This window comes from Vibrio sp. 10N.222.55.A1 (assembly GCF_041473835.1).
GTDB classification, from domain to species: Bacteria; Pseudomonadota; Gammaproteobacteria; order Enterobacterales; family Vibrionaceae; genus Vibrio; species Vibrio crassostreae_C.
On the sequence record NZ_JBFRSX010000011.1, the window covers coordinates 34622 to 146202 of the forward strand.

Consider the following 111581-nt stretch of genomic DNA (forward strand, 5'->3'; position numbering starts at 1 on the left):
GTTAACAGATGGTTATTAAGCGCTTGTTGAATCTTCTATGACTTGCTCTTAAGCAGATCTGAGAACACGACATGCAGATCACTAGAAGCTGTGCTGCTGTCTAGGTTGAGCTTTGAACGGATGTGGCTTAGGTGTTCCTGCATCAATTCTACTGCTTGTTGTTCGTTACCTGACTCAATTGCATCCAGTAAGCCTGAGTGTTCGTCTAGAGAACAGTTCGAGTGATTGCCCGTTTCGTACTGAGCGATCAGCAGTGAAGTTTGCGATACCAAGCTGCGTTGGAAAGCCAGCAGTGGCGCGTTCTCTGCCATTTCAGCCAATTTGATGTGGAACTCACCAGACAAACGTAGGCCAGAGCCGTAATCGCCTTGGTCGAAAGCACAGTTCTCTTTCGCGACTAATTTTCTGCATTCTTCTATTTGAGCTTTGGTTGCGTTTTTCACCGCCAGCTCAGTGATAGCAATTTCCATCACTTCACGTGCTTTAAAGATTTGTTTGGCTTCGTCAACCGTTGGCGCAGCAATCACGGCTCCTCGGTTAGGACGGATCACCACAACTTGTTCTAAAGAAAGACGCAGTAAGGCACGGCGGATAATGGTGCGACTAACGCTAAAGATTTCTGCTAACGCTTCTTCGCTTAATTTGGTGGCTGGTGGCAGCCTTTGTTCTAGTATCGCGTCGAAGATATGGCAGTAAACAACATCGTCTTGAGTCTGGCCTGTTACTTTTGTTTTTACACCTTTGGAGACAGAATTTTTGAGAGCTGTCATAGAGATAAGGGCCCTTGTTTAGTCGAGTTGGGTTGGTCGAGAATAATTCATGAGTGTTACTCTATATTGTATACATTTATCTATACAATGCCACCGGGTGAAAGTGCGATGCACGCTTATTTGTTAATGACTTATAACATTTAGTTTGCAGTGAACTGTGTGCAATCTTTAGCTTTAAGCCATTTCTAATCCAACTAAACGCGATTATCGCCGCAGCTGTATGCCACGATCTGACTGATTTCGCTCAGGCTACGACCTGACTGTTGCTGCCATTCGTTGAAGGCTTTACTCGCTGCCAGTTGTGCTCGCTTGGTGTTACGACCGCTATCAACCACGTCTGTGCTGCGTAGGTGTGCTTCAACATCTGATGACAAGATGAAGGTATCTTTACCCATTTGGCGCAGAGTGTAGGCACCAGTGTTACCGCCTAATCGCTTGCCGTGTTTCTTCAGATAATCCCAAAGTTCAGTGATACGTTCTGATGGCCAGTCGGCAACCATTTGTGAGAAGGAATCCGCCTCACGCTTAGCATTGTGGATCATGGTGGCATTGGCAGGGATGGTCATCACCTTAGTGAGGTGGCGAATAATGCGCGGGTCTTGCGCTTTTTGTTCCCACATTTCATTCGGCAGCATCAGCATTTTTTCGATATTGAATTCAAAGAACACTTCTTCAAATTGCGGCCATTTCTTCCTCACTACATTCCATGAAATACCACACTGGAATACTTTTTCAGTAAAGGCGGCTAGCCAACGATCGTCGGTGATTTGTGATAGCTCGGCTTGTGAAAGGGGCGCACGAATAATTTTTTCGAGTTCGGCCGCTCCGCCTTTGCGGTGAGCTGCACGTTGGTAAATAGTATCGAATTTTTCTTGGGTCATTGAAGGTTCCAAACTAAAGCGATTCTTTATGATATGGGGACTAATTTCTATATGAAAAGGAGCTTAAGCTTCTGTCGCCAATTGAGCGAGAAAACCGCGCATGTAGTCGGTGCGCTTGTTGGCTTCTAACTTAGCGGATTCTGTATTCATGGTTTCAGCGAGCTTAAACAGCTTCACGTAGAAGTGGTCGACGCTGTAATGCTTATCATCCAAGTCACGTTGCTTGGCGAACGGGTCTTCGTGGTTATAGAGTTCTGCGTTAAAGCTCTGCCCCACGTACAGACAGCGTGCAATGCCAATCGCACCGAGAGAGTCTAGGCGATCAGCATCTTGGACGATTTGAGCTTCCAAGGTTTCTGGAGTGATGTTGGCGCTGTAACTGTGAGTGACAATCGCATGATGGATCTCATCAAGATAGGACGCGGGGTAGTCGATAGATTTGAGGAAAGAGATCGCCTTATCTGCTGCCATTTGCGAGCTTTGGGCTCTGTCTGGGTGGTTCTTAGGAAAGGTGAAGCAATCATGAAGATACGCGGCGGGTAACACGACTTCAAGCTTAGCTTGTTCTTGATCGCACAAAGCTTTTGCGGTTTTGACGACACGCTTAATATGGCTGATGTCGTGTGCTGCATCTTGTGTCATTTCTTGCTGTGCAAACTCAAGCAGTTGGTCTTCAAACTTTTCCTTCACGCGTCTCTGTCTCCATATTTAGACGTTAGCAATCTTGTTGATCACCTAGCATTTATTTCACATCGACTTTAACAGTTTCAAGCGCGAGTTTTTATCTTTTATAAAAAGTATATCAACAAAAAAACCGACTCTGTGAGTCGGCTTAATAGAGGGGCTTGTCTACGTTGATAAAAGCATTATCAACGGCAGTCAGAGCTTAAGCTGCAGCTTGTTGAAGCTGTGCTAGCACATCATGCAGAGAAGGGCTGATGGTGTGTCCAAGCGCTTTCACTTCGTCACATGGCTCTACTAAATCAGGGATCTGGAAGCTGATCATGTTGGCTGCCATAGAAGCGCGAATTCCGTTGTTCGAATCTTCGAACGCTAGGCAGGTTTCAGGCGCAACACCTAGGCGTTCAGCCGCCAGCAAGTAAATCTCTGGGTGAGGCTTGCCGTGAGTCACTTCGCAGCCTGTGCTTAATGAAGTGAAGTAAGAATCTAGGCCAGCCAGCTCAAGCTTCTTCTTCGCGATATCAAGCTGAGTGGAGGTCGCCACCGCGATTGGAATGTCATTCGATTTTAGCCATTCAAGCAGTTCAATCACGCCATCTTTTACTGGGATTGCTTGGTTTTTAACAATTGCACTGTAGCGGGTGCGCCATTCATTATTCAGCGCTGGGTAATCTAGCCCTTCACCGTAACCGTTTCGAAAAATCTGTTCGATGGTTTTTGCGTTACAGCCAATGATGCCTAGGTAAACATCCTGCAAAAACGGAACACCTTGCGCGTGACATGCTTCTTCAAATACCTGCATACAAAGTCGCTCGGTGTCGAGCAGCAGTCCATCCATATCAAAAATAGCAGCTTGAAAATTCATATCCGTGGTTCTTTCTGTGTTGTCATCGTGAGGGCGGGTATTTTGACATAGTGTCTAGTGATAGGCGAGTCAACGTTCAGTAAGAATATATCCAATCGGCTCGGCAATATGCTTCTGCATGACTTTAAATGTGATTGGTTGTGGTTGAAATAATATCGTTCAGTTATGAGCCTGATATTTTATAGGCCATCCAGATCTAACAGAAACAATTATGATTATTCCACATAACAAATCTAGGTATTGCGTCTGGCTTCTTATTACATTTCATAAACTTACGGGCGTGTTAGCGTGACCATAATCTTATAAAAAACAATTGCCGGGAGCCGGCAACCATAGTGTGACCAAGCAATAAGTAAATGGCTGAGCTTAGGGAGAAAATAACATTAGTCCACACTTTTAGCAGGGTTGCTTATGTTGTATTTTGAGTTTCTATTTTTATTAGTCGTCCTTTATATCGGGTCTCGGTATGGCGGTATTGGCTTAGGGGTTGTTTCTGGTATTGGTTTGGTTATCGAGGTGTTTGTCTTCAAGATGCCACCAACGTCTCCACCTGTCACCGTAATGCTGATCATCCTCGCCGTTGTTACTTGTGCTTCGATTCTCGAAGCGGCAGGTGGCTTGAAATACATGCTGCAAGTGGCGGAAAGGGTGCTAAGAAAGAACCCGAAACGCGTCACCTTGATAGCACCGTTCGTGACTTACTCGATGACTTTCCTATTGGGTACTGGCCACGCGGTTTACTCAATCATGCCAATCATTGGCGATGTTGCACTGAAGAACGGTATTCGTCCTGAGCGTCCAATGGCAGCGGCATCTGTCGCGTCTCAACTTGCTATCACTGCATCGCCAATTTCAGCGGCTGTGGTGTACTACCTCGCGCAACTTTCAGATATCCAACACTCTATTACTCTGCTTTCCATTTTGATGGTGACGGTGCCTGCAACCTTGTTTGGTACGTTTTTGCTTTCTTTGTACAGCTTGAAACGCGGCAAAGAACTGAATGACGATCCTGAATATCAAGCGCGCTTAAAAGATCCTGAGTGGAAAAAGCGCATCGAAAGCACAACGGCAACCTCTTTGGATGAAGTGCTTCCAACTTCGGCTCGTAATGCGGTATTGATTTTCCTACTTTCAATCGTCGTGATTGTTATCGTGGCGATGGTGCCTGAGATCAGAACCATCGTAGACGGCGACAAGCCAATCAAGATGTCGGTGATCATCCAAATGATGATGCTCTGTTTCGGCGGTATCATCTTGCTGGCAACCAAAACTGACCCGCGTGATGTCCCAAACGGTGTGGTATTCAAATCGGGTATGGTGGCAGCAATTGCTATCTTCGGTATCGCATGGATGTCGGATACTTACTTCCAATACGCAATGCCTCAGTTCAAATCTGGCATCGTGGAAATGGTAACCAATTACCCGTGGACGTTTGCTCTAGCGCTATTCATCGTATCGGTTGTGGTGAACTCTCAAGCTGCAACAGCACGTATGATGCTACCGGTTGGCCTCGGCTTAGGATTAGACCCAGCACTGCTTATCGGCTTGATGCCAGCGGTTTACGGTTACTTCTTCATCCCGAACTACCCATCAGACATCGCAACGGTTAACTTCGATGTCTCTGGCACCACCAAGATTGGTAAGTGGTACTTCAACCACTCATTCATGTCGGTTGGTTTGATCGGTGTAGTAGGCGCATGTTGCTTAGGCTACGCACTGGCACAGATTTTTATCGCTTAATGTATTAGCTTTCTTTGAGATAGCTAAGACAACAAACAAAAACAGCGCCTGAATTGGCGCTGTTTTTGTTTAATCTGTCTTGGGAATTAGCTTTGATACGAGCTCTTAAGCAGTATTAGCGAGCCTCAAAAGCCAAAGACTGAATCGCTTCTTCTATCGTTAGGAAGTGGATCTTCATCAGGCACACTTCGGCTTTCTGGAATTCGTGATTTCGAATCAGTTTGGTCACGCTTTCAACTGAATACTGGTCTGCTCGTTTCGCTAGAGACAGTTGGTTTGAGCTCGATTGAAGCGAGTAACTGTCGCCAACTGAATCGATGAGGTAATCCTCTTCGCCCAAGATCATGTCTGAGCATTCTGCTCGAAATTCGTGTTCGGATGCGACGTAAATAAGCTCATCGTCACCGTCGAGTTTTACCAAAGATGGCCAACTGATCATTACTGCCCTTTCTATGTGCTGCTTACTGCTTTTAATAGTGGTGACGACAAGCAATTATGTAAAAGTTATCGTCATCTGCTTTATACACTAATCGATTCTTGTCATCGATTCGTCTTGACCAAAATCCAGACAGGTTGCCGACTAGTGGCTCCGGCTTTCCAATCCCTTCAAAGGCCGTTCTTTTGGCAGCTTCAATCAACTTATTTAGTTTCTTGAGCGTTTTCTTGTCTTGGGTTTGCCAGTATAGGTAATCTTCCCAAGCATTATCTGTAAACACAATCTTTCGATCATTCGTCATTATTCAATTCTCGAACGGTTGTATTTCCGGCTTCGAGTTGAGCAATGGATTCAGCCAATCTTTCAGCGTTTTTAGGCGAGCTCATTAGGTACAAGGTTTCTTGCATTGAATTAAAATGATCAAGAGACATTACCACGGCATCTTCTGAATCTCGTCTGGTTATTACCGTAACATCAGAATCGTCTACCACTCTATCGAGCACAGACTTAAGGCTATTTCTTGCCTCAGTAAAAGAAACAATATTCATCACTTATTTACCCTGTTGTTTTTGGATATGTTTAATCTTTCAATATACACAGAATAGTTAATCATTCATGAATTAACTATTGTACATGTTCCGCTTGTTGTACATGTTATCTCAGAGATTATACATGATCAACTTATGGTACATGTCACTCATTGTAAATCTGCAGAGTGTTACTGACTCAAAATGCTATTTACTTAAAGATCGGCCCAACGGCGCGAAGTAACCTTGCAGCGCTTGATAAATCTCTTTGCGATGCGTGAGGTCTGGATAGAGAGGGAACATATCCGGTTTGGTCGTGCCATCGACTAAGTAAGAATTCTCGATATCTGAGCAGGACTCAATCGTAGCTTCAAAGGCACGCGCCATCATTTCTGTGGGTCGTGAGAAGTAGCGGGTAGACGTCGCTTTGTCGGCAATAACACTGCGTGCAACGTAGTCGTGTTTATCTAGGTTGTTGTCGCTGAGTAGTGTGGCATCGAACACAGACATCAAACTCTCGTTTAATGGGTGAGGTCGCACCTTTCTATCGTGTAACCAACAGTCACTGGCGAACAAGATTTGCTTACGAGGGCCGGAGGTATCGCCGATTTCAAACGCTTTCTCAGCGATATAGTGGTCAAATGCATGCCAAAACTCGTGAGCGAGCGCGCCAGCTCCGGCATTCTTCGCGAGGGCTAATTCTCGTTGGTTCGGGGCATAGTGTGCTTGTACGCCTTTTCTGCCGCCACTGCCGAACGCTAAGCCTAATGTGCCGCGAAGGCCAATCGCTTCTGGTGGCAAAGCCAAGATGTAAGCCAAGTCGGCTAGCGAATCGAATATCAGATTTGCGGCCAACTCTTTTTCTTCTTTCGTCACCCAAGCACCCACACGAATGCTGCCCATACCGAAGGTTTGTTTGATGTCCATGAATGACACCTGATCGCCATGTCGGTAGTCTGGGCCTTCGCGCGTTTTGTATTTAAAGTGAGTTAACTTCAAAAGGGTCCTTGGAAACAGACGTAAGAATGAATAGTGTGCTCAGTGAGATGCGCCTGTGTGAGATGCATCTCTTGGAATTAAAGGACGTTAGCACTTTTGATAGCAAATTGCCGAACAAAATTAGTTTAGATTGAGTTCGAAAGCTTCCCATGAAGTTGGGTTACCTTCACGAGTGAGTGGAAAGAGTGGCTGTTGTGGTTTTGCATAGCTTAATCGGTGCAGTCTTTGAGTTACGTGGTAGCTATCAAGCCCTGATACCGTGACCAAATCCAACGCTTCTAAATCAAGGTAGCCATCCGGCATCACGGCGCGTTTGGGTGCGTGAATTGTTATAACTTCACCGATCAACATTTGCGTTTGATTGCTTTCGATTGTTATCTGTTCTTTGAACGCTAACCCTATCTTTAAACTGCTCTCCAAGACGAAGGGAGCGGGGAATGTGTCGTCATAATAGGCCGTTAAGCCGACCGCGTTGAATTCTGAGACTGGTTTAGGGTAGCGAGCCGAGGTTTGATGGGCCTTTTTAACAAAGTCAGCACCAATGCTGTTAACGGTGAAGTACTTAGTTTCTAGGATGTTTTCTAGCGTATGACGTCGGCTTTTATCTGGGCGAACAATAAAACCAAGCAGCGCGGGATCAGACCCTAGGTGAATGACAGAGCTTACTATCGCAAGGTTTTCAAACCCCTGTTTATCACAAGTGCCAATTAGGTTGGCGCTTTTAAATCCAGACAAGGAATTAACTAAACGAATGCGGTGGCGCGGGTCCATTGTTTGGATATCTTGTTTAGAAAGGGTCATGTCCTTCATATCTTCTCTTCTTCTCATTTATTGTTATCTTCGAGCATGCTCACTAACGGACTTATATGTACGAAGAATCCGCTTTTATCGATCAAAGAGCGCTTATTGGCCGTGGGCAGTTTGTCTCTTTTATCTCTGCTACAGCACAATGAACGAGATCCTTTGCATAGATTTACGTACGTTGACGTCCCTTTACATCACAGGAGCTAAAGTAATGATGTCGTCTTTATGAGTGTTAACAAATGAAAACAGTCCGCAATATCATTTGGGCAATGATTGCCACAATGTCAGCCTTTTGGTTTGCGATGGAACCGCAATTATTCGCTTCAAGCGATGTCTTTGAATGGCGCTCAGCCATGATTCAGTACTCAGGTATTTTGTCTCTGGTGTTAATGTCCATCACAATGATCTTGGCGATGCGTTTGCCTATGGTTGAGAATTGGCTGAAAGGTATGGATAAAGCATATCGAGTCCATAAATGGCTCGGTATCGGTGGTGTTGCACTGGGTGTGACACACTGGTTGTGGTACCAAATACCTAAGTCATTGGTGGTGTCTGGTGTGTTAGATAAGCCTGTTCGACACGATGGTTCAGGGCCGCAAGCTGTTTTGACTGGATGGGAGTTATGGGTCAATGAATTACGCGGTATTGCTCAGAGTATTGGCGAGTGGGGCTTCTACTTGTTGCTCATTTTACTGGTGGCGTCACTATGGGCGGCAGTGAAGTACAAACCGTTTAAATTGTCGCACCGTCTGATGTCGGTTGCGTACCTGTTTATCGCTTTCCACTCAGTAATCCTGCTTAAACGAGCGTATTGGGGAGAACCTATTTATTATCTAACTGTGGCATTTGCTTTGGCTGGGTCTATCGCAGCGATTTACAGTTTGTTGGGCTTGGTTGGGCGTCGTAATCGTCACTCAGCGAAGATTATCTCGACTCGCTATTTTCCACAAGCTGAAGTGATGGAGCTGGTGTTAAAACCGGAGGCATCTTGGCAAGGTCACAAAGCTGGGCAGTTTGCGTACTTGCGTTTCGGTAATGAAGACCCGCATCCGTTTACCATTGTTTCTGGCAGTGATGATCCAGAGCTGCGCTTTTTGATCAAAGAGCTGGGTGATTTTACTAATGGCCTATATGAACGAGTGAAAGCGGGCGATGCGGTTACGGTTGAAGGACCCTATGGTCGACTTTATTTTGACCTAAGCAAGCCACAAATTTGGATTGCTGGTGGTGTCGGGATAGCGTCGTTTTTTGCAACACTTGAAGCGCTCAAAACAGAACGAGATCATCCTCGTATTCAACTGTTTTATTGTACTCGCGGTGTTGATAAGCAATTAATCGATGAGTTGTGGCACCTAGCACACGCGGTTGGTGTGAAGTTGACCGTGATAGATACCTTGCACTCACCGCGGCTAAACGCCGGAAGAATTGTCAATCAATGTGGCGACCTCAACGAGTACGAGATGTATTTCTGCGGGCCGGAGTTGTTCTCTACATCACTGAAAAAAGAATTAGACACCTATCAATTTGATATTGAAAAGCACTACCACGAAGAGCTGTTTGTGATGCGTTAAAGCCAACTATTGGAGCTGTGATTGTTAAATTAGTCAATCGGCACAGTGTAAAAAGGCGTAAAGTCACTCAATTTGTTATTGCAGCGGTTTGCTATTGAGCGATACCATATAGGGCTGTTTCTTTGGTAAAGATGTAATTATGTCAGATGAAAAACTCGCACTCGAATGGATGCGCCAACAAGCTCATAAAGTTGACCCATACGTTATCGATCCATCGTTTGATGAATGCGTTGAGTTGCTTGATCCTGCCTTCAAGAAAGGCAAGAGTGTTGCTCAACTCAAGTATCTGTTATCAGAAGCAGATCGCCGAGCGGGCGCGGCAGAACGTAAGCATGCGGCTTTAAAATACGCCAAAGAGAAAAGCCCAAATGCTGGTCAAATCTTGCGACTGCAAAGCAAGCTTCAACAAGTTCAGTTGGCTCTCAAGCTTGCCACTGGCGATAACAATATGACCATATCTCAGTTCTGTGCGGAGTACGATGTCTCTAAGCGTGACGGCAATACGGCATGGAATGAAAAGTTGGTGGAGCAGGGTAAGAGAAAGTAGCGATCTCTATTTCTATTTTTTGATTTAGTCGTTTTTCTATTGAACTTTAAATCATGCTCGCAGAGCCGTTAACTCGGTATCTTGAACCCCAATCATTGATATGCATTGCCGTGGTTTGAGCGCGGCGTATTGTCTCAACGATGCCCTCATTATTTTGGTGACGCACTCATGAACCTCTCCCAGATTGACCTGAATCTTCTTTTCGTTCTTAAGCATTTACTCGAAGAAAAACACGTCTCTAATACCGCAATGTCTCTGAACATGAGCCAGTCTTCGGTAAGTCGTACGCTACAAAAAATGCGTACCTTCTTTGATGATGAGCTGCTGGTACGTAAGAAGTATGGCTATGAGCTGACCCCAAAAGCAGAGTCGATTAAAAACGATATCAACACCGTTATTACTAACCTGGAAAAGTTGGTTCATAAGCAGTCGTTTGACCCAAGCAAGGTTGATAGTACTGTGAAATTTTATGGCTTACTGCCTCAAATTAATACCTTAATGCCCAAGGTGATCGCTAAGATCCGCAAAGAAGCGCCGAACATGATCGTGAGTTTAGATTCTGCGCCCAAGCGTCATTTCGAAGCCTTGGTCGCAGGTGATGTGCACTTTGCCTTATCTTCGCATCAGCCGCCTTCTGCTGAGCAAAATATCTATCGTATGACAGTGGCGAAGCGCACGTTCCGTTTGTTGATGAGCCGAGAGCACCCATTGGCGAATGAAACTCTGACCCCACAAAAGCTGGCGGAATATGATTTTGGCCAAGTCTCTCTACAAGGTGAGAAAAGGCTTTCTTTCGAACACAAATACCAAGAACTCGGTTTAGCCAATAAAAAGCAGCGCCTGTCTGCACCTGTGCAGTTGAGTAACTTCAGCTCGGCGCCAAGTATTGCTGCTGAAACCGACATCATCTTTCACCTTCCAACACCTTTTGCAGAAGCAGCGTGTCATGATCCCCGCCTGATCACCAGAGAAGTCCCAGAAGAACTCCACTTGAGCTTTCAAGAAGTTTATTTGTACTGGCACAAGCGATTTCATGATGACCCGATGTGTGAATGGGTACGTGAAATATTCAAAGACCTCTATGTAGGCAAAGATACGTACTCTTAAAAGAGAGTGACTTCTAGTTAAGTAAGCACCGAAGTCTGAGTGATTTGAGAGCCGTTATTCGCAACATCATCAGTTTCATATCAAGCATAAGATGAAGGTAACTATCCGTCTGGCGGATAGCGATATTCTATTTTGGCGATAGCATTATGCTTGAAGCGAATGATTTACGCCGCTCTAATTGAGAATGATTATTAAATGCAATCTCAATTTAAGTAGAGCCAAGATGAACACTATTCAAACGTTTACTCGTTCCCCCCTTTCTAAGTCTATAGCTGCTGCGTGTTTTGTATTCCCTGTGATGGGCTTTGCTAACGAACAAGTAAATCAAGTTGATACCGAAGCTTTGACCATTGAAGCGACGACTATGGAAACCATGGTTGTGACAGCAGCTGGTTATGAGCAGGTTGTCACTGAAGCGCCAGCGTCGATCAGCGTGATTACTCGTGAGCAGCTGGAAAACCGATCGTATAAAGATCTGACAGACGCGCTGCGTGATGTACCTGGTGTGATAGTGACAGGTGGTGGTTCGAGCCAAGACATTTCAATACGTGGTATGCCTGCAGAATACACGGCGATTTTGGTCGATGGACGCAAGCAGTCTGGCCGTGAAACACAACAAAACAGCAGTGGTGGCTTTGAGCAAGATTGGCTACCACCTCTAAGCGCGATTGAGCGAGTTGAAGTCGTGCGTGGCCCAATGTCGACGCTTTACGGTTCAGACGCGATTGGCGGTGTGATCAACATTATCACTCGTAAAGATTATCAAGAGTGGTATGGCAGCGTACGTGGTGAAACAACACTGCAAGAGAACTCAGACTCGGGCAATTCATATCAAAGCCAAGTGCATCTAGCGGGCCCTCTTATTGATGGCTTGTTGAGTGCTTCTTTCTCTGGTTTATATCAAGAGCGTAAGGAAGATGAGATTCTTTACGGATACGGAGGCAAAACATTAGAGAGTTACCGTGGCGCACTACACTTGACGCCTACGGATGACGATACTTTCTCGTTTGATTACACCTATCACGATCAAGAACGAGTGACGACGGATGGAAAATCGAAAACCACAGATTCTGAGCGTGTGAACAATCGTCAATCATTGGGCCTATCTCACTCAGGCAACTACGACTGGGGCTCGGGCACTTCATACATCAACAATGAAACGGTGGAGAATGAAGGCGGAGAAATGGAAGTGGAAAACCTGACTCTGAACTCACAATGGTCTATGCCTGTGCTTGAGGCGCACTACCTAACTATCGGCTTCAACTATACACGTCAGGAGCTGACAGATTCTGCAGAAGATCATGTCTTCAAAAATAACCAATGGTCACTGTTTGCGGAAGATGAATGGTACATCACCGATTCTTTTGCTCTAACAACTGGTCTCAGATTTGATCAAAATGACGTGTTCGAGTCTCATCTGAGCCCTCGCGTTTATGGTGTGTGGAGTGTCGACTCATATTGGACAGTGAAAGGCGGTGTTTCAACGGGTTATCGAGCACCAGGCTTAACTGAGATGGAAGCGGGTTGGGCGCAAGAAAGTTGTGGTGGCGACTGCTCGGTTTACGGTAATCCTGATCTAAAAGCCGAGACGTCAGTGAACAGTGAAATGGGCGTGTACTTTGTTGGCGATGCCGATTTAAGCTCGAACTTCACCGTGTTCTACAGTGACTTTAAAGACAAGATCGACAAGAAAGAGCTGAGCACTAACTGTGGCCGACGTGGTTGTGATTCTACCTACGTGAACATTGAAGACGCGATTACTTACGGTGCTGAATACACGATAAATAAAGGCATTACCGAGGCGATTTCTGTCGGTTCGACGTATACCTATACACATACTGAGAAGCAGTCCGGTGAAGATGAGGGTAAGCCACTAACGCAAATTCCTGAGCATTTAGCTACCGTAAATGCAGATTGGCAAGTACGTGATGATGTCCAATCTTGGATACGAGTGACATACCGTGGCAAAGAGTCAGAACCGACAACGAGTAGTTCAAAAACACAATACGAAGCGCCATCAATTACTTATGTTGACTTAGGTGCCAACTGGTATGTGCAAAAGAACCTTAAGGTGATGGCTGGTATCTACAACCTATTTGATGAACAAACCGATTACGAAGAGTTTGGCTACGTTGAAGATGGTCGTCGTTACTGGTTAGCAGCAGAAGCGTCATTCTAGATAAGAGGTTCATAATGAAAAAGATAACAAAATTACTGATGCTTTCATTTGTTGGATTATCGGCTGCTAATGCTAATGCTAATGCTAATGCTAATGCGGTATACACAGTAGAAAAGGACATCTTGTTTAAGACGGTAGAAGCACGAGAGATCAAGCTTGATCTCTACCTTCCCAAAACAGAAGCAAAGGTTGATGGAAAATATCCGTTGCTCGTTTGGGTACATGGCGGTGCGTGGAAGCGTGGCACTAAAGACGATATTCCGACTAAAAACCCGTTGTTGCTTAATTCTGTTTTGGATGAAGGTTATGCGTTGGCTGCGGTCGATTATCTTTTAAGTTGCGAAGCAACTTTCCCAAAACCAGTCGCGGATATTAATGATGCTATTAACTATCTTCATGACCATGCTAACAAGTACAATCTTGCCGCCGATAACGTGGTTATGATGGGGCGTTCAGCTGGTGGTCATTTAGCGGGATTGGTCGGCGCAAGTAATACGCACGGTGACATTAGCTTTTACTCAGAACCTAAGTATCGAGTGGCTGGAGTTGTAAGCTTTTTTGGCCCGACGGATCTGCTGGAACTAGGTAATAAAGGGAACAGACCAACCAGTAAAAAGTCGTCGGTGTCACGCTTTTTAGGTGATATCCCGAGTGAAGTACCAGAGCTAGCGGCACAAGCTTCAACGACCAGTTATATAAACAGTGATGCTCCGCCTTACATTCAGTTCCATGGAACACTGGATAAGCGAGTGCCTTTAGCGCAAAGCCAGATCCTCAAACATGCTTTGGACAAGTACGGCATTGAGAATCAGCTGTTTATCGAGGAGGGTGTTGGTCATAGTGCTCCAATTTTTGATACCGATAAGTATGTACCGCATGTGATTGCGTTTTTAAAGCGACATTATCCAATTAAATAATCTCTACTTTTGTGACGTTACAACGCGCTAGAAAGCATTCATTGAGCCATTTAAAGCCAAGTTGATCACTAAGGTTCAACTTGGCTTTTTTATTGGAAGCTTTCATAAGTATCTGGATTCATTTCTAACTTCCCTTTTATGATTCGATCGTCATTTATTAGATCGAACAAAACCGTGTTCACCTTCGATAATCGAGTTATTCATCAGTTAAAGGTGGTGGTTATTGTGTGTTTCATCACGCTTTGTTCGTAACTGACTCTAGCTTATCGACGACCTTGATAAAGGCTTCAATGTGCGCGATACACTATTTTTCGCCCATTAATCAATTTCACTTGTGACAAAGTTATCAGAATTATGCATTTTCGGTAACGTTCCCGAAATTATCGATCTATCATCCACTCAGATACAAAAGTGAAGTAATCAACACGACTGATTTCTATTTCTTCTTCGATATAGAGCTTATACATCAAAAGTATAAGCCGAAATGTGCTTACGAATTATTTTGGGAACGTTTGCAGATAATCCAAAACAATTAACGTGAGAACATCAGAATGAAACGACACATTTTAGCGGTTGCTGTAACAATGGGGCTAATGACTACATCGGTATTAGCAAGTGAAGACGTTGCAGCATTAGAGCAACGTATTAATGAATTAGAACAAAGGGTTGCACAAACAGAGCAGGTCTCTACCGAGGCCAATGAAAAGGCTTCTTCGTTTGAGTTTCACGGCTATGCTCGCTCTGGGTTATTGATCAACGACGACCTAAACGGCGCGACAGGTACTGGTCCTTACATGACAGCGGCGGGTGCCATTGGAGCTCCAATTGGACGTCTTGGTGTTGAAGATGATCATTACGTTGAAGCGAACTTGATTCATAAGCGATTTGCAGACGATGGCTCTAGTGCTTTGTTTCGCATCATGTTGGCCGACAGTACTGAGACAAATAACGAGTGGACTGCCAGCGAAAGCCAGTTGAATGTGCGACAAGTGTATTCAGAACTGAACCGTCTGAGCATGTTCTCTGAATCTGAAGCGTTTTCTGAAGCAACGTTTTGGGCGGGTAAACGATTCGATCGCGACAACTTTGATATTCACTTTTTCGATTCGGATATTGTCTTCTTATCAGGTACTGGTGCGGGCGTTTATGACGTTCAGATGAGCGACAACTGGAAAGCGAATTTCTCTATTTATGGCCGAGATTTTGGTGAGATTGATAGCTCGTCAACAGATGTAGAAAACTACATTGCAACCATGAATAACCGTATTGGCCAATGGCAAGTGATGTTGAGCGGTATGACCTCAGCAGACAACGATAGCCGCCTAAATGGCGCAGCTGAAAGCGGTGTACACGCAATGTTTGCGTACCATGGAGACAACTTCTTTGGTCTGAGCGAAGGCTTCTCTAAAACGGGTATGTTAGTGGGTAGTGGCCTAGGTGCAGAGCTAAAAGGCATCGGTTCAAATGGTGATCTACTGGATGACGCGAAAGCCGTTCGCCTGTTTAGCTACGGTGTCACTCGCATTGGCGACAACTGGCGCTTAGCACCTGCATTAATGGCAGAGCATAGCCAAGACCGTTTGAAGAAGAATGACGAGTTCACATGGGCTTCTTTAAACGTTCGATTAGCTCAAGAGTTCACAGAGAACTTTGAGATGGTTTACGAAGGTTCATTGCAATACATGGATTTAGACAACTCGACAGAGCAAGCGAGCGGCGGTTTCTACAAAGCGACAGTTGCACCAACACTCAAGCTTTCAACTAGCACTGGTTTCTTTGACCGACCAGAACTGCGTTTCGCTGTGAGCTATGTGGATTGGAGTGAAGACCTAAATGGTTACTCGATCAGCACTGAAGCAGATGCTGCAACGATGGGAGAGGGCGGCGAGGTTCTGTTTGCACTGCAGATGGAAACTTGGTTCTAATTGCTTGATATATCGTTTAGATAGAGAGTGTTACTCATGATGTGATAGTCGCATCAGCAAATGCCAACCTTATCGTTTCAACTCGAAGGTTGGCATTTTTTATCTTGGGATAACCTGATCTCTGAAATAAATCGCTAGCAAGACTCTCGGTCAATAGTGGTGAAGGTCAACACCATCTTGCTCATTTCAAAGCCTTTTTTCTCAATACGGTCGAGTAGCAGCTTGGCTCCATTTTCTCCCGCTTTATCAAACGCATAGTTAAACGTAGACAGCGTTGGTGTGCATACTGAAGCGAGCTCATCGTCACCTACACCGAGCACCAATATATCCTTTCCTGGAACGAGCCCTGCTTCCTGAATGGCTCTGATCGCACCGATTGCGATACGGTCAGTGGCGCAGAATAGGCCGTCGAGCTTGGTGTGCTCCTTGAGATACTGCTTCGCCAGTTGGTAACCTGATTCTATGGTGAAGTCGCCACGGGCGTGAAATTGCAGTGTGAGGTCGTTAAATTGAAGCGATTGAGCGAAGCCTTCCGATCTCATCTTATCAACCGCAATATCATCACCTTGCACACCGATGAATCCCATATGCTTACAAGCTTTCGCTATGAGGCGATTACCCGCTTCAAACCCTACGCGAGTGTCGTCGTGCACAATGCTTGGGATGTTAAACATTGACCCGTCTTGACCAACCAATACCACGGGTACGGCAGAGCTTTGAATCGCTTTGACTAATTGGTTGTCGAGGTGGGTCGCGTACAGGATGATACCTTCAACACGCCTCTGGTTAAATATCTGAATATATTCAAGTTCTTTATTGTGTGTTTGGTGTGTGCTCGCTAATAATACATGCTTGCCCGCTTGCTCTAATACGGCGGTTAAACCATCGACACCCTGAGAGGTGGCATGGGAAGAAACCCTAGGAACAATCACGCCAACCAGGTTGGTTTTTTGGGACTTTAAGTCTTTAGCGACTTGGTTTGGGAGATAGCCACACTCTTCAACCGCTTTACGCACCTTCACCTTGGTCGCGTCTTTTACGCCATACTCATCATTGATTACTCTTGAAACCGTCGACTTGGAAACTCCAGCGAGACGAGCGACATCATGAAGACTAGCCATTATTCATTATCCAATTGTAATTTTAGTTTTGGGATTGTTTGCAAACAGAGCATCAAATTTACCTGTTATTAGGGGATTTTAACCCTGTCTTCTTATCCTAGGGAGATAATTTGAAGATCATTCTCACACTATTGAGCAGTTATCTTTGATCATTTGTTATTTCTAGGCAAAAATTTGTTTTGCAAACGTTCCCGAAAATTCAAAAGCTCAAATGATAATCCAATGGGGTATGTAATGAATTATCCAAAAATAGCAAAAGAGCTGCTTTCTCTATTAGGTGGTAAAAGTAATATCACCGCACTCGCACACTGCGCGACTCGTCTGCGTCTTGCGGTTGCAGACCAAGATAAAATTGATGAACAGGCGATTGATAACCTAGAAGGGGTTAAGGGCCAGTTTAAAGTGGCAGGTCAATATCAGATCATCTTTGGCTCAGGCATCGTAAACCAAGTTTATGCTGAGTTGGCTAAGCTGACTGAAATGACGGAAATGTCGACCAACGATGTGGCGTCTGCAGGTGCTGACAACCAAAATATCCTGCAACGCGCGGTGAAAGGCCTGTCTGATATTTTTGTACCAATCATTCCGGCGATTGTTGCTGGTGGTTTGTTGATGGGTATCTACAACCTATTGACGGCTCAAGGCTTATTCATTGATGGCAAATCTTTAATCGACGCTAATCCGGGTTTGACCGACTTAGCAAACATGATCAATACATTTGCTAATGCTCCTTTTGTGTACTTACCTATTTTATTAGCATTTTCAGCGAGTAAGAAGTTTGGTGGTAACCCATACCTTGGCGCGGCTTTAGGTATGTTGATGGTTCACCCAGACTTGCTTAACGGCTGGGGCTTCGGTGGCGCATCAGTGTCGGGCAGCATTCCGGTTTGGAACATTTTAGGTTTCGAAATCGAGAAAGTAGGCTATCAAGGTTCAGTACTACCCGTTCTTGTTTCTGCGTTTATTCTAGCGAAAGTTGAGCTTGGGCTGCGTAAAGTTATTCCTTCGGTTCTGGATAACTTGCTAACGCCGCTATTGGCGATTTTCATAACTGGTTTGTTAACATTCACGATTGTTGGTCCATTTACTCGTGATATCGGCTTCCTGCTTGGTGACGGCCTAAATTGGTTATACAACAGTGCTGGCTTCATTGGCGGTGCGGTGTTTGGTTTGATTTATGCGCCGTTTGTTATTACTGGTATGCACCATAGCTTTATCGCGATTGAAACTCAGTTGCTTGCGGATATTGCAACAACTGGTGGTACGTTTATCTTCCCTATCGCGGCGATGTCTAACGTGTCACAAGGTGCAGCGGCACTGGCGGTTGGTTTCATGAGTAAAGATAAGAAAATGAAAGGTATCGCGATTCCTTCTGGTGTGACTGGCTTGCTTGGTATTACTGAACCTGCAATGTTCGGTGTGAACTTGAAGCTTCGCTATCCATTCATTGCTGCGGTTTGTGCCGCTGCGATTTCAAGCGCGTTTATCACGATGTTCAATGTGAAAGCACAAGCACTGGGTGCGGCGGGTATTCCTGGCATCATCTCAATATCACCAGAAAAGATTGGCTACTACGTGGTAGGTATGATTATCGCGTTCGTGACTGCCTTTGCTCTGACCGTTGTTTTAGGTCTGCGCGAGCGCAGCAAGCAAAACATTAAAGCAACAGCTTAACGTTTCTCCCTAGAAGTGAAGCCCCCTTTTCACTTCATTTCCTAAGCTTTGGGGTGCTAGCTAGGTGATTTGGCTTAGCTAGCCTTTTTATATTTTTACATGACAGCGTGAAGTGTCACCTTGCTTTTGGTTGCTACTGCTTTCGATTGCCATCGCTTTCGGTTGTCATGATTTTCAGTTTTAAGGTAAGAAAGATGAATCAAGTTTGGGTAACTGGAGACGCCGTCGTCGACCTCATTCCGGAGACTGACGCGACATTATTGAAATGTCCGGGCGGTGCGCCTGCTAATGTCGCGGTAGCGATTTCTCGCCTTTTAGGCAAAAGCGCATTTTTTGGCCGAGTGGGTAACGATCCGTTTGGCACTTTTATGGAAGTGACTCTGCAAAAGGAAGGTGTGAATACCGAGCGTTTGGTGAAGGACCCTGAACAACGCACGTCAACCGTGGTGGTCGATCTTGATGACCAAGGCGAGCGTAGCTTTACGTTTATGGTTAAGCCAAGTGCCGACCAGTTTATGTCTGTTGAAGACATTCCCGAATTTAAGAAAAACGAGTGGCTACACGTCTGCTCGATCTCTTTGGCTAATGAACCAAGCCGAAGCAGTACCTTCGAAGCGATCCGACGTATGAAAGCCGCGGGCGGTTACATCAGCTTCGATCCAAACCTTCGTGATGAAGTGTGGCAAAACCCATCTGAAATTAAGTCTGTGGTCATGAAAGCGGTTGAATTGGCTGATGTGGTTAAATTCTCAGAAGAAGAACTGGATTTCTTAACCGATTCAACTTCGATGGAACAAGGTTTGGCTAACATTGCAGATCTTAACAACACGCTTGTTCTGGTAACGCAGGGCGCGAAAGGCGTTTGGCGAGTATTTGAAAACCAAGGTGTGTTGATTTCAGGTCGCTCAGTGACGCCAGTGGATACCACGGGTGCAGGCGATGCTTTTGTTGGCGGTTTGCTTGCAAAGCTTTCTCAAGATGATGAGTGGAACAATCAACAAGTCGTCGATTCTGCAATTCAGTGGGCGAATGGGTGTGGTGCACTGGCGACCACGCAAAAAGGCGCAATGACCGCACTTCCAACGCAAGAAGCTCTTACTCAGTTTATTCAAAAAGACTCTTCAAATACGAATGCCGTAGAGGAGAGTGTATGAGTTTGAACTCGAACTGGACAGTAGAGCAAAGATATCGCCGTATAGAAGATATTTCTCTAGAGAGTATTGATGCGATGGTAGAGCTTCGCAAACAAGACTCTGGCTATCCAAGCTACCATATTGCGCCTAAGTTTGGTCTGCTTAATGATCCGAATGGTCTGTGTTTCTTTAATGGTGAACACCACCTATTTTACCAATGGACGCCAGTTGGCCCCGTCCATGGTATGAAGTACTGGTACCACCTTTCTACCAAAGACTTCGTTCATTTCGAAGACCACGGCATTGGCTTGCACCCAGACCAAGATTACGACTCTCACGGTGTTTACTCTGGTGGTGCATTGGTTGAAAACGACAATGCATTGTTGTTTTTTACAGGTAACAAGCGCGACGGAAATTGGTTGCGAGTGCCAACTCAATGTTTTGCCAAGATGACTGCTGACGGCAAAATAGAAAAGCACGGCGTGGTTATCGAAAACGATCACTACACCGAACATTTCCGCGACCCAAAAGTGTGGAAACAGGGCGGCGATTATCTGATGGTTGTGGGTGCTCAAACGCCTCAAAATACTGGCTCTATGGCGCTATATTGCAGCCGAGACCTGATGAATTGGCAGCACAAAGGTCCAATTCAAACTCGTTACAACAACCTTGGCTATATGTGGGAATGCCCAGATTTCTTTGAAATAGAGAATCAGTCGGTGATGCTGTTTTCTCCACAAGGTGTGTCTAGCGAAAATCCATACGATTTCAAAAATATCTACTCGGTGGCTTATATCGTCGGTGACCGCCTAAATCTCGATTCGGTAGAACTGGAAAACCACCAAGATATTGCGCAGCCAGATTATGGCTTCGATTTCTATGCACCACAGACTTATTTAGATGATACAGGCCGCCGTATTCTGATTGCTTGGATTGGTCTGCCTGAGATTGATACACCATCTAATGAGTATCAGTGGGCGGGCATGTTGTCGTTACCACGCGAACTTCAAATCCAAGATGGCTATCTTGTTCAGTCTGCTTTACCTGAATTGAAAGCGCTACAGGGTGAAGCTGTGGTGGTTGAAAATGCTCTTGAATTGGATACAACCAGCTTCATGGTTGAGCTCGAAACTGATACTAACGAGTTTGAGTTTACACTTGCTAACGTTGCGGGTGATAACATCGTGTTCAGTGCTACAGAAAAGGAGTTCATGCTTGATCGCAGTAAGATGTCTCAGCTCTACGCGGAAGAGTTTGGCTCAGTGAGAAAAGCACCGAGGTTGAGCACCAAGCAAATCATCGAGGTTTATGTTGATAAGTCAGTGATCGAAATCTTTATCAATGGCGGTAAGCACACAATGACCAGCCGTTTCTTCATTGATGACTTGAGTTCATTGTCGATGACTGGTGACGTGAACACCGTTTATCACTCGATGAACCCAATTAAAGGGTTGGACAACTAACCTCCGCTTATCTCCATCAAGAAAGCCGCTGATCAACAGCGGCTTTTGTTTGGTCTGCGACATCACTATTGTGCTAACTCTTTGACCTTGTCCATTCCCCGTAGCCCTGAATCTCAAGTCCATTTAGAACAAACAACCAACGCTAAGGTCGAATGTTATTGAAACTGACCTTCTGCGTTCCGTCATCTTTATTCAATAGCTCCACCACATCGCCTTGATAGTAATACGGTTCCATTGGCATCTCGCTGTTGGTCGGCCTTGCGTAATGCAATACTGCTGGCTTCGCGTCAACTTGCTGTGCGTATAGATAGCCAATCAGCGCATGTTCAAACTGGTGATAACCGTTGCCCCAATGGAAAGCTTTGGTGCGTTTTGGCTCAAGCCCGACACCGCCGTATTTATGGTCGACCCATACATCATGAAAAGTGGGTAGGGTGTATTGCAGGACGTCTTTCATTGAATCATCGACAAGTGAAACCGTCATTGCTGCTTGATCAAGCTCCGCCCATTCCCATGATGAAGCCCAATTTGTGTTTGGTCTGCTTTGCCAGCCAGTTATCTCTTGTCCTTTCCACGCTTTCTGAAGTTCTTCGCCATAATATTGGGATACACTCACGAAATTTTTCTGATATTGCGCATGAACGAGAGTGTGTTTCATCCCTTTGATGCCAAACTCTTTCCATTCAGAGTTATTCAATGTTTGGCCTGTAAGGTAAGTCATCCAATACGCTTTGATGGTGTGCCCAAAATCGTTGTGATTAGCATTCGGCATCTTGGCGGCTTTGCTGTGAATGGCCCCGTAGAAGCGTTGTTCATCTTCAGAGTGGTAGTGCTCGACCATGGTTTGTGTCAGCCAACTTAGATCATCAAGCCATCTTGTCTTGGTGGGCTCTTTTAGCAGGGGAGCGACTAACAGCATATAACCGTTAATCTGATCAAGTTGCGCGACCAGTTCACGCTGTGTGGCTTTGCCATCTTCACCATCCGCAAGTACCCAAGCAAGACCGCTGTTGTCGCTAAGTCGATATTTATCAAAGATAAAAGCTTGTTGTGCGATGAGTGCTTCTTCTACCTTTTTGTCTTGAGTCAGGTAGTAATACATGGCAAGGCCAACTAATGCATACGCTTGATCTTGAGAAGTACGCTGCTGCCAATTCTGGCCTACTTTTCCCTCTTTTGTGTAGCCGATAAAGCCGCCGTTTTGCTTATCTTCTAGCTGATCAATGATGTAGTAGGCTCCTTGCTTGGCAAGCGCTAAAGCCTGCTTATCGCCACTAAGGTGGTAGAGCACGCCATAGGCATAAGTTTGACGTGACTTCATCCGCGTAAACTCTTTGCCAAAGTGTGGCGTGATCCAGCCTTTGTTTAGTTCATGGCACACATCAGAAACATCGAGCAAGGTACCGTCATCACAGCGGAAAGTAGGGAAGTTTCCTACCGGTTCTCCTTGAGCGCTAGGCATTAACCAATAAGGTGCAAGCCCTTCAGTCGCATGGTTGAGCCACTCTTCTCCAGAAGGAAGATGGGCGTTGGCAGATACGGCGAAGCTAGTAATACTGAGTAATGCGATCGTTGCTCGTAACATGATGTTTATCTTAACTATTTGAATTTCTTTGAATATAAACAATCACATCTGCACATTGTGATTAGGCGATCACAATCGACCAAATTAATAAGGTTTAGATAAAAGCTCACAGACTAGTGAGCTTTGGAAGGGTGTCTTGTATTTTATACTGGCTTGCCCGCCTCATCTTCTTCAACCACATCGGTTTCTAAGCTTGCCTCTGCCAGCCATTTTTGTATTGATGGACTGTTAAGCACACGTTGTTGATACTGCGATGCCTTTTCGGAAAGTTGTATTCCATAGGTTTCTACGCGCAATGCGACGGGTGCAAACATCGCATCGGCAATCGACCATTCACCAAATAACCATCCCTCTGGGTATTGTTCCATTTGTGCAGACCATATTGCATCAATACGAGCGATGTCTTTCAGTGCGTCTTCACTCAGTGTGAGCTTTCGTTGTGCGCGGCAGTTCATCGGCATTTCATTTCTGACGGCAAAGAACCCAGAGTGCATCTCGGCGGAAATTGCTCGGGCATGGGCGCGTTCTTTCACTGAGCTAGGCCACGCTGCACCGTCCAAATAGGCATCGTTAACGTATTCGAGAATCGCCAATGAATCCCACACCGCAACATTACCATCAACTAGGGTTGGAACCTTGGCCGTTGGCGTCACTTTCGCCAGAGTGTCGTAAAAATCAGAGGTGAACAGCTTGAGCTTGATGACTTCTGCATTCAGGTTGTAGTTGTCGAATATTAGCCATGCGCGCAGTGACCAAGTTGAGTAGTTCTGGTTTCCAATATAAAGCTGCATCGTTGCTTCCTTGCGTTTGGTGGGCATGCATTTGAGATTAGGGGATTGTATTGTGGCGCACTAACGGATAATTTTGATGCAATACATTAACAAAAACGATGGGTGGTGATTTCAATATGGATATTGATGCTTTGCGAGGCTTTCTCGCGTTTGTAGAAACCAGTAGTTTCACTCGTGCAGCGAAACAGATAAATCGCACCCAATCGGCATTCAGTGCTCAGATGCGTAAGTTGGAAGAAGAACTCAACGTCACTCTTTTCCAGAAAGAAGGACGTAATTTAATACTGACTGAAGCTGGCTTAGCGCTGCGATCTCATGCCGAACAGTTGGTCGCCCTTCACAATACCGCACTTAAGCAAGTAAAGCGTTACGAAGACAAACAACCTCTGCGACTCGGCTGCCCTGAAGACTACAATGACACCATTCTGCCGAAAGTGATTCGCCTGTTGCAGAAAGCAGAACCCACCTGTTCAATCCAAATATTCAGCCTGCCCAGCATTACGCTGAGAGAGTGGTTGGATGACGGCAGGCTTGATGCGGCGATTGTCACCCGAGCGCCCGATAGTGAAGAGGGTTACTGGCTCACTCATGATATCGGAGTATGGATAAGCAGCCCTGATTATGTGTTCGATGAGTCTAAACCAGTCCCACTAGCCTTGTTTCAGACCGATTGTAAGTACCACGCAGCGGCAGTGAATGGCTTAACCAAGCAGGGCACGCCTTATCAGTTATTGGCGTGTAGCAATACCGCTTCAGCGCAGCGTGCAATCGTGAAAGCAGGATTAGCGATTGGTGCGATGGGTAAGCTAAGCGTGACTTCAGATTTGAAAATTCTTGATGATATGCCGCCGTTGCCTTCGGTCGATATTGTGCTGATCCTAGCGAGTAAGCATCACCCGGTATTGGATAAAGAAGTGCTCAATCAACTTGTGGAGCTGGGTTCTGAGTAGCTTAGGTTCATCTTCCTATTGGAGGATTCCCAAGCTTTTCAATTTTCGATAAATGGTATTGCGGCTGATACCGAGTATTCTCGAAGTCTTACTTATGTTGCCTTGGTTGGCTTGATAGGTTTGCAGCAAGGTTTCTTCAACGGTGCTTCTTAAATCGTTACTCGCTGTACCTTTGATGGCATTAGAAGTCATTAGCTGATGCTGATTATCGTGTGCTAATGACGTGAGATGTTGAGCAAGGTGGCTGGGCACATGCTCGAGTGTGAGTTGGGGTTCATCACTTGCTAATAGAGCAGCAACCTTAAGTAAGTTGTCTAATTCGCGGATATTACCCGGCCAAGAATAGGCGCACAGTAAGCTCATCAAGTGCGGGCAGATTGTCTGTTCGTCTTCGGCGTATTTACGATGAATGTGCTCGATTAAAGCGTGCTTGTCTTGTCGGTGTTGTAGGCTTGGCAAGGTGAAGGCTAAGCCATTGAGTCTGTAATACAGGTCTTGCCTAAACTCACCTGTTGCGACTAACTGCTCGAGGTTTTTGTGAGTTGCAGCGATGATCTGACAATCGACTTGATAGCTTTGATTAGAACCAACTGGCACCACGGATTTGTCTTGCAGAACATGCAGTAGTCGGCACTGAGCTTCTAAAGGCATGTCGGCGATCTCATCTAGAAATAGAATCCCTTTATCTGCTTGACGGATCTTACCTTGGAAGCCCTTGTGGCTTGCTCCCGTAAAGGCGCCCGGCGCGTAACCAAACAGTTCAGATTCGATAAGGTCTTTAGGCAGCGCGCCACAATTTACCGCTACCAAGGGCGAAGACTTACGCTGGCTTTGCTTGTGCAGCGCTTTAACAAACTCGCCTTTGCCAACTCCTGTTTCTCCTAAGATCAACAAACTGATCCCTTTATCGATTACCTTGTTGGCTTGCTGCCAAGCGTGTTCGATTTGTTGCTCGCCATGGTGCAAATCACACGATGCTGAAATGGAGCGCGTGCGTTTGGTGGTTGGTTGTTTGAGGTGTTGTTTCTCAAATACAAAAGGCGTGTCTAATGAGGTTCGGTTGAAGAGGGTATCGATACTCTCACCGACGATCGAGGTTTGATCCAATAGTTGAGAGGCGACCTGATTGTGTGCCACCACCTCCCCAGCTTCATTGGCTATTACAATCCCTTGCCAACCACTGTGTAATAACGATTTCTCACATGCGAGGTCGATGCGAGTGGTGCCTTGTGGGATGTGGCTCAGTAGCTGGTTTTCAACAAGCTGAACCATATTTTGAACCAGTAGCTGCACCGAACTGTCGTGCTGTTGCTGCTCACTGGTAATGTCCAATACGCCAACCATGTTCCCTTGGTGATCAAACACCGGGCTTGCTGAACAGCTGATAAATCGATGCTGGTGGATGAAGTGCTGCTCACCAATGATGGATACTGGTTTAGCTTCTACTATCGCGGTGCCAATGGCGTTGGTGCCCTTAAGTTGTTCCTGCCAACACGCTCCTGAGCTGAGTGCAATTGATGTCAGCTTCTCCTTAAACCGCTCCTGTCCCCAACTCGCCAGAATCACCCCTTCAATATCGGTCAGAATCAAACGACTGTCGGTACGAGCAAACATCTGATTAAACAAAGGCAGCGCATTGCGTTCGACGATGTGGATCAAGTCAGCCGATTGATGACGTCGCTGCTTAAGAATCGATTGTGGTAGGCGAATGTCTTCAGGAAGTCGTCTCTGTTTTAGACCCGCTTCTGTGCTGCGGTGCCAAGAGGACGAAAGCCAATCTGAGGTGTTTGCTTGTTGAAGGTGCATGACTGTTCCATGTCGTAACAGTGAGGGTGTACCAATTTGGAACAGTTGAACACTGGAGTGGTTTCCATACGTCCGTTCAATGCCAACTCACTTTGGGTTGTAAACGTTTGGTAATCATAGTTTTACAATTTATTAACAACAAGTTTTGAAGTTCTGGCGTGTGATTTGCGTTGTTACTGTTGTGAAGAAAACACGAAGTATCAGTGTTTTAAACAGAAAGCATAAACATGGGCGTCTCGCCATGAGTTCTTTTCTCAAGGGGAGCCGCCACAAAAATAAGACAGCTCTAGCTCAATAACGAATATCAAATCGAAGAAGGATCTAACTATGATTTACGCACAGCCGGGTAGTGACAACGCAGTGGTGAACTTTAAAGCTCAATACGATAACTTTATCGGTGGCGAGTGGGTGAAGCCTGTCAGCGGCGAGTATTTTGATAACACTTCCCCAGTGAATGGTCAGGTGTATTGCCAAGTGGCACGTTCAACAGAGGCAGACATTAGCTTGGCACTCGATGCGGCGCATGCGGCTCGTGCTAGTTGGGCTGCGACCAGTGTGACAGAACGTTCCAATATCCTACTTAAAATTGCCGACCGTATTGAAGCTAACCTAGAAGAAATCGCGGTGGCGGAGACGTGGGAAAACGGCAAACCAGTTCGTGAAACTCTGGCGGCAGACATCCCTTTGGTTGTCGATCACTTCCGTTACTTTGCGGGCTGTATTCGAGCGCAAGAAGGCAGCGCAGCAGAGCTCGATTCAAACACCGCGAGTTACCACTTCCCTGAGCCAATTGGTGTAGTAGGGCAGATCATTCCTTGGAACTTTCCGATTTTAATGGCGGCTTGGAAATTGGCGCCAGCACTGGCTGCGGGTTGCTGTGTTGTGATGAAGCCAGCGGAGCAAACACCGACATCGATCTTAGTGATGATGGAGAAGATCGCTGATCTTCTACCTGCAGGCGTAGTCAACATCGTCAATGGTTTTGGTAACGAAGCGGGTCAAGCGTTAGCAACCAGCGATCGTTTAGCGAAATTGGCCTTTACCGGTTCGACAGAAGTCGGTCACCACATCTTGAAATGTGCGGCTGAAAGCTTGATTCCATCAACGGTTGAGCTTGGCGGTAAGTCTCCAAATATCTATTTCCCAGACATCTTTAACCATGAAGACGAATACCTTGATAAGTGTGTCGAAGGCATGTTGCTGGCGTTCTTCAACCAAGGTGAAGTGTGTACCTGTCCATCACGTGTGCTGATCCATGAATCGGTGTACGACAAGTTCATCGCCAAGGTGGTCGAGCGTGCTCAAACTATTAAACAAGGTAACCCGCTAGATACTGATACTCAGGTTGGTGCACAAGCTTCAAAAGAGCAGTTCGATAAGATTCTGAGTTACCTTGAAATCGGTCGTCAAGAGGGTGCGAAAGTGCTGACAGGTGGCGAAGTTGCGCAGCAATCTGATGATCTCGGTAATGGTTATTACATCCAGCCAACAATGTTGGAAGGGCACAACAAGATGCGAGTATTCCAAGAGGAGATCTTCGGTCCTGTTATCGCGGTGACGACGTTTAAAGATGAAGCAGAAGCACTCGAGATAGCCAATGATACCGAATATGGCTTGGGTGCAGGCGTGTGGACGCGTGATGCAAACCTCGCGTATCGAATGGGTCGCAACATTGAAGCCGGCCGTATCTGGGTGAACTGCTACCACGCTTACCCAGCTCATGCCGCGTTTGGTGGTTACAAGAAGTCGGGTATCGGCCGTGAGACACATAAGATGATGCTCGATCACTACCAAAATACTAAGAACCTGTTGATCAGCTACGATACTAACCCACTAGGATTTTTCTAAAATAGATAGGTTCTAGAACAGTCTATTAGGAAGTCACTAGCAACGAGATGGCTTAAACAATACAAGTAAAATGAAAAGCAAAACGCCAAGTTCTTATGAGCTTGGCGTTTTTATATTTGAATCGCTCTAGTTTTGCGAAAAGAAGATCTCGGGCTTGTGGACTGGGCCATAGTTGCCTTCTAGTTGGGTAAGTTCTAATCCTTGTTTGCCTATCAAAGAGCCGACTAACTGGCGGTTGAACGGGTAGCTGTCGGGGTTGTTAATGTACTCTTCAACATCAATCCATTTAGCTTCTGCAATTTCATCTGTGTCTTGAATCGCAATCTCTTGAGTTTGAGCGATAAGGTGACAAACAAAGTAGAGGTTAGACTTTCCGAATTGATACGGGTGTCTCGTCGCCATGCCAACCACTGAAACGAACGTGGCTTCGATGCCAGTCTCTTCTAAGGTTTCTCGAACCACGGATTCTTCAATGCCTTCACCCAACTCAATATGACCGCCCGGTAATTTGTAGCCCGTCATGCCGTGTTCTTTAATCATCAGCACTTGGTTGTGTTCGTTAGTGATTAACGCGCCAGCACCCAAGGTGTGGGTCGGAATGAAAGGCACAAACTCTACAATCTCGGATTTGTGGATCAGCGTAATCTCGTCTTCTAAGCAGTTGTGAAACACAAAGCCAAGCTCAGTCGCCACCGGAATAAGGTGCGAGAGTGAAATAGGTAAGCTAATCCAAATGATGCCTTTGTTATTCTGCTTTGAAAATTCGGTGATCTCGCTGAGTTCGGCATTGAATGAGTCAACATCGTGAGGGGCTGTTGCTGGGTCAATGATGATGCCGTTAAATTTGTCGAGCGTAAATTCCAAGGGTGATCCTTTATTATTTTGATTTATTGGGCGTCGAGCATGGTCTGAGCTTATCGTATCTAAAGAGCTTATAACACCTTGAGAGCAAGGGCAGCAGTGAATCAAAAGTAGGCAATGCAGTTTATGTCGAACGGGTCGGGATAAGTGGAGGGTGTTGCTAGAAACAAAAACTGCGCTTGGAAGCCAAAGCGCAGTTTTAAAATGAGGTTTATTGCAGTTCGATTTTAACGAATATAGTTCGCGTTAATACTCACGTACCAGTGTTGAAGCTTGCCATCAGATTTCTTGATCCACAAATCGTTGGTGTAGCTATCAATCTTGCCGTTAACCGTAAGGTTGAATGTGTTCTCGTCGAATTCGCCAAGCTTCACGAACTGGTCCGTGGTAATCAGGAATGGGTCCATGTCGTCTACACCAACCACATCTGAAATCACATAGTAGTGGTAAGTCAGCGGCTTGCTCGCATCATTCGGGTTGCTGCGATACGCAACAAGCTTGAATGGTTCCGTTAATGGAACGTCGAGCGTTTGCTTGTCCATGGTCGCTGGAATTGGAATAAACAGCCAAGCGGTAAACAGACCGCTCAATAAAACCATCAGGAAGAAAAGAGTCTTAATTGCTTTCATAGCAACCTTCAAAATATGGGGGATGTTAATGGGGCTATGGTAACTAGGGAGAGTAAAGATGCAAGCTCTGTTATTACCCTATCTTATCTCAGCTTAATCTAGCGCAAAGAAAGCGGTTCGGTTAACTCGAAATGTAAACACGAGTGCTTAACTCTTGATTATGGCTTAAGAGAATTCGTTATTTGAACCAATCTTGGTTTTTAACCAGTCTCTCGAAACAAGGCGAAGAACTGTCGCGAAATGACCTATATAGATAAAATTCAGTACGATAAGAATAGCGCATGAATATTTTTTGAGCGTTTTCTTATGCATTTAAATCCACGGTTAAGTGGCGAATACCATTCTTATGTCGATCACTCATTTCGTATCGATTGTTCACTTGGCTCCAATCCATTTGGCGCACCAGAAATTCCTGAACATGTGATCAAAGATATTATCTACGGTATTGATAAGTACTATTGCCACAGGGAGCTTTCGGAGCTGACTTATCTGACTCGCCAGTTTATTGGGATTGAAGATTGTCGTATTACGTACACCACGGGCTCTCTTGGGGCGCTAGAACTTATCTTCAATAAACTTATCGATCACAACAATCGCACCATGATAGGCATTGGCCCTCAGTTTGTTGAAGCAGTATCAGAGTTCACTTTGGTGGGCGGGAAGTACCAGTCCATCAACATGTTTGATTATCAAAACGAGTCGGATCTGTTCGGTGTGTTGGCATCAAAAATAAGCAGTCAAAATCCTGCCTTGGTGTATATCGATAATCCCAACAACCCAACGGGTCGAATCTACGACAGAGCTTATTTGGTCGAGATAGCGAGAGTATGTGAGCGTTCTGGCGCTATTTTGATTGTCGACGAGGCATATGGTGAATACCTGACCCCTGAGCAGTCTATGCTCGATCAGACCTTAGTCTTGGACAACTTAATAGTTTTACGAACCTTTTCTAAAGGTTTAGGGCTCGCTGGGATTCGACTCGGTTACTTAGCCAGCAGTGAAAACCTGACTTCTGCAATCGAAGCTGCGGTGAGTGTGTTTACGCCGACTTACCCCTCAATAAAAATCGCATCGGCGACCTTACCCAATGCAAAACACTTCTTAGAAATGAACCGCAGCAAAACTGAATACTTTAAGCAGCAAATGATCGGCTTGTTGTCTGAGAACAATATTGAGGTGGTTGGCACGTCAATATCGACGCCCATTATGTTGTTGAAAAAGAGAGGAACTCACCTTTCAAAGCTATTTGAGAGTATCGGTATTAAGACATGTTCGGGTGTCAATTTTGCTATTACGTGCGACGCGATGACTGAAGAGTATGTTCGATTACGAATTGTTGGCAATGATATAGATTTAGAAGCGTTAAAGCAGCGTATTAAGCAGTTATAAAAGCAACCGTTATAAAATCAGTAGGCATAAAAAAGCCCGCACCTTGCGTTTACAAAGTGCGGGCTAAATTCATCTGGCTACTTGTTTAAGTAAGCAGCGTGGAACTCAATATGCTCATCAATAAAGCTAGAGATGAAGAAGTAGCTATGGTCGTAACCTGGCTGCATACGTAGCTCTAAATCGGCATTGGTTACCTTAGCCGCTTCGACTAATTGCTCAGGTTTAAGCTGCTCAATTAGGAAGTTGTCCGCTTCGCCTTGGTCAACCAACATTGGTAGCTTAGTGCCTTTGGTTTTTAGAAGCTCAGAGGCATCGTAGTGTTTCCACTCTTCAATATCCAAGCCTAGGTATTGGTTGAAGGCTTTTTGTCCCCAAGGGCATTGCATTGGGTTGGTGATTGGGCTGAATGCAGAGATAGAACGGTAGCTATCTTCGTTTTTAATGCCAATCGTTAGGGCACCATGTCCGCCCATGCTGTGACCAGAAATCGATTTTACGGATGTAACAGGGAAGAACGACTCAATTAATGCAGGGAGCTCTGTTACCACGTAATCGTACATGTGGTAATGGCTGTCCCATGGCGCTTGAGTGGCATTCACATAGAAGCCTGCACCTTGGCCGAGATCGTAATTTTCATCGTCGGCAACACCTTCGCCACGTGGGCTAGTGTCTGGTGCAACAATCGCGATGCCTTGCTCAGCCGCGGCTTTGAAAGCGCCGGCTTTTTGCATGAAGTTTTCATCGGTACAGGTTAAGCCTGACAACCAATACAAAACAGGAACTGGGTTTTCTTTGCTTGCGTTAGGTGGCAAGAAAATCGCAAAACGCATGTTGCAGTCAAGCGTTGCAGAAAAGTGGGTGTATTGTTTGTGCCAACCACCAGCAACCTTTGCTTGGCTAATGTTTTCGATTGTCATCTATTGTGCTCCGTTAGGTTGATGGTTTGGGAGTAAATTTGTCTATATTACATAAAGTTTCACCACCCACCGGGCAGGAGGTGGTGAAGACAGTTTGTTGCTATTCATTTGTAGCTGTGGCCTCGATGCTCGAAAGAATCGAGGCCAAGATGTGTTACTTATCCATGTGTAGAACAGTACGGATAGATTCACCTTTGTGCATTAGGTCGAATGCTTCGTTTACGTCTTGCAGACCCATTGTATGAGTGATGAACTCTTGAAGTCCAAACTCACCCGCCATGTAACGGTTTACGATTTCTGGAAGCTCAGAGCGGCCTTTAACACCACCGAAAGCAGAACCACGCCATACGCGACCAGTCACTAGTTGGAATGGACGAGTTGCGATCTCTTGACCTGCACCCGCAACACCAATGATGACTGATTCGCCCCAACCTTTGTGGCAGCACTCAAGTGCTTGACGCATCACGTTTACGTTACCGATACACTCGAAAGAGTACTCAACACCACCGTCTGTCATCTCTACGATAACGTCTTGGATTGGCTTGTCGAATTTAGTTGGGTTGATGCAGTCTGTCGCGCCAAGCTGTTTTGCTAGCTCGAATTTGCTCTCGTTGATATCAACACCGATGATGCGGTCAGCACCAGCCATGCGAGCACCAATGATTGCAGAAAGACCGATACCGCCTAGGCCGAATACAGCAACGTTGTCACCTTTTTCAACTTTAGCTGTGTTTAATACAGCGCCCATACCCGTTGTTACACCACAACCTAGAAGACAAACTTCTTCAAGTGGTGCTTCTTTGCTTACTTTCGCTAGTGAGATTTCTGGAAGTACTGTGTATTCAGAGAAAGTCGAGCAACCCATGTAATGGAAAATTGTTTCGCCATTGATAGAGAAGCGGCTTGTACCGTCTGGCATTAGGCCTTTACCTTGCGTTTCACGAACGGCTTGGCATAGGTTAGTTTTACCAGATTTACAGAACTTACATTCGCCACATTCTGCTGTGTAAAGTGGGATAACGTGGTCGCCAATCTCAACACTTGTAACGCCTTCGCCGATCATCTCAACGATACCGCCACCTTCGTGACCAAGAATTGAAGGGAAGATACCTTCTGGATCGTCACCTGATAATGTGAATGCGTCAGTGTGACAAACACCAGTAGCAACGATGCGAACTAGAACCTCACCAGCTTTAGGAAGTTGTACATCAACTTCTTCCATTTTTAGTGGCTCGCCAGCTGCCCATGCAACCATTGCTTTTGATTTGATATGCGTTTGACCAGGTTTAATTTCGATTGTCATTGGATGTTTCCTATATGTCAGTACAGCGGATAACTGTGCAATTAAATTCAACCCGTTAAGCGTAGTTGAGCTTAATTGTTTCCGCTCTCTCGTTTTGTTGGAGCTAGTATAGGTGTGAGTGCATGTTTTGATAATCCCCTTAAATAGAAAATGATTATTACTTATTTGTAATAATAGAGCATTTAGGTTCCTCGTGTTAACCGAAAGTCACACTTAAGAATTTTTAAGGTACGTCATAATAATTGCTTACTGAAAATCACATGAATTGGAAATAAAACTACAATATTCTGAGCGCCGTATTTAATGTTGTGGACTCATACATGCTTTTATCTCTTCCGCCTCCAGTGATGCTGTCACTTGCCATCGTGCTTGAAGTTGTCGCGACTTCTTTATTGCCTAAAACGCAGCAATTTACTTCCCTTCCTGCGACCGCCGCAGTACTCGTCGGTTATGGCTTTGCTTTTTATCTGTTGTCTCTCACGGTTCAAACCATGTCTTTGGGTGTGGCGTATGCGATTTGGTGTGGCGCAGGGATAGTGTTGGTCGCGGCGTTGTCTTGGTTGGTCTACGGGCAAAAGCTAGACATCTACGCGATCATTGGCATCGCTTTGATTCTGTCTGGTGTGGTGGTCATTAACCTGTTTTCAACGTCGGTGAGTCACTAAGAGTCTATTTCCTACTTCTGAAGGAACAAACTAATTGGAATCTAGAGTAGTTAGCCTTCAACTTAAGGTATTGAATATAATATAGTAATTCCAATAAATGCATTTTGTGCATGTATTTTATGAAAACAGCTCACTTTACTCATAGATTGGTCGGTTTAGTATAGCCAGCAGAAACCAATGATTATAAATAATCATAGATATTATCTGTTTATCAATAACTTAGGGGGTCATTATGACTATTCCGACAACCGATATGATGGAAGCTTGGACGGGATTTCAAGCTGGCGACTGGCAAACATCCGTTAATGCACGTGATTTTATTCAGAGAAACTACACCCCTTATGAAGGCGATGAGTCTTTTCTTGCGGACGTGTCGGATTCGACGACACAGCTATGGGAGTCGGTGCTAGAAGGTATTAAAGAAGAAAGCCGCACTCATGCCCCTGTCGATTTTGATACTGATATCGTTTCCACTATCACCTCACACGATGCCGGTTACATTGTAAAAAACCTCGAAAAAATCGTGGGTCTACAAACCGATAAACCACTGAAACGCGGCATCATCGCCAATGGTGGTATTCGAATGGTGAAAACGTCGTGCGAAGTGTACGGTCGTGAATTAGAGCCACAAATCGAAAAGATCTTCACTGAGTACCGCAAAACGCATAACCAAGTAGCGTTCGATCTTTATACCGACGAAATTAAAGCATGTCGCCGTTCTGGTATTATTACTGGTCTGCCGGATGCTTATGGTCGTGGACGCATTATCGGCGACTACCGTCGTCTTGCTTTGTACGGTATCGACTTCCTAAAATCAGACAAAAATGAGCAATTCAAATCGACTCAGAAGATGCTTGAAACGGGTGGTGATTTAGATAAGACATTGCGTCTACGTGAAGAGCTTACTGATCAAATTCGTGCCCTTGATGAAATGCGAGAAATGGGTTTGAAGTACGGCATTGATATGTCTTCTCCTGCTCGTACTGCGCAAGAAGCAATCCAATTTACCTATTTTGGTTACTTAGCTGCGGTTAAGTCTCAAAATGGTGCTGCGATGTCGCTAGGCCGCACATCAACCTTCCTAGATGTTTACATCGAACGTGACCTTAAACTTGGTCTGATTGATGAAAAACAAGCGCAAGAGTTGATTGACCATTTCATCATGAAGCTTCGTATGGTTCGTTTCCTTCGCACTCCTGAATATGATTCATTGTTCTCTGGCGACCCAATTTGGGCAACAGAAGCAATGGCTGGTATGGGCGTTGATGGTCGTACTCTTGTTAGCAAAACGACTTTCCGCTACTTGCACACATTGCACACGATGGGCCCAGCACCAGAGCCGAACATGACGGTTCTATGGTCTGAACAACTGCCTATCGCGTTTAAACAATACGCGGCTAAAGTGTCTATCGAAACCTCATCACTTCAGTATGAGAACGATGATCTAATGCGTGCGGATTTTGATAATGACGATTACGCGATTGCGTGTTGTGTGAGCCCACAGGTGGTTGGCCAACATATGCAGTTCTTTGGTGCTCGTGCAAACCTTGCTAAAGCGTTGCTTTACACCATTAACGGTGGTGTTGATGAAAAATCTAACATGCAGGTTGGTCCTCAAGTTGCTCGTATCGAAGATGAAGTTCTCGATTTTGACCACTTAATGCCTCGCTTTGATGACATGATGGATTGGCTTGCAACGCAATACGTCACTGCGTTGAACGTGATCCATTACTCGCATGACCGTTACAGCTATGAAGCATCGTTAATGGCATTAATGGATCGCGATGTTCATCGCACAATGGCTTGTGGTATTGCAGGGCTGTCGGTTGTTGCTGACTCGTTAGCGGCTATCAAATACGCGAAGGTAACACCAGTACGTAACGAAGATGGCATCGCTGTCGACTTTGATATTGAAGGCGAATATCCAAAATTCGGCAACAACGATTCACGTGTCGATGATATTGCTTGTGATTTGGTTGAACGTTTTATGAAGAAAATTCAGAAAAGGAACACCTACCGTGAAGCGGTTCCAACTCAATCTATCCTTACGATTACTTCAAACGTTGTATATGGTAAAAAAACCGGTAACACGCCTGATGGTCGCCGCGCTGGTATGCCATTTGGCCCGGGCGCAAACCCAATGCACGGTCGTGATGAGAAAGGGGCGGTGGCTTCACTTTCTTCAGTTGCCAAACTGCCGTTCGAGTACGCTAAAGATGGTATTTCTTACACCTTCTCAATCGTACCAAATGCACTAGGTAAAGATGATCTAAGCCAAAAAGTGAACCTAGCAGCACTAATGGATGGTTACTTCCACCATGAAGAAAGTGCAGGATCGATTCGTGTTGAGGGTGGGCAACATCTTAACGTGAACGTGCTTAACCGTGACATGTTGTTGGATGCCGTCGAACATCCAGAAAAATACCCACAGTTAACCATCCGAGTCTCGGGTTACGCTGTGAGGTTCAACTCGTTAACACGTGAGCAGCAACAGGATGTAATTAGCCGTACGTTTACTGCTAAGATTTAACCGTAAACTTCAAGATATACGGTTCTAAAAAAGCGCGAGAATGACATCCGTTTCTCGCGCTTTTTTGTGCGTGGAGTATGGCGCTAATGATGTCGTTGGGCGTCGCGTTGTCTTGGCTAGTATATGGGCAAAACCGATATTTACGCGGTGATTGGAATTACTTTGATGCTTTTTTTGGGGGGATTCGCTTGTTTTTTATGTCAGAGATCACTAGGAGCTCTAACTTATCTTTGCCCCGAAAGGAGTTTGACGACCTGATTACCTTCATAACAATTTCTAATAGTGTGAAGCACTTATATAGCCTCACATTCTGATTGCCCTTCTTCCTGTGATACAATTTGCACATCGTTTGTTAGAAGGCGTTGTGGCGTATAACTGCCTAATTACAAATAATTAGACCTGCACAGTGGCAGCGAGCAATAGTTAAATAGGTGGTTGAAATGAGTCATATATTGTCACAATGTCACACTTTTAATTTCAGTGAGTCTTACGCTTATGCTGATAAAGTCAGAAAAGCGATTTTTGAATCAGACTATGTAATTGATCCTGTAGATGTCGCTAGTGATTTGGATGCTCAAATTTTGAAACCTCAAAAGTGGACAATTCTTCACGATTACATTGATTATGTTGTAAGAGATGATTTGAATTTTCACTTCCGAGGTTGTGGTTGGGATTATGAAGATGTAACTCCCGTTTTGGCTATGCTCAACTCACATCAAATTGAGTACCTAACATTAGAAAGATATATCGAGGAGTGGTATAGAGACGATGATACAGGCGAGACAATTCAAGTTACCGATGAACACAAAGAAGATTACAAGTATCAGTACGCACTAGAATATTTGGAAGATTTAGTTTTTGAAAAGCTGCCACCGATAATTGTAACTGAAGTCTTTACTTTGCTTTTCTCTGATCGTGAAGCAATGAAAGCTTTTAACTTAAAAGTTGCTGATGGAATTGGTGAAAAGACTGCTCGATTTAGTCGTTGGCCAAAATGGTTAGAGCGAGCTCTTTTTTGCCGAGAAAAAGGTCTATGCGCAATCTGTAAAACTGACCTAAGTTCGATGTTTCATACACAAGGTAAGTTAGCTATTGATCATATAGTGCCCATTGCACTAAATGGAGTTAATGATCCGACAAATTTGCAAATACTGTGTCAGCCTTGCAATGGGAAAAAAAGTGGTTCAGTTGTTGTCACATCAAATGCTATGCCTATATTTTGGTAGTTTAGTGTATCCACTATTTATTAAGCTGCTTAAGAGGGCATAAGTCAAGTCCTGCTCTAGCCTACACGTTTAAAAAGGAGTTTACATGGTATTTAACTTTTCAAGATACAAACAGTTACAAAAGGAACTTTATCCAAACATCAAAGAGCATGATTATCTAAGACATTATTTTACAGAACGATTTACAAATAATAATAATTACTTGATAAAAATTGGCGACATAGGAAAAAAAGTCAACGTTGACTTTGGTGAAAACAAGTTAGTCTCAGTCAAATTAAAACCAACTACAGGTGTTGTTAAAAGGCTAGGCGATGAGTTTTGTAATGAGGCTTTAACTCATTTTGGTAGGGATTATTGGCTAGTCGCGCTTTGGCTCATAATGTATGAAGACTCTAAAAATAATCAATTAGCACGAGAGATACTGAGAGCATTCATTAAAACTTGTATATGTCGCGCTTCTAGAGAGTTAATAGTTTCAGCTAATAAGGATATATCAAAAGAGAGTATCAATAAATTACTACCGAGCAAGTTGAGCTTCTATAGCATGGTCTTCTCTTCATCAGAGGTTTATAAAAACATGCGTGCTCCATACAAGGTTAAGCTTAAAATGCACTCAAGTGAACAAAGTGTAAAGCAATTAGATAACTATTTGGACTTCTCTAACAACCCTGATACTCCTAACCTCAAAGACATTTTCATTAATGTAGGACTATCTGATTACTCGGCTTTAATCACTTTATCATCTCGATATGCTAGTAAAGAAGAGCTGAAGACAATTAGGAGAACAGTTTCAATATTCATCAATAACCTTAGTGGTAAAAAAAAGCTCAAGAAGGAACTTGGCGCACTAATTAAAATGAAGGGGTAACAACATGCAAGATGTAGACACTTCTTTGACAGATTTCTCTAAGCATCTCTTAGTCACAATTTTTGCTATTTTCGCGTTTACCTCAGGGGCGTTGCTTGGGGCATCCAATTGCTGGGTAAAATTGAGCTTTATATCATCGTTAATATTAGCAGTATTAAGTATGTCCTGTGGCTTTAAAGTTATAATGGGAAAAGTAAATTACTACCTTGATGGCTCTAATGATAAAAAGGAAGAATTACCAAAAAGTGTTGTTAGGGAAATGAAATCCAAGTTGCAATGGCAGTACTATTGGTCAGTGGCTGCACTGTTTCTGTTAATAGTCTCTGTCAGTATTTACTTTCTTACTGAGAATTATTATTTAATTTTAGTCAAACCATAAACGGATTTCATAACTAGAACCAAAGACTACAAGATACATTTTCTAATCAGAATTGTCTCGATAGAGCTAATGCTCTAACACTCTTTTGTCCAGAACCTTCATAAGCTGAATTTTCGCCCGTGGCATTTTCTAGTTCAAAAGTCCTCCTTTCCGACTCAGAACCGAACTCTATATGAGTTGTCGGGAGATTTTCATTTACCCTCCCGACATCAAACGGATACATAGCTGATCTTCCTAGCGACTTACAACGTAAGAGGTTAGCTAAAAGGGAGAAAACAATATGTCCACCGTCTATGTCAGCATCGGAAGCAATATTAACCGCGAACATCACATCACAGAATCTCTCAAAGCGTTGAATAGTCACTTTGCACCTCTGAACATTTCTAATTTCTACGATTGTGAGCCTGTTGGTTTTGAAGGGGACAACTTCCTAAACCTAGTCGCAGGGTTTGAATGTGACCTTTCTATCGCTGAACTGGCTAAGGTTCTGCATCAAATCGAATTAGAAAATGACCGCAAGCGAGAAACTAAAGAATATGCCTCGCGCACGATGGATATCGATATCCTTCTTTACGGTAACGAAGTAGGCATTATTGATGGAGTAGAGCTGCCTCGAGGTGAAATCACCGAGTACGCTTTTGTGCTTCGACCGTTAGTTGATGTTGCCGCGCAAGAACTTCATCCCACTCTAGATATCTCTTTTCAGCATCTCTGGAACAACTTCGATCAGCTGAGTCAGAAAACCGAACTTATACCGTTCGAGGTCAGCTTCACTTAGTCCCTGTAACTGCTTTAAACAGAACGCTTGAGCTTTATTGATCTTTTCTTCTAACAGGCACGTAACTCACTCTACCTTCTAAGGATCGGAAACTGTTATGAATCACAATGCGATTATCACCATCACAAATCTCAGATTAAGAACCTTCATCGGCTTCAACGAAGAAGAAAAAACCAAGCAGCAAGACATCGTCATAAATGCGGAGATCCATTATCCCGCGAACAACCTTTGCCTCTCTGATGATGTGGAGAACGCACTTAACTACAAAAATATCTGCAAAAAAATTATTGAACATGTTGAATCTGGACGGTTTCTGCTTTTAGAAAAGTTAACCAGCGACGTACTCGGTATTTGTATCGACCATTCATGGGTTCGATACGCTCAGGTGAGAATTGACAAGCCTCATGCTCTACGTTTCGCCGATTCCGTCTCGCTCACCCTGAGCTATGAAGCAGAACTTGAAGATTAACTCATAAGGAGCGACTCAATGCTAACCACAGAAGCTGAAAAAGTAAGAGAAGCTTTGCTCGAAAAGGGGCTTGAAACCCCGATGACATCGAGCGAAATGAACCCCGACCAGAAGTACAACCGCATCAAAGGGCTTTTGACGGAAGTTGTCAGTACGCTCGGGCTGGATTTAACCGATGACAGTCTCGCTGAAACACCTCATCGCATTGCAAAGATGTACGTTCACGAGATATTTTCAGGGCTCGACTACAATAACTTCCCCAAAATTAGTGTTATCGACAACAAAATGTCAGTTGATGAAATGGTTAAGGTATCGGATATAGATTTAACTTCGACGTGCGAACATCACTTCATCACCATCGATGGTTTAGCACAAGTGGCTTATATCCCAGAATCCAAGATTCTTGGGCTATCTAAAATAAACCGTATTGTTCGATTCTTTGCTCAGCGTCCGCAGGTTCAAGAACGCCTTACACAGCAAATCCTGGTCGCGATACAGACTCTAGTCGAAACAGAAAATGTGGCTGTGACGATTAAAGCAACTCACTACTGCGTTAAATCGAGAGGCGTTATGGACGCTAACTCTGAAACCACCACAACCGCGCTTGGTGGCAGTTTCAAAACTAACCCTCAAACTAGAGCTGAGTTTTTACGATGAGTGAAACGATTCTAATAACTGGAGTGGGGAAGCGTTTAGGATTCGCTCTGGCGCAGCAACTTATATCTGACGGATACAAAGTCGTTGGCACTTACCGAAGCGACTATCCCCAGCTGAAAATACTGCGCGACAGTGGAGCCGACTTACAACAGGTAGACTTTTATCAACAAAGCAGCCTAGAGGGCTTTCTTCATTACGTTGGTCAAGAATATAAGACACTTCGTGCCATCATACATAACGCTTCCGACTGGAAGCCTGAGAACAAGACAAACCCCAGTGAAAATGCATCACAAATCATGCACCAGATGATGACGATTCACGCCACCGTGCCTTATCTGGTTAATTTAATGCTAAAAGACCAACTAATGTCTGGCGATAAAACGTCGGACATCATCCACATCAGTGATTACGTTGCGGAAAAAGGCAGTAAAAAACACATCGCTTACGCGGCCAGTAAAGCTGCACTCAACAACCTGACGCTGTCGTTCTCAGCGATGTTGGCTCCCAAGGTGAAAGTCAATACTGTCTCTCCTGCCATGATAAAATTCAATGAACATGATGACGAGGCGTACAAAACCAAAGCTCTGAAAAAAGCACTGATTCCCGCAGAGGCAGGCTTTGAAGAAGTGATAGATGGCATTAAGTTTGTTTTGGCTAGTCACTATATGACAGGAAGGACTTTGCACCTTGATGGCGGCAGGCACTTGAAGTGAAGTTCATGCGTTGTGATCTTGAGGCAGGATAGTCAACTAATCTATTCGTCTTTCATATCGTCTAACTACATTTTTTTAAGTTGTCCCTCGACACTTTTTGGGTTTTAGACATTAGAACGTGTTTGCATGGGCGACTCACCAAACAACTGCTTGTAGCTTTGGCAAAAATATCCCAGATGAAAAAAACCAAAGTCAAAGGCGATTTCATTGATGCACCGTTGTTCGCTCGGATTTTGCAGAATGCGCCGTACCTGGTTGAGACGTACATTTTGTATAAATTGTTTTGGTGATATGCCACAACAGGACTCAAAGGTGTATTGCAGCGTACGGCGACTGACATAAACCGCATCGCACAGTTCAGACACGGTGACGGGTTTACGGTACTGCGAGTTATCTAGGTACTGCCTAATTCGACGCATGGTGTTCTCACGCTGTGAGGCATTGGTTTTTTGCATATTTTGATTAGACGATTGAGCGAACAATTCGACCAACATATCTTGAACAATGGATTGATGAGTTTGAAAAGACCAGCGAGATTGACTCGGGGAGAGTAGTAAGCTCAAGTAAGCTTTTATTTGTTGGGTGTAGTGTTGAGAGCAACCAAGAAAGTGGCTCTTGCTGTTTAATGATTCAATCTCTAGCTGTTGCTGAATCATTTCAACCAGTGAAGGGCTTATGACTAACCCATAAATAGAAAAGGTTTCAGGCGTAAGTAGCTCAAAATCCGCCCCAGCCTCACGGATCAAAATACTATCAGGATTACCTTGTGCGTAATTGATGTGTAAAGGTCTATCGTTAGCACTGATCCCTAACCAAATCCCTTCATTAATACGACATTGCTGCTTGAGTTTTCGGTTGCTGTCTTCTCGAAATAGGTGCACGTGAGAAAATTTTCGTTCACGGATCTGACCTAGAAAACTTCCTTGACTCAGTTGGTCATATTCTTGCTGCCAGTTAAAGAGGCTGGCTGCCTGCTGATTTGCATCAAATGTGTTGAATGTGCACAAATTAGGTGCATAACGCATCAATTCTTCATCCTTTCTCATCATTCCATGACCTACCCATGTGACCCATATTAGTACAGTGTGTCTTTAAGTTTATGTTTATTAATGCTTTTTTATGTTTGCCGATTCTTGATATTCATTCGGTTCAAAAATCGCTTAATTACTCATATATACAAAAGGTTATTGAGCAAGAACTGAACCAGTTTATGAAGAGGGAATTTATGACAGCAGCTTATCGCCGACAACAAGGGCACCTGGTTTTTAACTTTGAGTCGTTAGCAGATCTGATGGCAAAGGCTACGCCAGAGCGTTCAGGGGATGTTTTGGCTGGTGTATCTGCGACTTCTGCTGCAGAGCGTGTTGTAGCTCAGATGACACTGGCAGACTTGCCCCTAAAGACGTTTTTAAATGAAGCGGTGATCCCTTATGAAAGTGATGAAGTTACTCGTTTAATCATTGATAGCCATGATAGAGAGGCGTTTAAAGCGATTGATCACCTTACAGTGGGAGACTTTCGGAACTGGCTGCTAAGTGATGAAGCCGATAGTCTCACGCTTGCAAAGCTGCGTCCTGGTTTAACTCCAGAAATGGTGGCTGCAGTGAGTAAGATCATGCGTAATCAGGATTTGATCCAAGTCGCCAAAAAATGTCGGGTAGTGACTGCGTTTCGTAACACCATTGGCTTGCCTAGTCGTTTATCCACCCGTTTACAGCCCAATCATCCAACCGATTCTCTCAATGGCATTGCCGCCAGTATTTTTGATGGTTTGATGTATGGCAATGGTGATGCTGTGATCGGCATTAATCCCGCAACAGATAATGTACCACAGGCAATTAAGTTGATGAATCTGATGGAAGAGGTCATTCAACACTACCAGATCCCGACCCAATCTTGCGTATTAACCCATGTTACAAACACGATTGAAGCGATTGAGATGGGCGCTCCGGTGGATCTCGTCTTTCAATCTATTGGTGGCACTCAAGGTACGAACGACACCTTTGGTATTAACCTTTCGATCCTTAAAGAAGCAAACGAAGCGGCGCTTTCGCTGAACCGAGGCACCGTTGGAAGTAACGTCATGTACTTTGAGACAGGGCAAGGAACATCTCTCTCTGCCAATGCTTTTCATGGTGTGGACCAACAAACTTGTGAGACACGGGCTTATGCCGTAGCGCGTCATTTTAATCCATTGTTGGTTAATACCGTGGTCGGCTTTATCGGCCCTGAATATCTCTTTGATGGAAAACAGATTATTCGAGCAGGGCTTGAGGACCATTTTTGTGGCAAATTGCTTGGCCTGCCGATGGGGTGTGATATCTGCTATACCAACCATGCCTATGCCGATCAAAATGATATGGATAACTTACTGACATTGCTCGGTGTCGCTGAGTGCTCGTTCATTATGGGGATTCCGGGTTCCGATGACATCATGCTCAATTATCAAACAACCTCGTTTCATGATGCACTTTATGCACGCAAGGTGTTGGGTTTAAAACCTGCGCCGGAGTTTGAGGAGTGGCTAACTCAGATGCAGATTTTTGATGATGTAAAAGATGTGCGCCTAAATGAACGACTCTCCGGCTCATTTGCTGGCGCTCTAGCACAACTTAATGGAGGCCCCGCACATGGGTAAGGTGGTCTCTATGGCAAAACATTCTGCTTCTAAGTTGGTAACTCAAAACCCTTGGCACGAGCTTAAAGGTTTTACATCGGCACGTATTGCACTGGGTCGAAGTGGAAATAGCGTTCCAACTAAAGAGTTGCTTTCATTTCAACTCGACCATGCACAGGCGATGGATGCCGTTCATTGTGCTTTAGATGTGGATTCATTGGTTGAGCTCATCGCTCAATCAAACTCGGTCATTCAACACACTTCTCAGGCACCAATTAAGGCGCACAGCAAAGCGACAGACAGATTCATGTATTTGCAAAGGCCGGATCTTGGTCGTGAGCTTGATGACGTCTGTTGGAATCAGTTGCAAGCCGTTCTTCATTCAGAGTCTCCCCCGTTTGATCTCGCGATAGTAGTGGCTGATGGCTTGTCTTCAATTGCCATTCAAAATCATGCAAATCCAGTCATTGAGCATCTGCTTTCTTTATTAGGGGAAGACGAAGTGCCGTGGCATGTTGCTCCTATTACTGTTGTGAGGCAGGGCCGAGTGGCAATAGGAGATGATGTTTGCGAGTGCTTACAAGCCAAGATGGTGGTGGTTTTGATTGGTGAACGCCCGGGACTGACCTCTCCAGATAGCATGGGTATGTACCTGACTTGGCAGGCAAGAAGAGGAGCAAAAGACTCTGATAGGAACTGCATTTCTAATATTCGCCCACAGGGGTTGGCTTATGAAGATGCGTGTAAGCGAGCGGTATACCTATTGAAGGAAGCTCGTCGGCTAGAGCTTTCTGGGGTCAACCTTAAAGACCGTTCGAGTATCGAGGAAGAAGGTGGTGAGCAGTTAGAAGACAAGCACACAGGCAATTTTTTAATTGGATAAAAGACAAAAATAGAGGGATTTACAATGTCAGAACATCAGGAATATTTGGCGCAAAGACAACTTAAAAGGGGCACTGCTGGGTGGATTTTGCTAGCAGGGTTAGGCGTTTCATACGTGATCTCTGGTGACTTTGCAGGCTGGAACTTTGGTATCGGTCAAGCTGGTTGGGGAGGCTTTCTTATTGCTGCAATTGCTATGGCGGTGATGTACTTTACCCTTGTCCTTTCTTTGGCGGAGATGTCTGCGGCTATTCCCGCTGCAGGAGGTGGCTATAGTTTTGCTCGACAAGCCATGGGACCAACGGGGGGATTTTTTACCGGCTTATCCGTCTTAATTGAGTATGCCCTTGCACCTGCCGCGATTGTCATTTTTATTGGCTCAGCGGTGAATGAACTAATGGGTATCGATGGTCCTCTTGTTTACGCGATCTTTTATGCCATCTTTATCGGTATTCATATGGCAGGGGTAGGAGAAGCTCTGAAAGTCATGATGGTCATCAGTGGGTTAGCCGTACTAGCAATTCTTATGACAGCAGGCGTATTGGTTAGTGAGTTTGATGCTAATAATCTGTTTGATATCGCTCCTGCAACCGCACAAGCCACAGAACTACTTCCTTTTGGTTGGTATGGTGTATGGGCGGCACTACCGTTTGCAATGTGGCTTTTTCTTGCGGTAGAAGGGGTTCCATTGGCTGCTGAAGAGGCGAAAAACCCGGCCAAGGATGTACCCAAAGGCATTATCGGCGCAATGCTATTCTTACTGGTCACCGCTACCTTAGTCGTTCTGCTGCTTGCGGGCGCTGTGGGTTCTGAAGCGATTGCGAATAGCGCCGTTCCTCTAGTCGATGCATTGAAGTTGACCGGTAATCCAACCGTTGCAACGGCTGTTAATATACTAGGACTTGCAGGACTTATTGCTTCATTCTTCTCGATTATCTACGGTTATAGCCGCTTGGTGTTTGCATTGTCTCGTGCGGGTTACTTGCCTCAAAGCTTGTCGCTTACAAACCAAAACAAAGTGCCTGCTCGTGCTTTAGTGGTGCCGGGTGTGTTTGGTTTTGCTGTGTCATTGACCGGAGAAGGCGACCTGATCTTGGCGATGGCGGTAGTGGGGGCGACAGTGTCTTATGCATTAATGTCGCTTAGTCATATATTGTTGCGTATCAAGCAACCAGAGCTTCACCGTCCATACAAAACACCGGGTGGCATGCTGACTTCCGGCACTTCACTAGTGCTGTCGCTTATTGCAATGACGGGTGTTTATGCTTTTGACCCATCTGCATTCTTTATGACTATGGGACTCTTTGTGATTGGTGGTGCTTATTATGGCCTATATAGCCGTAATAAATTGGTCGCATCGACCGCTGAGGAAGAGTTTGAGATGCTGTCGGTTGCAGAGAAAGAGCTTGAGGCTACTAATTAGATTCAATTTCTAATGGTATTTAAGGCTCTAGTGCTTTGCAGGAGCCTTTATTACACTACTTGTAGTAACTTGCGTGTAAACCCCAATCGCCATCACCTCTAACGATAAATATTAATTTAGAAATAGTGCCGTTTTAGGATCATTTTCTTGGAACGTTTTTGTCCAGACACTTGTCATGATTTTTTATAACGAGTTAGATTCATAGCGACGAGCCCCGAAGTTCATTGATAGTGAAGTTTTCATCGCGCTAATCATGTCGATTGCCTTTCTCTAAAGATAAGTTGAAATGATGCAAAGGAAGAATTCGGCATAGATTATGAATGGGATTGATTCAGTAGACGGAATATATGATTCACTAGTAATTAGGATGAATTACTGTTCGCTGTGTATATGTAGCCTACTCCAGACTAATTTCCCTCACACCCCAACACTGCTACAAACGCATCCAAATACTTTTCTATAGTTAAATCCGCAGAAACGGGCGGTAGTTCTACAGTAATGCACGGTAGGTTTCTTTCCTGACACCATGTGCCGAATGAGCCTGGGGTTTCGTAATCGACGTCTTCAACGAGCGGCAGGTTGAATTGCTTACCTAGCCAAGTGGTGAGTTCTGATCGATCGGGGTCATCGACCATGGCGAGTGGTTCGTGAAAAGAGATGACGAATTTAGGTTGGCGCTGTTCGATGAGGTTTATGAGCGATTGCACTTCAGGTTCAAGTTGTTCGGCTTGCCCGGTTTTCACTTTTACATCTCTGACTGGTGTGTGGGAGCTCCAGCGATAGACGGTGCCGTTTTCTGTCCAGTTTTGAGTTGGGAAGGCGCGGTTCAGATCGACTTGGTTTGCGTTGGCGCGAGTGCCTAATTGATTGCCATCTGGGTTCATCGACAGGATCACATCGTGTCTCAAGTTGGCGGCTGGCAAGCTTCTCAGCGCACAAGATAATCCTGCAATAGAAGCGGTTTCATCACCGTGTGTGCCTGCTAAGATCAGCCCGCGAGACTCGCTTTCTATTTGCGCGGGGAAATAGAGCAAAGGCGCACCCAACACTGATTTTCCATATGACAGCGGCTTTATTGAAAATGCAGCTCTTTCTGTTCTTGGAATTGAACTCACCTTTATCTCCTGATTGATCAAGTACTATCAAGTATTAACGATTACACAAACTTACTTAAATAAACTAAAGCGTTAAAACTCGTCAACAGTCGCATTGTTAATTTTATTACTTGCTTCAAAGATAGGCTAGGAGAGCAAAAACATATGGATTTTAAGAAACATTCAACGGCTTTACTCATTTCATCTCTATTGACCCCTTTTATCTCAGTAACTGCCGTTGCTGACACATTGCCTGCGGGAACTTCTCTGGCGAAAGAACAACATTTAGTTCGTGCTAACGATGCAGAAGCGGCGACGCTTGACCCTGCGAAAGCAGAAGGCCTGCCAGAAATGCACATTCTACGTGACCTATTTGAAGGTTTAGTGATTCAAGATCGCGATGGCAATATCACCCCAGGTGTTGCACAGTCTTGGGAAACCGAAGACAACCAGACGTTTGTATTCCACCTACGTAAAGACGCGAAATGGTCGAATGGCGATCCGGTGACGGCCGATGATTTCGTGTATGCGATAAGACGCGCGGTCGATCCTAAAACGGCATCGCCGAATGTTTGGTATCTCAAGCTTACTCAAATCAACAACATTGCTGACGTAGCCGAAGGCAAAAAGCCCGTTGAAGAGTTAGGTATCTCTGCAGTCGATAAACACACGGTGAAATTCGAACTCGATAGTAAAGTGCCTTACTTTGTGGCGATGACAGGCCACACATCCATGATGCCAGTGCACAAAGCAACCCTAGAAAGTAGTGACAAGCCGTGGAGCGATCCTAAGCAATTTGTTGGTAATGGTGCATTCGTACTAGATGAGTGGGTGGTGAACGAGCGCATTGAGCTTAAGAAGAACCCGACGTACTGGGACAGTTCAGATACCCACTTAACCGAAGTAACTTATATTCCGTTTGAGAATCAGAATGCCTCGATTAACCGTTATGCGGTGGGCGAGGTCGATATTACTTCGGACGTGCCTACACACATGGCGCAGCAGCTTAAAAGCAAATATCAAGATGCGTTTACCACAGTGCCTCTGTTGTGTACTTACTACTACGCATTCAATACTACGCGACCACCTTTTGATGATGCGCGAGTACGTAAAGCTGTCTCTTATTCTATGATGCGTGACGTTATCACCAATGGTGTGACTCAGGTGGGCAACTTACCGGCTTATACCTTTGCTCATGAGTACACGGCTGGTTTTGATGCAACACAACCTGAATACAGCACGTGGACTCAGAAGGAGCGTGATCAAAAAGCAAAAGAGCTACTGAAAGAAGCGGGCTACGATGCGTCTAATCCGTTGGACTTCAAACTGCTTTACAACACCAGTGAATCGAACAAGTCCATAGCAGTGGCGATTGCATCAATGCTGAAAGGCAACTTAGGTGCACAAGTTGAGCTTGAAAACCAAGAGTGGAAGTCTTACTTGGTGTCACGTCGCCAAGGTGATTTCGATGTAATGCGCGCCTCTTGGTGTGGTGACTATAACGAAGCATCAACCTTCTTGAGCCTATTGCGCTCTGGTTCTTCGGGTAACTTTGCTCGTTACAATAACGACAAGTACGACGCAGCAATGGACAGCGCCTTAGCTGCAACCAGTGAACAAGATCGCCAAGGTTTCTACGACCGGGCAGAACAGTTGCTGGCAGAAGACATGCCGATCGCGCCAATCTACTACTACATGCAGGCTCGTCTAGTACGACCAAGTGTTGGTGGTTTTGCGAAGAACAATGTAGAAGGGCGTATCTACTCTAAAGATCTCTACATTGAAGAGTAATTGAGCTTCTTATATACCAATAAAATTCTGAAATAAAGAAAAGGGATGTTGATCATAAATATCTGATCAACGTCCCTTCGTCATTAATCTGTAACGGTAAGCGCAAAAAACTGAAACCTGATTGAAGTATTTTTCACTTTTATTTCAATCAGGTGAAGCCATGTTACCCCCTCTACGTGCCCTTGTTGCGTTCGAAGCTGTTGCCCGCCTCGGTTCTATTGGCGCTGCTGCGCGCGAGCTTTGTGTTACCCAAGCTGCGGTGAGTCAGCAGCTTAAAAGTTTAGAAACCTTTCTCGCCTGCCATCCTTTTATAAAAAATACTCTTTTATCAGGCTTAATATTCAGCTGGTGGACTGGCCATCAACTAACCCTTGTCAGAATGTCGATATCGAGCTGACCAACGGCAAGGTCGAAAGCGAAGACACTCATTGCGAGCGATTGTTTCAAGAACATTGGCAACTGGTGTGCAGCCCTTTCAGAGAAATTACGCTCAGCAATTCAGAAGATCAAACTTGAGCAATAGCCAACTCTAACAATTAAGTCTAGTTTTGGTATTAGCTTGCTATCAGAAAATGAAAAGTGGAAAGACCGTGCGATCGCGCGCTTTATCAAACAAAGCTAAAAGGACGAAATACAATTGTGATTGAAGAGTCATACCCGGCATCAACAAAAGCGATCGGCAGTTCTTAGTTTGACTAAGAGCCAACATCCACACAAATTGTTTTTCGCATGTTTTAGCCCTAAAAGGTTTTCGTCGCGCAAAGTGATAACGAAAATCGGTAAATAAAAATCAAAAATAAAAACGCGAGCGGTAGATTGTGATTTATGTTGGTGCTACGTTATGAGCAATTTATAACATATAAGTCATGACACATTAGACTGAGAGATAGCAGCTAACGATGAACAAGACAAAAAGATATCCGGTCAACATAGTATTCAGTTACTTAATACTGTCATCATTATGGGTTTTATTCTCTGATCTCGCAGTTGAGTCACTATCAAATAATCTATACGAACACGCCTTAGCTCAGACAGTTAAAGGTCTGATCTTTATCATTCTAACGTCTATTTTATTATGGGTAATGGTCCAGAAAAATAATCGAGATTTAGAGGACGCTAACGATCTTGATAGTGTGACTGGACTTCATAGCCCTTCAGTCTTTTATCGATATTTAAATAAAAGACTGAAAAATTCTCAAGCCAGTGACCATTATGTCCTCTTCTTATTAGACATTGATAACTTCAAATCTGTCGCTGACCAGATCGGATTCGAGAATACTAATTCATTTTTAAAAGATATCGCACGATCTATTGAACTTCCTATAGAGCATCAACCGCTTTCATCACGAGTGCACTCAGATGGCTTCGCGTGCTTGGTTAAACTCAACCACACGGAGCATATTGAATCCTACATTGCCCTCGTACATCGTAGATTTAACCAGTGTGCTTATCGTTATGATATCCACGCCACTTGTTGTATTGGCGCTGCTCTATTCCCCTCGGATGGGAATAATGCCAAGCAACTCATGGCATCTGCTACCCACGCCTTAACTGAAGCAAAGAAAAGCAAGGACACGATTGAATTTCATGACCCAAAACTCACTGAGCTTGAACGTCAACGTCAAGAAATGGTGCAAGAATTACGTAAAGCGATTGATGACAAAGCGATTGATATTGTGTTTCAGCCTAAATTCAACATTGAAAGTAGACTCGTCGCAGGTGTGGAGGTGTTGTCTCGTTGGACGCATGAGCGCTATGGTGTCGTTTCACCGGATATCTTTGTCGCGCTAGCAGAAGAGAATTATTTTTGTCGTGATTTGACTACGTTAGTTCTAGAGAAGACTGCGTCACAACTTAGGGCTAATGGCTTGCTAGGGAATGAGCTTAATAGTGTCTCGGTCAATATTTCAGCGGTAGAGCTAAATAGCGTTGATGACATGAACCATCTGGACGAATATCTACGAAAGGATCCCGAGTTTGCTCGCTTACTTTGTCTGGAAATCACTGAAACCGCTATTTTGAAAGATATAGATCAGTGTGCAATCGCTGTTCAGAAGTTAAAAAAACAAGGGGTGTCCTTTTCGATAGATGATTTTGGTGTTGGCTACACGTCTTTTGGTATATTTAGCAAATTGGATGTAGATGAAATCAAAGTCGATCGCAGTTACATCAGTGGGTTAGAAGATGATTATCGTTCTAGAGCTATAACGTCTGGTATCATTGATATAGCGCGAGGGTTTGGCATTAGTGTTGTGGCTGAAGGGGTTGAAAATGCTCAACAACTGTCAATTTTGAAAACGTTAAATTGCGAACAAGCCCAAGGTTATTATCTGGGCTACCCGATGCCATATAAGCAGTTGAAAGAAAGTCTCACCTCTGAAATAGAACCATGTTCAACAACATAACTTAATACTTTTTCATCTAGGCTACAGAGATACAGATGACTTGTATCGAGAAGGATGCTGTTGGCCTAACTATAAGAAATCCCCATTCGCTGACAAAACGAATGGGGATTTTAGTTACTAGGGGGTAGTAATTTTATCTTCTAACTTGTTTCAGGTTTTAAATAGCCACCATAGTCGCGGCTTTCTTCATTGCTTCCTTGGTTGAACACTCAATCACGTTCGCGTTAGCAAAGCGGTGAGCGTCTTTCACTTGAATATCGTGAGCCAAGATAACCAGCTTCGCGTTCGCCACATCTAGGTCGGTGATGCGGTTCTGAATACCGTTTTGACCTTGAGTTTCTACTTTGATTTTCAGACCCGCTGCCGCACCTGCTTTTTCTAGTGCTTTCGCCGCCATGAAGGTGTGTGCAACACCAGAAGGGCAACATGTTACAGCTACGATGTCGTACTCGCCTTCGCCTGCTGCAGGAGCGGCTTGAGCTTGTACTGGCGCTTCAACCATGTCTTCTTCTGTTTCTACCGCTACCGGTTTCCAGAAGCCTACGATAACGGCTGTGGTTAGCGAGCCAAGCGCAATACCGACGACGTACATTGGAATGTTGCTTGATACTGGCGCAGTGATTAGGCCGCCCCACGGTGCGTGCAGTAGAACGTCTGTCATGAAGCCGAATACACAGCCCACGATACCACCGGCAACGATTGAAGGAAGTACGCGCATTGGGTCATTTGCTGCGAACGGGATAGCACCTTCAGAGATACCGATCGAACCCATGATTGCTGCCGCTTTACCTGCTTCTTGCTCTTGTTTAGAGAACTTGTTTTTGAATAGGAAAGTCGCCAGAGCCATACCTAGAGGTGGAGTACAAATCGCGATGCCAACGCCGCCCATTAGCCAAGGTTGTGTGTCTACTTGAGTTTGGGCAAATAGGGTCGCGACTTTGTTGATAGGGCCGCCCATATCAAACGCCGTCATACCGCCAAGGATTGTACCCAGAACCATCTTAGATGCGCCAGCCATTGAAGCTAGGAACTCGTTCATAGAAGACATGAACAGTTTGATTGGTTCACCGATGCCCCACAATACGATACCTGCAGAGATTAACGTGCCTAGAAGCGGGTAGATAAAGTACGCTCCTAGCGCCGTCATATTTGCAGAAAGTGGGATCTTCTTAAGTTGGAACACCACGCCACCGGCGATAAAGCCTGCCACGATACAACCAAGGAAGCCGCCGCCCATGTCAGCCATGATGCCAGAAGAGATCATCGCAGGTGCCAGTGCTGGTTTGTCTGCAATTGAGTAACCAATAAAGCCGCCAAGAATGATTGGGAAAAGAACAAGGCCCTTGATACCGATGTTAGAGATATCTGCTAGTAAGCCGTCTGCTGGAACCGCACCTTTGCCTGATGCCATGACCGCTAAAGCCAGCAGAACACCACCGGCTACGATAAAAGGCAGCATGTGTGAGGTTCCGAAAAGCAGGTGACCTTTCATGGTACTAAGGAGTTTTTTAAAGTCGCTACTACTGTTTTTATTATTAGTATTCGTAGCTTGAGTTGTTAGGGTGCTCATAATTTTCTATGCCTTATGAATTAATTAAAATATTAAGGATCTGTTGTTCGTCTTTTGCGTTATGGATATCTTGAATAAATTCATCGCTGAATTTTCCAAATAGTTCTTGTAATACATAAATATGATGGTCAGCACCGTTATCGGGTGAGGCAATCATAAAAAACACGGTTGGATTGATGCCGTCTTCATCGCCATAATCAATACCTTTACGCTTAACACCGACAGCGATTGCTGGCTCAGTTACCGCCTTGCTTTTTGAGTGTGGGTAAGCGATGCCGTCCATTGAGGTAATGCTTTGAGATTCACGAATTTCGATGTCTGCCAAGAAGGCTTCTTTATTACTGATTCGGTTGTTCTCAAATAACATGCTTGCCAATTCTTCAAACAGTTCTTTTTTATTATTCGCTTGAAGGTTGTTATTAATTAAGTTGACGTTAGTTAGCTGTGTGATCATTTATTAACTCATTCACTATTGAAGTTCTTGAATTAAAATTAATGGATTAACCCGATTCGCGAAATAGCAAATAAAAGCCCTTCACTGTACATTTGTACCGAGCAAAATTAAGTGTGATTTGCATCATTCATCCAGTGTGAGATGAGTCATATTTAATGGTGTACTTCGGTGTTGAAATAACTTTCTGTAGGAAGAAAAATGCCCCGCAAAGCAGGGCATGATCAGTGTTTGTATCTACTCGGGAGAGCTAGATTTACTTTTGAGAGCTAGCTGTAAGCACGCGCCACGCGTCCAACGCAATCGAGTTTGTAACTCTCAGCGTAAGCGGGAATGAATACCGATTGGCCTTTCTCTATCACGCAGGTTTCACCACATTGGTGAGTGAGCACCATGGACTCGTCGAGTGGCAATAAGATCTCGGCACCTTCGGTAGTGATCTGTCGTTGCTGTGAGTTTTGCACGATAGAGAACTTAAAATCCTCGACTGGAATTTCGTATTCCATCACGTCACCTTGTTCAATCGGGTTGAGCAGTAATCTATCTGCTGGCTTTTCATTAAATCGAGTACAAGAAACCAGTTCGTTCACGTCCATGTACTTAGGCGTTAACCCGGCACGCAGCACATTGTCTGAGTTCGCCATGATCTCTAGACCTGTACCTTTGATGTAAGCGTGAGGTGTTTCAGCGTCTAGATACATGGCTTGCCCCGGCTTTAGGGTAATCACGTTCAATAGTAGCGGAGCGAACAAACCGACATCACCTGGGTATTGAGTTTCAAGCTCTGAAATCAGTTGGAATACACGTTTATCAGAAAGCTTAGCCTTCATGAGCAGTATGGTAAGCGCCATGCCTTTTTGCTCACCCTCCAGAGACAGTAAGCTCGCAAAAAAGCAGGCTAAGCCATTCGGTGTTTGATCGCCCGCGAGATCGTTGACCATCGAATGAAGCTCTGGAATGTCGAGATAATGGAAGTGCTCTAGGATCTCGCTGATCGACCTAAAACCATTCATCGCGGTGTAGTCGGTTAGGGCATACACCAGTTCTGGCTTGTGGTTGGGATCCTTGTAGTTACGGTTGCCCGCTGTCATCGGAATGCCTTGCTGCTCTTCTAGAGCATAGCCAGATTCGGCTTGCTGCTTGTTCGGGTGAACTTGAACAGAGAGCGCTTTCTCCGCCGCTAACACCTTAAACAGATACGGAAGTTCACCAAAACGGCTCGCGACTTTCTCGCTCAGAAACAGGTTTAGGTTCTTAGAAATCAAGTTCGACAACGTGGTTTGATGACCATTGTCAGTGACTATCGAACAACCATTAGGGTGAGCGCCCATCCAGATCTCCGCTTGTGGCTCACCTGATTGGTTATCAATACCAAACAGTTGGCTAAACGAAGAAGGGCTACCCCATGCGTAGTTTTGAATTACGTTGGTCATAGGGTAGAAAAAGCGTTGTACGAACGAGTCGTTCGCTAAAGAAAAATCAGACATCGAAATCACCATGAAGGGAAACATGGCTTGAGCTCTATTCGTTCCTAAAAGGAGAGTAGAAGGGCTCAAGTCATTGGAGTTGAAATGGCTTAAGCCGCTGCTGTTGCTAGCTTGGCTTTGCGTAGATTTTTAAGTGCGATACAAGTAACCGCAGTTACGCCTGCACCAGACGCCATGCACAACAGTGCTAGCAGTGGGTAGTTCATTGCGCCAAGTAGAGCGACCACTGGACCACCGTGAGCAACACTGTTGGTGATACCAAACGAGAACGCCATTACCGCAGCAGTCATTGAGCCAAGCACGTTGGCTGGGATAACTGACATTGGATCTTGAGCCGCGAATGGAATCGCACCTTCAGAGATACCCACCAAGCCCATCGCGCCTGCTGCTTTACCTGCTTCAATCTCAGAAGATTCGAATAGGTCGAACTTACGGCCAAGTCTGGTTGCGATAGCCATACCAAGGGGAGCGACAGGGATTGCACACGCCATTGCACCCATGAATTGAGTTTGACCGCTAGCAATCATGCCGACCGAGAATAGGAACGCTACTTTGTTGAACGGGCCGCCCATATCAAAGCCGGCCATGCCACCAAGGACAATACCAAGCAGAACCACGTTGCCTGTACTCATGCTGGTTAGCAGTGCAGTAAGAGCATCCATCAGCCCAGCGATAGGTGCGCCAATAACAAAAATGAACAAACCTGCGATGAACAAAGAGCCAGTGATCGGAGCGATCATGATAGGCACAAGCGGTTGAACGAATTTGTGGTAGTTAAACGAAGTAATCCATTTAACGAAGTAACCCACTAATAAACCCGCGATGATTGCGCCAATGAAGCCAGTACCTGCGTCAGCGCCATAGAAAGAACCGTTGTTGGCAATCCAGCCGCCAATTAAGCCAGGGGTTAGGGCAGGGCGGTCAGCAATCGCGTAAGCAATGTAGCCAGCCAAGATTGGGATCATCAGGGTGAAGGCCACCACACCCACCTCTAGGATTTGGTTCCACATGCTGCCAGCAGGAATTGCCATGCCAGATTCACTCGGCTCACCGCCAATGGCTAGTGCTAGGGCAATCAAAAGACCGCCCGTCACCACGAATGGGATCATGTGAGATACGCCATTCATCAAGTAACGGTAAAGGTCTGAACGTGCTTGCGAGGCTTTCTCTGCAACAGATTGGTTGGTCGGTGCTTGTTCTGCTTGGTAGCTTGGCGCGTTGAGTGCTTGCTTAATCAAGCCTTGCGCGTCTTTGATTGGCGCTTTTACGTTGGTTTTGATAACGCATTTTCCGGCAAAGCGAGCCATGTCGACCTGTTTGTCACAAGCCACCACAATCGCATCTGCGCGTTCGATCTCTTCTCGAGTTGGGCTGTTCTTAACGCCAATAGAACCGTTGGTTTCGACCTTGATGTCGTAGCCAAGAGCCGCCGCGCCTTTTTCTAGTGCTTCGGCTGCTAAATATGTGTGTGCGACGCCAGCTGGGCAGCCTGTCACACCAATGATGAAGCCTTGCTTTTCTAGTTTGGTTTCAGTTTCGTTGGTTTCAGTTTCTGACGGCTCAGGTTTGGCAAGCAGTAGTTCCAAAGCTTCTTGTTCAGATTGAGCATTCATGAAGCTTTCGATAAAGCCTTCTTCAATCAGTTTTGAAGAAAGTTCTGCCAGTACTTCGATGTGGTGATTATCGCCGCCATCAGGAGAGGCAATCATGAAGAATAGTTTTGATGGCTGACCGTCATCTGCGCCGTACTCGATCCCTTCTTTGTGGACACCGATCACTACTGCAGGTTTGATCACCGCGCTACTTTTCGCATGTGGTAAGGCGATGCCTTCTTCAAACCCTGTGTTGCCTTGTTCTTCTCGCGCTTTAATGTCGGTAAGGAACTGCGCTTTGTCTGAAATTCGACCTTGTGCGTACAGCACGTCTATCAGCTCTTTAAAAACGTCTTCTTTGGAATTGGCGTTAAGCGAAAGCTTAATCAAATCTTGATTGATCAATGTCGTGATCATAATGAACCCCTACTCTGTTTTTATTTTGTTAGGGGTATTCTGGAATCTACGGCTTGCCTTCTGTAGTGAAGAAAAAATGCATTTACTGGATGATTGTTGCCTTATAAATGGAGTGTGATTTTGATCGGTTAGGAGTGCCTGTTTGGGGGAGTGTTGACAGCTTTTATGAGGTTATAACGCTTTTATTGATAAGGGCTTAGATTGATTTTTCTATCATGATAACAGTGTTCTAAATCTGGCCTTAGACTGGAGATTTATTTCCACTACTGGATTTTTGTAACCTAGATCTCAAATTGTGATTTTGCTCAATAGCGCTATGTTTCACTAAGGAGTATATCTATTCCCGTAGCCTTATTGCTGCTTATAAGAGTTCGAAACAATGATATTTCATGACCTAATCTCGTCGGTATTAAACGAGCGAGAACCGTTTCATAACATCTGGTTTGCGGGAGATTTTCACACGCCTTCAGCATTCAGTTATCAGGTGAACTTTCCGCGCTTAGAGCTGGTGCTAGACGGAGAGTATATTAATGAAATGGAGAGTCATGATCGCAAAATAACTAACGTTATTGCCAAAGCTGGAGACGCGATTTTCATCCCACCGAACTGCTGGAATAAACCCAATTGGGATACTGACTGCTCAGTGTTGAGTATGTTGTTTGGTCGTCGTCAGCTTGGTTTAAGCTTGGTGAGTAAGCGCAAAGGCGAGGAGAGCTTTTACGATATCCAAAAGCACAGTATTCAGACTCGATCAGGGTTTGCGATTGATAATATCTTGGAGGCGCTTAGCTCGCTAGCGAGGGAGAGCAACAAGCAGCCGATGGATGAGTTATTGCTGCAAGCTCTACTGCAATACAGTAAAATCATGCTGGAAGCGCCCGTAGAAAAATCTCATAGCCGAGTACAGGATGTGTATCAGGGGATTTGTATCTACATTCAAGAGAACTTCCACCGCCAAATCACCCGAGACAGCATTGCCTCACGCTTTAGCATTTCATCCAATCACTTGTCGCGAATGTTCCGTCAGCAAGGCCACATGACGCTAGCAGAGTACATTACCCGCGTGCGGGTCGATCGCGCTAAGTTCATGCTCAAAAAGTACAACTTCAAGCTCAATGAAGTGGCAGTGCGTTGTGGCTTTAAGGATGTGAACTACTTCTGTCGAGTGTTTAAGAATCGCACCGGAAGAACGCCGACCGAATATCGTGGCTCTATCTAATATCCCTTCAAATGACCTTTTCTGACCAGAGCGTATACGACCGAAATTTGTATGACTAGATCACCACAGTGAGCTCTGTGTTGTGGTGATCAATTTGCTTTGTGTTCTCCTCTGCCGTTTATTTCTACACCTTATTTCCCAACCTTATCTTTAGGCACGATTTCTATTTATCCCGTTTCACTAAATAACCCCAATTAATAACATTACGGGTTCGCTTTGCGAGTTGCTTATTATTTTTCGTTGCCTATTTATTGAATTAAACGTGTGAGAGTTGATGTATTAATGCGATGCATTTAATGAATGCTAAGTAAATTAAAAACCACTTATCGAGACGATAAAATCTTGTTATTGTTGTCCAGATTACTGATTGAAATGTTTTTAAGTTATTGATTTTAAATGTTTACTTTTCGTTGGATTGTTCTTTGTTTACTAACGTGTAATTCATGCCTCGAAATCAAATATTCAGGTTTATACGCCCCATCACAACCTTGACTTATAATACTACAAATTAAAAATTCAATAGATAATATGCTCTTCAGATATTCATCATAAAGAAGACTTATACATGGAACTCAATACTCTGATCGTAGGAATTTATTTCCTTTTCCTTATCGCAATAGGTTGGATGTTTAGAACGTTCACCAGTACAACCAGTGACTATTTCCGCGGGGGCGGTAACATGCTTTGGTGGATGGTTGGCGCAACTGCGTTTATGACTCAGTTCAGTGCTTGGACCTTCACTGGCGCAGCGGGTAAAGCGTATGCCGATGGTATGGCTGTCGCGGTTATCTTCCTAGCGAACGCATTTGGTTACCTGATGAACTACCTGTACTTCGCTCCGAAATTCCGTCAACTACGCGTGGTAACGCCAATTGACGCGATTCGTATGCGTTTTGGTAGCTTCAACGAGCAAGTGTTTACTTGGTCTGGCATGCCGAACAGTATTGTTTCTGCGGGTATTTGGCTGAACGGTTTGGCGATTATCGCATCGGGCATCTTTGGCTTCGATATGACAACCACCATCGTTCTAACCGGCCTTGTTGTACTAGTGATGTCGGTAACGGGCGGTTCATGGGCGGTTATCGCGTCTGACTTCATGCAGATGGTTATCATCATGGCAGTAACCGTAACATGTGCTGCTGTGGCTATCGTGCAAGGTGGCGGCGTTACTGAAATCATCAACGATTTCCCTGTAGCAGAAGGCGCATCGTTTGTTTCTGGTAACAACCTGAACTACGTAAGCATCTTCGGTATCTGGGCATTCTTCATCTTCTTCAAGCAGTTCAGTATCACCAACAATATGTTGAACTCTTACCGTTACCTAGCGGCAAAAGACTCTAAGAACGCGAAGAAAGCGGCGCTGTTGGCGTGTATTCTGATGACAATTGGTCCAATCATTTGGTTCATGCCACCTTGGTTTGTAGCAGGACAAGGCGTTGACCTTGCAGCACATTACCCAGACGCAGGTTCTAAAGCAGGCGACTTCGCTTACCTTTACTTCGTAGAGCAATACATGCCAGCAGGTATGGTGGGGCTTCTAATTGCAGCGATGTTTGCGGCAACCATGTCTTCAATGGACTCAGGTTTAAACCGTAACTCAGGTATCTTTGTTATCAACTTCTACCAACCGATTCTTCGTCCAAACGCGACAGAGAAAGAGTTGATGGTTGTGTCTAAGTTGATGTCTTCGGTTTTCGGTGTCGCTATCATCCTTATCGCACTGTTTATTAACTCACTGAAAGGCTTGAGTCTGTTCGACACCATGATGTACGTGGGTGCACTTATTGGCTTCCCAATGACCATTCCAGCATTCTGTGGCTTCTTCCTTAAGAAGACTCCGGACTGGGCAGGTTGGGGTACGCTAGTGGTCGGTGCGATTGTGTCTTACATCGTTGGTTTCGTGATTACCGCTGAAATGCTACAAAACTTGTTCAACCTAGAGCCTCTAACAGGCCGCGAATGGTCTGACTTGAAAGTTGCAGTAGGTCTGATTGCGCACCTAGTGTTTACTGGCGGCTTCTTTGTTCTTTCGACATTGTTCTACAAACCACTAGAAGCGTCTCGTCAGAAAGATGTTGATACCTTCTTCAACAACCTTGCGACACCATTGGTTTCTGAATCAACAGCACAGAAGAAACTGGACAACAAACAACGTCACATGCTGGGCTCACTGATCGCAGTGTCTGGTGTGGCAGTGATGGCGATGTTTGCTCTACCGAACCCATTCTGGGGAAGAATGATGTTCGTACTGTGTGGCGGTATCGTATTCGTAGTTGGTTTGCTGTTGGTGAAAGCTGTAGACGACTCGGTTGAGGATGCGAAACAAGCAGCTTAAGTTAGCTAACCAGTTAAACAAGTAATTAAACATAAAACGGCTGAGCTCTAATGCTCAGCCGTTTTTTATTGTATGAGAAAATGAGCTTATAACGATTGGATAGGTGTCACAACAGGGGATTAATGGATGCTTTGAGTTTGACCAGAAGAGATGAATTAGATAAGGCGTGACGAGATGTACATCAACAAGGCTTGTAGGTCGACACTGCTTCGAGTCTTTTGCAGACGTTCATTGACCTGATCGTGAAGCAGGTTTCGAGTTAGGTTGGTCGCCGCGACAATGTGCTCACGCTGTGGCTTGGTTGGCAGAACAAGAGCAATGGCTACATGCACTTCGCCGATACGTGATTCCCAGTCAATCGGGTCGTCACTGACGATAACCGCAATCGAGAGATCTTGGGTCGATTCAAACATTACATGCGGTAGTGCGATACCCGGTGACACGCAGGTTGAAGAGCGTTCTTCTCGCTTAATAAATGCCAGAATCAGTTCATCTGGATCCTCTGGGTAAACAAGGTGAGCGAGCCCTTTTAAGCACTCAAATTTGGTCAGTTGGGTTTGCGCCTTAGCGTGGTGCCATTTGATGTCACAAGGCGGGCATATCTGTGGCATTCGCTGGATTAAATCGCTAGAGAATTCATGGTTCACTTGCGAACCAACCATGTCGTAATGCTCAGCAATTACATCTTTGAGAACGAAACAGGCCAGCTCCGCATCAATCCCAACCGCGGTTATCTGACACAAATCACCACGAAGTAAACCTACTTGCAGCATCGCAACGGATTTGGAGAGATCAGCGGTTCGATTTTGAGTGATGTTGATAATGCGGATGTTGCTTTTGAACTTCTTCGCTAAGCGAGTCAGCGGCTGTGCGACATGTGAGTTCGCGGCAGGATCGTTAACGAAGAAGGTGATCTGGTATTCGTTCATCAAAAGCTTAAGTTCGACAATGCTTAATAAAGACTTTATCGATACTCAACAATACCTCTTCCATTGGAACAAATACGGTTTTAGCTGGGTCAAATCGGCTTAGTTGTCCGATGTCGATATCAGAGACGATCAACACCTTGTCTGCGAGGGTAATATCTTGGGCTGTCAGTAAGTTTTCAATACCCATAGCGCCTTGCGTCTCAACCTTGATTGAAACGTTGAACTTAGGGGCTGTTTTATTTAGAGCATCAGCTGCCATATAGGTGTGCGCAATGCCTGTAGGGCACGCAGTTACCGCTACAATTCTCATTATTATTCTCGGCTTAATCTCGTCCCTGTTACGTTACAAAAGCTACCTTTCAGAAGCTACCTTGGAAAAGCTATCTTGCATGGAAAATCCAGTATAGAAAGCTCGCATGGCGGAGGGACGATATTGTTATGGGTTCTGTGGATTTTATGGATTGGCGTTTTTTATTCCAAGGTGAAAGTCACACTCTGAGTTCTTGGTTACAATAATCCAGTTAATGCACCTTTCGTCCTATATATTGAGTGCCTTCACACCGTTAATCTTTTCATCTTATTAACCTTATCACTTACGTAATTACTTCAGTCTGAAATCAGGCGAGGCAGAGCAGCATATGGATATCACCAACATTATCGAGCCCGAGATTATCTGTTTGGATTTACAAGCAGACTCAAAACAGGCGGTATTTGAAGAGCTTGTTGAACTGCTCGACCGTGCCGGTAAGCTCTCTAATAAACGTGAATTCCTTGACGACATCTGGAAGCGTGAAGCCATCGGTAATACTGGCTTTGACGATGGCATCGCCATTCCACACGCGAAAAGTGCTGCCGTAGCTAAACCTGCGGTGGCGGTAGGTATCAGCCGTTCTGGCATCGATTATGGCGCAGACGGCGGCGAGCTGTCGGATGTGTTCTTTATGCTCGCTTCACCAGACAACAACGACGACCACCATATCGAGGTACTGGCTCAGATTTCGACCAGGCTTATCGAAGATGGCTTTGTTACAAAATTAAAGGCGGTGGAGTCGGTCGAGGAAGCTCAAGAGCTATTTCTCGAAGCCAATTTAGAATCGTTCGATAGTTACGCCTCTAGCCATCATGAAGTGTATGTCGAGCCACTCAGCCCTTGGGCACAATCTCTTAATCGCCTTAAAGAACACTTGTTATACGGCACCTCACACATGATTCCTTTCGTGGTTGCAGGTGGTGTGCTTTTGTCTTTGTCGGTGATGATGTCGGGTCATGGTGCAGTACCTGAAAGCGGTGTGTTAGCAGATATCGCACAGATGGGCATCGCGGGGTTAACCCTGTTTACAGCGGTGCTCGGTGGTTACATCGCGTATTCAATGGCCGACAAACCGGGTTTAGCGCCCGGTATGATTGGTTCTTGGGTTGCGGTGAATCAATACAATACCGGCTTTCTCGGTGCAATTGTGGTCGGTTTCTTCGCTGGTTTTGTGGTGAATCTACTTAAGAAGATCAAACTACCAGACAGCATGATCTCGCTGAGCTCTATCTTCATCTATCCATTAGTCGGCACCTTCGTGACCTGTGGTGCGGTGATGTGGGTGATTGGCTCTCCGATAGCTCAAGTAATGCTTGAGATGAACCAAATGCTCACGGGCATGGCAGGCTCCGGAAAAATGGTATTGGGCAGTATTTTAGGTGCAATGACGGCCTTTGATATGGGCGGCCCGATCAATAAAGTAGCAACGCTGTTTGCCCAAACTCAGGTGAATACTCAACCATGGTTGATGGGCGGTGTTGGTATTGCGATTTGTACACCACCACTAGGCATGGCACTGGCGACTTTCTTATCGCCAAAGAAATTCAAAAGAGACGAACGTGAAGCAGGTAAAGCGGCGGGCATCATGGGCATGATTGGCATCAGTGAAGGCGCGATTCCTTTTGCTGCCGCCGACCCTGCGCGAGTGCTGCCTGCTGTGGTTGCTGGTGGCATTGTCGGTAATGTGGTTGGTTTTATGTTCCATGTGGTAAACCATGCACCATGGGGCGGTTGGATTGTTCTGCCTGTGGTTGATGGCAAACTTGGCTACATTATTGGCACACTTGCGGGGGCGCTAACCACGGCATTCATCGTGATACTGCTTAAAAAGAATGTGGTAGAAGGTGACGAACTTTCTTATCAGTCTGCAGGTGGTTCGGTAACAGAAGAAGGGCAAGCGGATGTGTTGGCGATCACTTCGTGCCCGTCTGGTGTTGCTCATACTTTCTTGGCGGCTAAGTCTTTAGAAAAGGCGGCGCATCATCTTGGGGTTCGGATTAAAGTCGAAACCCAAGGTGCCAACGGAATAGGTAATCGCATTACCCAGAAAGACATTGAAAGGGCGAGGTTGGTGATCTTTGCTCACGATGTGGCGATTAAAGAAGTTGAACGCTTTGCGAACGTGAAAACCTTGGATGTCAGTACTAAGGAAGCAATGCTTAATGCTCAGGCGTTGATCATGAGAAAGGTGTAACTCTTTAAACCGCAAAGTTTATCATCTATAAAGTTAACTAGATCAAAACTAAAAAGACTCCGCTCAGACCTGTTAAGGCGAAAGTGGAGTCTTTTTGTATTGTGCCCAATCAGTCAGGTCAAACGCTAAAAAGGGTGGTACTTAAATACGTCTTCAACCATTGAGTTGAGTAAATCGATATCGTCACAGGTTTTGGCGTAGGTACGCAGGCCTGCGATTTGAACCTGAACATGACGAGCAAGCTGAGTCGGTTCACGCTCTTTGCTTATCTCACCCAATTCTTGTGATTCTGCGATCAGCTTAGCGAACTCACCTTCCATGATTTTGAGTGATTTCTTTGCTTCTTCTAATAATTCGGCGTGTTCATCAGTCAGTTCTGCTACCGTTTTTGCCAGCATACACATGCCATTTGGCGAACTTTGTTTTGAGTCGACCACAGCACGTTTGACGAAGCTTTCGAGCGCTTTGATTGGAGAGTCTGTTTCACTGCGGAAGCGGTTCAGATTCAGGATGCCAAGTTCGGTATAGCGAGCAAGCGTCTCTTTAAACAAACCTTCTTTGCTGCCGAACGTCGCGTAGATGCTGCCCGGACGCATATCAATCACGTCTTGCAGGTTGCGCATAGAAGTCGCATGAAAGCCCTTTTCCCAATACAGGTTCGTTGCTTTATCTACTACGTCTTGTCTATCGAACTTAGCGGTCTTAGCCATAACATCTACTTCATTAATCTGAACATATGTTCAATATTTTATGCTGAACGCCCGTTCTAGTAAAGGTGTGTTTAGCTGCTTTGCGCAGGCTTAGAACATCAAAGAGTTAATAAAACATCCAGATCATCAGGAAATAATCTTAATCATCAATAACTTCTACGGTCTTGTGCTGAGCGCCGTAGTAGGTGCCTTCATCGATGGTGTACATCAATGTTGCTTCGCACTCTGGACAATCGAATTCCTCATTGGGTTCAATAGCCGCTTCTTCTACCCATTCCCAACCGATATGTTCTTCGCAAGCGGGACAATCCATACAATATCTCTCAGTTGTTGTCGCATATTTATTGCGAATCTCTACTTTGATAATTCGGCATTATACATATTTAGTTAACGAGGAATAGACAGTTAATCAGCGCAGAATAGGGAGTTGATTAGTTGTGAATCAATCGCTGGTGAGCGTTGAATCTATAGTTAGTTCTGAATATATCGTTTTCTCTGAGCACATAATTGGTGCAGGCCTACCCCTTTTGGGTAGTTAAAGTGTGTCAGATTTCAGTCGCTTACGTCAATAAAATGTTGTCGCATGTGTTTTGGGTATCGTTAGGTCGCTTAGCTAACAGTTTTATCGGTAAATCAATGAATTTTGTAAGGTTAAATGTTACCTTCATCGCATCGCGATCTGTGTGGCACGGTAATTGATGCACATTGATCAAGTTGAATAATTATACAGTCACAATTGAGGCGCATCTTATTAAGGGTGTGCGAGTTAGATGACTGAAAAGATTTGTTAGCTGCTAGGGAAATGATAATGAAATTAACCGATATGTCTTTTAAGCAAAAAATCATCGCTTTGCTTATTTTACCGATCTTGGGATTTCTATGGCTTAGCGTTTCTGCGATTTCAAAAGGCGTAGAAACCACCAGTGAATTGTCTTCATTAAACCAACTTACCCGTTTGTCGGTTGTGTACAGTGAACTTGTGCATGAGTTACAAAAAGAGCGTGGAATGACGGCTGGGTTTATCGGCTCACAGGGCACTAAGTTTGTCAGTGAACTACGTGCACAAAGAGCCAGTGCAGATAATAGACGTAATCTGAAAACCGAATACTGGCAATCTGCTGAAATCGATTTACCGCAGATCACTCGGCTGAACACTGAAATAAGCCAAAGCCTAAATCAAATTACTTCTATTCGAAATCGAGTGGATTCTCAATCGATTCCTCTGTCTGAAGCTTTGGGTTACTACACCAAACTGAATGCAAAGCTGCTGAGCGTATCGGCGTTAATTGCTGAGCTTAGCTCTGATGCTGCCATCACCACTGAAACCATCGCTTACTACAACTTTTTACAAGGTAAAGAGCGAGCGGGTATCGAGCGTGCTGTCCTAAATAATACCTTCTCTAAAAATGAATTTGGCCCAGGCATGTTGGTTAAATTCATCTCTTTGGTGACTGAGCAAAATACCTATTTCTCAAACTTTGAGGTATTGAGTAACCCAGCTAACGTTCGTTTCTTTGAACAGCAATTGAATGATCGTTCGGTGGCAGAAGTAGAAAAGCTTCGTGGTTTGGCTGAATCTAAGATGAGCGGTTTTGATGTTGATCCTGTGTACTGGTTCTCGCAATCTACCGCTCGTATTGTTCAGCTAAAGAAAACAGAAAACCGCCTAGCAGAGTCGCTTATCGCACTGACAGAGAAAAAAATGTCAGAGGCGCAGTCTGCGATGATGATGAGTATTGGTCTGTTTGCTTTGATAACCTTGTTCGCGACCTTCGTGAGCTATAAGGCGATCAGCGACCTGACGATGAGAGTAAAAGATCTTACAGTGATGTTGTCTAAGGTTCGTAATGACAACGACTTAACAGTTCGCGCTAAGTTCGTTGGCAACAGCGAGCTTGGACAGATCTCTTCGGCACTCAACGAAACGCTAGAGAAGTTTTCAAACGTTATCGACAACCTGTCTCAGTCGAGTCTGACCTTAGCTTCAGCCGCTGAAGAAACCTCACAAACCTGTCACTACAATTCGAACACGCTAGTGCAACAACAAGACCAAATTGGCTTGGTTGCGACGGCGACAGAAGAGTTATCAGCAACGGTAAATGAGGTGGCGGCTAAAACTCAGCAGACAGCAAGTTCCGCTAAACTGGTCGATGAGCAGTCTCAAGAAGGTTTGAGTACGGTTCAAAACTCTTACCACTCTATCGAAAAACTGGCATCTGAAATTAATGATCTAGCGGAAAAGATCACGCACTTACACGAGAGCAGTAATAACATCAACAGTGTGATTGATGTGATTAAGTCCGTCGCTGAACAGACTAACTTGTTAGCATTGAACGCGGCAATTGAAGCGGCAAGAGCGGGTGAGCAAGGTCGTGGATTTGCGGTAGTGGCTGATGAAGTTCGCACGTTAGCACAGCGTACTCAGCAGTCGACAGCTGAAATTGAAGGTTTCATCAGCTCGTTACAGTCTGATGTGCAAACCGCGTTTAATGTGATTGATAACAGTCAGAAGATGTCGTCTAAAGCGGTTGAGGATTCAAAAGAGGTGGAACACACCTTACAAGGTATCTCAGCATCGGTGAGCGAGATCTTTAGCATGACTGAGCAGATCGCAACCGCTACCGAAGAGCAAGCGGTAGTGACTCAAGATATTGCTCAAAACGTCATGGCAGTAGAGCAGAAGTCGACAGAATCTACGACAGGTGCAACGCAAATAGCTGCAACAGCCAAAGAACAAGCTCAGTTAGCAGCTTCATTGAAAGATATTGCGAGTACGTTTAAGAGCTAACTAGCAAGCACTCCAATAAGAAGTAAAATGCCCGTTAGTCTCTACTTTTAATAGCAGGACTAACGGGCTATTTGTATCTGCTGTCTTCTAAATGGCAACAGATAGTCCATTCAATGGGGATCTACCCCATAAACCAAGACACGAAAATCAACGCACCAAAACCAAATGTCGCCATTAATGCCGTGTCGCCACCGGCTGCTGTGTAGCTGCCTTCGGTTTGTAGGTGAGGGAAGTCAGGTCTGCGAACCTTAACTACCATTGCGAGTGGGCCCCAGATAGCTAGGAACACCAGCACCATACCTGCATAGTCCAGCATGCTTACAAACTGGCTAGCGAACAGCTCAGCTAATACCAAAGGTAAGATGAAGGTTAGCGCATAAGCCAACGCTTTGTTGTTGGTCACCGCATCTTTGTTTTGGTCGTAAAGCGCCATCGACACGCCGAGGAAAGAAGTCACCAAGGCTAGAGCAGAGAACAGAGCGATCACCACTTTCAACCAAGCAGATTGGCCGCTGAACGCAGAGATCAACTCAGAGATATTGTGGAACTGGCTTATCGCGTCTGTGCCAAGGTTGCCGATAATCGCGAATAACCAAGTCAGGTAGCAAATTAATGGAATCACTGAGCCAAGCAGAATCATATTGCGGATCTGCTTTTGAGTCGCTTCACGGTTGTAGATCACCAGTGATGGGATCACCACCATAGAGGCAAAGCTGGTAAAGATAACCGCGCTGTATTGCACCACATCATTGGCTGTGTATTGGCTGGTTTGAGTAAGGTAATCAAGGCGAATGTTGCTAAACAACGACGCGATAACGATAAACAGCATCACGACCATCAAGATGAATAGCCCGCGATTCAGTTTGTCGATATAAGACTTGCCCGAGACGACGATAGCACCCATCAATAGGCTGAAAATGGTATACGCAACGGATGCTGATACATCGACACCAACGTCGAGCAGTAGCTTATGAATGATGTCACCGACACCCAAGATATAAGCGATCAACATGCATACTAGCAACAGGTAAAAGAGTGCATTGATAAAGTGTTTACCTTTGCTGCCCAGAGTGAGGTAAGCAACACTGCTCATGCCACTGTTGTCTTTAGTTTTAGTGCATGCTTCTGCCAGGAGGAGTGCAGAGTATGTGGTGCCGATAAAGATAAGTAGCATCAGCACTGAGCTGATCATGAAGCCAAATTGGGCCAACACCATGGGAATAGCGAGCATGCCAGCCCCTAATGCAGTTCCTGACAGAATCAAAGAACTGCCGAATAATTTCATATTCAAGAAAAACAACCTCAAGCGATCCAATTAAATTTTGTTTGGATTGTAAATAATTGTTTCCAAGACTAACAAAATACTCAGTAAAGTTAGGGGTTAATTTCTAATAAATTTTGAATTTTTCTAAAAAATTTAAGCAGGAATTTCTGGTGTATATGTGTGGTTGATTTAAGTATTCACTCGGTGAGTTTATTTATCGTTTAGTTAACGTTCGTCCATTATTGAATGATTTAGAAATTGGCAAAATTCAGTTAAAAAGAAGTATGTTTATGAGCTAATTGTTTTCAATTCATCAAGTTTAATACTTCTCCTTTCCTGAATCCCGTTCAGGCAATGTCGATGACTAACCGTTCTATGGGTAAAAGACACGCTCAGATCGCTCTATCAATTTGAAGGTAAATAGGTAAAGAACGAGAAAAGTGTCGAAAATTCTGTTGACCTGACTACAACTTCATAGTTTATCTTTACTACTGAAATGAGGGAGAAGTGGATGTATCGCATATCTGAATTAGCGGAGCTCGTTGGCCTGAGCCGTTCAACGCTTTTGTACTATGGAAAGTTGGGTTTGATAGAAGCTCAACGCACCAATAATGGTTATCGAAGTTATTCCGAACGCGACTTGCAGCGTGTGAAATTGTTGCAGCAGTTACAAGCGGGTGGACTGACGTTGAAAGAGTGTCAGGCGTGTTTGGATGCCAAGGTTGACCGCTCCTTGTTACAAAACCGACTCGAACAATTGGACGAAGAGATCGCTCAGAAACAGCGTTCGAGAGATCTTTTATCGGCCTTGTTAGGCGAGAGTGGTTTGCAAGATTGGCATGAATCGATGGACAAGGTGGCGCCTGATGCGCATCTCGATTGGCTCATTAAGCAAGGCTTTGATGAGAAGCAAGCACTGCGACTGAAATGGCTTTCAAAAGACATGAACGATCATGACCAGTACATGGCGGATTTTGAGGTGATCTTTGAGGGTTTACAGCGTTTAGGGCCAGGAACAGCGGAAGATACTTTAGCGGCGTTGGTACACGTTTCGGTTTCTCCTAAACGTGTGCTTGAGATCGGTTGTGGTAAAGGTATTGCCACCTCTGTGTTAGCGAAAGCCTTAGTAGAACATCAAGTGGATGTGCAAATAACGGCGGTAGATAATGATCAACCGAGTTTAGATGTTCTGACTCAGCAAGCACAGGTTCTTGGCTTAGAAAGCAACGTCAAAACCGTATGCGCGAGCATGATGGATCTGCCGTTTGAAGCTAAGTCGTTTGACCTAATTTGGTCGGAAGGCAGCGCTTACATCATGGGTGTTGAAAAGGCGCTAAAGCAGTGGCGAAATTTACTCAGTGATGACGGCATATTGGTCGTTAATGATTTGGTGTGGAATACCGAACAACCTAACGAATCGAGCAAAGCGTTCTGGCAGAAAGAGTACCCGGACATGACGACGGTTTCCGAGCGTATTAAACAGGCAAAAGCAGCGGGTTATGAAGTTTTGGATCACTTTGCAATGAGTGACGCTGGTTGGCTTGCGTATTACCAGCCCTTTCAAAAGCGAATAGAAGCGCTTAAAGCAACGATGCCGAACTCAAAAGCGCTCGTCGATTGCTACAATGAAGTTAAACAATTTTTCGATAGCAACACATCAAAGAACGGCTTGGATCAACAGCCTTCGAAAGGTTCTGAACAACGTGATTTTGATTATCAGTTCTTTGTGCTCAAGAAATTAAAGTAAATGAGTAACACCATGAAATTTAGGCAATATAATTCAAATGAAATCGAAACGATCACTCAAGTTTTCACTCAAACCTTTACGGATTCAGAAGGTGAGAACGAAGGTAAAACTTTGGGTGAGCTTGCCAACGATCTTTTAACGACCACAGCTCCGACAGAGCTATTTTGCTTTGTTGTTGAAGATGATTCTAGTGAGTCGGATGCGGATAGTACGATTGTAGGCTCGATTATCTTTACGTCGCTTTCATTTGACGATGAAACCAAGGCATATTTGCTTTCGCCAGTCGCGGTGAGCACTCAGGTGCAAAAGCGTGGTATTGGTCAGCGCCTGATTAACTCCGGTTTGCAGCTCCTAAAAGAGCAGGGTATTGAGCTTGCAGTGACGTACGGTGATCCTAACTACTATTCAAAAGTGGGCTTTGAGCAAATTACCGTTGAGCAAGTCCCTGCGCCCTTTGAATTGAGTTTCTCTCACTGTTGGTTGGCTCAATCGTTGACTGGTGGTGAAATTAAAGTAACAAGTGGCAAGTCGAGCTGTGTTAAAGGCTTGGCCCACGCAGAATATTGGTAGCCGCTTGCAAAAAAATTGAGAAAAAGAGAAAGCCCATCAGGTGTTTGCCTGTTGGGCTTTCTTGTTATGAACGAAGACATTCTTCTGGCTTCAATGTATAAGTTGAACAACTGTTCAAGATAACACTTGAACGATCGTTCTTGTTTGATCTATATTGTTTTTACACCAACGGAGAACATTCATTAATTGCTCCGTGATTGAATAACTTTAGAACCGAAAATTGATAGGGATAGAGCAATGAGCAACTTCAAAATTCACTCAGTAGAATCCGCGCCAGAGCAAAGCCAACCTATTCTTGAGGGCGCTAAAAAGCAGATGGGCAGAGTGCCGGGCTTGTTTGGTGTGTTGGCTGAATCTCCAAACACACTTAAGGCTTACACTCAGCTTCATCAGGCGTTTAGTGACTCATCTTTCGATGCTGAAGAGCTAACGGTTGTTTGGCAAACCATCAACGTTGAACACGAATGCCACTACTGCGTTCCTGCACACACTGGCATTGCACATTCAATGAAGGTTGATCCTGCAATCACCGAAGCACTGCGTAATCGCACAGCTTTACCCACTGAAAAGCTGCAAGCCCTGCATGATTTTACGCTGAGCATGGTACGTAACCGCGGCAATGTGCCTGAAAGTGAAATGGCAGCATTTTTCGAAGCGGGCTACGGTCAGCAACAAGTGCTAGAAGTGATTCTTGGCCTGTCTCAGAAAGTGATCAGTAATTACGTAAACCACGTTGCTAAAACGCCAGTCGACAAAGTTTTTGAACAGTTCGCTTGGCAAGGGTAATCGTATTTAACTAACCATCGTATTTAAGCAACTCAAGATATGATAATGATGAAAGCCCCACTCAGTTGAATGGGGCTTTGTTGTTTTGGTCTAAATGGTAATTAGAAAGGTAACCTAACGCACGTGCTTAGCGATTATCTTCGCTAGTGTCACAACCCCTTCTTTCCACTCTTTGCTCTCTTCAATGTTGGCAACAGTAAAGCGCAAGCAGTGTTTATATTGGTCGTTGGTGCCAAATACTGTTCCGGGTAAAATCCCCAACTTATGCTTTAAACAGTCTTGATAGACCGCGTAGCTATCGACCGATTCAGGCAGTGTTATCCAGTTTAAAAAAGAGCCTTCCGGTTTTGATAGGTGGTATTGCCCGACAAGGTGTGGGTGGCTATCTAGTGCTTGTATTAACAGGCTTTGGAATTGCTTTTGGTTGGTTTGGTAGAGCCGTTTCATTTTGGATAAGTGGCTGCGATATTTACCGGTAGTGAGGAATTGCCCCACCGCGGATTGCATCAGGTTTGAGCTGCCCATGTTGTCGCATAAAAGGTACTTTTCGACTAAAGGTTGGTAGCGACCCGATAGTAACCAGCCGATTCGCAAGCGTGAGTCTAAGGTTTTAGACAATGAATTGACGTAGATGACTCTATCTTGGTCATCAAGCTCTTTGAGGCTAGCGATTGGTGTATCGAATGCCAAGCTACCGAACACATCGTCTTCGATAATTGGCAAACATCCGGTGATCTCCAGTAATGCTTTTCGATTCGCCAATGGCATTCTTGAGCCGGTTGGGTTGGTAAAGTTTGGTGTTAGCAGTAAGGTTTTCACTTCCCATTTATCCAGTGCACTTTGTAGCGAAGGAATGTCAATACCGTGGCTAACGCTGCTTGGTATTTCAAGGGCTTGTAAGCCAAGCGATTCAAGTAAAAGTAGATTACCGAAATAACAGGGCGACTCGACCGCCACGATGTCGCCGGGCTTGGTGAGCGCACGCAAAGCTAGACTGATCGCCTGTTGAGCACCATGAGTAATTGCAATCTCTTTCGATCCCGCAGGCACACCAAGATCATGAGTGATCTTTAACAATTGCTTTACTAATTGCTCGTCGCCGGGGGGTAATTGGTAATAACCGGGAAGCTGAGTTTGTAATCGACTGTGACGGCCAATCTCGGCATACAAGCTACGAATCGCAGGATTGTTGATGTTCGGGTGCGCGGAGCCTGCCAACAGTTTCAGGCGACCTTTTGGACGAGAGAGTACCGATTTGGTGACAGACAACAGATCGACTTTTTGAGGTTGGCTTGATGCATCCCAGCTGGTGGTGTTCGGTGCTTTCACGCGATAGCCAGATTTAGGTACTGAATAAACCCAGCCTGTGGCTTCCAGTTCTTGATAGGCGCGAATTACGGTATTTTTGCTTACGCCAAGCTGTTCGCTTAACTGGCGGATCGAGGGAAGGCGATCGTCTGGATGAAAGAGCCCCTTATCGATCTGAGCCTTAATATGTTGTTCGGTAGCAAGGTATTTATTGCCGCTGAGTTCTGCTTCCACGTTTTTCTCCCTCGTTGCTCACTCTCAATCTGTAACCATTCAAAGTGTTATATCTGTATCTTTATTAGTTATCTGTACCCAACTAAGGTAACAGCATTGATGAAGAGTTGACCAGAGGTTTGTAATGCTGATTAAAATGATTCCGTTTGTGTTTGTAATATTGTGGTCGTCAGGTTTTGTCGGCGCACGTCTTGGTGTGGAATACGCGGAACCCGCAACATTACTTTCATTGAGGATGGTAGCCAACGTGGCGCTGTTCTTGGTTTTGATTGCAATCCTTAAGCGTCGTATTCCTCGTGGTCGAGCATTCTTCCACGCAAGTGTGGTTGGCATCTTGATTCATGGTTTCTACCTTGGTGGCACCTATCTGGCGATTGATATAGGTATGCCCGCCGGGTTGAGTTCTCTACTTGTTGGCTTACAACCGATTCTTACCGCATTGATTATGATCAGCTGTACTTCTCAGCGTTTTAATTTTGCACAGTGGTTGGGGTTAGCGCTTGGTTTTGCGGGTATTAGTTTGGTGTTGATGGGCAATATTGAATGGCAGTCAGACGACCAAAAAGGCTTGGCAACGTTATTGTGTTTGGTTTCATTGGTGGGTATTACCTGCGGCACTTTGTATCAGAAGCGCTTCTGTCAGGGGACAGATATGGTCGGCGGTGCGATGGTGCAATATTTGGCTTCTGCCGCGTTGTTTCTGCCGTTCGCAATGCGTTACGAAACTATGCAAGTAAACTGGACGATAGAATTCACGTTGACTCTAATTTGGCTGGTGGTCGTTCTGTCTTGTGTTGCCATCCTATTGTTGCTTTACATGGTAGAGCACGGTGCATCTTCAAGTGTGGCTTCGGTCTTTTACTTGGTGCCACCGACGACAGCAATCCAAGCGTGGCTTATTTTCGGTGAGTCGTTCGACATGTATGGCGCGATGGGCTTTGCTTTGTCTGCTGCGGCGGTTTATTTGGTGGTGAAAAAGCCTGAGTTAATTAAGGCTCGTAGGCGAACAGTGTTAGAGCGGTAGTTTGTATACCAAACTCATCCTACTAAAAATCGATGACTAGAAACAAAAAAGAGCCTGAATATTCAGGCTCTTTCTATATAAAATATTGGCTAGCGACTTTTGATTAGCGTTTCATCAAACAAGCGTAAGCCGTTGTAAACGGTGCTTCTTGGTATTGCTTAAGGCCGGTCTCTTTGAACTTCATCATAAGAGGGTTGCGCTTAAGGCTTTCTTTGATTTCAGCTGGAGACACAACGGTTACATCTAGGCCGTCGATTAGCTGAATTGCTGCTTCAAGTTTGAAGCCGAAACCACCGCCAGCAAATTTGCCTTTAGTCTGACGTTGGCGAATTACAACTTTTTCTACTTGGTAATCTTCCATTAACTTTGCAAAAGAGAATTGAAAGTCTTTCATATTCTGTGTGTCGTTTGCGTCGCTAATCGCAACCTTAGAAACTCGGCAATCAGGAATGTTAAATACGCCGTCTGACAGAGAAAGAAGACAGATGACTGCATCGTTACCTTTGATTTCAACACCACAAATTTTCATGTTCTTACCTACTTATTTTAGAGCCCTACATTATGGTGTTATTTCTAACACTTCTCCAGTATTTGCGCGTATCAGCAGCAAATAAGTCTAAATCAGAGAGTATTTTAGTCGCCGAAAGTTAACCTTTGATTGAAAAAACATCACACGAATTTACGGTATCGTTTTCTATGAGATGAAGCTCACAAAAGCTTAGCGGGATTTTATATGTGTGCTGTATATTGCGCGCGCACCCCTATTTGAAGTGTGGTTATTAATCCCAATGAATATCAATAATCTTTCGATTAAGAGTAAAATCGCGATCCCGCTGTTGGTGATTGTGATTGTTTTTTCTACCGTTACTGTGCTCAACGTTATCAGATCAAATGCTCAAGCTGCGATTAATAATGAGCTCAATAATGTGGTTCAGCCCGTGTTAGACAATTTGGAAGATGGGTATCGTGACATTTATCAAGTTATCGCTTCTGCTCAAGGTCTATTACTCTCGAAAGACCAAGCGGCGATTGAGTACCAAAAATTTGAATTTAAAGACAACGCTTACAAAGCGGTTCCTCGTTTTGAAAGTGTCGAAACCTTGTATCAAGCGGGCGTGTTGGATCCATCTTCACGTGGCGAGTTATCAAAGCTTGTTAACGCGATGAGCAAGTGGGTGGCACTGCACGAGCCAATGTTCGCTGATCCGGCAAACGCAGACCAATACAATATTGATTACTCACCAGCGCTTGACGCAGAGTTTGCGATCATTCGTACTCAATTGCGCGATATCCGAACTCTGATCGAATTGAAACAGAAAGAGCTTCGCCAGCAAGCCGATGACTCTATTGAATCAAGCAAGTTGATCATTGAAGTGGATATGGCAGTTGCTGTTTTTGCCGCGCTTTTTGCTATGTGGTTATCGAATCGCTTTATCGTTCAGCCAATCCAGAACGTAGAGAAAGCGATGAATGAGATCGCATCGGGCGACGGTAACTTGTCTCAACGTATGGAGGTCGAAGGTAATGACGAGATCGCTCGTTTGAGTTCTGCTTTCAACCAGTTTGTTGGCAAGATCCATGTCACCGTGGAGCAAGTTATTCTCACATCGAACGCAGTACGTGGCGAGATGGAAAACATCAAATCACTCACGCAAAGTGTTGCTGAATTCTCGTCTAATCAACAGCGAGAAAGTGAAGTGGTCGCGGCTGCAGTTCATGAAATGCAAGCAACCAGTGAAGTGGTGAGTGGTAACGCATTAGATGCGGCAACCGCAAGTAACGTTGCAAACCATGAAGTGGAATCGGCCGATACTACGCTTGGCTTAACTGTTACTTCGATTGAACGCCTTGCGCAAGATATCGAGAACGCGGGCGGTGTTGTTCAAGAGCTGGACACAGACGTGAAGAACATTGCCTCAATCCTTGGTGTGATCAAAGGCATTGCAGAGCAAACCAACCTACTTGCTTTGAATGCGGCTATTGAAGCGGCACGAGCGGGTGAACAAGGCCGTGGCTTTGCGGTTGTGGCTGATGAAGTTCGAGCGCTTGCGAGTAAAACTCAAGACAGCACTGGCGAAATCCAATCAATGATTGAACGCTTAGAAGTGGGTGCTAAACACGCGGTTGGTGTGATGACTGAAAGCAAAGTGAGTGGCGAGAAAACCATTGTTCAAGCAGGAACTGCAGCATCTTCATTGAGTGAGATTCGTAACTCAATTGGCAAGATGAATGACATGAACACACAAATTGCTACGGCGGCTTCGCAACAGTCTCAAGTGTCTGAAGAAGTGAATAAGAATGTTCAACGCATCGCTGAAAGCACCATGCAAATGGTTGAGATGGCAAGCAGCGCAGAAAATGCATGTATGGCATTGGCTGAACAGTGTGAAGCGCTAGATAGCCTTGTGTCTCAGTTTGAAGTGTAATTTTCAAAATTAGACAGACGAATATGAGCTGATAATGGTTGCTCGTATTGAGTCCCATTAATCAGCGGTGAACGACAAAAAAGCCCGCACTCTATGAGTGCGGGCTTTCTTTTTGACTAGGTGATCAGTCTTTTGACTAGGTGATCAGTTTTTAGACCTGATCAATCTCTCAGTGTTAGCTGCTAAGACCGTCTTTGTATGTGTAACGGTAGTCCACTTTTACGTTCGCTTGGTAGTGGATGTCGCCGTTCATGTTAGTGATCTTTTTCACTTCCATATTTGCATCATCAATCTTGAACGAATCGTATTTGGTTGTCTGTTGGAACTGTGGCAGTTCTCTTGAAAGCTCAAGAGGTGTTTTTGCGCGTAACTCATCCATAAGGTTGGTGCCTGCATCGTATGCTTCGACTTCACTAGCATATGTGTCAGATTTTAGCGTTGTTTCTTGAATTGTTGTTTTAGTTGCTGCAAACGCAGTGGTGCTGAGTACAAGAGTTGATGCAAGTATGATTAACTTCTTCAAAGGGATACCTTACTTTGTTGTACCAGTGTTTTAGAGATTCTCACCCTAGCAATAGGGGATGAGGTTAATGTTAGGACAAAAATATGGTTCTGTAAGGGAATGACTATAGGTGCCGAAGATTAATGTACAGCGCATATCAAGCAAGGTGACACTGATATCTAACTTCAATACACTGTATGGGTAACCAAAGTTCAGCATAAGGTAAAGGCATGGCCAATTGGGAAGGGGTAAGTGAGTTTGTTGCAGTGGCAGAGCGTGAAAGCTTTACTGGTGCGGCGCAGAAGCTCGCTACGTCGGTGGCTCAAATCAGTCGTAGAGTAGCAAACCTCGAAGAACGACTCGCAGTGAAACTGCTCAATCGAACGACTCGAAAGGTGTCTCTTACAGAGGCTGGGCAACTCTATTACCAACAATGTAAGTTGTTGGTCGAAGGTTTAGAAATTGCTGAGCTTGCGGTCACGCAGATGCAATCCACACCCAAAGGCTTACTGAAAGTCACCGCGCCTGTGACTTATGGTGAGCGCCAACTCGCCCCAATACTGCATCAATTCTTAAAGCTTCACCCGCAAGTAGAGCTTGAGCTGATGCTGACCAATCAAAAGCTCGATCTTATCGATTCGGGTGTTGATGTTGCGATTCGTCTTGGCCGCTTAGAAGATTCAAGCTTGGTCGCAAAGAAGTTATCGCAGCGACAGCTTTATGTATGTGCAAGCCCTGAATACATTGAACGCTATGGTGAGCCGCATACGCTCTCTGAATTGAGTCACCATCAATGTTTGGTCGGTGGCTTTGAACATTGGCGCTTCAAAGAGAATAAACGCCCTCGCTCGGTTCGTGTTAATGGACGAATTAGGTGTAACAGTGGCTTAGCCTTATTGGACGCCGCTAAACAGAGCATTGGCTTGGTTCAACTGCCAGAATATTACGTGAGTGAAGATCTAGAGTCGGGAGAGTTGGTCGAAGTGTTATCCGATTATCGAGACGACAAAGAAGGGATCTGGGCGCTTTATCCTCAGAACCGCAACTTATCTTCAAAGGTTCGCCTGCTGGTGGACTTCCTTTCTGAGCAATTGGATTAGTGTATGGCTTAAAACCTCCACCGATAAAAACGGGCTTCAGAATAGAGATTCTGAAGCCCGACGTGTTTTAGGATTAATTATCGTTTGATTACGGCTTACTAGACCGAAAATGTATTAGACGGTGAAGCGATCCACCAAGTGATACAGCTCATTTGCACGACTGTTGAGGTTTTGGCTACCTGTACGGTTTTGATTCGCGAGTTCTGCCGATTGTGAGCTTTGGTCAGAAATCACCACGATGCGTTGAGATATTTCTTGTCCTACAATATTTTGCTGTTCAGTGGCTGTCGCAATAAGCGAGTTCATGTCCATGATAGTATCAATCGACGCTTGGATCTTCGCCAGTGCTTTGGCTGCGGCATTCGCTTCTTCCACGGTTTGCGCACTTCGGTTTTGACTTGAATCCATCGCTTTCACAGCAGCATCTGAGGCAGCTTTAAGTTGCTCAATCATCTTGTGAATGTCGCCAGTGCTTTCTTGAGTACGGCTTGCCAGTTTACGAACCTCATCGGCAACCACAGCAAACCCACGACCTTGTTCGCCTGCACGTGCAGCTTCAATCGCGGCATTCAACGCGAGTAGGTTAGTTTGCTCGGCAATGTCTTGGATGACCGCCAACGAAGAGGAGATATTCTGCACATCACCTTCTAAACGAGACACGACAGTGTTGGCTTCTGATACTTCGCTCGCTAGGCCTGCCACCGAATCTGCAGCGGCGTTTACTATCTGTTGCGCTTCTTTGGCATTGCCCTCTGCAAGTTTAGCGGAATCCGCCGCTTGGCTAGCGTTGCTCGAGATCTCTTGCGCCGTTGTGGTCATTTCAGTCATTGCCGTTGCAACTTGTTCAGTCTCTTCACGTTGCCCAGTAGCAATCTCGTCGACCTGCGCAGCGCGAGAAGACATGCTAGATGTCTCGGCTACGACTTGCTGACCGACATCGCTTACGCTGCGAATGATGGTTTGAAGGCTTGCCACGAAGGCGTTGAAGTTCTCGCTGAGCTTAGTGAACTCAGGCGCTTTAAATGTTTCCATTCGAGCGGTTAAATCGGCTTCGCCACTCGCGAATGCGCTGATTGAACGATCAAACTGCTCGAGTGGTCGCATGATTGTGCGGTTGACGGCAACGGCAAACGCAGCAACTACTAGGGCAATCAAACCACAGAATATAGCGATCGCCGTCAATGAGCTTTGTAACGCGACATTCGAGCTCTCTTTCATCTCTGCGATTACAGCATCGATGTCGTCAGTATAAAAACCTGTGCCTAGCATCAAGTCCCACTGGGGAACGAATATCGAGTAGCTCAGTTTCGGTAGAGCTTCTGATTGACCAAGTTTTGGAAAGTAGTAGGTGGTGAACTCACCAAGCTTTGAGTTCTTGATCAAGTCACGAATCAGGTAGTTGCCTTTTTTGTCTTGCAGGTCGTAGTAGTTTTTACCAATACCATCGTTATTTTGCCCAACAACGACTCGAATACCTTTGGAGTCGTAACCAAAAATATAGCCAGACTCGCCATATTCTAATGTTCTTAATGTTGGTAAGGCTTCTTCTAATGTTGCACCTCTATCCAAAAATGGGCTGATCGAAGAATAGGCCATTTGTAGATACGCTTTGAGTTCCTTTTCTTTCATCGCCATCATATTGCTACGCGTCGATTCAACTTGCTGTGCGGTTAGCTCGGTGCTCTTCATATACGTCACGCTCATCATGCCGATTGCCATAAGTAGCAACGGAATGAAAGAGAGAATATAAAGGCGGTTTTTGATGGTTAGGGTCATGTCACGCTTCCTGTGTGATTATCTCATGCAATTTTCAACACATTATTAATGTGGTTTTAAAATGTAAATGGACTTGTTGTTGAATTGTTATCCAGAAATGTTTTTGTTTTATAAACATGATGGCGGTTAGATTTTTGATGTTAGAAGCCTTGCAACTAGGGGCTTAATGATAAAAAGAGCGGTTTGTTACGATGCTTTTGAATTTGGCGCTGCTTTGGTAGAATGCGACGCTTTGTAGCACCCTGCTATGTCTATTCGTTAAGTGAGAAAGATTCATGAACAAAAGCCATGTGACTATTGGTTTAACTAACCCAAAGAGCCCGACAAACGTTGGTGCTGTTATGCGCGCGGCTGGTTGTTACCAAGTCGACGAAGTTAAATACACAGGGCAACGCTACGAAAAAGCCGCTAAATTTCATACCGATACTAAGAGTGCTGCGCGTACTATCCCACTAACGGGTGTCGAGTCGTTTTTGGATAACCTTGATTCAGAAACGAAAATTGTTTGTGTAGAACTCGCTGAGGGTGCAACACCACTGCCGCGTTTTAAACACCCAGAAAATGCCATCTATATCTTTGGCCCTGAAGACGGTTCTATTTCTCAAGATGTCGCCGACAGAGCAGATCATGTTGTTTATGTACCAACAGTAGGCTGCATGAACTTGGCTGCGACAGTTAACGTGCTGCTTTACGATCGTCTTGCTAAATCTGATGAAATGGATGAGAGCAACGAACTGATTAAGAATAGCCGTGATAACCGTAACCATCTGCTAATCAAAGAAAAGTAATTCTCTGCTTCTAGTGTTATCTATCCCGTACGCAATCGGATATTATCTTGAGTTCATCACCAGATAATTGAAGGGTTAGATAACACCATGGAAGACAAGCAATTACTTGCCGCGCTGCAACAACACCCTGTCCTCGATCTGTATCAGTTATTCCAAGAAGTTGGTCAAAACTGCTCTCTGTATGCATTACTAGAGAGGTTATCTTCCCTTAAAGAACATCATCAACTGAGCACACGTCTTAGTCCTTTTAAACCGCATATCGAAGGGTTGTTGGCTCAATTTGATAGTACCACGCCAGATAGTGACATTCTCAAAGCGGTTGCTCTTCAGTCTGAGATTCAACAACGAGGCCACAGCATGAGCCGTTACATCATGACATCAGATAACCATCGCCATTTTTCCCCAAGTGCAGACCTAGTCATGTTTGGTGATTCGATCACCGAATGGGCCCCGTGGGCGGATATCTTTCGCGATGTTTCGATGGTCAACCGTGGCTTAGCGGGTGACACCACAACTGGCATGTTGCGCCGTATTGATACCACGTTGAATGTGAAGCCAAAGCTGGTGTGTTTTATGGCAGGGATAAACGATTTAGCTCAGGGTTATGATGTCGACCATATCTACCAGAACTACATTGATATGCTTAAGGTGTGGCAAGAAAATGAGATTCGCATATTGGTGCAATCAACGCTTTATGTTGGCTCTAAACTGCAAGGTTTAAATCCGTCGGTTGAACTGCTCAATAGCAAGCTAAGCGAGTACTGTACACAGCAAGGCATTGCGTTCTTAGATGTGAATTCAGTATTGTCACCTAATAAGCTGTTGTCGAACGAGTACTCGTGTGATGATCTGCATTTGAATGCGAAGGCTTATCAAACTTGGGCTGAGATACTTCAACCTACGATAGCTGAGCTACTAAAATAGACTCACGCAAAACGCTAGCTAGACCGATAAACAGCTTAGCTAATACAAGAAAAGCCAAACCCTAGATTTGTTTCGCGAACCATAAGGACATCAATGTGAACCTAAGACAATTGGAAGTCTTTTACGCCATTATGCAGACCGGAACCGTATCTGGAGCCGCGCGCAGCTTGCATGTGTCGCAACCAAACGTGACCCGTATTTTGGCGCACACGGAGCAACAACTTGGGTTTGGCTTATTCGAACGAGTTAAAGGGCGGTTGGTGCCAACGGTTGAGGCAAAAACCTTACTGCCAGAAGCGGAAAAGGTGTATCAGCAATTGGGGCAATTTCGATCTCTGACCAACAAAGTGAAGCAAGGCCATCAGCATTTACGCATTGGTGCGCCGCCGATACTGGCGACTAAATTACTAACTCAGGTAATAGCCCAAATGTCTCGGGAACAAGAGCTCTCTTTTGAGTTGCTGACTGCAAACCGTGATGAGCTGTGTGCTGGGTTATTAAAGCATGAGCTTGATATTGCTATCGCGTTTGGCGATGAAGCACCGCCTGCGATATTAAGTGAAACGCTATTAACCGAATCACTAAAGGTTTTGGTTCCTTCCAATACGGTTGATCATTTCCCCGCGGAATTAACGTTAGATGATCTGATCAATTATCCGCTGCCAATCATCGGGCTCGATAGCCGCGATCCATTAGGCCTCCTGTTACATCAACGCCTTATTGCACGTGAGCAGCATTATCACCACCCGATATCTGTACGTGGGTATAGCGCCGCTGCGGAACTGGTCAAGCACCAAGCGGGGTTTGCGATTGTTGATCCGTGGACGGCAGAGCAATATCAAAATGACGATGCGGTCTGTGTGTTGCCGCTTCAACCAGACATCCAATTTTCGGTATCGATGCTTTGCGCAGAGCACACCCCTCAGTCGATTTCCGTTAAGCAATTTATCGCTTCATTGAAAATCCATACTCACCCTATAACTTAAGGTTATAGGCTCGCCATAAATAGGCATTCGGCAGCTTCGAAGTTCTTAATTAAAGTAAACCCATACAAGGGCTTATTAATTAGGAATACTCATGTCGATCGCTCAACCTTACCTTCTTTTTCTTGGGGATGTTACCGACCCACTTGCAGCAAAAACAGCTCGTGGTATTCACCAATGGCGACCAGAAATTTGCCTAGGTCAGCTTCGTTTAACAGACGATACTGTTTCACTTGGCTTAACGGACATGACCTTACAAGAGGCGCAAACACGGGGCGCGAAAACGCTAGTGATTGGCACGGCAAACCCAGGTGGTGTTATTCCTGACTCTTGGCAACCAACCATAATGGCAGCTGCAGAAATGGGATTTGAGATTGCATCGGGTATGCACCAGCGCTTGAATGAATTTTCACCGCTTGCTGACATGCAACAGCGAGGATTGACTAAGCTTCATGATGTACGCCATTTTGATGGTGATCTAAAGGTTGGTAACGGTAAGCTTCGTCAAGGTAAGCGCCTGCTTACTGTCGGAACTGATTGCTCAGTAGGCAAAATGTTCTCGGCATTAGCGATTGAAAAGTCGCTTAAACAAGCGGGAACATCCGCTCAGTTTAAAGCGACAGGGCAGACAGGTATTTTGATTGAAGGCAGCGGTATTTCGATTGATGCGGTGGTTGCGGATTTTATTTCTGGCGCAGTTGAAGCGATTAGCCCTGATTTTACCGACCACGATTGGGACATCATTGAAGGGCAAGGCTCTTTGTTCAACCCTTCGTTTGCAGGCGTGAGTTTGGGTCTTTTACATGGCGCACAAGCTGATGCCTTAGTGCTGTGTCATGAAGTTGGGCGACCACATATTCGTAACCTTCCTCATGCTAAATTACCAAGCATAGGACAGACGATTGAAGCCAACTTGCAAGCGGCGCGACTGACTAATCCAGACGCGAAGCTGGTGGGTATCTGCTTGAACACGTCGGCGATTAGCATTGAAGAGGCTGAGACATTGTGCCAAGAATGGACCACACTCTATCAAGTGCCAGTGACGGACCCAGTGCGCTTTGGTGTACAACACATTACTGATCATTTGCGACATTCACTTTAACGACTTCATCATTTCTACGTTTCCATTTGTTAAAGTGAACATCAACCGAGTGAAATTATGAAGATTACAGCTGACCCCATTATTATCGCGATGCAAACGCCTTTTCGCATCTCTCGTGGCAGTCGAACTGAGTGTCACGTTGTTCGTGTTTACATTGAACATGGTGGCAAACGTGCTCAGGGCGAATGCACGCCTTACCCACGATACGGCGAGTCATCGGAGTCTGTGTTAGCGCAAATCCAACAAGCGTCTAGCGCACTTGAAGCTATGTTTGAACGAGGCGTTACTGATCCGGCAGAGCTAAGAGATCATCTTCAGTCTTTATTGACCGGAGGGGCAGCGCGCAATGCGGTCGATTGTGCGCTTTGGGATTTTGAAGCTCAGCAGAACGACCAGACGTTTCCGAATAGCTTGTTTGAGTTGCCTGCTCAAATCGTGACTGCAATGACAGTCTCGATTGGCACGCCAGAAGCCATGGCGACTCAGGCTCGAGACTATGTCGCGAATGGTGCGAAACTTCTGAAAGTGAAGCTTGACGGCGAGCAGGTGGTAGAGCGTGTTCGGGCGGTACGAGAAGCTGCGGCAGATGTTCAAATTGTATTGGATGCGAATGAAGCGTGGACAGGATTGAATCTCGAAGAGTTGTTCAATCAACTGGTAGAATTTGATATTGCGATGATCGAGCAGCCGTTACCCCAACAGCACGATGCCTCATTGGCGCACATCAAGCACCCGATACCACTGTGTGCTGATGAAAGCTGTCATACCACTTCGCAACTTTCATCTTTGTTAGGCAAATATGAAATGGTCAACATCAAGCTCGATAAAACAGGTGGTTTGACCGAAGCATTGGTACTTGCTGAAGAAGCTCAAAGGCTAGGATTTACGCTGATGTCGGGTTGTATGCTCGGTACATCGCTGGCGATGCGTGCAGCTCTGCCTATCGCCGTTCAATCTGAAATCGTCGACCTCGATGGCCCAGTCTTACTTGGTCAAGATGTAGCACCATCACTGACTTATCGAGATGGGATGATTATTCTCTAAGTTCGTTGAGCCCGTTTAATCGATGGACATGACATGAATGAAATCGTATGAGTGAAAACTTGTGCGATTTTTGCTTCAAAGTCTGAGCGATTATCTAAATTACTTCACTTTTAAGCCTCAGCAGCGCATCCACAAATTCTGCAAACCCATAGCCACCAGGCTGCGACATGACCCTGCTTGGATGGTGCTCTAGCTTATCCCAATAATGTTGAATGTTTGCCACGCCAACGGTAAGTGGAAGTGATTCGAACATCTGCTGATCATTCATTGAATCGCCGACATAGCAGGCTTGATTGTGGATTTGCTCAAGCGATAAGCCTTTATTAGCCAGGAAACGGTGCACGGCGTTTTTCTTTGAGTGTTCGCCGTACCAAGCGTTGATATGAATCGAACTTGCCGTCGCGTGTGCGCCTAAAGCGTGTATTCTTTCGAGTACCGCTTGAACAGTTTCAGGGTCAACAGGCTTACGGTTTTGGCCGATATCAATCGCGACCTCACACAAGCGGTAAGATTGATCCAAAGTTAGCGATAGGTCGGGGTAACTCAACAAGATCGCTTCAACTTCTTGTTTTAGCTTAGCTTGGTTCTTACGCACTTGTTCTAGCGGTGTTTCAGATGAGAGTTGTAATGCATCATCTTGCTTCTCTAGTAAGAAGGCGCCGTTTTCTCCAAGCACGGCATCGACAGGCCAGAGCTGCGCAATATGGTCACACCAACCAGCACAGGCTCCCGTTACAGCGACCACTTTGATTCCATTGTCTCTCAGCTTTTGTAACACAATCAGGGTTTCTGGAGGGAGTGAACCTTGCCAAGTGAGCGTGTCATCGACGTCGGTTAATACCCATTCGATGTGCTTCCAGTTGTTGTCTAGTTGGTGTTCCATTAAAACTCACTTATTCCATGGATTGTTTTACACAGAGCGTATTAATTCAGCCCAATGTAGAATTAGAAGCTAACGTGATTAGAAAATACAGTGTTTAGCAAAATCGCCCGCTTCATTAGCCGTCCAGTCACCTTTAGGCTTTTCTTTCATATCCGCACACCAAGCTTCACTGCCAACCTCGGTACAAGCCATTAATTGAGTAGCAAGGAAAAGTATCAACGCGATTTTCTTCATAATAAACATTCCGTTGTGGTCTAAATTTCTGCTTATAACTGTATCAAATACCACAAGTGATTGTTATAGCTGCTAAGAACTTAAGGGCGTTAATAATGATGTGGGGTTGAGCTGAATTCGAGAGACGGTAAAGAAGGGAAGGTTTGCTTGGCTTTAAGATCGAAAAAGCCAGCAACATGTGCTGGCTTTGAAATTCTTAATAAGTGTCTATTCGTTATTTCGCTTTAACTACTTATCGATTTATACCAATTTCATCTCTTGGATGATGTCCGAAGCAATCTCTGGCTTCGTGCTTGTTGGTTTCTCGTGTAGGTCGGCTTTCAATTGTCCCTTACGGTTACTTAGGCCCGCTTCAAGTTTCTTAAGTGCTGCAGCGATAGCTGGGTACATAACATCGTCTGTCGATTTTGCTGTTACTCGTACACCTTCGTAGTTGGTGAATACTTCAACCTGATGTTGACCGTGTTCTTTAGTAATGATGATGTCGCAACTGATCAGTGATGGGAAATGGTTAGATATCTTCTCGAATTTACCTTCGATGTCTTTGCGTGACTCGTCGTTAATTGATACATGATGTGTTTGAACATTTATTTTCATAAATCATACCTTTCCAATGACTGTGTCATTTAAACGTAGCAAACATCGCATAGATTAACCAACTGAGAATTAGCACATGTGTGATTGACTTCAGTGTTATCAAATATTCTCTTGTTACTCCCTTGAAAGTCCGATGAACTGATCGCATATTATGTTTCGTGTTTTAAAGACATGTTCAAAAAAACTCCATCCTTGATAATTTGCGCTAACCTACAGCGAATTCCCAGTGAATCTCTCTTTATCGGTTTTATAATTCCGAACTTGTCACTCCATTGATTTTCTTTCCAGCTCACTCACTTTTTCTTCTTTGATTAAAAACTCAGCTTAAGTTACTAATTTATAGACACTCAACTGCCCACTCCATATTGAAGTGAAACTCTCCTGCTGTGAGTTGAGACTCGGGTATGGTAATGCGTGCTCGAATATCGACTTCTTTATTGGATGCCAGTTGATCGACAGGAAATTCGACGCCCTGACGCCAATAATTAATGTCACCTTCATAACGAACCGGCGTTTCGACTTTGAATCGCACAAGTTCTGAAATGCGAGACTCATCAATTGAGCCTAGATCAATATGTTGCAGTTTGAGCAACAATCGAGAATCTTTGCGATTGGACTCAAGCTTAAGCGTTATCGCTCGGCCATCGTATTCTCGGCCACTGAATTTAAGCCGTTTAAGCGTATTAAAACCATCAAAGCCATTAAGATTGATGCAGAAATGCTGGAGCTGTTAGGCAGTGAAGATGGCAACACGGCGATGATCAAAGTGAGCTGGGATGAGAAGGGAATGAAGGTCTATAAGGATGGCTACTTAGCGGATTATGAGTACGGGATTGCCCCTCATGAGATGCAAGAAAACTACGAATTAGCACCTAAGTAACTCGATTCGATTGCAGAAAAGCGCCTTACTTATTAGTGGGCGCTTTTCTTTTGCTCACCAAAGCATGACGAAACTCACACTTTTCTGACAATTAATGACTCGTTATGCTAGTATGCGCCGCTTGTCTTTGTAATTGATAAAAAACGCATTACCCAAACAGTCTTTTTCTGTTTATCTGCTTGTAATGACCTCATTCAGTTTGGCCTGACTTGGCCGAACATCTGCATTTTGCTCGGACGCAAAGAGAGTAGTTCTCACTACTTCACTATGTACATTTGAGAGCACCATCTATCAAAGGCCTTTTAGAAACAGCCTAGTTAGCGTGAACTATGTTCTGCGTGAAGGGTTTCGTTTTTCCAAAAATCCCTCCGGCGGCTAAGTGAACCTTAGTTGCTGACAAATAAGGAGTCTATATGACGACTACGGTATCTACATCCGTACCTACATCTCAAGCTGCTAACGCAGCGCCCACAGAGAAAGAAGTAAACCACCCGTTTCTCTCTTTGGTTATCATGGTGATCGTTGCTGCAATTGCAACTTACTTCATCCCTGCTGGTGAATTCGAGCGAGTGGTCATGAATGGCCGCACGGTTATCGACCCAGACAGCTACACACAATTGACCAGCAACCCAACAACATTAGCCTCTTTTTTCGAATCATTTTTTAAAGGCTTCAAATCCGCTTCTGGCGTGATGGGCGTTGTGGTATTTGTGGGTGGTGCTTTTGGCATTATCAAACACATGGGTCTGTTAGACGCATCCGTTGTTGCACTAACTACTAAGCTAAAGAAGCAAGGCTTATACGTGATTGCGCCTGTGATCATGACGGCGATCTTCTTCAACGTTACCTTCACCGGTATGCGTGAACTTGATGTCATTTTTATCTCTTTGATGATCCCGATCTGTATCAAGCTTGGCTATGACGCGATTACGGCACTTGGCGTTGTTTTACTGGCAAGTTGTGCCGGTTTCGCGGCCGCTTTGGCTAACCCATTCTTTACGGGTATTGCACACACTATCGCTGAACTGCCTATGTATTCAGGCATGTGGTACCGCTTTATTGTTGGTATGTTCATGTTGTTAACGGGTGCATGGTATGTGCTTAACTACGCGCGCAAAGTTAAGCAAGATCCGACCAAAGGCTTGTTACACGGCACGGGTTACCACTATGAATCAAATGTTGAAGCGAAAACACTGACCACACGTGAAAAGCTTGCGGGCATCGCGTTCTTGGGCGTATTCGCATACATGATCTTCGGCACGTTGACGATGGGGTTCGGCTTCACCGAGATTGCGGGTGCATTCGTGGCGATGGCTATTATTCCGGGTTTGGTGGCGGGTTTATCTCCGAACAAGATCTGTGAGTATTGGACCAAAGGTGTTAGCGACGTATTGATCGCGGTACTGATCATCTTTTTTGCTCGTTCAGTGCTAACCATTATGGAAGACGCGAAGATTGTTGATTCTATTATCTTCTATCTTGCACAGATCATTTCTGGTAGCTCTAAACTTGTGGCAGCAGCAGGGATCTACTTCTCGCAGGCTGCGATCAACCTGTTCATTCCATCGGGCAGTGGCCAAGCGGTGATCACCATGCCAATCATTATTCCGTTGGCAGATATTGGTGAAGTGACTCGTCAAGTGGCGGCACTGGCTTCTCAATTGGGTGATGGTATTTCTAACTATATTTACCCAACCAATGGTGGCTTGTTGGCGGTATTGGCTATAGCAAAAGTACCTTACACCAAGTGGGTTCGTTTCTTCTTACCACTGTTCTTGTTCTGGTCGGTAGGCGCTTTGGTTTCTGTTGTGATTGCTCAAATGATTGAGTTAGGGCCTTTCTAAGGTTTCTGTTTAATCGAATACATGGACAGTTAAGGCTTAACTGAAGCTGTGTGAGTAAATAAGAAGGCAGCGAATTCGCTGCCTTTTTTCGTTTAAAGAAAAGCTATTCCAACGTTAAAGGTTACTCTTCAAATTGGTAAGAAGAGGGCACCACAATCACGCCTTGTTTTGATATGTGGAAGCGTTTCGCATCGGCAAGGCCATCAAGACCGATCTGGGTTCCGTCAGGCACCTTAACGTTCTTGTCGATGATGCAGTTTTGTATGTGGCAATTTTTTCCAATCTCAACATCTTCAAACAGAATACTATCAATCACAATCGCGGCATTGCTGACTTTCACTTTCGGGAAGAAGATTGAGTTTTGCGCCGAGCCGCCTTCAATTACAACGCCATTCGCTATCATCGAGTTGATGAATATTCCTTGATTACCTTCAACTGAAGCAATGGTTCGTGCGGGTGGCAGCTGCGGTTCGTAAGTACGAATCGCCCAATCAGGTTGATATAAATCGATAGGCGAAGCTGGCTTTAACAGGTCCATATTCGATTGGTAATAAGAGTCGATAGTACCAACATCTCTCCAGTACGCATCTTGGGTCACTCGGCCTTCTTCATCCCCAAACTTGTATGCGTAAACACTGTTGTTGCCGACCAACTTAGGAATAATGTCTTTACCAAAATCGTGGCTTGAGTTCGGATCTTCGGCGTCCGCCAGTAGCGCTTGTGTTAGCACTTCTTTATCGAAGATATAAATACCCATTGAAGCCATGCTTCGTGTTGGTCTTCCGGGTACGCATGCAGGGTAGCGTGGTTTTTCTGTGAAGTTACTTATTTGATGCGCTTCGTTAATTTCCATAACGCCAAACTCTTTGGCTTCGTCAATCGACACTTCCATACAAGCCACGGTTAAGTCGGCTTCATTCTGTTTATGTTGTTTGAGCATTGGCGCGTAGTCCATACGATATATATGGTCGCCTGACAACACCACCACATGCTTCGCTTCACTGCGAGAGAGCAAATACAAGTTTTGATAAATGGCGTCGGCAGTACCGCTGTACCAGCTATCACCTGTTCGCATTTGTGGGGGGACATTGGTGATGTATTCGCCAAGCTCGGGGTTAAGCACCGACCAACCATCTCGTAAATGTTTTTGTAAAGAGTGAGATTTGTATTGAGTCAGCACTAAAATTTGACGAAGCCCTGAGTGCAGGCAGTTCGCTAGAGTGAAATCGATGATTCGATATTTGCCACCAAAGGGTACCGCAGGTTTTGCACGGTTATCAGTGAGAGGGGAAAGCCGAGAGCCAACACCGCCGGCCAGAACGATTGTTAGAGTGTCTTGCATGATCAGAACCTCAATGTATTTATGATTATGAACATAGACTTGCAAGCACTAAGCCAAATGTAACTCATTGAATATTATACGAGGCGAGATTGATTCTTGTTGTTCTGCACCAAAATGATGCACGTGAGATATTGGCTTGCTCTATTTTGATCCAAAAAAGATCCGAATAGAGTGAATTGATTGGATTAAAAAAATGACGCACGGAAAAGCTGCATTACAAAACTGTCAATAAAATGAAGGAATAAAGTGATCGGGTCGATATAAATTTACATAAATAATCACAACTTTTCACAAATTGATTTCCATCAATAAAGTAGGGTTATTCTATGATACCTTGCACGCAAAATAAGAAATGATTACTCATTCACCAACAAAGATTAAGCCCCCAAAAGGAAATTATAATGAAAAAAACAGTATGTGGTATTGCGGTTATTGCGGCTCTTATGTCAACCAACGTTCTTGCTCATAAAGAAGGTGATTTCATCATCCGTGCAGGTGCAGCAATGGTATCTCCTAACGATAGCAGTGGAGATGTTCTGGAGACATCGGGGTCAAAATTTGGTGTGGATTCAAACACCCAACTTGGTTTGACATTTGGCTATATGTTTACAGATAACATCAGTCTTGAAATTCTTGCAGCAACGCCATTCTCTCATACAATCTCTACAAATCATGGTGGTCTAGGCGATATCGCTGACACAAAACACCTACCACCTACGCTGATGGTGCAGTACTACTTCGGTGAAGCAAACAGCAAATTCCGTCCTTACGTAGGCGCGGGTATCAACTACACCGTATTTTTCGATGAAGAACTTAATGGTACGGGCAAAGATGCTGGTTTGAGCGACTTGTCTCTTGATGACTCTTGGGGTCTTGCTGCAAACATCGGTATGGACTACATGATCAATGAAGATTGGTTCTTGAACGCATCGGTTTGGTACGCAGATATCGACACTACAGCTAAATACAAAGCGGGTGGTGTTCAGTACTCAACAGACGTTGATATCGACCCATGGGTATTCATGATCGGTGGTGGTTACAACTTCTAACCTACGATTCAGTTTACTAAGGCGCTCAAGCACCAGCCAGCTTGTGCGCCTTTTTTTGTGTGCTTGTTAATGAAATGCTCATTCTAACCCTCTGTTGTTATGGGTAAAAGAAACCGATTGTCGTCACCTATTGTTAACAAAAGGGAAAGATAACTGTCATAAGCGGCCTCTATGATCGCGATTCAAATTATGGAGGATATATGAATCGTAAATTTAATAAGCTGACTTTATTACTACCTATCGCAGTGAGTTCCGCTCTGGCTGGATGTTCTCAGTCAACATCATCTACGGCGAATACGCTATCTCAAACCTCACTTGATGCTTTGAGCCTCCAGTGCCAATCCAGCCAACAGCCAATCGCAAGCGATGCTGAGGTCACCGTGCTTACTCTGGTTGGCAGTTCCATTGCTGACGCTCCGTTTGATACTTCTGCAGCCGAAATCGTCAGCTACGATTCATGTACCGATAAATTGTATGTCGTAAATGCTCAAGCAAAGAAAGTTGACGTGCTATCGATGAATACCGATAGCTCGCCAAGCTCTGAAGGCTCTATTGATCTTCAATCAGCGGCTGCAGCTTCTGGTATTGATATTGGTGCAGCGAACAGTGTGTCGACTCATCAAGGGTTAGTTGCTGTCGCGATTGAAAATGCCGACAAACAACAAAACGGCATCGTTGCACTTTATCGCTCAGACACATTAGAGCTGATCACCACTTATACGGCTGGCGCTCTGCCAGACATGGTGAGCTTCTCTAAAGATGGTCGTTATATTGCGTCAGCAAATGAAGGTGAGCCGAATGCGGATTACAGCATTGATCCTGAAGGTTCAGTAACGCTGGTGGATTTAGCGAATGGGCCGATGCAAGCGAAGGTCACTCAGATTAATTTCAAGGCATTTAACCAAGGTCAGCCTCGTCACCAGGAATTAACCGATAAGGTTCGAATTTCAGCTCCCGATGCGACCGTCGCTCAAGACCTAGAGCCTGAATACCTAACGTTTTCTGACAACGGCAAACTCTACGTTGCCCTGCAAGAGAACAACGCACTAGCAGCGATTGATGTCGCAACGGCAGAGGTGGATGCGATTCTTGGTTTAGGCGGCAAACCTTGGGATAGCGCGCAATTGGATGCGTCGAATAAAGACAAAAATATCGGCAACCTACAAAACTACGCGATGTTAGAAGGACTTTACATGCCAGACAGCATCACTAGCTACAGTGTCGATGGCAATACCTACATCGTGACGGCGAACGAAGGTGACGGCCGCGAGTATGGCATCAAGACGACGCAAAAAGTGTGTGACGACAAAGGCTTTGAGTGGGATGGCGATGACTATAAAGGCACTGAAAACTACACCACAGAAAAAGACTTTTGTATCGCTTATGTCGATGAAGTGCGTGGCAAGAAGTTAGACGTTGATGCGAACCACTCATTAGCGGGTGCATTGAAAGACAATAATCAATTGGCTCGCCTTAAGGTGATTAAGCCACAAGGGACACTCGCTGCTGACCAAAAGGTTCAAGCATTCGGCAGCCGGTCGTTCTCTATCTGGGATGAGTCAGGCGAGCTAGTGTTTGATAGCGGCGATGATTTTGCTCGAATCGTACTTGAGCAAGATCCTGCAAACTTCAACAGCACCAATGATAACAACCAAAGCGGTGACGATCGTAGTGATGATAAAGGCGTAGAACCTGAAGCGATCGAAGTGGCGGAGATCAACGGTAAGCACTATGCCTTTATCGGCCTTGAGCGCCAAGGTGGCATCATGGTTTACGACGTAACACAGCCTAAGAACGCAAGTTTCATCAGCTACTTGAACAACCGAGACTTCACACAATCAGTGTGCACTAAGGTTGATGAAGACGGTGATTGCGACAACGATACTTACAACTCGAAAGCGGGTGACCTAGGTCCAGAGTCAATTAAGTATTTCACTCGTTCTGGTAACCACTTTATTGCGGTTGGCAATGAAGTGAGTGGTAGCACGTCAGTTTACCGCGTTGAGTTCTAATCTCGCTTATTGCTAACAATTAAATTGAATCAAAACAAAAGCGCCACGACTTGTTAAGTCGTGGCGTTTTTTTAGTTCATAGCTTATTTCATCGCTGATTTAGTCGCGATAGCAAAGGCCTATGGCTGTTGCTTAGTTGGTGCTAGAGCAATCTCACGGATACATACGTTCTGTGGTTGTTGGTAAGCGAATGATACAGCGCGAGCAATGTCGTCAGCTGCCAATACGCCGCCCATGTCTTCTTTCCAAGAATCGTAACCGTCTTTGATCTCTTGAGATGTTGTGTGAGACAGAAGTTCAGTCTCTACAGCACCTGGTGCGATAGTCGTAACACGAACATTTGAAGCCGCCACTTCTTCACGAACGTTCTCAGAAATAGCATGTACCGCGAACTTAGTGCCACAGTAAGCTGCGTGGCTTGGGAATGTTTTCTTACCCGCGATTGAGCTGATGTTGATGATAGTACCTGTGTTGCGTTCCATCATTGGAGCAAGTACAGATTGCATGCCGTTTAGAAGACCAATCACGTTCACATCGAACATTGTCTTCCACTCTTGTGCGTCTTGAGTATCGATTTGACCAAGAAGCATTGCGCCAGCGTTGTTGATAAGCGCATCTACAGGACCAAACTTCTCTTCACCTTGTGCGATTGCTGCATCAAAAGACGCTTTGTCTGTTACGTCTACTTTCACTGACAGTGAATTTGGTAGGTTCAGTGTTTCAAGGCGGTCAATACGGCGAGCTAAAAGTAGCAGAGGGTGACCTTCATCGCTTAGACGACGAGCGATTGCTTCACCAATACCAGAGCTTGCACCTGTAATTACGATTAGTTTTTTCATTTTATTTCCTCTGTACTTTTATTGCGTCGGTTGGCTACGACGTATTGTTTAAGTGCATTCGAATCAAGTGTTTGTTGTCTTGCTTCGTTGCGATGGAGGTATATTAAGGAAAATAGCATTGTTGATATATAGCGCTTTACTTGAAACACTGTTGCTGTGGTGCAACAATAAAGCGTCTATCTCATAACTCCATTAGTAAGCTGGCGACTATGCTTAATCAAATTAACCTGTCTGATATTCGTTCTTTTGTGCTGATCGCTCGTTTAGGTAATTTCACCAAAGCGGCGGAGGAGTTGGATGCGTCGCGTTCCCACGTATCACGCCAAGTAAGTAGCCTAGAAAAGCAGATGGGTGTAACGCTGTTTATCCGCACTACTCGAACCTTGAGGCTGACTCACGCAGGGCAAGATTTGTACACGAGATGTGAACAAGCCTTAGATAATATAGACCAAGCGCTGATTGCTGCGGTTGATGATGTCGAAGAGGTACGCGGTGACATCAAAGTCAACTGTGTTGGCGGTTATTTAGGCGAAGTGATCATCGCGGATCTGGTCAATGAGTTTATGCAGCTCTACCCAGATATCAGCATCAGCCTTGATTTCAGTAGTAACCGAGTCGACTTGATTGAAGACGCTTTCGATATCGCTTTTCGTATGGGGAGCCTTGAAGATGCGGGCTTTATTGCGAGGAAGCTATTGGACATAGAGATGGGAACACTCGCGAGCCCAGAGTATTTTGCTCGCAAAGGAAAGCCTAACCACCCTAAAGAGTTGATTCATCACGACTGCTTAACGGGATCGGTGCGTAAATGGAGTTTTCAAGCGCTTGATGACACCAAGAAAACACTCGATGTTCATGTGACGGGCAGACTGCAATGTAAAAATGGGCGAGTGTTGGTGCAGGGCGCTAAGTCGGGAAATGGGATTATTCGTGTTCCAACCATCTATTGCGTGCAAGAGATCAATGATGGGCAATTGGAGCAGGTGTTTAATGAGTGGATAGTGCCGAAAGTGGACTTTTCAGCGATCTATCATCGAGACCGCTATCAACCGAGCCGAATTCGAACCTTCATTGATTTTGTGAAAGGCCGTTTTGAGCAAATGCCAGTCAGCTAAATAGTGCGTGCTGTCCATTATTTGGAATAGAGCGGATTAGCGTGGGCTTACATCTCGTCGATTTCGTTTTGTAGGTTTTCCAACTGCTCTAGAATCAACAAAAACTTCTCGCCGAACGGCGTCACTTGGTATTCAACTCTTGGTGGAAGTTCGTTGAACATCTGCTTATCCAAAATCCCAAACTCCACATTTCGCTTCAAGCATTCATTCAATACCTTGGTTGATAACCCTTCGACTGAGCGCACCATTTCACCAGGGCGATTAATGCCATTTGCCAGTAATTGGTAAACCGTTAGCGACCATTTACAGCCGTAGATGGTTTCTACCATGCGAGCTGAGCGCTCTGGTGCTGATTTTCTTGAAAAAAAGTTTTCCTGATTTTTCATAAAGATGTACCAATAAGTACCTACCTAACCGATTTGTACTTACTATTCATAGTGTTAGTTCAAGGCCTAAGATTACCACGTTCACATGACTTAGGAGATAAAAAAATGAACTTCACTAAAAATGGTATTGCAGTAGTAATCGGTGGCACGAGCGGTATGGGCTTTGAAACAGCGAAGCAATTAGTCGCTCAAAACATCCATGTGTTGGTTGTCGGCAATAACCCAACTAAGTTAGATAAAGCGGTGTCAGAACTTCAATCACTAGGCCATGCTTCTGGTTGGCAAGCTAACCTTTATGATGATGCGAGTGTGTCTCGCCTTATCGAACACCTTGAGTCGTTAGATGAAGGTATTGGTTACCTTGTTAATGCGGCGGGTTACTTCAACCCTAAAGCGTTTATTGAGCACCAAGAATCGGATTACGAGCAATACATGCAGCTTAATAAGGCAACCTTCTTCATTACTCAAGCGATAAGTAAATTGATGATCAAGAATGGCGGTGGCAGTGTGGTTAACGTTGGTTCTATGTGGGGCAAGCAAGCAATCAAAGCGACGCCATCTTCTGCTTATTCAATGGCTAAAGCTGGCCTGCACGCATTAACACAACACATGGCAATGGAACTGGCTGAACATAACATTCGTGTAAATGCGGTGTCTCCGGCTGTGGTTAAAACGCCGATTTACGAATCTTTCATCAAACCGGAAGAAGTGGATCAAGCGCTAGAAGGCTTCAACGCGTTCCATCCTATTGGTCGAGTTGGTTTGCCGAAAGACATCGCTAATAGCATTTCTTTCTTACTGTCAGACAGTGCAGATTGGGTAACGGGTGCAATCTGGGATGTTGATGGCGGTGTGATTGCTGGTCGTAATTAATTAGGATTCTTTTTAGGTGGCTGTCGCGTAGGCAAAATAGCAGCGAGATGGCCTCTTTGATCAGTATTCGCGTAGAATAGAAACGAGAAAGACAACAATAATAATTAAAACGATAACAAGAGTAAGGTCGGCATTATGTTCAACATGGACTTTTCAAAGAGACTGGTTATAGAAACCGACACACTAGATTGGGTCGCAAGCCCTGCTAAAGGGGTTTGGCGTAAGCCACTTGAAAGAGAAGAGAAAGAATCAGGTCACACGACTAGCGTGGTTAAGTACGATCCTGAATCTTCGTTTTCTGAGCACCCGCATCCGCAAGGCGAAGAGATATTCGTATTAGAGGGTGTGTTCTCAGATGAAACTGGAGATTTCCCTGCAGGCACTTATATCCGTAATCCCCCGGGCAGTGCGCATTCTCCATCGAGTAAAGAGGGCTGCACGATCTTAGTTAAGCTTAATCAGTTTGATGCGAGAGACTTAACGCAAGTTCGAGTCAATACGCTCGAAACGGAATGGCTACCTGGTATTGGCGGGTTACAAGTCATGCCATTACATGAGTTTGAGCACGAGCATGTCGCTTTAGTGAAGTGGCCTGTTGGCGAACGTTTTCAGCCGCACCGTCACTTTGGTGGAGAAGAGATCTTTGTGTTGTCGGGCACCTTTAAAGATGAACATGGCGTGTACCCGAAACATACTTGGATGCGTAGCCCTCACATGAGCGAGCATTTCCCTTATGTGGAAGAAGAGACGATCATCCTAGTGAAAACAGGTCATTTGCCACTGATATGATGATTATCTCGATAAGTAAAATAGAAAGCCGCTTACTAAAAGTCAGCGGCTTTCTGCTTTCTAGTGCCTATTGAGCTTACCTAATACACATTTGAGCATTAGTAAGCAACACCAATACGTTGGCGTGGGAATTTGCCAGCTTCGAGTTCATCAATCATCGCAATAGCGTAATCGCTGACTGAAATTTTGCTGTTACCATCTTCGTCGGTGAGCAGTTGATCGCCACCAGTGCGGTAGGTCGATAGTTTCTCGCCCGGGAATATTTCTGCGGCAGGGCTAACGAACGTCCAGTTAACTTCGCTATTAGATTGCTTGAACACTTCAAGAGCTTCGCCCTGTGCTAGCGCTTCGTTTTTGTAATCCGCAGGGAAGTCAGGAACAGTCACTAGCGGTACGTTTGGCGCTACTTCTAATGAGCCTGCTCCGCCAACCCAAAGTAGACGTTCGATACCAATGCTTGGTAGTGTATCAAGCAGCTTAGTTGCTGTGCTTTTTACGATGTCGTGATTACCTAGAGCGCGTCCGCCAATCGAAGTAATTACTGCATCAACGCCGGATAGTGCGTTTGCTAGATTTGCGGCTTCGTCTTGTAAATCAAATGAACGAACTTCAATGCCTTGGGTTTCTACGCGGATTGCATCTCTTACAACAGCAACAACTTCATGTCCGCGAGCTTGAGCTTCTTGAGCGATGTGACTACCAATCCAACCTGATGCACCTAATACTGCAATTTTCATAATGTCTCTCCAATTATCTAATTTATTGAGTCGTTTTCTCGACAGCCATTGCAGTCTAATAGCTCACTAGGTTGCGATAAATATCGCAAAATGATGTAGATTGTATCTATATAGTGATCTAATAAGGTTCGATAAGCTGCGAAATAATTCAAGGAGAGTGTGATGGATAGGTTGACGGCGATGCGTAGCTTTGTTGAAGTTGCGAATTGTGCCAGCTTCACCCAAGCAGCTGAGCATTTGGACATGAGTCGGTTGCAGGTTTCACGTCATGTTCAAGAGATAGAAGGGTGGCTGAAGCAGAGGCTATTACATAGGACGACTCGAAAGGTGAGCTTAACCGCGGCAGGGGAAATCGCTCTGCAGCGCTGTGAGAAGATCCTCCATGAGACCGCTGAGCTAGAAGTTACTTCACTCAATCAAACCGATGATCTTTCCGGAACCATTCGAATTGCAGCTCCGATTGGTTTAACTCAGCACATGTTGTTGGATGTGGTCGAACAGTTCACCGAGCGCCACCCTAATATCACGGTCGAACTGTTTGCCTCAGACCGCTTTACTCAGCTGGTGGATGAGAGGATCGATATTGCACTTCGTTATACCGATCAACCTGATGATAGTTTGATTGCACGAAAGCTAATGGTTATTGATTCAGTGGTGTGTGCCTCGCAAGCCTACTTAGACAAACATGGTGAACCTGAAACGGTCGAGGCGCTTCGACAACACAATTGTTTTCGTCACTTGAATGTTTCTAAGTGGGATTTTGTTAAGGACAATCAACACTATTCAGTTGAGGTGTCTGGCACTATCAAGGCTAATGATGTTGGAGTGCTAACTCGCGCCGCACAGCACGGGAAAGGGGTAGTTCGTTTACCTTGTGACTTAGCCAACCCACTGATTGCGAATGGCAAATTGATACGAATATTGGATGAGTTTGTTTCACCGAGTAGTGTGCTGTGGGCGGTGTATTTGTCTCGTAGTTATCAGCTGCCGGTTGTTCGTCAGTTCATTGATTTTGCCGCACAAGCTTGGTCTAGCGATATCAAATCTGGCGATGTTTGAAACTTCATAGGCAATGATACATAGCGATAGAATTTTAAAAGCTCATAAATACAAAAATCCGATATCAATGGTGATATCGGATTTGAACTCAATAATTCAGAGTTCCAGCACGCTCTCCTCTCACGAAGTCTTTACATGTAATGATGTACGGATAATCGGGTATTTATTACCTTTTCGTTTACGTCTGGTAAAGGCTGATACAAGTTTCTAGTAATGTCGGATAATACTTGGTCGTAAACTTGCGATACCACAGTAGATATATCACTGGTTAATTCGTACATGCTATCTGCTGGTTGGGTCGCTTCAGTGCTTGATGCGATCTCGGTGAGTGCATGCATCGCACGCGTGCAAATGGGTGACCCACTGCTGATCGGGCAGATAATCGATAATTGGTTAAGTTTGCGGTGTGTTTGAGATGCGTAGAATTTGAATCTCGCGTACTCCTCACGCTTCTCCATATCAGGTATGCACATGCGTAACTTGGTCAGGATCTCCATGCAGTCTAAGATCTGTTGCCAATTCATGTGATACTCACGGCTCATGTCTTCTCGCTCAGACTGAATAAGCCAGATGATCATCACTTCATCCATTAAGAACATGCTGTGACGTATCGTTTTGCCATGAATCGATTGGTTACGCACCAAGCTACGGTTTTGCCAGTCGCTGTGCATGGCGATGAGCTTGAGGTGATAGATGCGATACATAGGGCGGCTATCAAACGACACATGGGACTGAAGCAGTTCAGATACTTCAAGTATGTTGTCGTAAATCTCGTTCACTTTGCGAATCGAGTCGCTAGACAACTTATAAGCTAGAGCATAGTGCGTTGCCGCGCGATGTTTGCGTGATAACAACAATAATTCTCTAAGCAGAACTAAGGTTTCAAACCTGTGTGATAGCGCTGTTTGTCTCTTCCTTGAGAAATGAAACAGGGCCGCAAGTACTAATAGGGATAAACCCACTGAAATAACTACAAACATATTCAACTCCTAATATTTGTATACCTACTTAGTGGTAGTGCAGACACCGTGCCAAAATAAATAAGTGTTATATTTCAATTGCTTATGATTTACCTGTAATTATGGATGATCAATGATGGTGCATGACTTCACCATTCTAGTGAATGTTTCTCATATTTTGCAGGATTTTTTGAGAGGTTAGTCGTGGGCGATGAGATGGAACTTAGATTTCAGTGTAGGAAATGAAGAAGGCCTCACCCTTTATATACTTTTAACTAGAAAAAGCAGTAAGAGTGAGACCTTTCAATGTTCATTTCTGAGTTTCGTTAGCTTAAGAGCTAAGCGTTTAGCACTAAACGTTACGCAAGCTTAAGGTCGAACTCAGTGCGGTACATAACCATATCTTCAATGGTCAGTACTGGCATGTTGTGAAGTTTGCCGAAAGCAACGATCTCTGGCGCTTTTGCCATTGTGCCGTCTGGGTTGGTTACTTCACATAGTACGCCAGCCGATTGAAGACCAGCCATTTGCATAAGATCCACAGTACCTTCTGTGTGACCACGGCGAGCAAGTACGCCACCTTTACGCGCGCGTAACGGGAATACGTGGCCAGGGCGAGCTAGATCTGAAGGCTTAGCCGTTGGATTTGCAGCTGTCTTGATCGTTGTTACACGGTCAGCGGCAGAAACACCTGTTGTTACACCAACTTTCGCTTCGATAGTGACGGTAAACGCAGTTTGGTTTGCGCTGTTGTTATCAACAACCATAGGTGGAAGTTCAAGTTGGTTCGCTTGCTCGTCAGTTAGACACAGACACACAATGCCGCTGCATTCGCGGATCATAAGCGCCATTTGAGCATTCGTCAGGTGTTCTACTGAGTAGATGATGTCGCCTTCGTTCTCACGATCTTCATCGTCAAGTAGAAGTACGCCACGACCTTCGCGTAGAGCTTGCAGTGCATTTTCAACGCGAGTGATTGGTTCGCCAAATTCGGCAAGTAGTGAAGACTGATTCATGGTTAAACTCCTAAAATATCACCAGAATCAGGGCTGTATGAGGGATCTCAACCGAGCACAACAAAGCCTACTCATTACAAGTCAACTTTAGCTCATTATGGTTTTATCCAAAACGAAATGCACCCGCCTAAGTTGGAGGTACGAACCCAACTCACGCGGGTACGCCTTTCCAACTTAAACGAGTGTGTTTTCATTCTCTCTCATCCGGACTATAACCGTCGGCTCTGGCATCTCACCAGATCTGCTGACCTCGACGAATCGAGCGCTCGCGGGCTTATCTTTAGATTTTGCTAAGGACATACCGCCGGTGGGGAATTTCGCCCCGCCCTGAGAATAAAAATTAATAATCTGTTTTGCTTTTGAAAGCAGACCAGATGGTAATCCTTTCAATAGTGGATTTAAAGGACTGACAGCAAAGTTTTTAAGATTCTGGCCTTATAATCCGGTAAGTGTTCACTTTATCAGCAGAACGCGTCCGGTAGTCTATTAATGGGATGATGCCTTTGTCTCGTCTGGTTTCAGTGGTTTTTGCTATCTCTATGAACATAAATGGATGTTGAACATTATTGGTGCTGGCGTGGCTGTTCACCGAATCAATACTCAAGAGGTCCATTAATCGAATATTGTTACACCATGACGGCTGACTGACCGTTTTGACATAAAATTGATATTGACGATGCTAAGCTGCGATAGCATCCGACCACTTTATCTAAAAGATCTTAGCCATGACTTCTCTGTTCTCTAACAAATCCAAAGGCTTATTACTGCTCGTTCTAAGTTTGTATTCCCTCATACCCTTTTTGATCTTTGGATCTGACTTCGACCTTGGAAGTGCTGTTTTGCCTTTCTATGGCGCCTTCATAACGTTTGTGACTTACTCTGCGGGCAATCAAGGGTTCTTGGTAACACTAGCGATTTTGTCTTTAGTATTGTTCACGATGAAGTTTTCCAAAGCGAAGTTAGTCAGTCTTTGTCTGCAGCTCGGCTTGTTGTTGGTGCTTAGCTTTGCAGCGAAAACCTTCTTAAAGCATTCCACTGAGAGCCCTCGTCCTTATTCTGAGTATTTGGTGACGCAGGAAGTGGTTGATATGCCGGAAGTGTTTTACGAATTACCATTGGTTGAAAAGAATGCTGCGATTGAGTCTGTACAAGATAAGGTGAGCGAGTGGCGAACGCGTCACTGGTTGGGTGAAACTGACTACTCTTTCCCATCTGGACATATGATTTTCGTCGGTGTGTGTTTGGCGTTCTTTGGTGGTCTTCTCCTAGAGGCGAAACGCTTTTATCTAGTCGGCGGTTTACTGGTTTGGGCTGGTGGTGTCGCCTATAGCCGTGTTTGGCTTGGCATGCATCGACCAGAAGACTTAGCCGGATCTATTACCTTTGCGGGTTTGATCTATTTATTGGTGCCGCTTATCTCAGAGCAAAAAATAGAACGCTATTTACCTGCATTTTTGAAACAGACTTCTTAGGGATCCGTCCTCACTGCAAAAGAAGGGCTCAGATTAGCAGTACGTAATAAACGCTACTGATTGAGCCCTAGCTCTGCTTGCTTCTTTTTGGTTAGACCTAAGGACACAATTCGGTGTGACTCAATGAGATAGTATCTCAGCTCCTCATCCCTTTGTGGCGTGCTTTCAAACAGCTGAATCCATTTCATACCGCGTGAAGCAAAGTAGGGTGCGGGTTTATAGCCCGGCTCTTCTTTGAGAAAGTCGAAATTCTGAACGGACGCCTTGAAGATAAACGCAGGCTCATCTTTCGGTCCCCAACCACCAATCGCAAACACCTTGCCACCCACTTTCCAAACGTGCGAGTTATTCCACTGCATCACGTAGCTGGTGGCTGCTTGTGATTCACAGAATGCATTGAACTCGTCGTATGTCATAGAACGCCCTTTCATAATTTGGTGGTGGATCTGTGTGTTTGTTGTTTTATCGATGTTTCTGCTTCTAGCTAGCTAAGCCTTGCCAAATAGCAGTGAAGCCGCTGATAGAACATAGTAACAAAGAGCCGATACGTATCTTCTCTTTAGGAATGCTTTGCGTCGTCAATAACGCTACCTTGTAACCCAACCAAGCGGCAGGAAGTAGCGGGATTGTGATGATCAAATGGTGCATCGTGAAGAAGCCAATTGGGATCTGTACCAGTAATGAAATGATAGAACTAAACACAAAAAACGCAGATAGGTTACCACGAAGTTGATTGGCATCTTGGTGTTGAAGTAGGAGTGCCATTGGCGGCCCACCAATACCAGAGCTGGTACCGAAGAAGCCTGAGAAGAATCCCGCGATACCCATTTTGGCAGGCGTCGGTTCTAACCTAAACGGCAGTAAGCTAACAATCACGGCGAATACAACCAATAAGCCCAACCATAGTGATAACACGCTCGTTGAAACCATCACTAACAAAGCGCCACCTGCCAGTGACCCCGGAATGCGGCCCAGCAATGCGATTTTTAATCCGCCAATAGAGATATTTGCTCGATGTTTAAAAGCGTTGAATAACGAGATAAACAGACCGATTAAACAGATAGGTGCAGGTACATAATCAGGAGAGACCAAAAACAGCAGTGGAGCTGCAACAATGGCCAAACCAAAGCCGATTGCGGTTTGCACAAATGAGCCGACAAAAATAAGTGCCATTGCGATAAGGACAGTCTGATCCATGTATTCCATAAGCCTGCGGATTAGTTTTAAAGGAGCGGGTGGATACTATAAATGAAAACCAAGAGAATAGTCTTATTATTCAGTGAGCTTTATGCCAGTTTCGCTAGTTATAGTTTCTATTATCGCGACCAACAAAAAAGCGAGTGAGTATCTCAGGATGCTTCCTTTCAATACTCACTCGCTTTATTGGAACGACTTGTTGTTTACGCTAGTGGGGGAGTCAGCATAAAACGTTAAGCCATTGCCAATTTCAGTCGCTCAATGGGCTTGTCATTGATTGGTAAATGGATAAGTGCTGCTGCAAATGCCAGCACCACCGTTGACCACCAGATTGGCTCGTAAGAACCGTAGTAATCGTAAATACGACCACCCACCCAAGCGCCTAAGAAGCTACCCACTTGGTGAGTAAAGAATACCAAGCCGTACAACGTTGATAGGTAACGGGCACCGAAGATCTGACGAACTAAGCCAGACGTTAGCGGAACTGTACCCAACCAACAGAATCCAATGGCCGCACCGAAGATAGCCGCGGTTGATTCAGTCACAGGCAGAGTCACAAACGCACCGATAACCACAGTACGCACTAAGTACAGTGCAGACATAACGTGGCGTTTGCTGAACTTGTCGCCCATTACACCCCAGAAGTAAGACCCAAAGATGTTGAAGATGCCAACGTAAGCCAGTGCCATCGCAGCGCTGCTCGCGGGTAGGTCTTTATCTGCTAAATAGCTCGGTAAGTGCGTTGCGATAAACATTACGTGGAAACCGCACACGAAGAAGCCCGCGTGAATCAACCAGTAACCTTTGTGAGCAAACGCTTCAGACAACGCTTCTTTGAGTGTTTGGTTCTCTTCAGCTTGCGCTTGTTTGTTTGAGGCTGCTTTAGGCGCTCGCATGAACAGCGCAAAAGAGATCATCAAACAACACAGTACGCCAAACACTTGCATCGCACTCTGCCAGTCAAATTCATTCAGCATGTATTGTGCGCCCGGAATTACCGCGAACATACCAAATGAACCTGCAGCCGTGGTTAAGCCAAACGCCTTAGCCGCGTGCTCTGCTGGTACAACTTTCGCTACTGCGCCAAGCACGATCACGTAACTTGTCGCACTCAAGCCAAGACCAACCAGTGCGCCTAACGAAACGTAAAGCATGCTCGATTCGGTAGAAATTGAGGTAAGAAGTAAACCCAAACCGTAAGCACATGCGCCAGCAATAATGATGCGTCTTGCTCCCCATTTGTCAGCGGCCATACCAACAAAAGGTTGGAACACACCGAACAATAAGTTTTGTAGAGCAATAGAGAAGCTGAAAAACTCTCGACCCGTGCCGAAATGCTCTGAAATTGGCATCATGAAAATGCCGAATGATTGTCTGATCCCTAGACTGATAATAAGTGTGCCTATCCCTAGCCATACCAGTAAAGGAAAACGGAAAATGCTCATTCTAATACTCTTAAATTAATGGTGGTGATTTGAGTGGTCTTGCGCTGACATGTGTTGGTCAGTCATCTCATGGTGATGTTCGTGCCCAGAATGATCATGCCCTGACTGCTGGTGGCAACCACTGCTTACGGCATGCTGAGCCAAGAGATCAATCAATGGCTGACTGTGATGCACAATAACCAAACTAATGACGAGGAATAACGTCATTCTGGCAAGTTGGGCAAAAAGAGATTGTGAAAACATACGGTGTTGACATGCGCTCAATGTTGTAAGAAGTCGCGCATCATAGTGATGAGTCGGGTATGTATCAAATGACCATTTGTGATGTAGTCTATGCGTTTTATGCATAGATTGTCGCTTGATTGGAATTGGTATAAAACGCGCTCAATAAATAAGAAAACTTGAAGCTCGTTAGTTAATAGAAACAAGTATCTAATTAAGAATGAAAGTCTAAATTAAGGCTTATAACTAGCTGTTTAATTTAAAGTTTCACAAAGCTGTAAAAACTAATATACAAACTAATCACTAAGCAACATTGCTCGTTCACTCGACTTATCTGTCAAACATCGTAAATTTGGGCATAAATCGTTTCAAGACTACTGAAACGCGATGTTAAAAGATTCAGGGAGAGTCATTCACATGGATAAAGATCATAATCTTCGCGAAAACTTACTGGCACTGATCTTAGGTAGCGCATTGGTTTCACTCGGCGTTATCTTTTTCAACCAAGTCGGTTTGCTCACCGGGGGCACGGCTGGTCTAGCGATCTTCATTACCAAAGTAACAGATTTGAGCTTTGGCCAAGTATTCTTCGCACTTAACTTACCTTTCTATATTTTGTCGGTTGCTCGTATGGGCTGGCGCTTCACAATCAATACGTTTATCGCGGTTTCGATTGTTTCGTTCGCCGTGGATCACTTGTATCACGTGATTCAAATTGCCGAAATTCATGCATTGTATGCAGCTTTACTTGGTGGTGGCTTGATTGGTACCGGCATGCTGGTGATTTTCCGTCACAAGATGAGCTTAGGTGGCTTCAACATTCTGGCGTTGTTCTTACAAGAACGTTTTGGAATTCGAGCAGGTAAGGTTCAGATGGCATTAGACTGCACGATTGTTGTGCTTTCTCTGTTTATTGTTGATGTGTCATTGGTTCTTCTGTCTGTGCTTGGTGCGATAGTCACCAACTTGATTCTAGCAATGAATCATAAACCGGGGCGCTATCAACCTTTGGTAAAAGCGGAAGCAGCATAGTTCGGTTCGCTCAAGCTCTAGATTTGCTTAAGTAAAGAGTGATTTGCAGATTATGAAAACAACAAAGCCAGCATTAATTGCTGGCTTTGTTCTATTGAAATAACGGATTCGATGTAACGATTAACACTTGCCGCAGCTGGCGTTCGGCTTAAGCTCGCAATCAATCACATTGCCTTGTTGATCAAGGGACAAGTTACAACACTCTTCAAACAGGTTCTTAAGATCAGCACGGCTTTTTTGCACGCGGGATTTAACCGTTGAATAGCTGACGTTCTGCGCTTCTGCGATCTCTTTTTGGCTTTGGCGTTTGATGTCGACCGCAAGCAGTAGCGATGAACTTTGTTCTGGCAATGCCTGAATAAAAGGTTCAATACACAATGAAAGTTTCTGCTTAAATTCAGAGTCGTGGTCTAAATCGGTAAACCACAGATCTTCAGCATCAATTTGGCTATCACGTTGTTGGCGTGCATGCTTACGGTAGAAGTCGATAATGGTGTTGTTGGCTAACTGGAACAGCCAAGCCTTAACACTGCTAGCATCTTGTACCTTATCTAAGTTCTGATAGGTCTTAATCAAGATATCTTGGAGCAAGTCGTCTACATCCGCAGAGTTGTTGACCTTTGAATGCAGGAATGACTTTAATGCTTGCTGATACTCGGCCCAGACTTGTTCGAGCTTCAAAGGTGCATTAGTTGCACTGTTCATTTACGCAACATTCGTCTTGTAAGAAATCAATCACACCTTCTAGGCACTCATACTCCGCCACGCAGAATAGAGTTCTTCCTTCTCGTCTTTGGCTGATTAGGCCCGCAGACGCCAAGCTTGATATGTGGTGAGACAAGGTAGAACCGGGAATGCCTAGCTCTTCTTGTAGGCCGCCAACTGCAATGCCTTGGTAGCCAGCTTTAACGACACTCTTATAAATGGTTAGGCGAATAGGGTGCCCCAACTCTTTAAGTGCTTTCGCAACGACTTCTAAGTTCATATTAACTCCTCAAGATTTAATTTCGATGTTAGTCGAAATGTATGTCGAATTCAAATTTAAAAACGGTGTCTGTGTAAGTTATTGAAAAACTGTGTTTTCGAAAATCATTTCGATTTTTATCGAAATAATGCTTGTTCTGGAGCTGTTTATTTCTATAATTCGAGAATATTCGAAATTAAGGGTTGGTTACTTTTCTCATAGAGCCCGACCTTCAATCCAGTTTGGAGTTAATTATGAGCAATGAAATGTTAACAATGCTGAAAGACGCACTTGATATGTTCGCTTTCTTAGCAGTAGAGCTAATTATCCTTTTCTTAGCGATCAGCTACATTGTTGGGATTCTTCAAGAGTTCCTTACACCAGAAAAGATTCAATCTATCCTGAGCTCACGTAATGGTAAGGGTTATGTAGTAGCAGCACTACTGGGTGCAATTACACCTTTCTGTTCATGTTCGACCATTCCTTTCTTAAAAGGATTGCTGCGTGCAAGAGCGGGTTTCGGTCCAATGATGGTGTTCCTATTTGGTAGCCCACTATTGAACCCAGTGATCATTGGTTTGTTTGTGATTACCTTCGGTTGGCAAGTTGCTGTGTTCTACTTCCTTGTAGCAATGACGGTGTCTGTAGTGGCTGGTTACGCACTTGAGAAGCTTGGCTTTGAGCGTTACGTAAAACCTGAAGCGTATGAATCAACAGGTTCAGCTTCAAGCTGTGGCACTAGCTGTGGTGACTCTGCTCCTAAGAAAGCAGCACCGGTTAAAGCAGAATCTTCATGTGGTACAAGTGCATGTGGCGAACCCGCACCCGTAATGGCGAAAGAGACATCTTGCTGCGATTCTAAAAAAGAAGAGCCACAAGTAACGGTTTCATGCTGTTCAGCGGATGGAAGCGCAACAGCTGAAATCGTAGAGAAGAAAGAACCTAGTCGTTGGATGAGAATTTGGTTCTCAACTTGGAAAGACTTCAAACAAGTTTTCCCTTACCTAATGATGGGTACCGCGATTGGTTCATTCATCTACGGCTTCATTCCTACAGACCTAATTGCACAGTACGCTGGTGAAGGTATGTGGTATGCGATTCCAGTAGCTGCCGTGATTGGTATTCCACTGTACATTCGTGCTGAAGCGGTAATCCCATTAAGTGCAGCTCTAGTACAGAAAGGTATGGCGTTGGGTTCAGTAATGGCATTGATCATTGGTAGTGCAGGTGCAAGTTTGACGGAAGTTATCCTGCTTAAATCAATCTTCAAAAATCAGATGATTGCGGCCTTCCTATTCGTAATACTAAGTATGGCGATTGGTGCGGGTTACCTATACACCTTCATCTTTGGTTAATCTTAGATAACACCATCGATACGAAAATATAGCTAATAAAAAAGAGCTCACCTTGTTGAGCTCTTTTTGTTTAGCTTATCAGTCCGGAGGCTAGAAACCGCGAATATCCAGCTCATTATTGATCAATACAACGCACTGAGAAGCAAACAGCATGTTCGGGCCTAAGCTGATCTTTTCTGTTCCTAAGCGCTTTAAGCTGTTGTAGCTTTTCTTCGGCATTGGGATGTGGTCAGTCAGAAGGAAACATGGGTTTTCCGCAATCTCTGCATCACGGATAAAGTCGCCTTTTTTATCCATCATGTACAGCTGGTGGTCTTCGGCCAGTTCTTTGACCAACTTTTCAAAGCTCATCGTACGAACAGTGATGCCCGGTTCTACCTGACGAGTCTGCTCTTTTGTCATGCCTTGAGAAGCGTCAACCGCTCTTACTACCGCAGATAACAGTGCAGATTCATGAAAGCCGCCAATGTTGGTGATTTCATTTGAATCGAATGTAATGGTACGTGAAAAGTCTTTAGTACTTTCTAGCACAAGATGCACGGTGACATTCTCACGGTGAGATTGAGCAACGAAGATCGTGTTCATCAGAGTATGAGCCAGAATCTCAGTATGAGCGTCTTGCCCAACACCTTCTAAGATAAGTTTGCTCTCTGTAGGGGCTGCGCGAGCGCGTAATACAAATGAACGCATGGAATGTACCTTGTCAGTATGTGATAAAGCGAAACGGACTTTATCAACATGAATTGATGAATAACCAAAATTGTGGCGGTATGTAACTCTTTTCTATTAATGAAGTCAAATGGAGTTGCACTTAGCACCAACCCGCGAACTTTGAGTATTAAATAGAGAATGACCACATTACAAGACGGTAAGGGTTGAAGCGAACCAATGTTTACATAGATAGTATGCGCAAAATTATAAAGTGACTTACATAAGGAAGCTGTCGGTGAAGTTACAGAAGATTAATAAAGAAGAATATAGAAAGAAGATGAACCTGTTGTTGGTGTCATTAGTTGGGTCACTTGCATTGTTTGCCATTGTATTCGGCACCATTCTGATCGAATTGTTTGGCTCGGCGACTTCAATTACTGGTGAATCGACAGGGAACTTTCATTTGAACGTACTTGGGGTGATCTTATCTGTCGCTTTGAATGCGTTTATCGCAAGCCGAGTGAAAGGGCATGAGTATTTCAAAGAAGCGCTTTATGTATGGAACCTGAAACAAATCCACAATCAAATCTATCGTAAGCTCAAGCGCATTCAGCCAAAAGCGGAACAAGGCGACCGAGACGCGCTGACTATCCTTTACTTCTATTACACTACGCAAAAACAGGTATACGACCTAGACAATAATACGTTGACGATAAAAACGGTTCAGCAGTCGCTAGATAACATCGTAGAGCTGAGTGATAAATGGAGTATTGAACTAGATATAGAGGCTTTTTCGAAAGATTTAGTCGCAAAATTTTAAGTGATATGCCTGTAATTGTATGAGCTTTGACCTGTGAAAGACGCTTTTGACGTAAAAGTAGACACTTAAGCAACTTTTTTGAATTTTTATCAAAAAAGGGGTTGCCATGCTTACGATGATCTCTATAATGCCGCCTCACTGACACGGCAGACGCCACAAGGCTTCAGCGGTAATCAGTAAGACGGAAAGTTCGAAACAAATTAATTTTAAAAAGTGTTTGACACTTAAGATTAAATCGCTAGAATTCACGTCCGCTTTCAAAGGTTTCTTTGTAAAAAGAAAGTTTCGATAAGCAAAGCTCTTTAACAATTTA

The 111581-nt window shown here is 44.8% G+C and carries 102 protein-coding genes, 2 pseudogenes and 1 riboswitch; of the genes and pseudogenes, 56 read left to right on the forward strand and 48 right to left on the reverse strand.

Annotated elements, in window-relative coordinates; genetic code table 11:
- Window positions 1-35 precede the first annotated feature (35 nt).
- From AB4493_RS02860 to AB4493_RS02875, 4 genes are all read right to left on the reverse strand, one after another.
- Window positions 36-770: a GntR family transcriptional regulator gene (locus AB4493_RS02860; protein ID WP_017071662.1), complete on the reverse strand. Its 735-nt coding sequence runs from the start codon at window positions 768-770 to the stop codon at window positions 36-38.
- A 194-nt stretch (window positions 771-964) separates the two neighbouring features.
- Window positions 965-1651: a DNA-3-methyladenine glycosylase I gene (locus tag AB4493_RS02865; protein ID WP_372154486.1), complete on the reverse strand. Its 687-nt coding sequence runs from the start codon at window positions 1649-1651 to the stop codon at window positions 965-967.
- Between the two features lie 63 nt (window positions 1652-1714).
- Entirely contained in the window at window positions 1715-2341 is a 627-nt protein-coding gene (locus AB4493_RS02870) for an HD domain-containing protein (protein WP_372154487.1), read from the reverse strand.
- Window positions 2342-2537: 196 nt separating this feature from the next.
- Window positions 2538-3197 (reverse strand): HAD family phosphatase, encoded by a 660-nt coding sequence (locus AB4493_RS02875; protein WP_017069081.1) that lies wholly within the window; start codon window positions 3195-3197, stop codon window positions 2538-2540.
- Window positions 3198-3608: 411 nt separating this feature from the next.
- Here AB4493_RS02875 and AB4493_RS02880 point away from each other — a divergent pair, with 411 nt between their 5' ends.
- Window positions 3609-4937, forward strand: coding sequence for an anaerobic C4-dicarboxylate transporter (locus tag AB4493_RS02880; protein ID WP_010432780.1), 1329 nt, complete (start codon window positions 3609-3611; stop codon window positions 4935-4937).
- Window positions 4938-5052: 115 nt separating this feature from the next.
- On the opposite strand, the gene AB4493_RS02885 is transcribed toward AB4493_RS02880, so the two are convergent.
- From AB4493_RS02885 to AB4493_RS02905, 5 genes are all read right to left on the reverse strand, one after another.
- A complete protein-coding gene (locus AB4493_RS02885) occupies window positions 5053-5376 on the reverse strand; it encodes a DUF4144 domain-containing protein (RefSeq protein WP_061021374.1) in 324 nt (107 codons plus the stop codon).
- Between the two features lie 31 nt (window positions 5377-5407).
- Window positions 5408-5674, reverse strand: a complete 267-nt coding sequence (locus AB4493_RS02890) for a Txe/YoeB family addiction module toxin (protein WP_102448158.1) — start codon at window positions 5672-5674, stop codon at window positions 5408-5410.
- Window positions 5664-5921, reverse strand: a complete 258-nt coding sequence (locus AB4493_RS02895) for a type II toxin-antitoxin system Phd/YefM family antitoxin (protein WP_017061616.1) — start codon at window positions 5919-5921, stop codon at window positions 5664-5666. The genes AB4493_RS02890 and AB4493_RS02895 overlap by 11 nt, the downstream gene beginning before the upstream one ends.
- A 186-nt stretch (window positions 5922-6107) precedes the next feature.
- Window positions 6108-6899, reverse strand: coding sequence for a CLCA_X family protein (locus AB4493_RS02900; protein WP_372154488.1), 792 nt, complete (start codon window positions 6897-6899; stop codon window positions 6108-6110).
- A 120-nt stretch (window positions 6900-7019) separates the two neighbouring features.
- On the reverse strand, window positions 7020-7709 hold the full coding sequence (locus AB4493_RS02905) for a flavin reductase family protein (protein WP_372154489.1): 690 nt from the start codon (window positions 7707-7709) through the stop codon (window positions 7020-7022).
- Window positions 7710-7942: 233 nt separating this feature from the next.
- On the opposite strand from AB4493_RS02905, the gene AB4493_RS02910 reads away from it, so the two are divergent.
- From AB4493_RS02910 to AB4493_RS02935, 6 genes are all read left to right on the forward strand, one after another.
- The gene (locus AB4493_RS02910; protein WP_017061619.1) at window positions 7943-9274 is read left to right on the forward strand and encodes a ferric reductase-like transmembrane domain-containing protein; all 1332 of its coding nucleotides are present in this window, start codon (window positions 7943-7945) and stop codon (window positions 9272-9274) included.
- A gap of 139 nt (window positions 9275-9413) precedes the next feature.
- Window positions 9414-9821: a hypothetical protein gene (locus tag AB4493_RS02915; protein ID WP_017054885.1), complete on the forward strand. Its 408-nt coding sequence runs from the start codon at window positions 9414-9416 to the stop codon at window positions 9819-9821.
- A gap of 168 nt (window positions 9822-9989) precedes the next feature.
- The gene (locus AB4493_RS02920) at window positions 9990-10928 is read left to right on the forward strand and encodes a LysR family transcriptional regulator (RefSeq protein WP_372106761.1); all 939 of its coding nucleotides are present in this window, start codon (window positions 9990-9992) and stop codon (window positions 10926-10928) included.
- Between the two features lie 298 nt (window positions 10929-11226).
- On the forward strand, window positions 11227-13107 hold the full coding sequence (locus AB4493_RS02925) for a TonB-dependent receptor domain-containing protein (protein ID WP_372127458.1): 1881 nt from the start codon (window positions 11227-11229) through the stop codon (window positions 13105-13107).
- Between the two features lie 14 nt (window positions 13108-13121).
- Complete coding sequence (locus tag AB4493_RS02930; protein ID WP_372154490.1) at window positions 13122-14024, forward strand: alpha/beta hydrolase fold domain-containing protein; 903 nt, start codon at window positions 13122-13124, stop codon at window positions 14022-14024.
- 551 nt (window positions 14025-14575) lie between these two features.
- Window positions 14576-15949, forward strand: coding sequence for a carbohydrate porin (locus tag AB4493_RS02935; RefSeq protein WP_102320859.1), 1374 nt, complete (start codon window positions 14576-14578; stop codon window positions 15947-15949).
- 134 nt (window positions 15950-16083) lie between these two features.
- Here the strand turns inward: AB4493_RS02935 and AB4493_RS02940 are convergent, their stop codons facing one another.
- Window positions 16084-17070: a LacI family DNA-binding transcriptional regulator gene (locus AB4493_RS02940; RefSeq protein WP_017064973.1), complete on the reverse strand. Its 987-nt coding sequence runs from the start codon at window positions 17068-17070 to the stop codon at window positions 16084-16086.
- A gap of 234 nt (window positions 17071-17304) precedes the next feature.
- Between AB4493_RS02940 and AB4493_RS02945 the strand changes: the two genes are divergently transcribed.
- From AB4493_RS02945 to AB4493_RS02955, 3 genes are all read left to right on the forward strand, one after another.
- Window positions 17305-18744, forward strand: coding sequence for a sucrose-specific PTS transporter subunit IIBC (locus AB4493_RS02945; protein WP_017064972.1), 1440 nt, complete (start codon window positions 17305-17307; stop codon window positions 18742-18744).
- Window positions 18745-18938: 194 nt separating this feature from the next.
- Complete coding sequence (locus AB4493_RS02950) at window positions 18939-19898, forward strand: aminoimidazole riboside kinase (RefSeq protein ID WP_017061624.1); 960 nt, start codon at window positions 18939-18941, stop codon at window positions 19896-19898.
- The gene (locus AB4493_RS02955) at window positions 19895-21340 is read left to right on the forward strand and encodes a sucrose-6-phosphate hydrolase (RefSeq protein WP_372154491.1); all 1446 of its coding nucleotides are present in this window, start codon (window positions 19895-19897) and stop codon (window positions 21338-21340) included. The genes AB4493_RS02950 and AB4493_RS02955 overlap by 4 nt, the downstream gene beginning before the upstream one ends.
- 142 nt (window positions 21341-21482) lie before the next feature.
- Here the strand turns inward: AB4493_RS02955 and AB4493_RS02960 are convergent, their stop codons facing one another.
- A complete protein-coding gene (locus AB4493_RS02960; RefSeq protein ID WP_136982339.1) occupies window positions 21483-22925 on the reverse strand; it encodes an N-acylglucosamine 2-epimerase in 1443 nt (480 codons plus the stop codon).
- Window positions 22926-23068: 143 nt separating this feature from the next.
- Window positions 23069-23716, reverse strand: a complete 648-nt coding sequence (locus AB4493_RS02965; protein ID WP_017069761.1) for a glutathione S-transferase family protein — start codon at window positions 23714-23716, stop codon at window positions 23069-23071.
- A 98-nt stretch (window positions 23717-23814) separates the two neighbouring features.
- On the opposite strand from AB4493_RS02965, the gene AB4493_RS02970 reads away from it, so the two are divergent.
- Window positions 23815-24666, forward strand: coding sequence for a LysR family transcriptional regulator (locus AB4493_RS02970; protein WP_102398054.1), 852 nt, complete (start codon window positions 23815-23817; stop codon window positions 24664-24666).
- A 15-nt stretch (window positions 24667-24681) separates the two neighbouring features.
- Here AB4493_RS02970 and AB4493_RS02975 read toward each other — a convergent pair whose 3' ends face one another.
- Window positions 24682-26472 carry a sigma-54-dependent Fis family transcriptional regulator gene (locus AB4493_RS02975; RefSeq protein WP_372154492.1) on the reverse strand — a complete coding sequence of 597 codons (1791 nt, stop codon included), beginning with the start codon at window positions 26470-26472 and terminating at the stop codon, window positions 24682-24684.
- A 327-nt stretch (window positions 26473-26799) separates the two neighbouring features.
- Between AB4493_RS02975 and AB4493_RS02980 the strand changes: the two genes are divergently transcribed.
- The gene (locus tag AB4493_RS02980) at window positions 26800-28320 is read left to right on the forward strand and encodes an aldehyde dehydrogenase family protein (RefSeq protein ID WP_372130041.1); all 1521 of its coding nucleotides are present in this window, start codon (window positions 26800-26802) and stop codon (window positions 28318-28320) included.
- 126 nt (window positions 28321-28446) lie between these two features.
- Here the strand turns inward: AB4493_RS02980 and AB4493_RS02985 are convergent, their stop codons facing one another.
- Both AB4493_RS02985 and AB4493_RS02990 read right to left on the reverse strand, forming a co-directional pair.
- The gene (locus tag AB4493_RS02985) at window positions 28447-29184 is read right to left on the reverse strand and encodes an NUDIX domain-containing protein (protein ID WP_017071682.1); all 738 of its coding nucleotides are present in this window, start codon (window positions 29182-29184) and stop codon (window positions 28447-28449) included.
- Between the two features lie 224 nt (window positions 29185-29408).
- Complete coding sequence (locus AB4493_RS02990) at window positions 29409-29810, reverse strand: hypothetical protein (RefSeq protein WP_017061631.1); 402 nt, start codon at window positions 29808-29810, stop codon at window positions 29409-29411.
- Between the two features lie 306 nt (window positions 29811-30116).
- Here AB4493_RS02990 and AB4493_RS02995 point away from each other — a divergent pair, with 306 nt between their 5' ends.
- Window positions 30117-31199, forward strand: coding sequence for a pyridoxal phosphate-dependent aminotransferase (locus AB4493_RS02995; RefSeq protein WP_017064963.1), 1083 nt, complete (start codon window positions 30117-30119; stop codon window positions 31197-31199).
- A gap of 77 nt (window positions 31200-31276) precedes the next feature.
- Here AB4493_RS02995 and fghA read toward each other — a convergent pair whose 3' ends face one another.
- Window positions 31277-32116: an S-formylglutathione hydrolase gene (gene fghA / locus AB4493_RS03000; RefSeq protein ID WP_048658978.1), complete on the reverse strand. Its 840-nt coding sequence runs from the start codon at window positions 32114-32116 to the stop codon at window positions 31277-31279.
- A 154-nt stretch (window positions 32117-32270) separates the two neighbouring features.
- Window positions 32271-33419: an S-(hydroxymethyl)glutathione dehydrogenase/class III alcohol dehydrogenase gene (locus AB4493_RS03005; RefSeq protein WP_017064961.1), complete on the reverse strand. Its 1149-nt coding sequence runs from the start codon at window positions 33417-33419 to the stop codon at window positions 32271-32273.
- Window positions 33420-33739: 320 nt separating this feature from the next.
- On the opposite strand from AB4493_RS03005, the gene AB4493_RS03010 reads away from it, so the two are divergent.
- The 9 genes from AB4493_RS03010 to folM all read left to right on the forward strand — a co-directional run bounded on the left by AB4493_RS03010 (window position 33740) and on the right by folM (window position 41704).
- The gene (locus AB4493_RS03010; protein ID WP_017061635.1) at window positions 33740-34084 is read left to right on the forward strand and encodes a multidrug efflux SMR transporter; all 345 of its coding nucleotides are present in this window, start codon (window positions 33740-33742) and stop codon (window positions 34082-34084) included.
- A gap of 232 nt (window positions 34085-34316) precedes the next feature.
- Complete coding sequence (gene pflB / locus AB4493_RS03015; RefSeq protein WP_372154493.1) at window positions 34317-36614, forward strand: formate C-acetyltransferase; 2298 nt, start codon at window positions 34317-34319, stop codon at window positions 36612-36614.
- Window positions 36615-37054: 440 nt separating this feature from the next.
- Window positions 37055-37840, forward strand: a complete 786-nt coding sequence (locus AB4493_RS03020; protein WP_154723873.1) for an HNH endonuclease — start codon at window positions 37055-37057, stop codon at window positions 37838-37840.
- An 85-nt stretch (window positions 37841-37925) separates the two neighbouring features.
- A complete protein-coding gene (locus AB4493_RS03025; RefSeq protein ID WP_372137113.1) occupies window positions 37926-38708 on the forward strand; it encodes a hypothetical protein in 783 nt (260 codons plus the stop codon).
- A 4-nt stretch (window positions 38709-38712) separates the two neighbouring features.
- Window positions 38713-39087: a hypothetical protein gene (locus tag AB4493_RS03030; protein WP_154723875.1), complete on the forward strand. Its 375-nt coding sequence runs from the start codon at window positions 38713-38715 to the stop codon at window positions 39085-39087.
- Window positions 39088-39367: 280 nt separating this feature from the next.
- Window positions 39368-39865 (forward strand): 2-amino-4-hydroxy-6-hydroxymethyldihydropteridine diphosphokinase, encoded by a 498-nt coding sequence (gene folK / locus AB4493_RS03035; protein ID WP_102320872.1) that lies wholly within the window; start codon window positions 39368-39370, stop codon window positions 39863-39865.
- 97 nt (window positions 39866-39962) lie between these two features.
- Entirely contained in the window at window positions 39963-40334 is a 372-nt protein-coding gene (gene folX / locus AB4493_RS03040; protein WP_017067658.1) for a dihydroneopterin triphosphate 2'-epimerase, read from the forward strand.
- An 18-nt stretch (window positions 40335-40352) separates the two neighbouring features.
- Entirely contained in the window at window positions 40353-40991 is a 639-nt protein-coding gene (gene folE / locus AB4493_RS03045; protein ID WP_102398130.1) for a GTP cyclohydrolase I FolE, read from the forward strand.
- The gene (gene folM, locus AB4493_RS03050) at window positions 40988-41704 is read left to right on the forward strand and encodes a dihydromonapterin reductase (protein ID WP_372056321.1); all 717 of its coding nucleotides are present in this window, start codon (window positions 40988-40990) and stop codon (window positions 41702-41704) included. The genes folE and folM overlap by 4 nt, the downstream gene beginning before the upstream one ends.
- 104 nt (window positions 41705-41808) lie before the next feature.
- Here folM and AB4493_RS03055 read toward each other — a convergent pair whose 3' ends face one another.
- Window positions 41809-42729, reverse strand: a complete 921-nt coding sequence (locus tag AB4493_RS03055) for a helix-turn-helix domain-containing protein (RefSeq protein ID WP_017061644.1) — start codon at window positions 42727-42729, stop codon at window positions 41809-41811.
- A 200-nt stretch (window positions 42730-42929) separates the two neighbouring features.
- Here AB4493_RS03055 and AB4493_RS03060 point away from each other — a divergent pair, with 200 nt between their 5' ends.
- The 3 genes from AB4493_RS03060 to eat are packed head-to-tail and all read left to right on the forward strand — an operon-like array spanning window position 42930 to window position 46626.
- On the forward strand, window positions 42930-44342 hold the full coding sequence (locus tag AB4493_RS03060; RefSeq protein ID WP_017061645.1) for an ethanolamine ammonia-lyase subunit EutB: 1413 nt from the start codon (window positions 42930-42932) through the stop codon (window positions 44340-44342).
- On the forward strand, window positions 44335-45204 hold the full coding sequence (gene eutC, locus AB4493_RS03065) for an ethanolamine ammonia-lyase subunit EutC (protein ID WP_017067008.1): 870 nt from the start codon (window positions 44335-44337) through the stop codon (window positions 45202-45204). The genes AB4493_RS03060 and eutC overlap by 8 nt, the downstream gene beginning before the upstream one ends.
- A gap of 24 nt (window positions 45205-45228) precedes the next feature.
- Window positions 45229-46626, forward strand: a complete 1398-nt coding sequence (eat, locus tag AB4493_RS03070; protein ID WP_102320877.1) for an ethanolamine permease — start codon at window positions 45229-45231, stop codon at window positions 46624-46626.
- 407 nt (window positions 46627-47033) lie between these two features.
- Here eat and mpaA read toward each other — a convergent pair whose 3' ends face one another.
- Complete coding sequence (mpaA, locus tag AB4493_RS03075) at window positions 47034-47741, reverse strand: murein tripeptide amidase MpaA (RefSeq protein ID WP_136974150.1); 708 nt, start codon at window positions 47739-47741, stop codon at window positions 47034-47036.
- Window positions 47742-47885: 144 nt separating this feature from the next.
- Between mpaA and AB4493_RS03080 the strand changes: the two genes are divergently transcribed.
- The 3 genes and pseudogenes from AB4493_RS03080 (at window position 47886) to AB4493_RS03090 (ending at window position 51916) form a co-directional block, all read left to right on the forward strand.
- Window positions 47886-49511: an ABC transporter substrate-binding protein gene (locus AB4493_RS03080; protein ID WP_372154494.1), complete on the forward strand. Its 1626-nt coding sequence runs from the start codon at window positions 47886-47888 to the stop codon at window positions 49509-49511.
- Between the two features lie 160 nt (window positions 49512-49671).
- Window positions 49672-49985 (forward strand): annotated as a pseudogene (locus AB4493_RS03085) (LysR family transcriptional regulator); the annotation flags it as partial.
- Between the two features lie 425 nt (window positions 49986-50410).
- A complete protein-coding gene (locus AB4493_RS03090) occupies window positions 50411-51916 on the forward strand; it encodes a bifunctional diguanylate cyclase/phosphodiesterase (protein WP_017069781.1) in 1506 nt (501 codons plus the stop codon).
- A gap of 157 nt (window positions 51917-52073) precedes the next feature.
- Here AB4493_RS03090 and AB4493_RS03095 read toward each other — a convergent pair whose 3' ends face one another.
- The 4 genes from AB4493_RS03095 to AB4493_RS03110 all read right to left on the reverse strand — a co-directional run bounded on the left by AB4493_RS03095 (window position 52074) and on the right by AB4493_RS03110 (window position 57433).
- A complete protein-coding gene (locus AB4493_RS03095) occupies window positions 52074-53486 on the reverse strand; it encodes a fructose-specific PTS transporter subunit EIIC (RefSeq protein ID WP_102320881.1) in 1413 nt (470 codons plus the stop codon).
- A gap of 13 nt (window positions 53487-53499) precedes the next feature.
- Window positions 53500-53940: a PTS sugar transporter subunit IIA gene (locus AB4493_RS03100; RefSeq protein ID WP_372154495.1), complete on the reverse strand. Its 441-nt coding sequence runs from the start codon at window positions 53938-53940 to the stop codon at window positions 53500-53502.
- A gap of 266 nt (window positions 53941-54206) precedes the next feature.
- A complete protein-coding gene (manA, locus tag AB4493_RS03105) occupies window positions 54207-55424 on the reverse strand; it encodes a mannose-6-phosphate isomerase, class I (protein ID WP_372123247.1) in 1218 nt (405 codons plus the stop codon).
- A gap of 89 nt (window positions 55425-55513) precedes the next feature.
- Entirely contained in the window at window positions 55514-57433 is a 1920-nt protein-coding gene (locus AB4493_RS03110; protein ID WP_372154496.1) for a fructose-specific PTS transporter subunit EIIC, read from the reverse strand.
- 379 nt (window positions 57434-57812) lie between these two features.
- On the opposite strand from AB4493_RS03110, the gene AB4493_RS03115 reads away from it, so the two are divergent.
- Both AB4493_RS03115 and AB4493_RS03120 read left to right on the forward strand, forming a co-directional pair.
- Window positions 57813-58652, forward strand: coding sequence for a helix-turn-helix transcriptional regulator (locus tag AB4493_RS03115; protein ID WP_372154497.1), 840 nt, complete (start codon window positions 57813-57815; stop codon window positions 58650-58652).
- 565 nt (window positions 58653-59217) lie between these two features.
- Complete coding sequence (locus tag AB4493_RS03120) at window positions 59218-60987, forward strand: sodium:solute symporter family transporter (protein WP_372154498.1); 1770 nt, start codon at window positions 59218-59220, stop codon at window positions 60985-60987.
- A 155-nt stretch (window positions 60988-61142) separates the two neighbouring features.
- Here AB4493_RS03120 and AB4493_RS03125 read toward each other — a convergent pair whose 3' ends face one another.
- Both AB4493_RS03125 and AB4493_RS03130 read right to left on the reverse strand, forming a co-directional pair.
- Complete coding sequence (locus tag AB4493_RS03125) at window positions 61143-61916, reverse strand: PTS sugar transporter subunit IIA (RefSeq protein WP_372154499.1); 774 nt, start codon at window positions 61914-61916, stop codon at window positions 61143-61145.
- A 7-nt stretch (window positions 61917-61923) separates the two neighbouring features.
- Entirely contained in the window at window positions 61924-62226 is a 303-nt protein-coding gene (locus tag AB4493_RS03130) for a PTS fructose transporter subunit IIB (RefSeq protein WP_017061658.1), read from the reverse strand.
- 328 nt (window positions 62227-62554) lie between these two features.
- On the opposite strand from AB4493_RS03130, the gene AB4493_RS03135 reads away from it, so the two are divergent.
- Window positions 62555-64420, forward strand: a complete 1866-nt coding sequence (locus tag AB4493_RS03135; protein WP_372154500.1) for a fructose-specific PTS transporter subunit EIIC — start codon at window positions 62555-62557, stop codon at window positions 64418-64420.
- 125 nt (window positions 64421-64545) lie between these two features.
- Here the strand turns inward: AB4493_RS03135 and AB4493_RS03140 are convergent, their stop codons facing one another.
- Together AB4493_RS03140 and AB4493_RS03145 are read right to left on the reverse strand one after the other, a co-directional pair.
- Window positions 64546-65130, reverse strand: a complete 585-nt coding sequence (locus AB4493_RS03140) for a TetR/AcrR family transcriptional regulator (RefSeq protein WP_137001680.1) — start codon at window positions 65128-65130, stop codon at window positions 64546-64548.
- Between the two features lie 139 nt (window positions 65131-65269).
- A complete protein-coding gene (locus tag AB4493_RS03145) occupies window positions 65270-65443 on the reverse strand; it encodes a hypothetical protein (protein ID WP_017061661.1) in 174 nt (57 codons plus the stop codon).
- A 495-nt stretch (window positions 65444-65938) separates the two neighbouring features.
- Here AB4493_RS03145 and AB4493_RS03150 point away from each other — a divergent pair, with 495 nt between their 5' ends.
- Window positions 65939-67918 (forward strand): methyl-accepting chemotaxis protein, encoded by a 1980-nt coding sequence (locus AB4493_RS03150; protein WP_017064939.1) that lies wholly within the window; start codon window positions 65939-65941, stop codon window positions 67916-67918.
- 121 nt (window positions 67919-68039) lie between these two features.
- On the opposite strand, the gene AB4493_RS03155 is transcribed toward AB4493_RS03150, so the two are convergent.
- Window positions 68040-69203, reverse strand: a complete 1164-nt coding sequence (locus AB4493_RS03155) for an amino acid permease (protein ID WP_017061663.1) — start codon at window positions 69201-69203, stop codon at window positions 68040-68042.
- A 490-nt stretch (window positions 69204-69693) separates the two neighbouring features.
- Here AB4493_RS03155 and AB4493_RS03160 point away from each other — a divergent pair, with 490 nt between their 5' ends.
- The 3 genes from AB4493_RS03160 to AB4493_RS03170 all read left to right on the forward strand — a co-directional run bounded on the left by AB4493_RS03160 (window position 69694) and on the right by AB4493_RS03170 (window position 72285).
- A complete protein-coding gene (locus AB4493_RS03160; protein ID WP_372154501.1) occupies window positions 69694-70929 on the forward strand; it encodes a MerR family transcriptional regulator in 1236 nt (411 codons plus the stop codon).
- Window positions 70930-71499, forward strand: coding sequence for a GNAT family N-acetyltransferase (locus AB4493_RS03165; RefSeq protein ID WP_372154502.1), 570 nt, complete (start codon window positions 70930-70932; stop codon window positions 71497-71499).
- 237 nt (window positions 71500-71736) lie between these two features.
- Window positions 71737-72285, forward strand: a complete 549-nt coding sequence (locus tag AB4493_RS03170; RefSeq protein ID WP_017061666.1) for a carboxymuconolactone decarboxylase family protein — start codon at window positions 71737-71739, stop codon at window positions 72283-72285.
- Between the two features lie 114 nt (window positions 72286-72399).
- Here the strand turns inward: AB4493_RS03170 and AB4493_RS03175 are convergent, their stop codons facing one another.
- On the reverse strand, window positions 72400-73827 hold the full coding sequence (locus AB4493_RS03175; protein WP_136974141.1) for a PLP-dependent aminotransferase family protein: 1428 nt from the start codon (window positions 73825-73827) through the stop codon (window positions 72400-72402).
- Between the two features lie 124 nt (window positions 73828-73951).
- On the opposite strand from AB4493_RS03175, the gene AB4493_RS03180 reads away from it, so the two are divergent.
- Window positions 73952-74851: a DMT family transporter gene (locus tag AB4493_RS03180; protein ID WP_102429238.1), complete on the forward strand. Its 900-nt coding sequence runs from the start codon at window positions 73952-73954 to the stop codon at window positions 74849-74851.
- Window positions 74852-74954: 103 nt separating this feature from the next.
- On the opposite strand, the gene AB4493_RS03185 is transcribed toward AB4493_RS03180, so the two are convergent.
- Window positions 74955-75380, reverse strand: coding sequence for a DUF3010 family protein (locus AB4493_RS03185; RefSeq protein WP_017061669.1), 426 nt, complete (start codon window positions 75378-75380; stop codon window positions 74955-74957).
- A 259-nt stretch (window positions 75381-75639) separates the two neighbouring features.
- Between AB4493_RS03185 and AB4493_RS03190 the strand changes: the two genes are divergently transcribed.
- Window positions 75640-77277 carry a methyl-accepting chemotaxis protein gene (locus tag AB4493_RS03190; protein ID WP_372154503.1) on the forward strand — a complete coding sequence of 546 codons (1638 nt, stop codon included), beginning with the start codon at window positions 75640-75642 and terminating at the stop codon, window positions 77275-77277.
- Between the two features lie 175 nt (window positions 77278-77452).
- On the opposite strand, the gene AB4493_RS03195 is transcribed toward AB4493_RS03190, so the two are convergent.
- Window positions 77453-77800, reverse strand: coding sequence for a DUF3316 domain-containing protein (locus AB4493_RS03195; protein ID WP_372154504.1), 348 nt, complete (start codon window positions 77798-77800; stop codon window positions 77453-77455).
- Between the two features lie 209 nt (window positions 77801-78009).
- Here AB4493_RS03195 and AB4493_RS03200 point away from each other — a divergent pair, with 209 nt between their 5' ends.
- On the forward strand, window positions 78010-78879 hold the full coding sequence (locus AB4493_RS03200) for a LysR family transcriptional regulator (protein ID WP_017076903.1): 870 nt from the start codon (window positions 78010-78012) through the stop codon (window positions 78877-78879).
- 114 nt (window positions 78880-78993) lie between these two features.
- Here the strand turns inward: AB4493_RS03200 and AB4493_RS03205 are convergent, their stop codons facing one another.
- Complete coding sequence (locus AB4493_RS03205; protein WP_372154505.1) at window positions 78994-80655, reverse strand: methyl-accepting chemotaxis protein; 1662 nt, start codon at window positions 80653-80655, stop codon at window positions 78994-78996.
- 275 nt (window positions 80656-80930) lie between these two features.
- On the opposite strand from AB4493_RS03205, the gene AB4493_RS03210 reads away from it, so the two are divergent.
- The 5 genes from AB4493_RS03210 (at window position 80931) to dgcA (ending at window position 85496) form a co-directional block, all read left to right on the forward strand.
- The gene (locus AB4493_RS03210; protein ID WP_372154506.1) at window positions 80931-81443 is read left to right on the forward strand and encodes an RNA methyltransferase; all 513 of its coding nucleotides are present in this window, start codon (window positions 80931-80933) and stop codon (window positions 81441-81443) included.
- Window positions 81444-81530: 87 nt separating this feature from the next.
- Window positions 81531-82367, forward strand: a complete 837-nt coding sequence (locus AB4493_RS03215) for an SGNH/GDSL hydrolase family protein (RefSeq protein ID WP_065584089.1) — start codon at window positions 81531-81533, stop codon at window positions 82365-82367.
- A 95-nt stretch (window positions 82368-82462) separates the two neighbouring features.
- Window positions 82463-83353 carry a LysR family transcriptional regulator gene (locus AB4493_RS03220; RefSeq protein WP_017066887.1) on the forward strand — a complete coding sequence of 297 codons (891 nt, stop codon included), beginning with the start codon at window positions 82463-82465 and terminating at the stop codon, window positions 83351-83353.
- Window positions 83354-83444: 91 nt separating this feature from the next.
- Complete coding sequence (dgcN, locus tag AB4493_RS03225; protein ID WP_372154507.1) at window positions 83445-84452, forward strand: N-acetyltransferase DgcN; 1008 nt, start codon at window positions 83445-83447, stop codon at window positions 84450-84452.
- A 57-nt stretch (window positions 84453-84509) separates the two neighbouring features.
- Window positions 84510-85496, forward strand: coding sequence for an N-acetyl-D-Glu racemase DgcA (dgcA, locus tag AB4493_RS03230; protein WP_372154508.1), 987 nt, complete (start codon window positions 84510-84512; stop codon window positions 85494-85496).
- Between the two features lie 94 nt (window positions 85497-85590).
- On the opposite strand, the gene AB4493_RS03235 is transcribed toward dgcA, so the two are convergent.
- From AB4493_RS03235 to AB4493_RS03250, 4 genes are all read right to left on the reverse strand, one after another.
- On the reverse strand, window positions 85591-86379 hold the full coding sequence (locus AB4493_RS03235; RefSeq protein ID WP_102393449.1) for an HAD-IIB family hydrolase: 789 nt from the start codon (window positions 86377-86379) through the stop codon (window positions 85591-85593).
- A gap of 78 nt (window positions 86380-86457) precedes the next feature.
- Window positions 86458-86613 carry a DUF3012 domain-containing protein gene (locus AB4493_RS03240; protein ID WP_017061679.1) on the reverse strand — a complete coding sequence of 52 codons (156 nt, stop codon included), beginning with the start codon at window positions 86611-86613 and terminating at the stop codon, window positions 86458-86460.
- Window positions 86614-86853: 240 nt separating this feature from the next.
- On the reverse strand, window positions 86854-87210 hold the full coding sequence (hpf, locus tag AB4493_RS03245) for a ribosome hibernation-promoting factor, HPF/YfiA family (RefSeq protein ID WP_017061680.1): 357 nt from the start codon (window positions 87208-87210) through the stop codon (window positions 86854-86856).
- 337 nt (window positions 87211-87547) lie between these two features.
- Window positions 87548-87805 carry a hypothetical protein gene (locus AB4493_RS03250; RefSeq protein WP_229648214.1) on the reverse strand — a complete coding sequence of 86 codons (258 nt, stop codon included), beginning with the start codon at window positions 87803-87805 and terminating at the stop codon, window positions 87548-87550.
- Window positions 87806-87862: 57 nt separating this feature from the next.
- Here AB4493_RS03250 and AB4493_RS03255 point away from each other — a divergent pair.
- Window positions 87863-88090: pseudogene (locus AB4493_RS03255) on the forward strand (hypothetical protein); the annotation flags it as partial.
- A 413-nt stretch (window positions 88091-88503) separates the two neighbouring features.
- A complete protein-coding gene (locus AB4493_RS03260) occupies window positions 88504-89934 on the forward strand; it encodes a YfcC family protein (protein WP_017066892.1) in 1431 nt (476 codons plus the stop codon).
- Between the two features lie 121 nt (window positions 89935-90055).
- Here the strand turns inward: AB4493_RS03260 and glgC are convergent, their stop codons facing one another.
- Window positions 90056-91276, reverse strand: coding sequence for a glucose-1-phosphate adenylyltransferase (gene glgC, locus AB4493_RS03265; RefSeq protein WP_372154509.1), 1221 nt, complete (start codon window positions 91274-91276; stop codon window positions 90056-90058).
- Between the two features lie 401 nt (window positions 91277-91677).
- On the opposite strand from glgC, the gene ompW reads away from it, so the two are divergent.
- Together ompW and AB4493_RS03275 are read left to right on the forward strand one after the other, a co-directional pair.
- On the forward strand, window positions 91678-92325 hold the full coding sequence (gene ompW / locus AB4493_RS03270) for an outer membrane protein OmpW (RefSeq protein ID WP_017064924.1): 648 nt from the start codon (window positions 91678-91680) through the stop codon (window positions 92323-92325).
- A 200-nt stretch (window positions 92326-92525) separates the two neighbouring features.
- On the forward strand, window positions 92526-94337 hold the full coding sequence (locus AB4493_RS03275; RefSeq protein ID WP_372154510.1) for a choice-of-anchor I family protein: 1812 nt from the start codon (window positions 92526-92528) through the stop codon (window positions 94335-94337).
- A 119-nt stretch (window positions 94338-94456) separates the two neighbouring features.
- Here the strand turns inward: AB4493_RS03275 and AB4493_RS03280 are convergent, their stop codons facing one another.
- Window positions 94457-95176, reverse strand: a complete 720-nt coding sequence (locus tag AB4493_RS03280; RefSeq protein ID WP_372154511.1) for an SDR family oxidoreductase — start codon at window positions 95174-95176, stop codon at window positions 94457-94459.
- A gap of 209 nt (window positions 95177-95385) precedes the next feature.
- Here AB4493_RS03280 and AB4493_RS03285 point away from each other — a divergent pair, with 209 nt between their 5' ends.
- Window positions 95386-96291 carry a LysR substrate-binding domain-containing protein gene (locus AB4493_RS03285; RefSeq protein ID WP_372154512.1) on the forward strand — a complete coding sequence of 302 codons (906 nt, stop codon included), beginning with the start codon at window positions 95386-95388 and terminating at the stop codon, window positions 96289-96291.
- Window positions 96292-96338: 47 nt separating this feature from the next.
- Here AB4493_RS03285 and AB4493_RS03290 read toward each other — a convergent pair whose 3' ends face one another.
- Complete coding sequence (locus AB4493_RS03290) at window positions 96339-96677, reverse strand: helix-turn-helix domain-containing protein (protein WP_017103534.1); 339 nt, start codon at window positions 96675-96677, stop codon at window positions 96339-96341.
- A gap of 105 nt (window positions 96678-96782) precedes the next feature.
- Here AB4493_RS03290 and AB4493_RS03295 point away from each other — a divergent pair, with 105 nt between their 5' ends.
- A complete protein-coding gene (locus tag AB4493_RS03295; protein WP_102285119.1) occupies window positions 96783-97550 on the forward strand; it encodes an SDR family NAD(P)-dependent oxidoreductase in 768 nt (255 codons plus the stop codon).
- Between the two features lie 135 nt (window positions 97551-97685).
- Window positions 97686-98339: a cupin domain-containing protein gene (locus AB4493_RS03300; RefSeq protein ID WP_372154513.1), complete on the forward strand. Its 654-nt coding sequence runs from the start codon at window positions 97686-97688 to the stop codon at window positions 98337-98339.
- Window positions 98340-98437: 98 nt separating this feature from the next.
- Here AB4493_RS03300 and AB4493_RS03305 read toward each other — a convergent pair whose 3' ends face one another.
- On the reverse strand, window positions 98438-99076 hold the full coding sequence (locus tag AB4493_RS03305; protein ID WP_372137554.1) for an NAD(P)-dependent oxidoreductase: 639 nt from the start codon (window positions 99074-99076) through the stop codon (window positions 98438-98440).
- A gap of 162 nt (window positions 99077-99238) precedes the next feature.
- Here AB4493_RS03305 and AB4493_RS03310 point away from each other — a divergent pair, with 162 nt between their 5' ends.
- Complete coding sequence (locus AB4493_RS03310; protein ID WP_372154514.1) at window positions 99239-100135, forward strand: LysR substrate-binding domain-containing protein; 897 nt, start codon at window positions 99239-99241, stop codon at window positions 100133-100135.
- 131 nt (window positions 100136-100266) lie between these two features.
- Here the strand turns inward: AB4493_RS03310 and AB4493_RS03315 are convergent, their stop codons facing one another.
- On the reverse strand, window positions 100267-101115 hold the full coding sequence (locus AB4493_RS03315) for a hypothetical protein (RefSeq protein WP_372154515.1): 849 nt from the start codon (window positions 101113-101115) through the stop codon (window positions 100267-100269).
- Window positions 101116-101453: 338 nt separating this feature from the next.
- On the reverse strand, window positions 101454-102110 hold the full coding sequence (ribB, locus tag AB4493_RS03320; protein WP_136981188.1) for a 3,4-dihydroxy-2-butanone-4-phosphate synthase: 657 nt from the start codon (window positions 102108-102110) through the stop codon (window positions 101454-101456).
- 188 nt (window positions 102111-102298) lie between these two features.
- Window positions 102299-102449: riboswitch (FMN riboswitch) on the reverse strand.
- A gap of 386 nt (window positions 102450-102835) precedes the next feature.
- Between ribB and AB4493_RS03325 the strand changes: the two genes are divergently transcribed.
- Window positions 102836-103582: a phosphatase PAP2 family protein gene (locus AB4493_RS03325; RefSeq protein ID WP_372123208.1), complete on the forward strand. Its 747-nt coding sequence runs from the start codon at window positions 102836-102838 to the stop codon at window positions 103580-103582.
- A gap of 53 nt (window positions 103583-103635) precedes the next feature.
- Here AB4493_RS03325 and AB4493_RS03330 read toward each other — a convergent pair whose 3' ends face one another.
- The 3 genes from AB4493_RS03330 to AB4493_RS03340 all read right to left on the reverse strand — a co-directional run bounded on the left by AB4493_RS03330 (window position 103636) and on the right by AB4493_RS03340 (window position 106224).
- On the reverse strand, window positions 103636-103998 hold the full coding sequence (locus AB4493_RS03330) for an MmcQ/YjbR family DNA-binding protein (protein ID WP_372154516.1): 363 nt from the start codon (window positions 103996-103998) through the stop codon (window positions 103636-103638).
- A gap of 64 nt (window positions 103999-104062) precedes the next feature.
- The gene (locus AB4493_RS03335) at window positions 104063-104788 is read right to left on the reverse strand and encodes a sulfite exporter TauE/SafE family protein (protein ID WP_372128359.1); all 726 of its coding nucleotides are present in this window, start codon (window positions 104786-104788) and stop codon (window positions 104063-104065) included.
- 224 nt (window positions 104789-105012) lie between these two features.
- Window positions 105013-106224 carry an MFS transporter gene (locus AB4493_RS03340; protein ID WP_017061697.1) on the reverse strand — a complete coding sequence of 404 codons (1212 nt, stop codon included), beginning with the start codon at window positions 106222-106224 and terminating at the stop codon, window positions 105013-105015.
- 29 nt (window positions 106225-106253) lie between these two features.
- Here AB4493_RS03340 and AB4493_RS03345 point away from each other — a divergent pair, with 29 nt between their 5' ends.
- On the forward strand, window positions 106254-106403 hold the full coding sequence (locus AB4493_RS03345; protein WP_017061698.1) for a hypothetical protein: 150 nt from the start codon (window positions 106254-106256) through the stop codon (window positions 106401-106403).
- 460 nt (window positions 106404-106863) lie between these two features.
- Complete coding sequence (locus tag AB4493_RS03350; RefSeq protein WP_076656378.1) at window positions 106864-107478, forward strand: YitT family protein; 615 nt, start codon at window positions 106864-106866, stop codon at window positions 107476-107478.
- Between the two features lie 120 nt (window positions 107479-107598).
- Here AB4493_RS03350 and sigZ read toward each other — a convergent pair whose 3' ends face one another.
- Window positions 107599-108183 carry an RNA polymerase sigma factor SigZ gene (gene sigZ / locus AB4493_RS03355; RefSeq protein WP_372154517.1) on the reverse strand — a complete coding sequence of 195 codons (585 nt, stop codon included), beginning with the start codon at window positions 108181-108183 and terminating at the stop codon, window positions 107599-107601.
- Complete coding sequence (locus tag AB4493_RS03360) at window positions 108167-108463, reverse strand: helix-turn-helix transcriptional regulator (protein WP_004733042.1); 297 nt, start codon at window positions 108461-108463, stop codon at window positions 108167-108169. The genes sigZ and AB4493_RS03360 overlap by 17 nt, the downstream gene beginning before the upstream one ends.
- A gap of 233 nt (window positions 108464-108696) precedes the next feature.
- Here AB4493_RS03360 and AB4493_RS03365 point away from each other — a divergent pair, with 233 nt between their 5' ends.
- Window positions 108697-109797, forward strand: a complete 1101-nt coding sequence (locus AB4493_RS03365) for a permease (protein WP_372154518.1) — start codon at window positions 108697-108699, stop codon at window positions 109795-109797.
- A 90-nt stretch (window positions 109798-109887) separates the two neighbouring features.
- Here AB4493_RS03365 and trmY read toward each other — a convergent pair whose 3' ends face one another.
- Window positions 109888-110487, reverse strand: a complete 600-nt coding sequence (trmY, locus tag AB4493_RS03370; protein ID WP_004733046.1) for a tRNA (pseudouridine(54)-N(1))-methyltransferase TrmY — start codon at window positions 110485-110487, stop codon at window positions 109888-109890.
- A gap of 256 nt (window positions 110488-110743) precedes the next feature.
- On the opposite strand from trmY, the gene AB4493_RS03375 reads away from it, so the two are divergent.
- Window positions 110744-111268, forward strand: coding sequence for a DUF3087 family protein (locus tag AB4493_RS03375; protein WP_048611591.1), 525 nt, complete (start codon window positions 110744-110746; stop codon window positions 111266-111268).
- Window positions 111269-111581 lie beyond the last annotated feature (313 nt).

Coding starts and splice junctions, on each gene's coding strand:
- AB4493_RS03210 (WP_372154506.1), top strand. CDS start 80,931: ATGAACAAAAGCCATGTGACTATTGGTTTAACTAACCCAAAGAGCCCG.
- AB4493_RS03235 (WP_102393449.1), bottom strand. CDS start 86,379: ATGGAACACCAACTAGACAACAACTGGAAGCACATCGAATGGGTATTA.
- AB4493_RS02865 (WP_372154486.1), bottom strand. CDS start 1,651: ATGACCCAAGAAAAATTCGATACTATTTACCAACGTGCAGCTCACCGC.
- AB4493_RS03335 (WP_372128359.1), bottom strand. CDS start 104,788: ATGGAATACATGGATCAGACTGTCCTTATCGCAATGGCACTTATTTTT.
- AB4493_RS02975 (WP_372154492.1), bottom strand. CDS start 26,472: ATGCACCTTCAACAAGCAAACACCTCAGATTGGCTTTCGTCCTCTTGG.
- AB4493_RS03030 (WP_154723875.1), top strand. CDS start 38,713: ATGCAAGATGTAGACACTTCTTTGACAGATTTCTCTAAGCATCTCTTA.
- AB4493_RS02925 (WP_372127458.1), top strand. CDS start 11,227: ATGGGCTTTGCTAACGAACAAGTAAATCAAGTTGATACCGAAGCTTTG.
- sigZ (WP_372154517.1), bottom strand. CDS start 108,183: ATGAACAGTGCAACTAATGCACCTTTGAAGCTCGAACAAGTCTGGGCC.
- AB4493_RS02960 (WP_136982339.1), bottom strand. CDS start 22,925: ATGTTACGAGCAACGATCGCATTACTCAGTATTACTAGCTTCGCCGTA.
- pflB (WP_372154493.1), top strand. CDS start 34,317: ATGACTATTCCGACAACCGATATGATGGAAGCTTGGACGGGATTTCAA.
- AB4493_RS02940 (WP_017064973.1), bottom strand. CDS start 17,070: ATGGCTAGTCTTCATGATGTCGCTCGTCTCGCTGGAGTTTCCAAGTCG.
- AB4493_RS03260 (WP_017066892.1), top strand. CDS start 88,504: ATGACGACTACGGTATCTACATCCGTACCTACATCTCAAGCTGCTAAC.
- fghA (WP_048658978.1), bottom strand. CDS start 32,116: ATGACAATCGAAAACATTAGCCAAGCAAAGGTTGCTGGTGGTTGGCAC.
- AB4493_RS02875 (WP_017069081.1), bottom strand. CDS start 3,197: ATGAATTTTCAAGCTGCTATTTTTGATATGGATGGACTGCTGCTCGAC.
- AB4493_RS03190 (WP_372154503.1), top strand. CDS start 75,640: ATGAATATCAATAATCTTTCGATTAAGAGTAAAATCGCGATCCCGCTG.
- AB4493_RS03205 (WP_372154505.1), bottom strand. CDS start 80,655: ATGACCCTAACCATCAAAAACCGCCTTTATATTCTCTCTTTCATTCCG.
- AB4493_RS03160 (WP_372154501.1), top strand. CDS start 69,694: ATGTATCGCATATCTGAATTAGCGGAGCTCGTTGGCCTGAGCCGTTCA.
- AB4493_RS03155 (WP_017061663.1), bottom strand. CDS start 69,203: ATGAAATTATTCGGCAGTTCTTTGATTCTGTCAGGAACTGCATTAGGG.
- hpf (WP_017061680.1), bottom strand. CDS start 87,210: ATGAAAATAAATGTTCAAACACATCATGTATCAATTAACGACGAGTCA.
- AB4493_RS03305 (WP_372137554.1), bottom strand. CDS start 99,076: ATGAAAATTGCAGTATTAGGTGCATCAGGTTGGATTGGTAGTCACATC.
- dgcN (WP_372154507.1), top strand. CDS start 83,445: ATGTCGATCGCTCAACCTTACCTTCTTTTTCTTGGGGATGTTACCGAC.
- AB4493_RS03060 (WP_017061645.1), top strand. CDS start 42,930: ATGACAGCAGCTTATCGCCGACAACAAGGGCACCTGGTTTTTAACTTT.
- AB4493_RS03135 (WP_372154500.1), top strand. CDS start 62,555: ATGGATATCACCAACATTATCGAGCCCGAGATTATCTGTTTGGATTTA.
- eat (WP_102320877.1), top strand. CDS start 45,229: ATGTCAGAACATCAGGAATATTTGGCGCAAAGACAACTTAAAAGGGGC.
- AB4493_RS02880 (WP_010432780.1), top strand. CDS start 3,609: ATGTTGTATTTTGAGTTTCTATTTTTATTAGTCGTCCTTTATATCGGG.
- AB4493_RS03170 (WP_017061666.1), top strand. CDS start 71,737: ATGAGCAACTTCAAAATTCACTCAGTAGAATCCGCGCCAGAGCAAAGC.
- folX (WP_017067658.1), top strand. CDS start 39,963: ATGAATCACAATGCGATTATCACCATCACAAATCTCAGATTAAGAACC.
- AB4493_RS03150 (WP_017064939.1), top strand. CDS start 65,939: ATGAAATTAACCGATATGTCTTTTAAGCAAAAAATCATCGCTTTGCTT.
- AB4493_RS03165 (WP_372154502.1), top strand. CDS start 70,930: ATGAGTAACACCATGAAATTTAGGCAATATAATTCAAATGAAATCGAA.
- AB4493_RS03325 (WP_372123208.1), top strand. CDS start 102,836: ATGACTTCTCTGTTCTCTAACAAATCCAAAGGCTTATTACTGCTCGTT.
- AB4493_RS02915 (WP_017054885.1), top strand. CDS start 9,414: ATGTCAGATGAAAAACTCGCACTCGAATGGATGCGCCAACAAGCTCAT.
- AB4493_RS03010 (WP_017061635.1), top strand. CDS start 33,740: ATGCTTTTATCTCTTCCGCCTCCAGTGATGCTGTCACTTGCCATCGTG.
- AB4493_RS03290 (WP_017103534.1), bottom strand. CDS start 96,677: ATGAAAAATCAGGAAAACTTTTTTTCAAGAAAATCAGCACCAGAGCGC.
- AB4493_RS02860 (WP_017071662.1), bottom strand. CDS start 770: ATGACAGCTCTCAAAAATTCTGTCTCCAAAGGTGTAAAAACAAAAGTA.
- AB4493_RS03055 (WP_017061644.1), bottom strand. CDS start 42,729: ATGCGTTATGCACCTAATTTGTGCACATTCAACACATTTGATGCAAAT.
- AB4493_RS02910 (WP_017061619.1), top strand. CDS start 7,943: ATGAAAACAGTCCGCAATATCATTTGGGCAATGATTGCCACAATGTCA.
- AB4493_RS03315 (WP_372154515.1), bottom strand. CDS start 101,115: ATGTTTGTAGTTATTTCAGTGGGTTTATCCCTATTAGTACTTGCGGCC.
- AB4493_RS03300 (WP_372154513.1), top strand. CDS start 97,686: ATGTTCAACATGGACTTTTCAAAGAGACTGGTTATAGAAACCGACACA.
- AB4493_RS03100 (WP_372154495.1), bottom strand. CDS start 53,940: ATGATCACACAGCTAACTAACGTCAACTTAATTAATAACAACCTTCAA.
- folK (WP_102320872.1), top strand. CDS start 39,368: ATGTCCACCGTCTATGTCAGCATCGGAAGCAATATTAACCGCGAACAT.
- AB4493_RS03365 (WP_372154518.1), top strand. CDS start 108,697: ATGAGCAATGAAATGTTAACAATGCTGAAAGACGCACTTGATATGTTC.
- AB4493_RS02970 (WP_102398054.1), top strand. CDS start 23,815: ATGGGTGGTGATTTCAATATGGATATTGATGCTTTGCGAGGCTTTCTC.
- AB4493_RS02990 (WP_017061631.1), bottom strand. CDS start 29,810: ATGAAAGCAATTAAGACTCTTTTCTTCCTGATGGTTTTATTGAGCGGT.
- AB4493_RS03140 (WP_137001680.1), bottom strand. CDS start 65,130: ATGGCTAAGACCGCTAAGTTCGATAGACAAGACGTAGTAGATAAAGCA.
- AB4493_RS03130 (WP_017061658.1), bottom strand. CDS start 62,226: ATGAGAATTGTAGCGGTAACTGCGTGCCCTACAGGCATTGCGCACACC.
- AB4493_RS03240 (WP_017061679.1), bottom strand. CDS start 86,613: ATGAAGAAAATCGCGTTGATACTTTTCCTTGCTACTCAATTAATGGCT.
- eutC (WP_017067008.1), top strand. CDS start 44,335: ATGGGTAAGGTGGTCTCTATGGCAAAACATTCTGCTTCTAAGTTGGTA.
- dgcA (WP_372154508.1), top strand. CDS start 84,510: ATGAAGATTACAGCTGACCCCATTATTATCGCGATGCAAACGCCTTTT.
- AB4493_RS03125 (WP_372154499.1), bottom strand. CDS start 61,916: ATGAACGAATACCAGATCACCTTCTTCGTTAACGATCCTGCCGCGAAC.
- glgC (WP_372154509.1), bottom strand. CDS start 91,276: ATGCAAGACACTCTAACAATCGTTCTGGCCGGCGGTGTTGGCTCTCGG.
- AB4493_RS03090 (WP_017069781.1), top strand. CDS start 50,411: ATGAACAAGACAAAAAGATATCCGGTCAACATAGTATTCAGTTACTTA.
- AB4493_RS02995 (WP_017064963.1), top strand. CDS start 30,117: ATGCATTTAAATCCACGGTTAAGTGGCGAATACCATTCTTATGTCGAT.
- AB4493_RS02955 (WP_372154491.1), top strand. CDS start 19,895: ATGAGTTTGAACTCGAACTGGACAGTAGAGCAAAGATATCGCCGTATA.
- AB4493_RS03340 (WP_017061697.1), bottom strand. CDS start 106,224: ATGAGCATTTTCCGTTTTCCTTTACTGGTATGGCTAGGGATAGGCACA.
- AB4493_RS03295 (WP_102285119.1), top strand. CDS start 96,783: ATGAACTTCACTAAAAATGGTATTGCAGTAGTAATCGGTGGCACGAGC.
- AB4493_RS03020 (WP_154723873.1), top strand. CDS start 37,055: ATGAGTCATATATTGTCACAATGTCACACTTTTAATTTCAGTGAGTCT.
- AB4493_RS03080 (WP_372154494.1), top strand. CDS start 47,886: ATGGATTTTAAGAAACATTCAACGGCTTTACTCATTTCATCTCTATTG.
- AB4493_RS02920 (WP_372106761.1), top strand. CDS start 9,990: ATGAACCTCTCCCAGATTGACCTGAATCTTCTTTTCGTTCTTAAGCAT.
- AB4493_RS02885 (WP_061021374.1), bottom strand. CDS start 5,376: ATGATCAGTTGGCCATCTTTGGTAAAACTCGACGGTGACGATGAGCTT.
- AB4493_RS03025 (WP_372137113.1), top strand. CDS start 37,926: ATGGTATTTAACTTTTCAAGATACAAACAGTTACAAAAGGAACTTTAT.
- AB4493_RS03275 (WP_372154510.1), top strand. CDS start 92,526: ATGAATCGTAAATTTAATAAGCTGACTTTATTACTACCTATCGCAGTG.
- AB4493_RS02950 (WP_017061624.1), top strand. CDS start 18,939: ATGAATCAAGTTTGGGTAACTGGAGACGCCGTCGTCGACCTCATTCCG.
- AB4493_RS03005 (WP_017064961.1), bottom strand. CDS start 33,419: ATGACAATCGAAATTAAACCTGGTCAAACGCATATCAAATCAAAAGCA.
- AB4493_RS03360 (WP_004733042.1), bottom strand. CDS start 108,463: ATGAACTTAGAAGTCGTTGCGAAAGCACTTAAAGAGTTGGGGCACCCT.
- AB4493_RS02905 (WP_372154489.1), bottom strand. CDS start 7,709: ATGAAGGACATGACCCTTTCTAAACAAGATATCCAAACAATGGACCCG.
- AB4493_RS03200 (WP_017076903.1), top strand. CDS start 78,010: ATGGCCAATTGGGAAGGGGTAAGTGAGTTTGTTGCAGTGGCAGAGCGT.
- AB4493_RS02895 (WP_017061616.1), bottom strand. CDS start 5,921: ATGAATATTGTTTCTTTTACTGAGGCAAGAAATAGCCTTAAGTCTGTG.
- folE (WP_102398130.1), top strand. CDS start 40,353: ATGCTAACCACAGAAGCTGAAAAAGTAAGAGAAGCTTTGCTCGAAAAG.
- AB4493_RS03180 (WP_102429238.1), top strand. CDS start 73,952: ATGCTGATTAAAATGATTCCGTTTGTGTTTGTAATATTGTGGTCGTCA.
- AB4493_RS03310 (WP_372154514.1), top strand. CDS start 99,239: ATGGATAGGTTGACGGCGATGCGTAGCTTTGTTGAAGTTGCGAATTGT.
- AB4493_RS02935 (WP_102320859.1), top strand. CDS start 14,576: ATGAAACGACACATTTTAGCGGTTGCTGTAACAATGGGGCTAATGACT.
- AB4493_RS03110 (WP_372154496.1), bottom strand. CDS start 57,433: ATGATCACGACATTGATCAATCAAGATTTGATTAAGCTTTCGCTTAAC.
- AB4493_RS02980 (WP_372130041.1), top strand. CDS start 26,800: ATGATTTACGCACAGCCGGGTAGTGACAACGCAGTGGTGAACTTTAAA.
- manA (WP_372123247.1), bottom strand. CDS start 55,424: ATGTCTGATTTTTCTTTAGCGAACGACTCGTTCGTACAACGCTTTTTC.
- AB4493_RS02930 (WP_372154490.1), top strand. CDS start 13,122: ATGAAAAAGATAACAAAATTACTGATGCTTTCATTTGTTGGATTATCG.
- AB4493_RS03285 (WP_372154512.1), top strand. CDS start 95,386: ATGCTTAATCAAATTAACCTGTCTGATATTCGTTCTTTTGTGCTGATC.
- AB4493_RS03215 (WP_065584089.1), top strand. CDS start 81,531: ATGGAAGACAAGCAATTACTTGCCGCGCTGCAACAACACCCTGTCCTC.
- AB4493_RS03120 (WP_372154498.1), top strand. CDS start 59,218: ATGGAACTCAATACTCTGATCGTAGGAATTTATTTCCTTTTCCTTATC.
- ribB (WP_136981188.1), bottom strand. CDS start 102,110: ATGAATCAGTCTTCACTACTTGCCGAATTTGGCGAACCAATCACTCGC.
- AB4493_RS03115 (WP_372154497.1), top strand. CDS start 57,813: ATGATATTTCATGACCTAATCTCGTCGGTATTAAACGAGCGAGAACCG.
- AB4493_RS02945 (WP_017064972.1), top strand. CDS start 17,305: ATGAATTATCCAAAAATAGCAAAAGAGCTGCTTTCTCTATTAGGTGGT.
- ompW (WP_017064924.1), top strand. CDS start 91,678: ATGAAAAAAACAGTATGTGGTATTGCGGTTATTGCGGCTCTTATGTCA.
- AB4493_RS03145 (WP_017061661.1), bottom strand. CDS start 65,443: ATGGATTGTCCCGCTTGCGAAGAACATATCGGTTGGGAATGGGTAGAA.
- AB4493_RS03330 (WP_372154516.1), bottom strand. CDS start 103,998: ATGACATACGACGAGTTCAATGCATTCTGTGAATCACAAGCAGCCACC.
- trmY (WP_004733046.1), bottom strand. CDS start 110,487: ATGCGTTCATTTGTATTACGCGCTCGCGCAGCCCCTACAGAGAGCAAA.
- folM (WP_372056321.1), top strand. CDS start 40,988: ATGAGTGAAACGATTCTAATAACTGGAGTGGGGAAGCGTTTAGGATTC.
- AB4493_RS03185 (WP_017061669.1), bottom strand. CDS start 75,380: ATGAAAATTTGTGGTGTTGAAATCAAAGGTAACGATGCAGTCATCTGT.
- AB4493_RS02890 (WP_102448158.1), bottom strand. CDS start 5,674: ATGACGAATGATCGAAAGATTGTGTTTACAGATAATGCTTGGGAAGAT.
- AB4493_RS03280 (WP_372154511.1), bottom strand. CDS start 95,176: ATGAAAAAACTAATCGTAATTACAGGTGCAAGCTCTGGTATTGGTGAA.
- AB4493_RS03095 (WP_102320881.1), bottom strand. CDS start 53,486: ATGAGCACCCTAACAACTCAAGCTACGAATACTAATAATAAAAACAGT.
- AB4493_RS02965 (WP_017069761.1), bottom strand. CDS start 23,716: ATGCAGCTTTATATTGGAAACCAGAACTACTCAACTTGGTCACTGCGC.
- AB4493_RS03350 (WP_076656378.1), top strand. CDS start 106,864: ATGGATAAAGATCATAATCTTCGCGAAAACTTACTGGCACTGATCTTA.